Here is an 83,081-nt window from a genome sequence, read left to right as displayed (position 1 = left end):
ATCGGCGCTTGGGTGAAAGGAGGAGGGGCGAAATCTCCCACGGTCTGTGCTGCGTCAACAGTCAGAATCGAGCCTTGTCCCTCCTCCTCCCTTCAAGTCCTACCATACAAGCGAGCCTGCTCGCGAAGGCAGCACCTCGGTTACCCGCCAAGCTGTTAAACTCCCGCGCCCCAATTCTCTCCAGCAAGGCGCCCGCATGTCTTCCTTGAATCAGGCGCTGCGCGCCGCCCTCGATCAACGCCAGGACTTGCTCACTGAGCTGCACCGTCAGGGCACCGATTGCTATCGGCTGTTCCACGGCAGCCAGGAAGGCGCCGGCGGTCTGACCATCGACCGCTACGGCCCGCAACTGCTGGTGCAGAGTTTTCACCAGACGCTGGAACGCGATGACCTGCTGCAACTGCACGCGATGGTCAATCAAACCCTGGGCCTGGAAACCTTGCTGGTCTACAACGACCGCTCCCGTGGCAACTCGCGCATCGACCGTGAAGACAGCGTCTACAAAGCCGAAGACGCCGCACTGGTTGATCTGGTCGGTCACGAATGGGGCCTCAATTACCGCGTGCGCGGGCGCCACGCCGGGCAGGATCCGCTGTTGTTCCTCGACCTGCGCAACACGCGCGGCTGGGTCAAGGATCACGCCAAAGGTAAATCCGTGCTCAACCTGTTTGCCTACACCTGCGGCGTTGGCCTGAGTGCGGCTGCCGGCGGCGCGAGTGAAGTGTGCAATCTGGATTTCGCCGAAGGCAATCTGGCGGCCGGACGCGAAAACGGTCGGCTTAACCCGCAGTTGCCGGAGATGCAGTTCATCCAGTCCGATTACTTTCCGGCAATCCGGCAACTCGCCGGCCTGCCGATCAGCCAGCGTCGCGGGCAGAAACTGCCGAGCTACCAGCGCCTCGATCAGCGTCAATACGATCTGGTCCTGCTTGATCCGCCCGCCTGGGCCAAGAGCGCATTCGGTACCGTCGACCTGCTGCGCGACTATCAGAGCCTGCTCAAACCGGCCTTGCTGACCACCGCCGACAACGGCGTGCTGATCTGCTGCAACAACCTGGCGAAAGTCAGCATGGACGATTGGCGCGAACAGGTGCTGCGCTGCGCCGAGAAGGCCGGGCGAGCGGTGCGTGAGTGGAGCGTGATGACCCCGGGCGCCGACTTCCCGTCCATGGACCAGCAACCGCCGCTGAAAACCCTGATCCTGCAGCTATAAACAACCCTGTGGGAGCTGGCTTGCCAGCGATTGCGGTGGGTCAGTCAACAAAGTTGTCGACTGGTATTCCCTCATCGCTGGCAAGCCAGCTCCCACAGGGGTTCTGTGTTTTGAGAGAAATCTGAACAATCCTGCTCCATGCGAGGTACTTCGGAACCAGAATCGCGTGCCATACTCCAAGGCACTCCGATTCAGACAGATGAAGCCGCACATGCCCAAAGGATTGATTCGCGCGATTGGCGCCTTGTTGACTGCTCTGGCCCTCTACAGCCTGCTGGGGTTTCTGATTTTGCCGGGCATCGCTCTGCGGGTAGCCAATCAGCAACTGGCCACCTACGCGACGGTGCCTGCGCATATCCAGCGCATCGAGCTCAACCCGTTCAGCCTTGAAGTCACCCTGTGGGGGCTGGTCATCGGCGAGCCGGGCAAGGAACAGATCGGCTTCGATCGCCTGTACGCCGACCTGCAAATCGACAGCCTGTGGACCAAAGCCCTGCATCTGTCCAACATCGAGCTGGACAAACCAAAGAGCGAAATCCTTTTCGCCAAAGACGGCAAACTCAACCTGCTGGGCCTGTTCAATGTGCCGGCCAGTGAGCCGACACCAGCCGACCCGGACGCCAAACCGTTCCCGCTGCGCATCGACAACATCAAACTGGCCGGCGGCGTCGTGCACTTTGAGGACGTGCGCCCCAGCGAACCCATCGAGTTTCTCTACGACGATCTCAGCTTCGAGCTGAAAAACCTCAGCACCCTGCCCGAAGACAGCGCCGACATGACCCTGGTCGCCATCGGCCCGGCCGGTGGCCGGATCGACTGGAGTGGCAATTTCAGCCTGATCCCGTTCACTTCCGAAGGCACCCTGAAAGTCACCGACGGCAAGATGAAAGCCTTCTGGCCCTACGTGCGAGACTCGGTGCCGCTGGTACTTGAAGACGGCGTGATCAGTCTCAGCAGCGAATACAAACTCAATCTGTCGAAAGAAACCGAACTGCAGTTGAACAATGTCGCGGTGAGCATCGCGCCCTTCGCGATCAAGGCGCCTGATGGACGCCCACTGGCAAAACTCGAACGTCTCGACATCAGCGAAACCTCGCTGGATCTGGCCAAGCAACAAGTCGTGGTCGGCAAGATCCGCAGCAACAAACTGGAAACCTGGGCGGCGCTCGAAGCTGACGGCCAACTGGACTGGCAGAAACTGTTCGCCAGCCAACCGTCGAAACCGGCCGCCAAAGCCGCCGCAGAACCTGCCAGCACGCCCGCCGCTGCCGACTCGCCGAAAGCTGAACCGACTGCGCCAAGCAAGCCTTGGCAAGTGCTGCTCAAAGACGTGCAATTGCGTAACTACACCGTGCATCTGGCCGACCGCTCGGCCCAACCGGCAGTAGCACTGGATATCACCCCACTCAACGTCGACCTGCAGGATTTCGACAGCCTCAACGGCTCGCCCTTCAAGCTCAAGCTCGAAAGCGGCGTGGGCAAGCAAGGCAAGATCACCGCCGACGGCACCGTCAATCTCGCCCCGGTCAACGCCCAGCTCAACGTGAAAACCCAAGACATCGACCTGCGCGTCGCACAGTCCTACATCAATCCTTTCATTCGCCTGGAACTGCGCAGCGGCATGCTCGGCAGTGACCTGAAGCTCAACCTCAAGAGCACCGAACCGCTGGCGCTCAGCGTCACCGGTCGCGCGCAGATCGATCAACTGCACACCCTCGACACCCTGAAAACCCGCGATTTCCTCAAGTGGCAGCAAGTGGTGGTCGAAGGCCTGAATTATCAGCACGGCGACAGCCTGTCGATCGACAGGATCAACCTGTTCCAGCCGTACGCGCGGTTCATGATCAACGATGATCGCACCACCAACATTGATGATCTGCTGATCCCGCAGCCCGCTGACAGTGGCGCAAAAAGCACAGCAGCCAAACCAGCCAGCAACGAAAAACCGCTGGGCATTCACATCGGTGGCATCGCGATCAATGACGGCTCGGCCAACTTCGCCGATTTCAGCCTGACGCCGAACTTCGCCACCGCCGTGCAGCAGCTCAACGGCCAGATCGGCACCATCGACAGCCGTCAGTCGAAACCGGCCAGCGTCGACATCAAAGGCAAGGTCGACCGCTATGCACCGGTGACCATCAAGGGCGCGGTCAATCCGTTCGACCCGATGGCCAGCCTCGACATCGCCACCAGTTTCAAACGGGTCGAACTGACGACGTTGACGCCCTACTCCGGCAAATTCGCCGGTTACCGCATTCGCAAGGGTCGGCTCAACCTCGACCTGCATTACCTGATCACCAAGGGCCAGCTCAAAGCCGAAAACAAAGTGGTGGTCGAACAATTGCAGCTCGGCGAAAAAGTCGACAGCCCGGATGCCGTGAGCCTGCCGCTGAAACTGGCGATTGCCCTGCTCAAGGACGTCGACGGCAAGATCTCCATCGAATTGCCGGTGACCGGCGACTTGAACAACCCGCAATTCAGCGTGATGCCGATTGTCTGGCAGACCTTGCGCAACCTGATCGTCAAAGCCGCCGCCGCGCCGTTCAAAATGATTGGCGGGCTGATCAGTGGCGGCGGTTCGCAAGACCTTGGCACCGTGTCGTTTGCGCCCGGCTCCAGCGAGTTGAGCAAGGATGCCGAAGCGGCGCTGATCAAGCTGTCCCAAGCACTGAAGGAACGTCCGGCACTGCGCCTGGAAATCGAGGGTACTGCCGCGCAAAGCAGCGATGGCCCATTGCTCGCCGAGCAGCGTCTGGAACGTGAATACCAGTACAACTACTACAAGATGCTCCAGCGTCGCGGCGATAAAGTCCCGGCGCAGGCGTCGTTGCTGCAAGTGCCGGACAGCGAGAAAGGTCCGCTGCTCGAAGGCATTTACCGCACCCGCCTGAAAACCCAGCCACCGGCGGAATGGAAGGATCTGGGCAAGGAAGAACGTACGGCGAAAATGCGCGAAGGCGTGATCAAGTTCTGGAGTGGCAGCGACGTGCTGTTGCGTCAGTTGGGTCAGGACCGCGCCAGCAGCATCAAGGATTATCTGGTCGATAAAGGCCAACTGGCAGACGACCGCGTGTACTTCATCGACGCCAACCTTGGCGAGGCCGAAAGCGATGGCCGCGTGGTCACGCAAATGCACCTGGATGCCGAGTGATGAAACTTCAGTGGCTGGCCTTGCTCGCAATGACGCTCGCGGCCAGTCACGCCTCGGCGTCCGATACGCTGCGCTGCGGCAGTCAATTGATCAGCCTTGGCGACCGGTCCAGCGAAGTCCTGCAGAAATGCGGTGAGCCGGTCAGCCGTGATGTGTTGGGCTACAAGCGCAGCGCCAATCGCCGCGAGGAGTTTCAGGTCGAGGAATGGACTTACGGCCCGAGCAACGGCATGTATCAATACCTGCGCTTCGAAGGCAATCGCCTGCGGCAGATCAACAGCAAACGCGGCAACTGAAAAAGCAAAAGATCGCAGCCTTCGGCAGCTCCTACAATCTGGAATGCATTTCCCTGTAGGAGCTGCCGAAGGCTGCGATCTTTTGCTTCTAAAAATAGAACAGGCCCCGACACAAGTGCCGGGGCCCGTAATGGTCACCTCCGTGTGACCGTTCGCATGAACTCTAAAGTTGCGGCAGACGTATTGCTCGGCCCGTCTGTCGCGCCTTCTCCCGGTCCAGGCGAGAAGTCATGCCTTACTCGGCTTTCAGGCCGTCAGCAGAGACCGCTTTAACGCCTTTGATTTTCTTGGCGATCGCTACAGCAACGTCTTTCTGCGATTCAGTTACAGCAGTAGTCGACGACAGCGATACAACGCCTTTGTTGGTTTCTACTTTGATGTCAGTACCTGGAATGCCTTTTTCGGTGACCAGGTCAGCTTTGACTTTGGTGGTGATCCAGGTGTCAGAAGTAGCTTCTTTAGCCTGGGTGACTTCACCGGCAGCCAGAGTCATTGGAGCCTGGGTAGCCTGAGTGGCTTGTGCGAATGCACCGGAAGCCATGGTCAGGGTCAGCGCGGTAGCAGCAGCGGCAGTGATAGCGAACTTCTTCATACGAGTAACTCCTGTTTTTCTGGAAAGTCTGCTGGTTGTCTTGTCAGCAGGGTTACCAAGGTAGTTGCGAACGCTGTGCCAACTTTTCCATCAACACAAAATCCTTATAAATCAATATCTTATGTTTAACGCAGATTTTCGAAATCATGCAATTTGCATGACATGCGCAATATTCACATGCAAGTTGCGGTTTTTTGGAAAGTTCCTAAGACGCTGAAATTATTGAAGCTTTTGTGAAGTGTCGCGCAATGAAAAATGCCCCGCAAAGCGGGGCATCCTGTTCAGCACACATTCAACTTATGTACCGCTGGCGGTGCAGCCTTTTGGCGAATAGTCCGGTGCCACCGTGGTGCCGCAAGTCCAGACGCCAGCACCGGTGCCCGATGAACGGGTCAAGGTAATGGTTTTGTCCAGAACAGGGCCAGGAGCGTTCTTGATTGTGCAGACAATGGTGCCGGCCCCGGTCGAAGCGGTGCCCGATGCGGTCACGGCGCAATTTGACGTTGTGACCGTGGCACTACCGGCCACCAGCGTCAGCGTCGGATCGGTACCTTGGTTGATGGTGTCTTCGAACGGCACTTTCATCGCACTGATCTCCGCCAGCCCCGCCGTCACCTTCGACCGCGCCTGATACTTGGAGTACTGCGGCAGGGCGATGGTCGCCAGAATCCCGATGATCGCCACCACGATCAACAGCTCGATCAGCGTAAAACCTTGTTGTTTTTTCATAGACACGCTCCATGCATGAGTCGAAATCTCATGATCTGAAAGGGACGCAGCATAGGCCATGCCAATGCCTTCGAGGCCCTGCCCCCTGGGCGCGAACCACCTACAACGCCATTTCCTACAACCCGCAACCGCACTATCTGACACTTTTTGTCACCTGCCCCCGCCGTGTTTGGCGCTGTCACTTGACTAGGCTATAAGTCATGAACTGCAAGTGTGCGGAATTCCCATGAATGACATCGCTCTGAGCGGTCTGGCCAAGCAATTGGTCCAGGCCGAACTGCTCACGGAAAAAAGCGCCCAGCAAGCCTGGCAACAGGCCCAGCGCAATCGCCTGTCGCTGGTCAGCTATCTGGTGCAGAACAAACTGGTCAAGAGCTGGCAAGTGGCCGAGATTGCCAGCGAGCATTTCGGCATGGCGTTCCTTGATCTCAATTGCCTCGACAAGGAAACCCAACCCAAAGGCCTGGTCAGCGAAAAACTTGTGCGTCAGCACCATGCCCTGCCCTTGTGGCGACGTGGCAACAAGCTGTTCGTCGGCATCTCCGACCCGAGCAATCATCAAGCGATCAACGACATTCAGTTCAGCACAGGGCTGAGCACCGAAGCCATTCTGGTCGAGGACGACAAGCTCACCGATGCCATCGAGAAGTTCTTCGACACCCACAGCAGTGGCCTGGAAGACATGGCCGATGTCGATCTTGACGGCCTCGATGTCGAATCCGTCGACGACAGCAAGCAGGACGCCATCGGTGGCCTCGATGCCGACGATGCGCCGGTGGTGCGTTTCGTGCACAAGATGCTGCTCGACGCGATCAAGAGTGGCTCTTCCGACCTGCACTTCGAGCCTTACGAGAAAAACTACCGGGTGCGGGTGCGCACCGACGGCATCCTGCGTGAGGTGGCCAAACCACCGATTCAACTGGCCGGGCGCATCGCCGCACGCCTGAAAGTCATGGCCAGCCTCGATATCTCGGAACGGCGCAAACCGCAGGACGGGCGGATCAAGATGCGCCTGTCGAAAAGCAAGTCGATCGATTTCCGGGTCAACACGCTGCCCACGTTGTGGGGCGAAAAAGTGGTGATCCGGATTCTCGACCCGTCCAGCGCGCAGATCGGTATCGACGCCCTCGGCTATGAGCCCGAGCAAAAGGATCTGTACATGGCCGCACTCAAGCAGCCACAGGGCATGATTCTGGTCACCGGCCCCACCGGGTCGGGTAAAACCGTGTCGCTCTACACCGGCCTGAATATCCTCAATACCGTCGACATCAACATCTCCACCGCCGAAGACCCGGTGGAGATAAACATGGAAGGCATCAACCAGGTCAACGTCAATCCTAAACAAGGACTCGACTTTGCTCAGGCGTTGCGCTCGTTTCTGCGCCAGGACCCGGACGTGATCATGGTCGGTGAGATCCGCGACCTGGAAACCGCCGAGATCGCCATCAAAGCTGCGCAGACCGGTCACCTGGTGCTCTCGACCCTGCACACCAACAGCGCCGCGGAAACCCTGACGCGCCTGCACAACATGGGCATTCCCGGCTTCAACATTGCCACCTCGGTCAGCCTGATCATTGCCCAGCGCCTGGCGCGCAAACTGTGCAGTCACTGCAAGAAAGCCATCGAGATCCCGCGCGAAACCTTGATCAAGGAAGGTTTCCCCGAGGAACGCATCGGCCATTTCACGATCTACGAGCCGGTCGGTTGCGATCACTGCAACGGCGGCTACAAAGGACGCGTGGGGATATATGAAGTGGTGAAGAACACACCAGCACTGCAACACTTGATCATGGCCGAAGGCAACTCGCTGGAAATCGACCAGCAGATGCGCCGCGACGGCTTCGACGACCTGCGCACCTCCGGGCTGCACAAGGCGATGCAAGGCATCACCAGCCTTGAAGAAATCAACCGGGTCACCAAGGACTGAACATGGCGGTCAAGGCAGCGAAAATCAGTATCTATGCCTGGGAAGGTACGGACAGGAAAGGCAGCAAAGTCACCGGTGAACTCAGTGGACAGAATCCGGCACTGATCAAGGCCCAACTGCGTAAACAGGGGATCAGTCCCGGCAAGGTACGCAAAAAATCCGCATCGTTGTTGAGTTTTGGCAAACGCATCAAGGCCCAGGACATCGCTCTGTTCACCCGGCAGATGGCGACCATGATGAAGGCCGGTGTGCCGCTGCTGCAGTCGTTCGACATCATTGGCGAAGGCTTTGAAAACCCGGCCATGCGCAAGCTGGTGGACGAGGTCAAACAGGAGGTCGCGGCCGGTAACAGCTTCGCCACAGCCCTGCGCAAGAAGCCGCAGTATTTCGACGAGTTGTATTGCAATCTGGTCGATGCGGGCGAGCAGTCCGGCGCCCTCGACACGTTGCTGGAACGCGTCGCGACCTATAAGGAAAAAAGCGAACGGCTCAAGGCCAAAATCAAAAAAGCCATGACCTACCCCACCGCCGTGGTGCTGGTGGCGGCAGTCGTGACCGGGATCCTGCTGGTCAAAGTGGTGCCGCAATTCCAGTCGGTGTTCTCGGGGTTCGGCGCCGAACTGCCGGCCTTCACCCTGATGGTGATCAGCCTGTCGGAATTCATGCAGCAATGGTGGTGGGCGATGCTCGGCGCGCTGGTCGCGGCGATCTTTGGTACCCGCCATGCACTGAAAACATCTCAGGCATTACGCGACCGTAAAGACACCTGGCTGTTGAAACTGCCCTTGGTGGGCACGCTGATGTACAAGTCTGCGGTGGCGCGATTCGCTCGAACCCTGTCGACCACATTCGCTGCCGGTGTGCCGCTGGTGGAAGCGCTCGACTCAGTGGCCGGCGCCACCGGCAACGTGGTGTTCAAGCGTGCCGTGTTGCGGATTCGTCAGGACGTCTCCACCGGCATGCAGTTGAATTTTTCGATGCGCAGCACCGGGGTCTTTCCCAACATGGCCGTGCAGATGACCGCAATTGGCGAAGAGTCGGGGGCGCTAGATGAAATGCTCGACAAGGTTGCAGGCTTTTACGAAGAGGAAGTGGATAACATGGTCGACAACCTCACCAGCCTGATGGAGCCGTTCATCATGGTGGTGCTAGGCGTTATCGTCGGCGGGCTGGTGGTGGCCATGTACCTGCCGATCTTCCAACTCGGCTCAGCGATCTGACATGCCTATCGACGAACTGTTCGCCCTGTATCCACTGGCCTTTGTTTTCACCGCCCTGCTGCTGGGTCTGGTGGTCGGCAGTTTCCTTAACGTGCTGATCTGGCGCCTGCCGAAAATGCTCGAACGCGATTGGCGCCAGCAGGCCCACGACGTGCTCGGTTTGCCCGGCGAAACGCCGCTGCCCACCTACAACCTGATGCTGCCGCACTCCGAGTGCCCACATTGCGCCCATCGCATTCGCCCGTGGGAGAACGTTCCCCTGCTCAGTTATCTGTGGCTGCGCGGGCGTTGTTCCGCGTGTGCTGCGCCCATCAGCAAACGATATCCACTGACCGAACTGGCTTGCGGGCTGCTCTCTGCCTTCATCGCCTGGCATATCGGCTTCGGTTGGTCGGCATGCCTGCTGATTGTCCTGACGTGGGGTTTGCTGGCGATGAGTCTGATCGACACCGAACATCAACTGCTGCCCGATGTGCTGGTGCTGCCGCTGCTGTGGCTGGGGTTGATCGTCAACAGCTTCGGCCTGTTCGTGTCGTTGCACGATGCGCTGTGGGGCGCGGTGGCCGGTTACCTGACGCTGTGGTCGGTGTTCTGGCTGTTCAAACTGCTGACCGGCAAGGACGGCATCGGTCACGGTGATTTCAAGTTGCTGGCGCTGCTCGGCGCGTGGGGCGGCTGGCAGATTCTGCCGCTGACCATCCTGCTGTCATCGCTGGTGGGCGCCATTATCGGGGTGGTTTTACTGCGCTTGCGCAATGAGAAAACCTCCACGCCGATACCCTTTGGCCCGTGGCTGGCAATTGCTGGCTGGATTGCCTTGCTCTGGGGTGGTCAAATAACCGACTTCTATTGGCAGTTTGTCGGTTTGAAATGAATACCCCTGTGGAAAAACCCTGGATTCTCGGCCTCACCGGCGGCATCGGCAGCGGCAAAAGCGCGGCAGCTCAGCACTTCATTGATTTGGGTGTCCACGTGGTGGATGCCGATCACGCGGCGCGCTGGGTGGTTGAACCGGGGCGTGCGGCGCTGACAAAGATTGCCGAACACTTCGGCCCCGACGTGCTGCAGGCCGATGGCACGCTGGACCGCGCCGCCCTGCGCAAACTGATCTTCGAATTGCCGGAGCAACGTCGCTGGCTCGAAGCGCTGCTGCATCCGTTGATCGCCGAAGAAATCGCCCATCACCTGGCGCTGGCAAAATCGCCTTACGCGATTCTGGTTTCGCCACTGCTGATCGAATCCGGGCAATACGCGATGACCCAGCGCATCCTGGTGATCGACGCCCCGCAACAATTGCAAATCGAACGCACCTTGCAGCGTGACCAGACCAGCGAGCAGCAGGTTCAGGCGATCCTCAAGGCTCAGTCGAGCCGCGAAGACCGTATAAGCCGCGCCGACGACGTGGTGGTCAACGACCGCGATCTCGCCTGGCTGCACAGCGAAGTCGAGCGTCTGCATCACTTTTACCTGACTTTATCCGGAGGCCAAGCATGAGCCAGATCCCCACCGTTGAATGCCCGACCTGTGGCGCCCCCGTAGAATTCACCGCCGAAAACAAGTTTCGGCCGTTCTGCTCCGATCGCTGCAAACTGATCGACCTCGGCGCCTGGGCGTCGGAAGAACACAAAATTCCGGTCGCACCGGATGCCGAGGACGAACTGTTTTCCGGTGACTTCGATCCGCGCCACTGATCCTCTCAGGGCCGCATAAAGCCGTAGTCCTGATCGTCGTCGAGGTTTTCCGCCAGAAAGCGCAACTCGTCGGCCAGGTCTTCGGCGTTGCGCACGGCCTTGCTCTGCTGCACCACCGCACTGAGCAAGGCGCGCAAACTCAACCCCGGGTCAAAGCCCACCTCCTGCGCCATGTCCAGACTCTGCCGGGTTTCCTGCCTTGCCCACTCGTAAACGCTCATGCCGCTGCTCCTGAAGAAATTTGCGCGAGCATGAAATTTCCCGCGCGTGGCGGGTTTGATGTGGATCAAGACTTGGGGTCGTCGTCCTTCCACGGCGCCGAAAGGTAGCGCGTGCGGTTGAAGGTCTCCAGCCATTCCGGGCTGAATACCACCAGCGCACTGACGATCATGCCGTTGATGAACGCCTCGGGGAAAATGATCAGCCACACGTAACCGATGAAGTCTTCCAGCCACTCCGGCATGGCGAAGAGGCCGTCGTACCACAGCAGCGTCAGGCTGAGGATCAGGCACAACAGGGCCGACAACGCGGCGGCAAAAAATCCGGAACAGAAGATGTACACGAACGGATTGCGCGGCTGCGCACGCTCGACGAGGATCGCCACGCACTCGGTGACCAGCACCGGCAGCAAAATGAACAAGGCACCATTGACCCCCATCGCCGCGAGATCCTGACGCCCGAGCAGCACCAGGCCGATTTGCGCCACCAGACCGCCGACGATCGCCAGCGGCCAGTCCAGCAACAGCGTTACCGCCGTCATGCCGAGGAAGTGATACGACACGCCCGTGTCGAAATCCCTGCGCATCAACCACAACAGAAACAGCGCGAACACGGTGCCGAACAGCAGATGCTGACGCCGGCTGTCGCTGAACAACTCGACCCACGGTGCACGCAGGATCGCCCAGAGCAACACCGGCAAGTAAATCAGCCAGCCCAGCAGCAGACTTTCAGTCGCCAGCACCTCGACGCCGATCATGGGCGCGCCTTCTCCAGTGCCTCGCGCAGCTCGCTCGCGTTGGCGTATTCACGTTGCGAGAGCAATTGACCGTCCTTGAGTTGCAACCACAACACCTGCCCTTCCGCGCCGGGATAGCGCGATGCAACCCGACCTTCTCGATCGAGCATGACTCGATAGCGGTAGTCGCGCATGGCCGGTACGGCAAACATTTTGGCAATCAGCGCCGGCATGCGCTGGATGTCGGCAACGAATACTGCGTGGCGCGCCTCCAGATAGCCCTTGGGCCGATCCTTCAACGCTTCTTTGATCAGTTTGGCGCCGTCCATATCGCGCGCCACCAGCAGCGTGGTGGTGCTGTTGTCGAGGGTGAAGGGTTGCTCGTGCTGATCGAGTAACGTCCAGGGAGCCAGACGCTCGCCGGTTTCGAGTGCATGGGCACACAGCGGAAAAACAGCAAACAGCAGCAGCCAGCGAAATTTCACGATGAGTCCTCACGGTTTGGCGCAAATAATCGATTGCCATGAGTCTACACCGCCCTTCTCGACTGCCCACTGATGCACTTTGCCGCGTAACGCTTTCAGCTTGTCGCATTTGAACGCTAAGCTTGGGCTTATGGATGACTCAGATTATTTACGCCTGCTGACCATCGCGGCCGAGCAGGCCAACGCCTTTCTGTCCAATGCCCGCAAATGGGAGCGTGAGCGTTGGGTCTGCCAACGCCTGCTGCAAGGCCTCAACATTCCCTACCGCGCCGACGAATTCGCGCCGGCCGGCGAACCGCCGGATGTGCTGTTTCGCGATGCCAATTTCGAAGTGTTCTTCGTGCTCGACGAGGGGCGCCGACTCAACGACGAATGGCGCGATGAACTGCAGCGCCGCCGCAGCGCCTTTTCCCTCAGCCAACTGGTGCGCCGCGAAGCCAAACCGAAACGGATCCCGGCCAATGAATTCTTGCTGCGACTGGCGCCGACATTGCGCAAAAAAGCCCACAACTACAAGGAACGCGGCATGGATCTGGGCGAACTGGATATCATCGCCTTCGCCAGTCTTAAACGTGAGGTGCTGGATCTGAACAGCCATTTCCCGCCGCCGACCGAATATTTGCGCCAAGGCTGGCGCTCGCTGTCGCTGGTCGGCCCGACTTTCGCCCGCGTGCTGTTCGCCCATCCGGACGCGCCAGATTTTCTGCGCAGCAACCTCGGTCGCAGCATTGTTTTCGATGTCGGGATCAGCCTGTGACGCCGCTGCAGCAATTGATCGCCGATGTGCCGCAAACCGGCCGCGTGCGCTGGATCGGCGTGCGTCCGGAATCCCGTGGGCCGATGATCGAACTTGATGCGGTGGAAGCGCGGCTGGAAGCAGGGCTGACCGGCGATCACGCCCGTCCCGGTGTGCGTAACGCGCGGCAGGTGACGCTGATCCAGTGGGAACATCTGGCAGTGATCAGCGCATTGATGGGCCGCCCCGACGATCAACCCGTCAGGCCTGAAGACCTGCGGCGCAACCTTGTTATCAGCGGTATCAATTTGTTTAGCCTGAAAGGTCGGCGCTTTCGCATCGGTCAGGCAATATTCGAAACCACGGGCTGGTGTCAGCCCTGCGCACGCCTGCAGAACAACCTTGGCCCGGGCACCTTTCAAGCGGTGCGCGGGCATGGCGGAATTACCGCGCGGGTGTTACAAAGCGGGATCATTCGCCTCGAAGACCGGGTCAGCGTCGAGCCGGTTCCGGACAGCGGCTATGCTGCGTTCAACCCCGGATAAAAACCGCTGTAGCTTCTGTCCATTCAGCAACGTCTACCTGACGAGGCAAATATGACCAGCCGCCTGAACCCCGAAGACCAGAAACATGTCGAAGAGTACCTGCAACTGTCCCAACACCGAGTCGAGCGCCGGCCTTTCCGGCCGTGGATGCTCCTGGTGCTGGTGCTGGCAGTGACCATTGGTCTGGGCCTGTTGAGCCGATTTATCAGTTACCTGACGCTATGAGCTGCCTCGCGCTCGCTTGGGTAACGACACCGATTTCCTTTAAAAACCTTGCGAGTTATCCCTATGTCCCATCGTATTGTTATTGTCGGCGGCGGCGCCGGCGGTCTGGAGTTGGCTACCCGCCTGGGTAAGACTCTGGGCAAACGCGGCACGGCCAGTGTGATGCTGGTCGACGCTAACCTGACGCACATCTGGAAGCCCCTGCTGCACGAAGTGGCCGCCGGATCGCTGAACTCTTCCGAAGACGAACTCAACTATGTTGCCCAGGCGAAATGGAACCACTTCGAGTTCCAGCTGGGGCGCATGAGCGGGCTTGATCGCGCACAGAAGAAAATCCAGCTGGCGGCGACCTACGACGAAAACGGCGTCGAGCTAGTGCCGGCGCGTGAAGTGCAGTACGACTCGCTGGTGATCAGCGTCGGCAGTACCACCAATGATTTCGGCACTCAGGGCGCGGCGCAGCACTGCCTGTTCCTCGACACGCGCAAACAGGCCGAGCGCTTTCACCAGCAACTGTTGAATCACTACCTGCGTGCACACGCCGGGCAAACCGATGTGGTCGAGCAGATCAGCGTGGCGATCGTCGGTGCTGGTGCGACCGGTGTCGAGCTTGCGGCAGAGCTGCATAACGCTGCGCATGAGTTGGCCGCTTATGGTCTGGACCGGATCAAACCGGAAAACATGCACATCACCCTGATCGAAGCCGGGCCACGGGTGTTGCCTGCCCTGCCCGAGCGTATCAGCGGGCCGGTGCACAAAACCCTGGAAAAGCTCGGGGTCAAGGTCATGACCAACGCGTCGGTCAGCGAAGTGACCGCCGACAGTCTGATCACGGCCGATGGCAATGAGATCAAGGCCAGCCTGAAAGTCTGGGCTGCCGGTATTCGCGCACCAGGTTTCCTCAAGGACATCGACGGTCTGGAAACCAATCGCATTAATCAGCTGCAAGTGCTGCCGACGCTGCAAACCACTCGCGACGAGAACATCTTTGCCTTCGGCGATTGCGCTGCGTGCCCGCAACCAGGCACTGACCGTAACGTGCCGCCACGTGCGCAAGCCGCGCACCAACAGGCGTCGTTGCTGGCCAAGTCGCTGAAGCTGCGCATCGAAGGCAAGACCCTGCCGGAGTACAAGTACACCGACTACGGCTCGCTGATCTCGCTGTCGCGTTTTTCGGCGGTGGGTAACTTGATGGGCAACCTGACCGGCAGCGTGATGCTTGAAGGCTGGCTGGCGCGAATGTTTTACGTGTCGCTGTACCGCATGCACCAGATGGCGCTGTACGGGCCGTTCCGCACGGCGATGTTGATGCTGGGTAGCAAGATTGGCCGTGGCACCGAGCCGCGTTTGAAACTGCATTGATGTAAACCTGTGGGAGCGAGCCTGCTCCGGGCGGCGATCCGACGAAAGCGTTCTGTCAGTCGTTATTGATGCGACTGATCTGACGCATTCGTCGGATCGCCGCCCGGAGCAGGCTCGCTCTCACAATGTTTTGTGTTGATCGAAAGATCTGTTTCTTACTGTATCCCCGCCCCGCTTTTCCCTCCTTCGCTTACAAACTCCCCCGCTGCGCGACACAGTCGCGATACACCGCCACCGCCTAATGGCCACACCCGAGCACACCTGCTCAGGCTTTCGTCCTTAACGTGTGGTTGCGTTGTGCAGCCAGGAGAATGTAAATGTCCCGTACTTCGACCCTCGGTAAAAAATCCATTGGCCTGATCGGCGCAGCCTTGGCTGGCGGGCTGATGTTGTCCGGATCGGTGTTTGCCGCCCAGCCACTGGCACAGGGCTACATGGTCGCCTCGGCGGAAACCTCGGTGAAAACGCCGGAAGGCAAATGCGGTGAAGGCAAATGTGGCGACGCCTCGATGGCCAAGACTGACAGCGACGGTGACGGTAAGGTCTCCCGCGCCGAATTCCTCAAAGTCGCGCCGAAGTCCGACTTCGACAAGATCGACACCAACCATGACGGTTTCATCGACGAGCAAGAGGCCTACAACAACGTAAAGGCCAACTTTGAAGCCAACGGCAAGAAGATGCCAAAAGGTCTGTTCGAGCACCTGAAAGATCAAGACGGCGCCTGATCGGCAGAAAAAAGCCGCGCTTCTCCTGTGAGAAGCGCGGCTTTTTTATGCGTGGTTATTTACAGTTGGAAACGCCGCACCATGCCTTGCAAAGCATTGGCCAGTTGCGACAACTCATGGCTGGAGGCGCTGGTCTGGTCGGCACCGGCGGCAGAACGTACCGACAAATCCCGAATATTCACCAGATTGCGGTCCACTTCCCGCGCGACTTGCGCTTGTTCTTCCGCAGCGCTGGCAATCACCAGATTGCGCTCATGGATCTCATGCACCGACGCGGTAATGGTTTGCAGCGCCTCACCGGCGCGCTCAGCCAAGGCCAGCGTGGTCGTCGCCCGCGCGGTACTGGCCTGCATCGAATCCAGCGCCAGGCTCGAACCGCTGCGCATGCCCTGGACCATCTGCTCGATCTCCTGAGTCGATTGCTGCGTGCGATAAGCCAGCGCGCGTACTTCATCGGCCACTACGGCGAAACCTCGCCCGCTCTCACCGGCCCGCGCCGCTTCAATAGCCGCGTTGAGCGCCAACAGATTGGTCTGCTCGGCGATCGCCCGAATCACGTCGAGTACTTTGCCGATGTCCTGCGATTGGTTGGCCAGTGATTGCACCAACTCACCGGTCTGTTGCACATCGCTGGCCAGTGCGTTGATGGCCGTGGCGGTCTCACTGACACGCACCTGGCCCAGATGCGCCGACTCGCTGGACTGGCGGGTCGCGTCAGAGGTCGACACCGCATTGCGTGCGACCTCTTCCACCGCAGCCGTCATCTGATTGACCGCTGTCGCGGCTTGTTCGATTTCGTGGTTCTGCTGTTGCAGCCCTTGCGTACTGTCGAGTGTTACCGCATTGAGTTCATCGGCAGCGGTCGCCAGTTGCGTGGCGGAACCGCTGATGCCTTGCAGCGTCTCGCGCAGGTTTTGCTGCATGGTCGCCAAGGCTTTGAGCAAACGGCTGACTTCATCGTTGCCATGAGTTTCGATCGGCCGGGTCAGATCACCCTGCGCGACACTTTCTGCGGCGCTCACGGCACTGCTCAGCGGTCGAACGATACTGCGCGTGAGCATCATCGCCAGTGCCACCGTGGCCAGCGCGGCCAACGCAATGAACAAACTGACGATCGTGCGCGAGTTTTCGTAGTGCGCAGCGGACTTCTGGCTTTCAGCCGCGACCTGTTTGGCAAACAGGTCTGCCAGGTCGTTGAGTTGTTTGCCGGAGCCATCGACGACAGTTTTCATGTCGACCAACAGCAACTTGGTCAGCTCATCACGCTTGCCTTGCTCGGCAAGGGCGAAGGATTGAGCGATACCGCTGCGATACGCGGCGAAGGTTTTTTTGAACTGGTCGTATAACTGTTGGCCTTCCGGAGTGTTGACCAGTTTGTCGTAGGCGGCGATTTTCTCGCTCAGTTCCTTGTCGCGGGTGTCCATCTGGCTGCGGTAGGTGGCGATATTGTTCGCATCCTGGTCCAGCGCCATGCGCAACGAGATGGTGCGAATGCGCAGCATGATCTCGCGAATCTCGTCGCCGCCACGAATGCTTGGCAGCCACTGATTTTCTACCGCAACTTCACTGTCGCGAATACTCGACATCTGCCCCAGCGCAAACACGCCGAGCAAGGCGACCAACACCGCAATCAGGGCAAATCCCAAGGCAGCCCGGGGAGCAATATTCAACTGACGAAGCAACATGACGCACGCCCTTATTCTTGTATTGGCCAGATTCAAGGGGCGAAAGCCATGGCAGTCCCCTCGTGTTAGCGGGCTATCGGCAGGTTGTATGATGACTTGAAGGGAAATGAGTTTTTGTCGGACAAAAAAAATCCCCGTATCTTTCGATACGAGGATTTTTAATATGGTCGGGGTAAGGGGATTCGAACTCCTGACATCCTGCTCCCAAAGCAGGCGCGCTACCGGACTGCGCTATACCCCGGTAAAAAAAAGGCGACCTTTCAAAGATCGCCTTCTTCGATCAGCGCTTTTGGCCTCTGATCTTAAGATTCGATCCCAGCGCTAACTGGTTTCAAAAATGGTGGGTCGTGTGGGATTCGAACCTACGACCAATTGGTTAAAAGCCAACTGCTCTACCAACTGAGCTAACGACCCAAAAATGGTCGGGGTAAGGGGATTCGAACTCCTGACATCCTGCTCCCAAAGCAGGCGCGCTACCGGACTGCGCTATACCCCGGTTTGAAATTGGCTCCGTGACCAGGACTCGAACCTGGGACCCAATGATTAACAGTCATTTGCTCTACCGACTGAGCTATCACGGAACTACATATTTCAATTTACAACGGTGAAACTTGTTGCTTCCAGTCACTCGTTCGCATCGCTGCGTTCGTGTGTCTGAGGCGCGCTATTCTACAACCTAGAACACCTCTGTCAACCCCCTAAATTGCTTTCAAGTTAATGATTTGCAACTTATTTCAGATTTCAACTCAGTGAGCTGAGACCGTCTTGGCGACTGACTGCGGGGCGCACTTTACAAGCCTTTTCCTTTGAGTTCAACAGCCTAACGAAAAAAAAGGCCCCACAAGGTGGGGCCTGCCAATTTTCATTGGCGTTTGGACTTAGTTGAAAACGATTTCGTCGTTCTCAACCACGCCGGTTGCGGTGTCGCCTGGCATGAAGTGACCCGAAAGGATCAATTGCGCCAGCGGGTTTTCGATCCAGCGCTGAATCGCCCGTTTCAAAGGACGTGCGCCATACACTGGGTCGTAACCGACAGCGATCAGCTTATCCATCGCTTCCGGGCTCAGTTCCAGCTTCAGCTCACGCTCAGCCAGGCGAGTACGCAGGCGACCCAACTGGATCTCGGTGATGCCCGCGATCTGATCCCGTGCCAGAGGCTCGAAGATCACCACTTCGTCGACCCGGTTGATGAACTCCGGACGGAAGTGCGACGTCAGCGCATCCATCACCGCAGCACGCTGCGCTTCACGATCACCGACCAGCTCCTGGATCTGTACCGACCCCAGGTTCGAGGTCATGACGATCACGGTATTGCGGAAGTCCACCGTACGGCCATGGCTGTCAGTCAGGCGACCGTCCTCGAGCACTTGCAGCAAGATGTTGAACACATCCGGGTGAGCCTTCTCGACTTCGTCCAGCAGGATCACCGAATAAGGCTTGCGACGCACCGCTTCGGTCAGGTAACCGCCCTCTTCATAGCCGACGTATCCCGGTGGCGCACCGATCAGACGCGCCACGGAATGTTTCTCCATGAACTCGGACATGTCGATCCGCACCATCGCCTCTTCCGTATCAAAGAGGAATTCGGCCAGCGCCTTGCACAGCTCGGTTTTACCGACACCGGTCGGGCCGAGGAACATGAACGAGCCGCTTGGACGATTCGGATCGGACAACCCGGCACGCGAACGGCGTACAGCGTTAGCGACGGCAACCACCGCTTCTTCCTGGCCGATCACGCGTTTGTGCAACAGGCTTTCCATCTTCATCAGCTTGTCGCGCTCGCCTTCGAGCATTTTCGACACGGGGATGCCGGTCCACTTCGATACAACTTCAGCGATTTCTTCTTCAGTCACTTTGCTGCGCAGCAGTTGGTTTTCGCTCTTGCCGTGCTGATCGACCATTTGCAGGCTACGCTCCAGATCCGGGATCACCCCGTACTGCAACTCGGCCATGCGGTTAAGGTCGCCCTTACGGCGTGCGGCTTCCAGCTCCTGACGCGACTGTTCGATCTTCTGCTGAATCTGCGCAGAACCCTGCACCTCGGCTTTCTCCGAGTTCCAGATTTCTTCCAGGTCCGAGTACTCGCGCTCCAGACGGACGATTTCTTCCTGGAGTTTTTCCAGACGTTTCATCGCCGCTTCGTCGCTTTCTTTCTTCAGCGCCTGGGATTCCACCTTCAACTGAATCAGGCGACGCTCCAGACGATCGAGCACTTCCGGCTTGGAATCGATTTCCATGCGGATACGGCTCGCGGCCTCGTCGATCAGGTCGATGGCCTTGTCCGGCAACTGCCGGTCAGTGATGTAGCGATGGCTGAGCTTGGCCGCGGCGATGATCGCGCCGTCGGTGATCGCCACTTTATGGTGAACCTCGTAACGCTCTTTGAGGCCCCGCAGGATGGCGATGGTGTCTTCTTCGCTTGGCTCATCCACCAATACTTTCTGGAAGCGTCGCTCGAGCGCCGCGTCCTTCTCTATATATTGGCGGTACTCGTTGAGCGTGGTCGCACCGACGCAGTGCAACTCGCCGCGCGCCAGTGCTGGCTTGAGCATGTTGCCAGCGTCCATCGAACCTTCGCCCTTACCGGCGCCGACCATGGTGTGCAGTTCGTCGATGAACAGAATGATCTGCCCTTCCTGCTTCGACAGCTCGTTGAGCAGCGATTTCAGGCGCTCTTCGAACTCACCGCGATACTTGGCACCGGCAATCAACGCGCCCATGTCCAGCGAGAGCAGACGCTTGCCTTTAAGGCCGTCCGGCACTTCGCCATTGATGATGCGCTGCGCCAGGCCTTCGGCGATTGCGGTTTTACCCACGCCGGGCTCGCCGATCAGCACCGGGTTGTTCTTGGTGCGGCGTTGCAGAACCTGAATGGTGCGACGGATTTCGTCATCACGACCGATCACCGGATCGAGCTTGCCGTCTTCGGCGCGCTTGGTCAGGTCGACGGTGTATTTATCCAGCGCCTGCCGCGACTCTTCGTGGTTGGCGTCGTTAACCGCTTCGCCGCCACGCAGGTTATTGATCGCGTTTTCCAAAGCTTTCTTGCTCACGCCCTGGCCGAGCAGCAACTTGCCGAGCTTGCTGTTCTCGTCCATCGCCGCGAGCAACACCAGTTCGCTGGAAATGAACTGATCGCCCTTCTGCTGGGCCAGCCGGTCAGCCTGGTTAAGCAGGCGCGCCAGATCCTGCGACATGTTGACGTCGCCAGTGGGGTTCTGGATTTTTGGTAATTGGTCGAGCTCTTTGGTCAGCTCTTTACGCAAGCTGTTGACGTCGAAGCCCACCTGCATCAGCAGAGGTTTGATCGAACCACCCTGCTGTTCAAGCATGGCTTGCATCAAGTGCGCCGGCTCGATGGCCGGATGATCGTGGCCGACAGCCAACGACTGGGCGTCGGACAAGGCCAACTGTAATTTGCTGGTTAAACGGTCTATACGCATGGGTCACCTTCCTTTTGAGCAGGCCGGACCTAAAAAACCATCCTGAATAAAGAAACCTGCCAGATACCACTGTAGATGCGGTCGATTCTGCAAGATTCAAGCGTCAGGCAGTTGATGCAGATCAGACAGTCTAGCGGGTGAGCCAAACCAAGGAGGCGAAGCGACCGGTGCGTGAAGCACGGCGATAGGAGAAGAAGCGTGGATCGGTCACGGTGCAGAAGCCACCGCCGTAAACCGCTGTGACACCACGAGCCGCCAGGCGCAGGCGCGCCAGCAAGTAGATGTCAGCCATGAGCTTGCCGGCATTGTGGCTCGGCACGAAGGCATCTGCCGCTGCGGGCAATTGATCAATAAAGACTTCCCGCACTTCCGGGCCGACTTCAAAGGCCTTCGGGCCAATCGCCGGGCCGAGCCAGACCAAAACGTCTTCAGCCGGAACATTGAGGCTGTCGAGGGTCGCTTCCAGCACGCCCGCCGCCAGACCACGCCAACCGGCGTGAGCCGCTGCGACGCGAGTACCGGCACGATCGCAGAATAATGCTGGCAGACAGTCTGCCGTCATCGCCGCGCAGGCAATGCCCGGCGTTGCCGTCCAGCTGGCATCGGCAGTCGCAACAATGCCCGGATCAGCATGCGCCACGGCAATCCCGTGCACTTGCTGCAACCAGGCAGGCTGTATAGAGAAGTGATCGGTCAGGCGCCGTCGGTTCTCGGCAACAGCCTCAGGACGATCATCGACATGATCGCCGAGATTGAGGCTGTCGAACGGCGCCTCGCTGACACCGCCCTCGCGGGTGGTGACGCAGGCTTTGACGCTGGCCGGCGCAGGCCAGTCCGGCGTCAGCCAGTTCATCCGACGAAGGCCTCGCGATCCTGCTTGAGCAGGGTCAGCAGCCAGACGAAATCTTCTGGCAGCGGCGATTCCCAGCTCATGCGCACACCGGTCGTCGGATGATCGAGTTCAAGGAAGCGCGCATGCAGGGCCTGACGCGGGAAATGCTTGAGGGATTCGACCATCGTCGGGTTCGCGGCTGGCGGAATGCGGAAACGGCCGCCATACGCCGGATCGCCGACCAACGGGAAGTTGATGTGCGACATGTGTACGCGAATCTGGTGAGTACGACCGGTTTCCAGTTTAACCCGTACGTGGGTGTGGGAACGGAAGCGCTCCAGCACGCGGTAGTGGCTGACGGCAGGCTTGCCACCTTCCATCACCGCCATGCGCTGGCGCTGCTGGCCGTGACGACCGATCGGGGCGTTGATCTTGCCCCCGGCGGTCACGACACCAATCACGATGCACTCATAGATGCGGCTGACGCTGCGACTCTGCAGTTGAGTAACAAGCTTGGTCTGCGCCTGAATGGTCTTGGCCACCACCATCAGACCGGTGGTGTCCTTGTCCAGACGATGCACGATGCCGGCACGCGGGACATTGATGATGTCCGGCACGTGGTGCAGCAAGGCGTTGAGCAAGGTGCCATCGGCGTGACCGGCAGCCGGGTGTACCACCAGGCCCGCAGGCTTGTTGATCACCAGAATGTCGTCGTCTTCATAGACGATGTCGAGCTCGATGTCCTGGGCGATCCATTCACCCTGGGCTTCCTGCTCGGCAGTCAGCTCAAGGATGGCACCGCCGTGCACGATGTCGCGAGGGCGGATGACCGCCCCGTCCACAGTCAGGCGACCTTCTTTGATCCAGGCGGAAAGGCGCGAGCGTGAGTGCTCAGCGAAGAGTTGGGCAGCGACTTGATCGAGGCGTTGGCCGCCCAATTCGGACGGCACCTCTGCGCGAAGTTCAATTTTATCGGACATGCTCTGACTGTGCGTCGGCACAGCTTTTGGTTTCGGCTGCGCGCTTGTGGTTAAATACGGCGTCTTTTGCCCCGAGGCTTTTCAACGGGGCGCTCATCATAACAGGACGGCCCCGCCCAAGACAGCGGCCGTCATAGGGACGCAAGCCGCCATGCAAGTGAAACACCTGCTGCTGATCGCCATCCTCGCATTGACCGCTGCTTGCTCATCGAAGGAAGTCGTAGACGAAAACCTCAGCGAAGCCGAGCTGTATCAGCAGGCTCAGACTGACCTGGACAACAACAGCTACACCAGCGCCACAGCCAAGCTGAAGGCTCTGGAGTCGCGTTATCCGTTCGGTCGCTACGCCGATCAGGCACAGCTGGAGCTGATCTACGCCAACTACAAGAACGCCGAGCCGGAAGCTGCAAAGTCCGCCGCCGAGCGTTTCATTCGTTTGCATCCGCAGCACCCGAACGTGGATTACGCCTACTATCTGAAAGGTCTGACCTCTTTCGACCAGGACGTCGGCCTGCTGGCGCGCTTCCTGCCGCTGGACATGACCAAGCGTGACCCGGGCGCCGCCCGCGACTCGTACAACGAGTTCGCACAGCTGACCAGCCGTTATCCGAACAGCCGCTACGCGCCGGACGCCAAGCAGCGCATGATCTACCTGCGCAACCTGCTGGCCGCTTACGAAATCCACGTGGCCGACTACTACCTGACCCGTCAGGCGTATGTAGCCGCTGCCAACCGTGGCCGTTACGTAGTGGAAAACTTCCAGGAAACCCCATCGGTCGGCGACGGCCTGGCAGTGATGACTGAAGCCTACCAGCGTCTGCACCTGGACGAACTGGCGGCCACCAGCCTGGAAACCCTGAAGCTCAACTACCCGAACCACCCGAGCCTGCAAGACGGCCAGTTCGTGCCACGGGTTGCCGAAGCCGACAACCGTTCGTTCCTGAGCAAGGCGACGTTGGGTCTGATCGAGTCGCGTCCACCGCTGCCGCCGGGCGAAACCCGCGCCAACCAAGACGTGCAGAAGCAGTTCCAGGACGCGAAAGACGCGATCCCGAACGAGCTCAAGCCTAAAGACGAAAACGGCGACGTGATCGAAGAGCCGGAACCAGAGTCGAGCAACACCGACCGCTCGTGGTTCAGCTACATGACTTTCGGCGTGTTCGACTGATCACACCGGCGGTACAGAAAAGGGAGATCTGCGGATCTCCCTTTTTCATTTCTGCGCTTTAATCCGCTGTGCGCTCGTCAGGTCCTTGGCTAAACTGCCGGATCATCAGTCGAAAAGCCGCTCATCATGCTTCGTTTATTGTTCTGGATCGTCGTGATTTTTGCCGCGATATGGTTGTGGCGTAAATTCAAGGCGCCTGCCGCGTCCAACCCATCCAATCGCCCAAATCGCGAACAGGACGCGCCACCGATGGTGCGCTGCGCCCATTGCGGCGTACATTTGCCGCGCGACCGTGCGCTGAGCGTGCAACAACAGTGGTATTGCAGCCAGGCTCACCTCGAGCAAGGCCCGGGCTCCAGTGATCGCTGAGGCCACCCACGCCGACAGCAAACAGGCGCAGCGCCTGCTGCGCCTTTATCATCTCTACCGCTTAAGCATCGGCATCACCCTGGTGCTGCTGATCTCCAGCAACATGGACAACCGCCTGCTGACGTCGGCCAATGACGAATTGCTGCGCGGTGGCAGTTGGCTGTACCTGATCCTCAATATTCTGTTGGTGGTGTTCCTGGAGAACACACGACGGCCGGCGCAGCTATTCAGCCTGGCCCTCGTCGATATCCTGCTTTTATGCGCATTGTTCTTTGCTGCGGGCGGCGTCGGCAGTGCGCTGGGTAATTTGCTGATTGTCTCGGTGGCGATCAGCAACACCCTGCTACGGCGACGCATCGGCCTGTTGATCGCCGCTATCGGTGCGCTGGGCATCGTCGGCTCGAGTTTCCTGCTCGGCTTCAACCATCCCCTGAGCGCCAATGAATACTTGCAGGCCGGCACCCTCGGCGCTCTGTGCTTTGCCGCCTCGCTGTTGGTGCAAGGCTTGATCCGACGCCTGGAGGTCAGCGAAACCCTGGCCGAGCAACGCGCCAGCGAAGTGGTGGGGCTTGAAGCCCTCAACGCGCTGATCCTGCAACGCATGCGCACCGGCATTCTGGTGCTCGACGAGGCGCGTCGGGTGCAACTGGCCAACCACAGCGCGCAAACCCTGCTCGCGCAATCGCAACTTCAGGGACATCTGATCGATGACTATTCGATGGCGCTGGTTGATCGCCTGCAACTGTGGATGAACAACCCGACCCTGCGCCCACAGAGCCTGAAAATCCCCGGCAACGGCCTGGAGCTGCAACCGAGTTTCATCGCCCTCGAACAAAGCCCAAACCAGCAAACCCTGGTGTTTCTCGAAGACCTCGCGCAAATCGCCCAACAAGCTCAGCAACTGAAACTCGCTGCGTTGGGGCGACTGACCGCTGGCATCTCCCATGAGATCCGCAACCCGCTGGGTGCCATCAGTCACGCCGCACAGCTATTGGCTGAATCCGAGGAACTCGATAGCGCCGATCGGCGTCTGACGCAGATCATTCAAGACCACTCCCAGCGCATGAACCGAGTCATCGAAAACGTCCTGCAACTGTCCCGCCGCCAACAGAGCGCCCCGCAACGACTGGATCTCAAGCCGTGGCTGGAGAACTTCGTTGTTGAAAGCCGCGAACAAGCCAGTGAGCGCCAGCAGATTCACCTGCGAATCAATTCGGGGGATTTCACCACGCTGATGGACCCCAACCAGCTCACGCAAATTCTCGACAACCTGTTACGCAACGGCTGGCGCCACAGCGCCCTGCTGCACGATCAGGCGCAAGTCTGGCTGGCCCTGTTCATCGACGCCGACAGCCAGTTGGCGGTCCTTGAAGTGCAGGACAACGGCCCCGGCGTGCCTGCCGATGAACAGGCGCATCTGTTCGAACCGTTCTTCACCACCAGCAGCCAGGGCACCGGCCTTGGGCTTTATCTGTCCCGTGAGCTGTGCGAAAGCAACCAAGCGCGCCTAGACTTTCAATCACGCCAAGGCGGCGGCTGCTTTCGCATCACCTTTGCTCACGGACGGAAACAAAGTTGAATACGAGCCCACGGCAAAAAATCCTCATCGTCGACGACGAACCGGACATCCGCGAACTCCTGGAAATCACTCTGGGACGGATGAAGCTCGACACCTACAGCGCACGCAATCTGGCTGAAGCCCAGGCGCTGCTGAACCGCGAGAACTTCGATCTGTGCCTGACCGACATGCGCCTGCCCGATGGTACGGGGCTGGAACTGGTGCAGCACATCCAGCAACGTTATCCACAACTGCCGGTGGCGATGATCACCGCCTATGGCAGCCTGGAAACGGCCATCAACGCTTTGAAAGCAGGTGCTTTCGACTTCCTGACCAAACCGGTCGACCTCACGCGCCTGCGCGAACTGGTCGGCACGGCCCTGCGCATGCCGGCGGCAGGAGGCAGCTCTACAACGATAGAACGGCGCTTGCTGGGCGATTCGCAGCCGATGCGCAGTCTGCGCAAGCAAATCGACAAACTCGCTCGCAGCCAAGCGCCGGTGTACATCAGTGGCGAGTCGGGCAGTGGCAAGGAACTGGTCGCGCGGCTGATCCATGAACAAGGGCCGCGCGCCAGCCAGCCGTTCGTGCCGGTGAACTGTGGGGCAATACCTTCGGAGCTGATGGAAAGCGAGTTTTTCGGCCATCGCAAAGGCAGTTTCACCGGCGCGGTCGAAGACAAGCCGGGGCTGTTTCAGGCGGCCCATGGCGGCACGTTGTTCCTCGATGAAGTGGCAGACTTGCCGTTGTCGATGCAGGTGAAACTGCTGCGAGCGATTCAGGAAAAAGCTGTGCGCAGTGTTGGCGGTCAGCAGGAAAGCGTGGTCGATGTGCGGATCCTCTGTGCCACGCACAAGGACCTCGATGCCGAGGTCGCGGCCGAACGCTTTCGTCAGGACCTTTATTACCGCCTGAACGTGATTGAATTGCGCGTGCCGTCCCTGCGTGAGCGCCGTGATGACATTGAAGTGCTGGCAGCCAATATGCTCAAGCGCCTCGCCAAGGACACCGGCCAACCGGCAGCACGCTTGCATCCGCAGGCGTTGGAAGCGCTGAAGAATTACCGGTTTCCGGGGAATGTGCGGGAGCTGGAAAACGTGCTCGAACGGGCGCACACCTTGTGTGAAAACCGCACGATCGAGGCAGAGGATTTGCGCTTGAGCGAGGGGAACTGCGCGGCGGATGGCGGGATTGCCGATCTGACGCAGATCGACAATCTTGAGGATTACCTGGAGAACGTCGAGCGGAAGCTGATTCTGCAAGCGCTGGAGGAGACGCGCTGGAATCGTACGGCGGCGGCGCAGCGCTTGAGTCTATCGTTCAGGTCGATGCGTTACAGGCTGAAAAAACTCGGTTTGGACTGAGGGCCCCTTCGCGAGCAAGCTCGCTCTCACATTGGATTTTTTGACCGACAAAGATCAACTGTGGGAGCGAGCCTGCTCGCGAAAGCGATCTGCCAGGCTACAGAGAAATATCAGACTAAATGCGGCCTTCAGGCGCATACGGCGCCGGATCAATAATCGGCGCCCTTCCCAGCATCACATCGGCAAACAACTGACACGACGCTGGCGCCAGCACCAGCCCATTGCGGTAATGTCCGCAGTTCAGCCACAACCCGGCAAACCCCGGCACACGGCCAATGTACGGAATGCCCTCCGGCGACCCCGGACGCAACCCTGCCCAGTGCCCTACCACTTCGGCCTCTGCCAGCGCCGGCAACAATTCCACCGCTGAAGCCTTGAGACTTTCCAGCGCAACGTCGGTTGGGGTCTTGTCGTAACCTTCGTGCTCCAGCGTGCTGCCGATCAGGATATGACCGTCACGACGCGGAATCGCATAACGCCCTTTGGCCAGCACCATGCTCGGCAGGAAATCTGCCGCACATTTATAGAGAATCATCTGGCCTTTGACTGGTTCGACCGGCAATGTCAGATCCAGCGTCTTGAGCAGATCACCGCTCCACGCCCCCGCGGTCAGTACGACCTGATCACCGTTGATCACACCCTTCGACGTCTCGACGCCAACAACCTGCCCGCCCTCACGGACAAACCCGCTGACTTCGCACTGTTCGTGAATCGTCACGTTAGGCAGTGCCTGCAACGCCGCTTTCAGTGATTTCACCAGACGCGGATTGCGCACGTTGGCGACATCCGCCATGTAGATCGCTCGGGAGAAACCGCCACCGAGCACCGGCACCGCATCATGCGCCGCCGAGATATCCACAGCCCGCAGCGGCCGGTTTTCCCGCTCGGCCCAGGCCAGCGCTTCGGCTTCATCGTCCAGATCCAGCCAGTACAGGCCGGTGGTATGTACTTCAGGATCCACCCCGGTGTCAGCGAACAAACGCTCGCCGAGCTGTGGATAAAAATCCTGCGACCAGTGCGCCAGTGCCGTGACCGCCGGGCTATAACGCCACGGATATAACGGCGAAACGATACCGCCGCCCGCCCAGGACGATTCCTGGCCGAGGTTCGAGCGATCGAGCAGCACCACGCTGCGTACTTCGGAGGCGAGATTGTAGGCGGTCAGCAGGCCAATCACCCCGCCACCGACAATCACCACTTGCTGTTGCCTGGTCATGTTTGATCCAACCGTAAAAAAGACAGTGGGCGCAAAAGGCACCCAAAAGAAAGCGCCTCAGCGGCCCCAGCAATCCTTGGTGGTCAGCCCGGTAGTCGCGTTGTTCATGCTTCTGACACCGGTGTTGGTCAGGGTGAAATCCCCGCATTTGTCGGTGGCCATGGCCGTGCCCGTCTTGCGGGTGGCGGTCAACAGGAAGGTCTGGTCAGCGATGGTCGGGGTGATGGTGTAGAAATCAGTGCCCGTGCTGAGCCCGGTAACGCCGGTGTAGACATTGCTCTTGGTGTAGAAACGTTCAAGGGTCTGCGCCTGCTCCGAGAGCAGCGATACCACTTCGGCGCGACGGCCCTTTTTCACATATTCGGTATAGCTCGGTGCGGCGATGGTGATGACGATCCCGATGATCGCAATCACGATCATGATTTCGATCAGGGTGAAGCCTCGGTTGGATCTGCGCATGCCTCAAACTCTCGCTTACTGTATTTGTCGCCACATGATACGACGGCTGCCGCCACCGCCCTTTTCTACAATGATCGTGATGGTGCCACTGGTGTCGGTCGTACCCTTGCGCTTGCCATCGCTGGAGACGAAGTTCAGGGTCGGAATGCCACCGGTGAATATCACGCCGCTGGAGATCGAGTCATTGCTGTCGACCAAACCGTCAGAGCTGGTATCGAGCACGGCGTAATTGAGCATCTTACCGTTGAACGCATCCAGTTCGACCAGTTTGCCGGTACCAAAACTCGCACAGGGATCAGTGGTATCAACACTCGCCGTGGTAAAGACAACACGGCCCAGCACGATACTCGCCTGATTGATCACCCGCTCGCCGTTCAGCACGTTGTTGTACACCAGCGGAAGATACCAACCCTTCTCCGCCGGATACGTCGTGTCATTCTGCGTTGTGGTCAGAAACTGTCCAGAGCTGCCGGAGAATGATCCGGTGATCGCCTGCGGCTGCAAACTGCTGACGGTCAACTGTCCAGAACCACCATCGGCGTCCCACACGGAATAGAACGCCTGCAAATCCTTGTTGGTCTTATCGGCCGTTTCATTGAACTTGCCGGTACCGACGAAGACCTGTTTGCCGCCCAGCGCGTTATCCGCCAGTAACGGCTGCGCGGTGATCGGTTGAGTCGCCCCGCCCGCCGTGGTGAACAGTGGCTTGCCGGAAAACGCCACGCCCCAACTATCGGAGGACGTGGCACTCAGGTCGAACTTCCATAACCGCCCCTTCAAGTCGCCACCGTAAGCGGCCTGCACCACATTCGAAGAGTTGACCTTGAGTTTCACCGACGACAAACCGTTGGTGGTTTCCGTGCTGTCGATAACGATTTTCCTGATCAGCGAACCGTCCAGCGCATCCAGTACATACAGGGCCGCCACGCCCGAATTACTGCCGTAGCCATTGGCAATGAATGTCGCCCAGCGACCATTGGCCAAGCGTGCCACTTCCGGACGGGCGTAGGCATAACCCAGATCATTGAATGCGTTCGCAGCACTGGCGGTGGCCGGCGCACTGACCTCCCACAAGGCCTTGATCACATTGCCCGCAGACGCATCAAACAGTTGCAGCCCGTAGAAGGTTTTACCCCCGGCACCGGTGCCGCCAATGGCCAGGGTTTTCCACGCGGTGCCGGACTGCGCGTCGAACACCCCAACCTGACCGTCTACCAAAAACTTGTGGCTCACACCGTTGACGTAGTTGGTATCGGCGATCAGGCGCAATGACGGCAGCACACTGGACGGCATGTAGGCGTAACGGCGAGTACCGTTCGCCGAATTGATCACGTTGACGAAACCATCGTTGGCGTTGACGACCAGGCTGGTGTTCATATTCGCAGCCTTGGTGGCCAGGTAAGTGCTGTAGCTGGTGTCACCGGAAAGATCGGAGGCGGTTTTGTCTGATGGCGAAGCCAGCACCAGCGGCGAATTGATGATGTCGCCGAGCAGCACGCTGCGCACTTTCAGCCCGGCCTTGTTCGTGCCCTTGCTCCATTCCACCAGATCAATGCCACTGATACCGGTGGGCAATCCCTGACTCAGCGTGGTCTGCTGGGCCGGGGAAAAGTTGCCGTAAGCCAGGGTTACCGCTGCGTTGCTCAGGGTATTCCATGACTGAAAGGTCGCGGCGGTGGCGGCTGGCACGATGGTGGTGTCGGTCGTCCACTGCGCCGCCGAGGTATTGACCGTCCCGGTCGAGGTGAACCCAAACGACTTGATCGTGCCGCGCCAGTCCTTGGGGTCATAAGTGGTTTGATAAAAGCTGCTGCTGGACGTCAGTGTGGTTCCGCTGGTGACTCCCGCGCCGCCGGAGCCGGCCTTGGACGTGATGTCGCTCAGCGCCGAGGATAAGGCGGCGTTGAGCCCGGTACTGTCGGTCGCCTGGTAATACCTGCCCTGTCCATAACTGGCGGCGTCCGACAGCATGTCATTATCGGCGGTGAAACCCACGGTGTAGGTGTTCATGTTCTGTTTGGGAAAATCCACCGCATTCCAGCTCTTACCCGCTGCGTCGGTGCCGGTCGAACGCATATCGATGTCAAAGGCAAACTTGGCGATGTCATCCAGATACAGCGTATCCCCTTCACCATCACCGTTAAGGTTGTTGCCGTCATTGTTGACGCCATCCCAGTTCGGCAAACGGCTGCCGCCCAGTGGGTCATTGGTGGGGAAAGTACGGTCGAAGGTCGGCAAGCCGTCGGTGATCACCACACCATAGTTTTTCTGGCAGCGGTACTGAATCGGGCTGGTGTAGGTGGTCGGTGTGCTGTTGTAGTACGGCGCCATGCCACGCATGTAACGAGTGATTTCGTAATAGGTTTCCGCCAACGGCGTGTTGGCCACGGCGCTCAAACCGTTGATGGAAGAGATCAGTGCGTTGTAATTGGAGTCGGCCTGGGCTTGAGTCACGCTGCCGGACACCGGCGACAAATCGCTGATCGCACGAGCAATGAAACCGCCATTGCCGGAATTGTTGCTGGTGGCCGGATTGAATGTCGACAGACCCATACGCAACGTGCGGTTGCTGCTGACCAATGCCGTGGAGACGTTGCGCGCGACGTTGATGCGGTAGTCGTTGGGAATCGCCCCGGTGGTGAAATCGCGTGTGCCGTTGTTGATGGCCAGGCCGAATACGTAGGAAATGTAATCCCCTGAGTAACGCGTATTGCCGCTGCCGACCGGATCCGGCAGCTTCAGGCACAACGGCGCCAGACTGTTGTTATAGAACGCATAGGCGCCGCCGGAGCAACCTGATGTCGGCAGGCTGGACAGAAAGATCGTATCGCCGGTAATCGCTGTCGAACTCAGGCACAGGCCAAGTAAGGCGTTGCATTGCCGGGCCGGGGTGAAATTGTCGGTGGGGTCAAAACCGGTCGCATAGATGATGCTGTTCATACTCCCCGAATCGTCGATCAGCAGCATGACGTTGGGTGGTACCGCTGCCGCACTCAACAGCGGCGAATCGGAAGGCGTGAACGCATACGCCGGCGCGGCCAGATAACAGCTCAGCAGCATGCCGATCCATAGTGATATGCAGCGCTCAATACTTCGCATAAACACTCTCCACCACGCTACGCGAAGTGCCGGCGATGCCGACCGCTGTAACCCGATACAACGTCGCCGAGGTGTTGCTCGGTACGTTCACGGCCGTCAGAGTCGTACCGATGTTCTGTACTCCATAGAATCCATTGCCGGCCGCAATCCAGGTCACCCCGGAAGTCGAATTGAGTCCCGCCGCGCTGACCACCGACGACTCCGCCGGCGGCGCGCATTGCGTGGTACCGCTGCATACAGCCAGCGAATAACTGTCCAGTTGCACCGCACTTTCGCCAATGCGCAACGCCGCCTCGGCAGTCTGGAACGACTGATTGCGCAGGCTCACGCTGCCGGCCATTTTTTCCTGCAGGTTGGCGCTCTGCATCGACGACAGACCAATCAGGGTCAGTAACAACAGGAATACCAGACTGACCAGCAAGACCATGCCGTGCTGCGCCTGACGGGTGTGGAGAGTCATCCTCATCGCCGCGCCCCTCACTGCAAGCGGTTGCGCAAAGCGGCAACCACGTTGAAGGTTTGATTGCGCACCCGGTTGTTCGGGTCGGTGAGGGTCAGGCTCAGGCGCACACTGCGGATGCGCGCCGGATCACTGGGATTGGCGCTGTAAGTCGAAGCGGCCACATCCGTTGCCGAACTGGCCAGACCGAACATCACGGTGAACGCACTGACGTTGTTCACCAGCACCTGCTGCGCAGGATTGCCGCTGCCGGTGCCCATGAGAATCTGATTGTTGCTGAAGCTGTAGATCAGACGCCGGATCGGGAACGCGATCTGCCCGCTCGCCGGGGAGCGCAAGCCGGTATAGGCCGTTGCGCTGTTGCGGCAATCGGAGACCACGGTCCAGGTTGGCGTGCCCCCGCCGCTGCCGATATCGGCAGTGACCAGCGTCAGTTTGAGGTTGGCATTGTCCCAGTTGATCGGCGTGACCTGCGCAGCGTTGAAGTCGCCCGCACTGCTCGAATCGGTAATGGTGCCAAGACAGCCGAACATCCCGACCATGCGAATTTCCTGAATCATCTTGCTCAACACAAACCGTGCGTCTTCCTGCATCGCCGCGGCAGTGTTCTGGCTGACATAAGTATTTTTCGCCGCGATGAAAATCTGCACCACGCCCAGCACCACGATGAGCCCCAGTGCCAAAGCAATAAGTAATTCGATCAGACCGAATCCACGGTTTTGCTGCTTCATGGCGTGGCCACCGGATCAACCGCAGCGCGGCTGGTCAGGACAAAGCTGCGCTGGGCGCTGGCGGTGTTGGCGGCTCGCGCATCGCTCCAGTTGATGGTGATGGTGTAGACGCGCTGATTGAGGGTGATGCTGCCAGTCGCGGTCGGCCCACCGAAGTTGGTGATGTTGGTAGTGAAATCGTAGAGGTCCTGATCGCGGGCAACGCTCAGATTGCCCGAGGTCGGCGGCGTGGCGGTGTAGTCGGCGCCGGAGTTGGCGCGGATGCGGTCCATCATGTCGTAGGCAATGAAACTGGCCTGACTGGTCATCCGTGAGCTATCGGTGTACTTCAGCGCATTCAGTTGCACCGCTGCCGCGCCCAGCAGCCCGACCGTCAGAATCAGCAACGCGACCAGCACCTCGATCAGCGTCATGCCGTGCTGTGCATTTTTGCTCCCTGCCCTCATCCGCAACTTCCACCCAATTGAATTCGTCCGTTCAAACACACGCTCAGCGTCCTGCTTTGCGTTCCCAACGTGTAACTGATGACCACCGCCGTCGACGGCGCCGCCAGACCGCCAAGGTTGTTGAAATCCAGTGCGGTCACTCCTGAGGGTAGCGTCAGAGTCGCACCACTGCTCATCGCGGGAACAACCCGCAACACATTGGCCGGAGTGCCAGTACTGTCATAAACCGCCAGTTCACCGGTCCAGACGCTGCCGCCGGCAGTCGGGCGCAGGCGCAAGGTAGTACCTCGATTTATGGCTTCGAGCCTGGCGAAATTGATCGCCCGTTGCAGATCGCCCATCTCGGTATCAGCCCTGCTGCCCTGTACCGAACGGGTGAACGCCGGCACCGCCAGGGTAATCAGGATCACAAAGATCGCGATCGCAACCAACAACTCGATCAGCGTGAAACCTTTTGTACGAAGATCCATCGATGCCCTCCGTTGCCGTCGGCTATACCTGCTTCTACACGCTAGAACATTCAACCGGCCCGCGTCGGTTGATTTGCCCTGCCCGGCGCACGGAGCGCGCCGTTCATCACATTCCACGGAGGGTGTTTTCATGCCGCAACAGGGTTTCAGCCTGATAGAACTGCTTATGGGACTGGCGATTGGCGCAATTGTTCTGCTGCTGGTCAGTCCGGCGTTCGCCACGCTCAGAGAATCGAGCCATCGGGATCAAGCGGCGCAATCGCTGCTCGATGGCCTGCGTAACGCTCGCACACTGGCCATCACGCGCAATCAGAGCGTGGTGATTCATGGCATCAACGGCGACTGGAGTCAGGGCTGGCGGATCATTCTGGATATCAGCGGCAAAGGGCCGAAGGACAGCAGCAATCCGCTGCTGCAAGAGCGTGCGAGTGACACGCAGGTGCCGATTGTCGGCAATTGGTCGGTGAGTCGTTACGTACGTTTCAGCAGTCTGGGGCAACCACTGATGCCCGGGCGGGCGTTTCAGGCTGGGACATTACATGTCTGCTCGGCTCGCGAGCCGGTCAGTCAGCGCCAGATAGTACTGGCGGCGACCGGTCGCGTGCGCCTGAACAGTCAAGAGACTGAGCAGGCGCTGTGTCAAAAAACCGAAAACGTCAGATCGAACGCACGCGCAGCTCTTTAGGCATCGAGAACGTAATGTTCTCTTCACGCCCGGCCAGTTCATCGGCACCGGTAGCGCCCCAGGCCTGCAATTGCTGAATCACGCCGCGCACCAGTACCTCCGGCGCGGAAGCACCGGCGGTAATGCCGATACGCTCAACGCCATCGAACCAGCTCTTTTGCAGGTCTTCGGCACCGTCGATCAGGTAGGCCGGTGTGGCCATGCGCTCGGCGAGTTCACGCAGACGATTGGAGTTGGAACTGTTCGGGCTGCCGACCACCAACACCACGTCGCACTCGTCAGCCAATTGCTTGACCGCGTCCTGACGGTTTTGCGTGGCGTAGCAGATATCGTCCTTGCGCGGGCCGCCGATAGCCGGGAAGCGCGTGCGCAGCGCATCGATGACACGACTGGTATCGTCCATCGACAGCGTGGTCTGGGTGACGAAAGCCAGTTTGTCCGGGTTGTGTACCTGCAATTCGGCGACGTCTTTCTCGTCTTCAACGAGGTAGATCGCGCCGCCATTGCTGCCGTCGTACTGGCCCATGGTGCCTTCGACTTCCGGGTGACCGGCGTGACCGATCAGGATGCACTCACGACCGTCGCGGCTGTATTTCGCCACTTCGATGTGCACCTTGGTCACCAGCGGGCAAGTGGCGTCGAATACTTTCAGGCCACGGCCGGCGGCTTCGGTGCGCACAGCTTGGGAAACACCGTGAGCACTGAAAATCACGATGACATCGTCCGGCACCTGATCCAGCTCCTCGACGAAGATCGCCCCGCGACTACGCAGGTCTTCAACGACAAACTTGTTGTGCACCACTTCGTGACGCACGTAGATCGGCGGCCCGAAGACTTCCAGGGCGCGGTTGACGATTTCGATCGCCCGGTCCACGCCGGCGCAGAAGCCACGGGGGTTGGCGAGTTTGATTTGCATGCTGTGCCTCGTGTCTTACGCGCGAAAACAATGAATTACTAATTGTGGGAGCGAGCCTGCTCGCGAAAGCTGACTGACATTCAACACTGATGTCGCCTGACACACCGCATTCGCGAGCAGGCTCGCTCCCACATTTTTACAGCGCTTTAACGTTGATGATCTCGACGTCAAAGGTCAGCGTCTTGCCCGCCAGCGGGTGGTTGAAGTCGATGGTCACTTGCGTGTCGTCGAACTCTTTCACCACACCCGGCAGCTCAGTATTGGCCGCATCGTTGAAGATCACCAGCAAACCCGGTGACAGCTCCATATCGACGAACTGCGAGCGCGGAATGATCTGTACGTTTTGCGGGTTCGGTTGGCCGAAGGCGTTTTCCGGCTCGACGGTCAGCGTGCGCTTGTCGCCGGCCTTGAAGCCGAACAGCGCTGCTTCGAAACCCGGCAGCAGGTTGCCGTCGCCGACCTTGAAGGTCGCCGGGGCTTTGTCGAACGTACTGTCGACGGTGTCGCCGTTCTCCAGGCGCAATGCAAAGTGCAAGGTGACTTCCGTGTTCTGGCCGATGCGTTGCTCAGCCAATACCTGTTCAGTCATGAACGGCTTCTCCGGTCTTTTTACTTTTGAACATATCCAGTGCCAGCATCACCGCGCCAACCGTAATCGCGCTGTCGGCGAAGTTGAACGCCGGGAAGTACCAGCGGTTCTGCCAGTGCACCAGAATGAAATCGATCACATGGCCCAAGGCAATGCGGTCATACAGATTGCCCAGCGCGCCGCCCAATACCAGCGCCAGCGCGACGGCCAGCCAGGTTTCGTTGCGGCCCAGACGCTTGAGCCAGACCACCAGCACCACACTGACCACAATCGCGATCAGGGCGAACAGCCAGCGCTGCCAGCCGGAGCTGTCAGCCAAAAAGCTGAAAGCAGCGCCGGTGTTGTAAGCCAGGGTCCAGCTGAAGTAATCGGGAATGATCACGATCTGCTGGAACATTTCGAGCTTGCCTTCGAAGTAGAACTTGCTGGCCTGGTCGATGACCAGAACCAGCAAGCTCAACCACAGCCAGCTCAACCGTCCGAAACGGCCAACGGCATTAGGCATAGTGACGAACCTCGCCAGCGCCGCTGATGTTGTCGACGCAACGACCGCAGATTTCCGGATGCTCCGGGTTCACGCCGACGTCTTCGCGGCAGTGCCAGCAACGGGCGCACTTCGGGAAGGCCGATTTGACGATCTTCAGCTTCAGGCCGCTGACTTCAGTCACTACCGCATCAGCCGGTGCCTGAACGAACGGCGCAACGCTTGCGGTCGAAGTGATCAGGACAAAGCGCAGTTCGTTGCTCAGCTTGGCCAGATCGGCGCTCAGGGCGTCTTCGGCGTACAGCGTCACTTCGGCTTGCAGGTTGCCACCGACAGCTTTCGCTGCGCGCTGGATTTCCATTTCTTTGTTGACCGCTACTTTGACCGCCATCACGCGCTCCCAGTAGTCGCGACCCAGTTCCACGTCAGCCGGCAGTTCGGTCAGGCCTTCGTACCAGGTGTTGAGCATCACCGATTCGTTACGCTCGCCCGGCAGGTATTCCCACAGTTCGTCAGCAGTAAAGGCGAGGATCGGCGCGATCCAGCGCACCAGCGCTTCGGAGATATGGAACAGCGCGGTTTGCGCCGAACGGCGGGCCTTGCTGTTGGCGCCAGTGGTGTACTGACGGTCCTTGATGATGTCGAGGTAGAAACCGCCCAGCTCCTGCACGCAGAAGTTGTGGATCTTCGAGTAGACGTTCCAGAAACGGTATTCGCCGTAGTGCTCTTGCAGCTCGCGCTGCAGCAGCAAGGTGCGGTCGACCGCCCAACGATCCAGCGCGAGCATTTCTTCGGCCGGAAGGATGTCGGTGGCCGGGTTGAAGCCGGTCAGGTTCGAGAGCAGGAAACGCGCGGTGTTACGGATACGACGATAGGCGTCCGCACTGCGCTGCAGGATCTGGTCGGAAACCGCCATTTCGCCGGAGTAGTCGGTCGAAGCCACCCACAGACGCATGATGTCGGCGCCCAGGGTGTCGTTGACCTTCTGCGGCGCGATCACGTTGCCCAGCGACTTGGACATCTTGCGGCCGGCTTCGTCGACGGTGAAACCGTGGGTCAGCAGTTCGCGGTACGGCGCGTGGTTGTCGATGGCGCAACCGGTCAGCAGCGACGAGTGGAACCAGCCACGGTGTTGATCGGAACCTTCCAGGTACAGGTCGGCACGCGGGCCGCTCTCGTGACCCATCGGGTGCGAACCGCGCAGGACGTGCCAGTGCGTGGTGCCCGAATCGAACCAGACGTCGAGGGTGTCGCTGATCTTGTCGTACAGCGGCGCTTCGTCGCCGAGCAGTTCGGCAGCGTCCATCTTGAACCAGGCTTCGATGCCTTCGACTTCAACGCGTTTGGCGACTTCTTCCATCAGCTCGACGGTGCGTGGGTGCAGTTCGCCGCTTTCCTTGTTGAGGAAGAACGGGATCGGCACGCCCCAGTTACGTTGACGCGAGATGCACCAGTCCGGACGGTTGGCGATCATCGAGTGCAGGCGCGCTTGGCCCCAGGCCGGAACGAACTTGGTGTCCTCAATGGCTTTGAGCGAGCGCACACGCAGGGTGTCACCGCTGGTTGGCTCTTTATCCATACCGATGAACCACTGCGCAGTCGCGCGGTAGATCAGCGGGGTTTTGTGACGCCAGCAGTGCATGTAGCTGTGTTCGATGACGGTGGTGTGCATCAGCGCACCGACTTCGGTCAGCTTGTCGACGATGGCCGGGTTGGCCTTCCAGATGAACTGACCGCCGAAGAACTCCAGCGACGGCACGTACACGCCGTTGCTCTGCACCGGGTTGAGGATGTCGTCGTTGACCATGCCGTATTTCTTGCAGGTCACAAAGTCGTCCACGCCGTAGGCCGGAGCGGAGTGAACCACACCGGTGCCAGCGCCCAGTTCGACGTAGTCAGCCAAGTACACCGGCGACAGACGGTCGTAGAACGGGTGACGGAAGTTGATCAGCTCCAGCTGTTTACCGGTGGTGGTGGCGATGACCGAACCTTCCAGGCTGTAACGCGCCAGGCAGGCCTCGACCAGCTCTTCAGCCAGCACCAGCAGCTTGTCGCCGACATCAACCAACGCGTAGTTGAATTCCGGGTGCACGTTGAGCGCCTGGTTGGCCGGGATGGTCCACGGGGTGGTGGTCCAGATCACGATCGAGGCAGGTTTGCCCAGCGACGGCAGACCGAACGCGGCAGCCAGTTGGGCTTCGTCAGCGATCGGGAAGGCCACGTCGATGGTCGAGGACTTTTTGTTCTCGTACTCGACTTCCGCTTCAGCCAAAGCCGAACCGCAGTCGAAGCACCAGTTCACAGGCTTCAAGCCCTTGAACACGAAACCGCCCTTGACGATTTCCGCGAGGGCGCGGATTTCACCGGCCTCGTTTTTGAAATCCATGGTCTTGTACGGGTTGGCCCAATCGCCCAGCACGCCGAGACGGATGAATTCGGACTTCTGCCCTTCGATCTGCTCGGTGGCGTAGGCACGGCACAGTTCGCGGGTCTTGTCCGCGCCTAGATTTTTGCCGTGGGTCACTTCAACCTTGTGCTCGATCGGCAGGCCGTGGCAGTCCCAACCCGGAACATACGGCGCGTCGAAGCCCGACAGGGTCTTCGAGCGGATGATCATGTCCTTGAGAATCTTGTTCAGTGCGTGACCGATGTGGATCGTGCCGTTGGCATACGGAGGGCCGTCATGCAAAACGAACTTCGGACGATCCTTGCCAATCTCGCGCAACTTTCCGTACAGGCCAATACTGTCCCAGCGCTGCAGGATCTGCGGTTCGCGCTGTGGCAGGCCGGCCTTCATTGGGAAGGCGGTGTCCGGAAGGTTAAGCGTGGCTTTATAGTCGGTCATTTAAGGCTCTTCATTAGCGATGGGCGCTAGGTGCGGCTAGTGCACGGGCGGTGGCGACATCCGCATTGATCGCCGTTTTCAATGCCTCCAGGGAGGCGAAGCGCTGCTCTTCACGCAGCTTTTGGTGGAAAACCACCGTCAAACGCCGGTCATACAGATCGCCGGCAAAATCTAAAAGATGGACTTCAAGGTGGGCCTTGCCATCACCTTGCACCGTAGGCCGTACGCCGATATTGGCGACACCTGGCCAGGTCTTGCCGTCGATATCGACATCCACCAGGTACACCCCGGTGAACGGCACGCGACGACGCTTGAGTTGAATGTTCGCAGTCGGCGTACCCAGTTGCCGGGCCAGCTTCTGGCCATGCAGCACGCGACCGGCGATGCGGTACGGGCGGCCGAGCAAACGTTCGGCCAAGGCAAAATCGGCGGCGGCCAAGGCGTTGCGCACTTGTGTGCTGCTGACGCGAATGCCGTCCAGCTCGACGGTTTGTGCCGCTTCGACGGTAAAACCGTGCATCTGCCCGGCCTGCATCAGAAAATCGAAATCGCCGAGGCGGTCGCAGCCGAAGCGGAAATCATCGCCGACTTCCAGGTGCTGCACGCCGAGGCCATCGACGAGGATGGTGTCGACGAACTCACTCGCGCTGAGCTTGCTCAAGCGCTGGTTGAACGCCAGGCACAAGACCCGGTCAACGCCTTCGGCCGCCAGCAGTTGCAGCTTGTCGCGCAACCTTGCCAGACGCGCCGGCGCAGTCTCGGGGGCAAAGAACTCCCGTGGCTGCGGCTCGAAAATCACCACGCAGCTGGGTACGCCCAACTCGAGCGCACGCTCACGCAGTCGGGCCAGGATAGCCTGGTGACCACGGTGAACACCGTCAAAGTTGCCAATAGTGGCGACGCAGCCCCGATGCTGGGGGCGCAAGTTGTGGAGGCCTCGAACCAGCTGCATAACGCGCTTCTTGCTCATAAAGTGGTCGATTATAACCACACCCGACGGTCGACGACAGGCAACACCGTAACGCAAAGTGAACGAGCCGACAAAACTGCCGGCCCGGGCCTGCTTATAAAGGGTAAAACCTTAGCTCAAGGCCTTGCGATTGAAGTCTCGCAGGCGGAAACCGAGCAGCAGCAACATACCGAAATAAGCGACCACGCCCGCCGCGACCAATGCGCCCAGACGCAGAAAGCGCTCAAGCATGTGCCCCTGATCCCACGCCGGCATGAAATGCATGCCCAGCAACAGCACTGCCGACATCACCGCCACCGCGATAACCAGTTTGAAACCGAACTTGGCCCAACCCGGCTGCGGCTGATACATCTGCTGCTTGCGCAGTTGATAGAACAGCAATCCGGCGTTGAGACAGGCACCGGCACTGATCGCCAGTGCCAGCCCCGCGTGCGCCAACGGGCCAATCAGCACCAGGTTGAACAACTGAGTAACCACCAGGGTGAAGATTGCGATTTTTACCGGCGTACGGATGTTCTGTTGCGCATAAAAGCCCGGCGCCAGAACCTTGATCACGATAATTCCGAGCAAACCGACAGAGTAAGCAATCAATGCGCGCTGAGTCATTTCGGCGTCGAAGCCACTGAACTGACCGTACTGGAATAACGAAACAGTCAGCGGCTCGGCGAGAATCCCCAGCGCCAGCGCACAGGGCAGCACCAGCACAAAGCACAGGCGCAGGCCCCAATCGAGAATCCGCGAATATTCGTGGCGATCTTTGCTCGCGTAAGTTTTCGCCAGGGTCGGCAGCAGGATTGTGCCCAGCGCCACACCCAGTACGCCGGACGGCAACTCCATCAGGCGGTCGGCGTAATACATCCACGACACCGAGCCTGCGACCAGAAACGAGGCGAAGATGGTGTTGATGATCAGCGAGATCTGGCTGACCGAGACGCCGAGAATCGCCGGCAGCATCTGCTTCATTACGCGCCAGACGCCGGTATCGCGCAGATTCAGACGCGGCAGTACCAGCATGCCGATCTTTTTCAGGTGCGGCAGTTGGTAGAGCAATTGCGCCAGACCACCGACCAGCACCGCCCAACCGAGCGCCATCACCGGCGGGTCAAAGTAAGGTGTGAGGAACAGCGAAAACACGATCATGCTGACGTTAAGCAGAGTCGGCACGAAGGCCGGCACGGAGAAACGGTTCCAGGTATTGAGAATCGCGCCCGCCAGTGAGGACAGGGAGATCAGCAATATATAAGGGAAGGTCACCCGCAACAGATCAGAGGTGAGCTGGAATTTTTCCGGCGTGTCGGTAAAACCCGGAGCCGTAGCCCAGATCACCCAGGGTGCGGCAATCATGCCTAGCGCAGTCACCACCGCCAGCACCAGTGTCAGCAAACCCGAGACATAGGCAATGAACGTACGGGTTGCCTCTTCACCTTGCTGGCTTTTGTATTCAGCGAGAATCGGCACAAAAGCCTGAGAGAAAGCACCCTCGGCGAAGATTCGTCGCAGCAGATTGGGCAATTTGAAGGCAATAAAGAAGGCGTCCGTCGCCATCCCGGCGCCGAATGTACGGGCAATCAGCGTGTCACGAACAAAGCCCAGAATCCGGGAAAGCATCGTGATAGAGCTGACGGCGGCCAACGATTTGAGCAGATTCATTGAGGGAATTTGTGCCTGTCGATAAACAGCAGGCGAACAAAGCGCCTACTTGTGCGATACTCCGCGCCGCAGCAGCACAGAGCCAAAGCTCGCGAGTTTACAGGTCAAGCGCCGGAAATAAATATCCCGCCTCTTTATACCTACCACTTAGCGGAACGTTTCAAGTGCCCTTGACAAGACTTCAACTCATCGGCATGATTCGCGGCCTATTTTGTTTGCTATTTCCTAAAAAGTCTTTCGAGGAGCTCGACGGTGGCCAACTCACCTTCCGCCAAAAAACGTGCAAAACAGGCTGAGAAGCGTCGCAGCCACAACGCCAGCCTGCGTTCCATGGTTCGCACCTACATCAAGAATGTAGTTAAAGCCATCGACGCAAAAGACGCTGAAAAAGCTCAAGCTGCATACGTTCTGGCTGTGCCAGTTATCGACCGTATGGCCGATAAAGGCATCATCCACAAGAACAAGGCTGCTCGCCATAAGAGCCGTCTGAATGGCCACGTCAAAGCACTGAAAGAAGCTGCTTAATCCGACGTAGTCATTAAAAAACCGACCTTAGGGTCGGTTTTTTATTGCCTGTGATTTAACAAATCCCAGCGCAAAAAAATGTAGGAGTGAGCCCACTCGCGATAGCGGTGTCACAGTCAATAATTGCATCGACTGACACACCGCTATCGCGAGCAGCCCCACTCCTACAGTTGGTTTCGCGGCGTTATTGCTGGACCGGCACCCACGGCAGGATCGGGATGGCGGTCACGGCATTCTGCGGACTGCCTTCGATCAAGCGGTCGCTGTAGACCAGATACACCAGCGTGTTGCGCTTCTTGTCGAGGAAACGCACCACCTGCATGGTCTTGAATACCAGCGAAGTGCGCTCCTTGAACACCTCATCGCCATCCTTCAGATCACCCTTGAACTTGATCGGACCAACCTGGCGACAGGCGATCGACGCTTCGGCGCGATCCTCAGCCAGACCGAGACCGCCCTTCACACCGCCCGTCTTGGCGCGCGACAGGTAACAGGTCACCCCTTCGACTTTCGGATCATCGAAAGCCTCGACCACAATGCGGTCGTTCGGGCCGACAAACTTGAACACCGTCGACACCTGACCGATTTCCTCGGCCGAGGCGAGCAATGGCATTGCCATCAGCAAGCCCAACAATCCTTTCGCTAAACGCATCGAGTTTTCCTTAGACCAGAATCAGGTTGTCACGGTGAACCAGTTCCGGCTCCGCCATGTAACCGAGCAAACCGACAATCGCATCTGACGACTGACCGATGATTTTTTGTGCTTCCAGCGCACTGTAGTTGGCCAGACCACGAGCAATCTCGCGACCATCGGGCGCCACGCAGACGACCATCTCGCCGCGACGGAAACTGCCCTGCACCAACTTCACACCGACGGGCAGCAGGCTTTTGTTGCCCCTGGACAACGCCGACACCGCCCCCTCGTCCAGCACCAAGGTGCCGCGAGTTTGCAGATGCCCAGCCAGCCATTGCTTACGCGCCGCAAGCATGCCGCGCTCAGGCGACAGCAACGTGCCGATGCGCTCACCCGCCTTCAGACGATCGAGCACGCGCTCAAGACGCCCACCGACAATGATGGTGTGCGCACCGGAACGCGCAGCCAGTCGCGCCGCACGCAGCTTGGTCTGCATGCCGCCGCGCCCCAGCGCACCACCCGTGCCGCCCGCTACCGCATCCAGGCTCGGATCATCCGCGCGCGCCTCGTAAATCAGCTGCGCATCAGGGTTATTGCGCGGATCAGCGTCGAACATGCCGTCGCGATCGGTCAGGATCACCAGCAGATCCGCCTCGACCAGATTCGCCACCAACGCCGCCAGCGTGTCGTTGTCGCCGAAACGGATTTCGTCGGTGACCACTGTGTCGTTTTCGTTGATGACCGGGATGACTTTCAGTTCGACCAGTGCGCGCAAGGTGCTACGGGCGTTCAAGTAGCGCTTGCGGTCGGACAGGTCGTCGTGAGTCAGGAGAATCTGTGCAGTGTGCCGGCCATGCTCAGCGAAGCTCGACTCCCACGCCTGCACCAGACCCATCTGACCAATTGCCGCAGCCGCCTGGAGCTCGTGCATCGCACTGGGTCGTGCGGTCCAGCCCAAACGACTCATGCCGGCCGCCACCGCCCCAGAGGACACCAGCACCAACTCGACGCCAGCCTCATGCAAGGCCACCATCTGCTCGACCCAGACACTCATTGCCGCGCGATCCAGCCCCTTGCCATCAGCTGTCAGCAAAGCGCTGCCGATCTTCACGACCCAACGCTGCGCACCTGTCACCTTGCTCCGCATCATCTTCAACCTTAGCTTGAGGGCAGCGCGACCCAGCGCCGCCCATGACGTTATTTGTGACTTGCGATTTCCAGATACTAAAACGCCGCTCGATTGAGCGGCGCCTTAGAAAAACGGCTTGCAGCGATGATAACACCGCCCCGAGATGAAGACTCAGCAGACACCAGCGATCTTCTGGAGATCAAAAGATCGCAGCCTGCGGCAGCTCCTACCCAACGAATCAGTCACGCACGTAAATGATTTCCGGACCGTCTTCGTCATCCACATCTTCTTCGTCCCAATCATCGTCGCCGATGTCATGGACCGACTTCACACCGCTGCGACGCAGGGCACGCTTGTCATCCAGCGCCTGCAGTTGCGCGCGAGCTTCGTCTTCGATGCGCTGATCGAGGTCGGCCAGCTCTTCCTTGTAAGCCGGGTCATTGGCCAGGCGATCGGCGCGATCTTCCATGTAACGCATGATGTCGTGGCACAGACGCTCGGTACCGATCTTGGCGATGGCCGAGATCACGTAGACCGGACCGGTCCACTCGAGGCGATCAACGATTTCCTTGACGCGCTCATCGTGATCCTCTTCAAGGATCTGGTCGCACTTGTTCAGTACCAGCCAACGATCACGCTCAGCCAGGGACGGGCTGAACTTGATCAGCTCGTTGACGATCACTTCAGCGGCATCCGGTGCACTGCTGTCATCCAGCGGCGCCATGTCGACGAGGTGCAGCAGCAGACGCGTACGCGCCAAGTGCTTGAGGAAGCGAATACCCAGACCGGCACCGTCGGAAGCACCTTCGATCAGACCCGGAATGTCGGCAATGACGAAGCTCTTCCAGCGATCAACGCTGACCACACCGAGGTTCGGCACCAGCGTGGTGAACGGGTAATCGGCAACTTTCGGCTTGGCGGCCGATACCGAACGGATAAAAGTACTTTTACCGGCATTCGGCAAGCCCAGCAGACCGACGTCAGCCAAGACTTTCATTTCCAGCTTCAGGTCGCGCTGCTCACCCGGCTTACCCGGAGTGGTCTGACGCGGCGCACGGTTGGTACTGGATTTGAAACGGGTGTTACCCAGACCGTGCCAACCGCCCTGCACGACCATCAGCTTCTGGCCAGCCTTGGTCAGGTCGCCAATCACTTCCTGGGTAGCAGAGTCGATCACCGTGGTGCCGACCGGCACGCGCAGGATCAGGTCTTCGCCTTTTTTACCGGTGCAGTCAGTGCTGCCGCCGTTGGAACCACGCTCGGCATCGAAGTGCCGGGTGTAACGGTAGTCGACCAGGGTGTTGAGGTTTTCATCGGCCATCATGTAGATGGAACCGCCATCACCACCATCACCGCCGTTCGGGCCACCGTTTTCGATGAACTTTTCCCGACGGAAACTCATGGCGCCATTGCCGCCGTCACCAGCCTTTACGCGAATCGATACTTCATCAACAAACTTCATAACCAACGCCTCTCGCCATACGGACGAGCCGAAAAACAATCAAGACATAAGACTCTTGCAAAAATGAGCGCAGCGACCCCAAAACACGACATGTATCGCACGCCGACAGCCCATACAAACAGTTTTGCAAGAGACTCACCCCACAAACGAAAAAGCCCCGTCGCAAGACAGGGCTCTTCCAGCGATCTCGCGATTAAGCCGCGATTACGCTCACGTAACGGCGGTTGAAAGCGCCTTTTACTTCAAACTTGATCACGCCTTCGATTTTCGCGAAAAGGGTGTGATCTTTACCCATGCCAACGCCGTAACCAGCGTGGAATTGGGTGCCGCGCTGACGCACGATGATGTTGCCGGCCTTGATGACCTGGCCGCCATACATCTTCACGCCAAGGCGTTTGGCTTCTGAGTCGCGACCGTTACGGGTACTACCACCAGCTTTTTTGTGTGCCATGAGTCAATTCTCCTAGTGAGGAATTAGGCTGAAATTAAGCCTGAATACCGGTGATTTTGATCTCGGTGTACCACTGGCGGTGGCCCATACGCTTCATGTGGTGCTTACGGCGACGGAACTTGATGATGCGGACTTTATCGTGACGACCTTGGGAGATCACTTCAGCCACAACGGTAGCGCCAGCAACAACTGGAGCGCCGATATTCACGTCGTCGCCATTGGCAACCAACAGAACGCGATCAAAGGTAACGGATTCGCCGGTAGCGATTTCCAGTTTTTCGATCTTCAGGTATTCACCTGGGGCGACTTTGTACTGCTTGCCGCCAGTAACGATTACTGCATAAGACATGGTATTTCTCCGATAATCCTGCTCACCCAGCTCTTTATAGGAAGAGGTATTGGCTGGCATGGCTGCATTAGGCTGGAAGGCCCGTTGCAATTGCGTAAGGCAGGTGCTGCCCAGGAAGTTCAGGGTGCGCGATTGTACGCAAGGCGCGGCAGCCTTGCAAGTAGCCGTCCATCGCGCCTTGACAGGTCTGGACGGGGGTCCTAGCATGCCGCGCAACCCTTCTGGAGCGACTCTCGCTGATGCAACCCCAAGCTTTCTACCGCGCGGTGGCGGACGATTTTAGCGCCGTCGACGGCATCATCAAGAAGCAGCTGACTTCCCGAGTACCGCTGGTATCGAAAATCGGCGATTACATTACCTCGGCCGGCGGCAAACGTCTGCGTCCTTTATTAGTGTTGCTGTGTGGCAAGGCCCTGGGTCGCGAAGGCGACGACATGCGTCTGCTGGCCGCCACCATCGAATTCCTGCACACCGCCACTCTGCTGCATGACGACGTCGTCGACATGTCCGGCATGCGCCGTGGCCGTTCGACCGCTAACGCCATGTGGGGCAACGCCCCAAGCGTGCTGGTCGGCGACTTCCTGTATTCGCGCTCGTTCGAAATGATGGTCGAACTGGGCTCGATGCCGGTGATGAAGATCCTCTCCCAGGCCACGCGCATCATCGCCGAAGGCGAAGTGCTGCAACTGTCCAAGGTGCGCGACGCCAGCACCACCGAAGAAACCTACATGGAAGTCATACGCGGCAAGACCGCGATGCTCTTCGAAGCCTCAACCCACAGTGCTGCCGCACTGGCCGGCGCTACCGCCGAACAGAGCGAAGCGCTGCGCACGTTTGGTGATCACCTCGGTGTGGCGTTCCAGTTGGTCGACGACCTGCTTGACTACAAGGGTGACGCCGAAACCTTGGGCAAGAACGTCGGTGACGATCTGGCCGAAGGCAAGCCGACCCTGCCGCTGATCTACACCATGCGCGAAGGCACGCCGGAACAGGCTGCACTGGTACGTCAGGCGATCCAGAAAGGCGGGATCGAAGACCTGGAAAGCATCCGTATTGCCGTAGAAGCTTCCGGTTCGCTGGAGTACACCGCGCAACTGGCCCGTGATTATGTGGCCCGTGCGATCAAGTGCCTTGAGGCGCTGCCGGCCAGTGAATATCGGGATGCACTGGTTGAACTGAGCGAGTTTGCGGTCGCCCGTACGCACTGATATCGCTGAAGCAAGATCAAAAGATCGCAGCCTTCGGCAACTCCTACAGGGGTTGTCGACGCTGCGATCTTTTGCTTTTGACTGCCTGAAAAGCTAAAACCCTATACAATGTGCGACTTTTAGCGATCCATACCCAAGGAGCCTTAGTGAGCACGTTGCCACCCTGCCCGAAATGCAATTCCGAATACACCTACGAAGACGGTAGCCAACTGGTGTGCCCGGAGTGCGCCCACGAGTGGTCCGCCAGCGGCGAAACCGAAGTGGCGTCCGATGATGCCGTGAAGAAAGATTCGGTCGGCAACGTCCTGCAGGACGGCGACACCATCACCGTGATCAAGGACCTCAAGGTCAAGGGCACCTCGCTGGTGGTCAAGGTCGGTACCAAGGTCAAGAACATCCGCCTGTGCGATGGCGACCACGACATCGACTGCAAGATCGACGGTATCGGCCCGATGAAGCTCAAATCCGAGTTCGTCAGAAAGGTCTGAATCTGTTGTCATCCATCCCGCGCCAGACGTGGGATGGAGCTTCACCCTCCGCGCTCCGCCCCAATAAAACCGCGCAATAGCCAAACGCCAGCCGTTTTGACCTTACGCAATCTTTACCCGGAAAATCTCAGAATCCGCCAATAGACGCTTGCTATTTAATGAATAAGAATTATTCTCATTGAAACCCTTCAAGGAGATGAGAACCATGACTTATTTGATCGACGCGTGGCTGGATCGCCCACACCCTTACCTCAGAATCCTCCATCGGGAAACCGGTGAAGTCTGCGCGGTGCTTGAAGAAGAGGCTCTGCATGAACTGCAGGATCAAGGGGATCTGGACGTCAGCAGCCTCAATTCCAGCGAGCCGCTGGTGCTCAAGGAACTGGTGCGCAATCTGTTCCTGTTCTGCTATGCCCGGGCCTTGCGCCCGACCAGTGAGCTGCATCACAAGATAGAACTATGAGCATCACCCAAAAAACTGTGGGAGCCAGCCTGCTGGCGATGGTATCAACGCGGTCCTGAAGGAAAACCCGGTCGACCCTATCGCCAGCAGGCTGGCTCCCACATTAGCCCGCCATCAAGGCAGGCCCGGTCTTACAGAACGTCCAGCAGCTCGACGTCGAATACCAGAACGCTGTGCGGCGGGATGCTGCCAACGCCTTGAGCGCCGTAAGCCAGTTCGCTCGGCACGTACAGACGCCATTTGCTGCCGGCATTCATCAGTTGCAGGGCTTCGGTCCAGCCGGCGATCACGCCGCCAACCGGGAATTCTGCAGGCTGGCCACGCTCGTAGGAGCTGTCGAACACAGTGCCGTCGATCAGTGTGCCGTGGTAGTGCGTACGTACTTGATCTTCACGGGTCGGCTTGGCGCCTTCGCCCTGAGTCAGCACTTCGAACTGCAGGCCGGAAGCCAGGGTGGTGATGCCGTCTCGCTTGGCGTTTTCAGCCAGGAAGGCCAGGCCTTCGCCAGCAGCGGCTTCAGCTTTGGCAGCCGCTTCGGCTTGCATGATCTCGCGGATAACCTTGAAGCTGGCGGACATTTCTTCCTGGCCAACACGGCTTTCCTTACCGGCGAACGCGTCGGTCAGGCCAGCCAGGATCGCGTCCAGGCTCACGCCCGGTGGCGGGTTGTCGCGCAGCTGGTCACCCAGCTGACGGCCGATGCCGTAGCTGACGCGGGTTTCGTCGGTGGACAGATTTACTTCGGACATGACACTGCTCCGCTGTGCGGACGGCCACAAGACTTGCCGTGCGTGCACAGCGCGTCCCGGCGCGCCCGGAACCAAAAGGGCGAGCAGACTAGCACAGATGCTCAGACGATGGCGCGCAAGGCCTACAGCGCCGAACCCCAGGCCAGTGGCACTTTCAGACTTTCCTCGCTGCTCGGGCCCAGGCCACACATTTCATCGTGTACCGAGGTGTGCACGAGATTGAACGGCAGCACCGGGAAGGCATGCAGCAAATCCCGCGCATGCTCCACCGAACGCAGTGTCAGCATGTTGCCTTTGAGATCACTTAACGGATATGCCGCGCCATGCATCCGTGCTTCGAGCAGATAAATCCCGCCTTCCATGGAGATCAGGTTCAACTCATCGACCTTCTTGGCGATGGCATACGCATTCAACTCTTGCAGGTTCATGAACGCACCTCAGACAGTGGCGAATCAGGACCTCTACAGGGATATGCCCGCACGCATCAAAGCACAAGCCACAAATGACACCGCCCGTCTGTTTCGCAACAGACGGGCGGTGTTTTTGCAGCGATCAACGGTTGATCAGTGCTTGGTGACCTTGTCCAGGTAACCCATGGCGAACGCCGAGACGACGAAGGTCATGTGGATGATCACGTACCACATCAAGTGCTCGGGATCGACGTTCTTGGCATCCATGAAGATGCGCAGCAAGTGGATCGAGGAAATCGCCACGATCGAGGCCGCCACTTTCATCTTCAGCGACGAAGAGTCCATGGTGCCGAGCCAGCTGAGTTTTTCCTTGCCTTCATCAATGTTCAGTTCAGAGACGAAGTTCTCGTAGCCGGAAATCATCACCATCACCAGCAGGCCGCCAACCAGCGCCATGTCGATCAGCGACAGCAGCACCAGAATCAGTTCCGACTCGGCCATCGAGAACACGTTGGGCAGGATGTGAAAAACTTCCTGGAAAAATTTCAGTGCCAGCGCCAGCAGCCCGAGGGACAGCCCGATATAGATCGGCGCCAGCAGCCAGCGCGAGGCGTACATTGCATTTTCGATAAAGCGTTCCATTGAATCTCACACAGGGGGCTGGAAATGGCCGCGAGTATACCAGCCCCCCATGACAGCCAGAAACTGCCCGAAAATCCGCCACCTGCGCGTGTGGGTGTTTTTTTTCTGCTAGTGTCCAAACCATTGACAGCCCAGTGACTGTAGACAGGACGTGTGGAAATGGATGTGCGATTACCGATAATGACGGCCGGAATCTGCCTTGCTCTGTTGATCAGCGGTTGCTCGCCCGGCGACGAGAAACACGCCGCCAGCCTTGAAGAAAAAACGGCAAAGTTCGAACAGTCACTGGACGCCATCACCGATCCAAAACTCAAGGACGCCATCACCGAACTCGGCGGCTCACTGCTGCTGCTCGAACGGGCGCAGATCAAACTCGACGACAACCCACCGCACACCGAATACGGTGAAGACGCCCTCGCCGTGCTCAAGCACTACCCTGCCCCGCAGACGCTGGTCGACACGTTTATCAATGGCTTGTTCGTGCTGCACAAGGACGCCAGTTCCGATTACCTCACCGATCTGCAACCGGTGTTCCCGTTCAACCTGAACATTCCCGGCGGTTTCCTGTTCCCCCATGGCGTGGAATGGCAGTCAGTGACCTTGAGCAACAAACGTGTGATCGCCTATCAGCCGGAATGGTCGGAAACCGATCCGGGCATTCAGCTCAGCCCTTCCAGCTCCAACGTCACCAACCCCGATGACCTGACCGTGACCTATCCGTTCATTGATGGGCTGAACGTGGACAAGAAGTCCCTGCCGCAACCGGTCAGCCTGCAAGGCCAGATCGAAGTCATCGCCCCGCGCCGCCTGTACAGCTTCGACCTGACACAACAGGACGTCGGCCAGACCCGCAGCAATGACAACCTCAGCGTCAAACTGCTGAAACTTGCAAACAACTACGCCGAAGTCGAATTCAGCAACAACCTGCCACTGGCTGCGGAAGTCGCAGAGGCGCAGCTCAATCCGCTGATCGTCCAGGCCCGCGATAAAACCGGGCAGTATCTGGTACGCGCCGGTTCGATCAACGAGAGTCCGGAGCAAGTAGCCTTCTACGAAAAACAACTGACGTACCTGCAACAGCAGAAAGCCTGGAGCGCTACGCTGGAAAAGCAGCTGACCCAGGAACAACAGGATTTCGAGCAGAAACACCCGCGTCGCTACAACAAGGTCTATTTCAATGGCCCGATCGAAACGCTGGAAGTCAGCGTGCTGGATTTTTCTTCGGCGACCGTGACCCGCAAATCGCTGGATCTGCCGATTCGTACGTTCAATCAGCACACCACGGAGAAAACCATCCAGCCGCTGGATCCCTCGGTGACGGTGTACGACGATCTGGCGGTTAACTGGCTCAAGGGCGCGAGCCTGACCGAAGAGCAATTGAAGGCTGGCATCCGCGTCCATCAGTCCGTGGAAGAACCGAGCGCAGCGCGCATCGAGTTTTCCCATCGCCGTACGTTCAACGATGAGTTGCTGGGCGATGACTTCAGTCCGGGCGTCAGTCCGGTCACGTTCTTTACCGAAAAGCGCAGTGGCAAGCTCGATGAACCGATCGAACTGCCGCCCGAGGCCTATCAAGTCGATCCGCTGCGCGCGACGATCACCTACGACCTGAACCTGTTCCCGGAAACCCCGGCGATTGCGGTAGGCTCAATGCCGCTGTTTCTCGCCACGGTGGCCAAACAGGCATACGACGCCACATCCTTGCCCAAAGGCCTGGAAATCAAGAACAACCAATTGGTGGTGGATCTGAAACTGTTCCCGCCCAACGAGTGGCGTTTCTTCGTCAAAGACGACAGTGGCAACTACCTCAAGCAGATTCTCTCGGTCAGCCACGATGCAAGCGCAGAAGGCCCGGCGTTGTTTGGCGTGCATTATTTCTATGGCCGCCCGACCCACGTCGAAGCCTATCAGCGAACCGACCTCGCCACCGTGCAATACGGTTTTGAGGTCAAGCTCGACAAGGCGCCGATGCCTGAGACTGCGCCTTGAAGGGCAAGATCAAAAGATCGCAGCCTGCGGCAGCTCCTACAGGGCGCGGCCGCGACCACCGTTGATCTGCCGCAACTGCGCTTGCAGGTGCAGGCTCCAGATCTGCGGATCGTCAGCCAGTTCGTAGCCATGCAAGGTCAGACTTTCGACAATGGTGTCGAGTATCGATTCGGCGGCGACCGGCCCATGAAACGGGCCCTGGGCTTTGATGGCAGAAGGTTGTTCGCCGGCCATGCCGGCCGCGAAGAGCAGCGTCCACATACCGTTATCGCCGGCCAACGGCTTGATGGCGCATTCGATACGGGTCACAAGACCCAGGCATTGACGGGTGAGGCAGAGGTTGCGCGACATGGCGGCGACCCTCGGTGAAGCCGGTATTCAGCCCCCACGGGAGGACTGGCTCGATCCAGTGATACTGTCGATATCCTTGAGCTGAGAATAGAAGAAAAGTCCGCTGCGCAAGCCGAATGAAACCAGAAGGCGCCGAATGGTCATTGTGTGAATATTGGCGCCAGAGTAGTGGCGATTTTCCCGAAGATCCCCACAAAACAAATGTAGGAGTGAGCCTGCTCGCGATAGCGGTGAACCAGTCGACTTATTCGCCGACTGACACTCAGCTATCGCGAGCAGGCTCACTCCTACAGTTTGACCGCGCCAGGCTTAAGCCGGTTTGGCTTCGGCCAAGGCCTCTTGCGCCAGTTCCTTCTCGGCTTCCTTGAGGTCTTCTTCGCTGATCATTTCAGCGATGTCGCGCAAGCGTTCCACCACCCGCGCGTTGATGCTGCCTTCCGGGAATTCGCCATCGGCATTCGGCTCACCGGCCGGTTCACCGACCAGCAGGCTCAACGCCTCGTCGGCCTGACGCACCGCGTACACGTGGAACTGCCCGGCACGCACCGCCGCCAGGACTTTCTCATCGAGCATTAGCGTAGCGACGTTGGCCTGCGGAATGATCGCGCCCTGCTCGCCCGTCAGCCCGCGTGCTTCGCAGAGACGGAAGAAGCCTTCGATCTTCTCGTTGACCCCGCCCACCGCCTGCACTTCGCCAAACTGATTGATCGAACCGGTGATCGCAAAGCACTGCTTGAGCGGGGTTTTCGACAGCGCCGAAATCAGCGTGCACGCCTCACCCAGCGACGCACTGTCGCCATCGACGTAACCGTACGACTGCTCCAGCGCGATGCTCGCGGAAATAGCCAGCGGGAATTCCTGAGCGTAACGGCTGCCCAGATACCCGGTGAGAATCATCACGCCTTTAGAGTGAATCGGCTGCCCAAGGTTGACTTCACGCTCGATGTCGACGATGCCGCTGCCGCCCGGATACACCGTGGCGGAAATCCGCGCCGGCACACCGAATGCAGAATCACCGACTTCGAGTACGGTCAGGCCATTGCATTTGCCGACCGCCGCACCATCAGTGTCGATCAGGATGATCCCGGCGAGCATATCGTCGAGAATCCGCGCCGACACTCGACCGGTGCGTGTGGCCTTGGCTTTCAGCGCACGTTCGATATGCCCGGCATCGGTCATCTCATCGCCGGCCAGATGACGGATGAAATCCGCTTCGCTGACCAGTTGGAACAGATCACCGATACGTGCCGACAAACGCCCCTGGTGCTCGGCCAAACGAGCGCTGTACGTCGCCAGACGTGCCACCGCATCGGCGGTCAACGGTGCCATGCCTTCTTCCGACGTGCGGGTTTTCAACAGCTGGGCAAATTGTTCCAGGCTCTCGTCGACCATCGGGATGTCTTCGTCGAAATCCACGAGGACGCGGAACATCTCCTGGAAGTCCGGATCAAGGTCCTGCAGCGTGTAATACAGCGACCGCGCACCGATGATGATGACTTTGACCTGCAACGGTATGTGCTGCGGGTTGAGCGTCACAGTGGCGAAACGACCCATCTCGCCCAGCGGCGATTCCATTTTCAGTTTGCGCGATTGCAGGGCGCGTTTCAGCGCGTCCCACACGAACGGCTCGCTGAGCATTTTTTCCGCTTCAAGAATCAGGAAACCACCGTTGGCGCGGTGCAAGGCACCGGGACGCAACTGCCGATAGGTGGTGTAAAGCGCGCCCTGATCGGTGGTGTATTCGATGCGACCGAAGAGGTTTTCGTAAGTCGGGTGCGGCTCGAACACCACCGGCGCACCGCCGCTCACCGGATGGCCGACCACCAGGCTCGGCGCGTATTGCTCTTCCAGCAGCTTGCGCGCGACGGCGTCGGTCTTGCTGTCATCGACCAATTGCTCGACCACGGTTTTCAGCAAGTAGACCTGCATGGCTTGCAGGTAACCGCAGACCGCGGCGTTCTCGGCGTACTTCTCCGACAGCGGCGACAGCAATGGCTGCAGCGCCAAGGTGATGGTTTCTTCGTTGAGCGAACGCAGTTGATTGTTCGACTCGCGCTTCCACTGCGGCAGGCTGGCGAGTTCTTCGTTCAGGCGCTCTTCGAGGCCGGAAATGTCTTCGTGAAAACGCTCGCGATCAGCCTCTGGCAACTGAGCGAATTCCGCTTCGTCCAGAGCCTTGCCGTCGAGCATCGGCGTGAAGGCAACGTTGCTGCTGTCGCGGTACAGGGCGACGTCTTTTTCCAGGGCCAGACGCTCGATGATGTCGAGGGCCTTGTCATAGCGCTGGTTGAAGGCGCGGTCGATGGCGCTTTTCTTTTGCTGGTAGGACGGGTGCTCGAACACCGCTGGAAACGTTGCCAGCAGGTTGTCGATCAAGCCGTTGATGTCACCGATAAAGACGCCGGCAGTGCCAGAAGGCAATTCCAGTGCACGCGGTTCGCGCGGCTCGTCGAAATTATTCACGTAGACCCAGTCGGCCGGGGTCTGCAGGCGCTTGCCTTCTGCTTTCAGGTAGCGTTTGACGAACGAGAAGCGGCCGGTGCCGGGCTCGCCCATCACGAATACGTTGTAACCGGGGCGTGGCATGGCCACACCGAACTGCAAGGCTTCGACCGCGCGTTCCTGGCCGAGCACACCGCGAAAGGGCTCCAGATCATTGGTGGTAGTGAAGCTGAACTGTTCAGCGGAAAACGGACGGGTCAGCGCTTCGGGCGCGAGACGCAAGCTGGCAGCAACAGGATCAGGCATCGGGCTTCCTTAACAATCAGGCGGGGCAGATAGCGGCATTCTGGCGCTGCCCGTGCCCCACTGGCAAGGCGCGCCACACCACAAAGCATAGACAACCGGCCAAGCCGGCGGCCCGCCCCCTGAAACCGGGGTTTATTCCAAATATTTTGCAAAAAACCACGGAACCCCTGGAACGTGCCTAAACTCCAAACTGCGCGGCTGGAACTAATACCGGCCCACTGGCTTCGTTTGGGTCTGTCTCGTACAGAGCTTGGGGGGCCAGAACCCTGTCCATTGGTATGCACACAAAGAGAAAAAAGCTATGAAACGGATTCTTCTCGGTACTCTCTTCACCGCTGTATCCATCAACGCAATGGCGCAAGCTCCAGGCGGCCCGGATTGCGGTTGGGGCAACATGCTGTTCGAAGGTCAGCGTGGCACCCCTGCTCACTTCCTCGCTTCCACCACCAACGGTACTTCCGGTAACGCCACCTTCGGGATGACGTCCGGCACCAACGGTTGCTCGACCAACGCATCGCTGACCTACGGCGGCAAATCCTGGTTTGCCATGAATGGCATGATGAACGAGCTGTCCGAAGACATGGCCAAAGGCAACGGCGAAGCGCTGACGACTTATGCCGTGGTACTGGGCGTGGCGCCGGAAGATCGCGCGCACTTCGCAGCTGTGACTCACGAGCACTTCCAGCAGATCTTCAGCAAGGCTGACGTGACCGCTGAAGACGTGCATACCAACACCCTGGCCGTACTGAAATCGGATCCTCGTCTGGCCAAGTACGCAACTCAGGCTTAAGCTCGACCTCGCCCGCTTCCTTCGGGAAGCGGGTTTTATTTTTTCGGCCCGCCCTCCTTGGGTCTTTATTTCTTTCCTGTTCAAGTTGCCGACTATGCTCAAACGCCTTGCCTGGCTGGCGCTCTGTGTCTGCGCCCCTCTGTCCGCCGCGCCAACCATCGACCCTCAACGTTTGCAGCAACTGGCCAACGACCGCTTCTGGATTTCCCTCGGTCACTACGAAACCGCCAAGCTTGGCGGCTGGCGCAGCTATGTCAGCGACAAGAAGTTTTTTCTGGCGCCCGATGGCAACGAACACCCCGATCATGAACTGGCGGCCACCGTGCAAGCGCTGTACGCCCCGGCCAGTCTCGGCGAGCAACATGCGCAATGCGTTTATCCGGCGCGCACCCGCTGGCTGAAAGCGCAGCTCAATCTCGGGGATCTACCGACACCGGCATGCGCTGAATACAAGAAGTGGTTCAAGGATGTCTCGCCGCACAGCGCGGTGATGATCTTCCCGGCGGCCTATCTGAATAGCCCGTCATCGATGTTCGGCCACACCCTGCTGCGCATCGACCAGGCCGATGTGCAGGCCGACAAAACGTCGCTGCTCAGTTATGCGATCAACTTTGGCGCCTACATCGAAGGCTCGGACAACAGCATTCTCTACGCTTGGAAAGGTTTGATGGGCGGTTATCCGGGATTGTTCGCCTTGGTGCCGTATCAGGAAAAACTCTCGGAATACCGCAGCCTGGAAAACCGCGACCTGTGGGAATACCGGCTCAATCTGAGCCAAGAAGAAACCGCGCGCATGGTCGAGCATGTGTGGGAGTTGAAGCAGATCCAGTTCGATTACTTTTTCTTCGACGAAAACTGCTCGTATCGCTTGCTGGAGCTGCTGCAAGTCGCACGCCCGAGCCTGCGCCTGACCGAACAATTCCCGTTGACCGCGATACCCACGGACACCGTTAAAGCGGTGAAAGAAGCCGGGCTGGTGGAAAGCATCGAATATCGTCCGTCCCGTGAGCGCGAATTGCTCAGCCGCGCCGAGCCATTGAACAGTGACGAACAGCAATGGGTGCTGAACGTCAGCGCCGATCAGCAGCAGTTGCAGGATCCGGCGTTCAAAGCCCTGCCACGCGACCGTCAGGCGTTGATCATCGACGCGGCGTATCGTCTGGAGCGCTACCGCGCCAACGGTCAGGAGCGTGATCCGCAACGGGCGCAACGCAGTTTCGAATTGCTGCGGGCGATCAACAAGAACCCGGCGCCTGAGTTGGACATTCCGCAGCCAGGCTTGCCGGAAGACGGCCACGAATCCCGCACCTGGCAGGCCGGTCTCGGCACCCGTGGTGATCGTGCATTCGGTGAGTACGGTTTGCGCATGGCTTATCACGATCTCAACGACAACGCCGAAAGCTTCCCGCTCGGCGCACAAATCGAGATCCTGCAGATGAAGTTGCGTCAGTACGAAGGCAATCACTGGCAGTTCCAGCAACTGGATCTGGCGACGATTCGTTCGCTGACGCCGCGTAATGAGCTGCTGCAACCGCTGTCGTGGCAGGTCACTGGTGGTCTGGAGCGCGTACCGGGCAAGCATGATGACGAGACGCTGGTCAGCCACGTCAACGGTGGTGGCGGTGGCACGTGGGCGCTGGGTGACGATGTGCTGGGTTTTGCCCTCGGCACCGTGCGCGTTGAACACAACAATGATTTCGCCGAGTTCGTGTCCCCGGCGGGTGGTTTCAATACCGGCGTGTTGTGGAAAAACCCGCTGGGCAATCTCAGTGTGGAGGCCAAGGGCGATTACTTCTTCAATGGCGAAGTGCGCCGCAGCCTGAGTCTGAATCAGCAGTGGGAATTGTCGCGCAACCTTGGTTTGCGCCTGAGTGCGCAGCGTGAGTTCAGCCATCTCGCCACGCCGGAAACCGAGGTCATGCTTGAAGTGAAGTGGTATCACTACTGATCCCGAACACATCCCCCTGTAGGAGTGAGCCTGCTCGCGATAGCAATTCATCAGTCACTGGTGCGGTGACTGATACACCGCTATCGCGAGCAGGCTCACTCCTACAGGGGATTTGTGGTGCTCAACGAATTACTCACATGCCTTTCACCAACGCTCGACGAATCAGCTTCTAGACTTTCCCATAAGCCGAGAACCGGCGCGGGAGAGTGCGATGTGGCGGTGTGCGGGTTGGTTGGGTGTTGTGTTGTTGCTGGGCGGTTGCCAGACCACCCATGAAGATCTGATCGCCAAGGGTTATCCACCAGCCTTCGCCGACGGCTTCGATGACGGTTGCATCAGCGGTCGCCAGGCGGCCGGTTCGATCAGCGGCGAGTTTCGCAAGAACGTGCCGCGCTATCTGAAGGACAAGCAATACGCCGAAGGCTGGACCGACGGCTTCCGCCAGTGTCAGGCGATGCTGGAAAACAAGGGACGCGAAGAGTATCGCAACGAACACTGGGACGAACGAGAACGCGCCTGGCAGCAGCAGAAAGATCAGGACGCCGGACGGGCTTATCGCTCGCAATAGGTCGCTTCCAGACATCCAGTGAAACCAAATGCCTGCGAGCATGGCCCAAACCTCATACGAGGAGGACACCATGAGTCGCGCATTCGTCAACGAAGACAACGCCGCCGCGCAAGCCGATCAGCCGGTCGAACGGCAGGTCAGCGAGCAGCCCAATTACGTCACGCCGCAAGGGTTGGCGCAGTTGCAGGCCAAAGTCGCCGAGCTGCAAAGCCTGCATGCCGAACAATCAGCCAGAGGTGAGCAGGCCGACAAGCAACGGCTGGCGGATCTGCAACGTGATTTGCGTTATTTCAATCAGCGCCTGAGCAGCGCACAAGTCGCCGTAGCAGCAACGTCCAGAGACAAAGTGCAGATCGGCAGTTGGGTGACCTACGCCGATGAGCACGACACCGAACGCCGGGTACAACTGGTCGGCGAAGATCAGGCCGATGCCAGCAAAGGCCTGATCAATTGGAGTTCACCGCTGGGCCGGGCGCTGCTCGGTGCCCGACTCAATGACGAGGTGCTGTGGCAGCGCCCCGCCGGCGATCAAATCATCGAAGTGATTCGCATCGAACCGGCTTAAACCACGCCCTGCGCGAGCATCGCGTCGGCGACTTTGACGAAGCCGGCGATGTTCGCACCTTTGACGTAGTTGATCCGGCCGTTCTCTTCGCCGTAATGCACGCAAGCGTGATGGATCGACTGCATGATCGCGTGCAGCTTGCTGTCCACCTCACCTGCCGTCCACAGCAGGCGCATGGCGTTCTGCGACATCTCCAGACCGCTCACCGCGACACCGCCGGCGTTGGATGCTTTGCCCGGGGCGAACAGAATCCCGGCCTCGATAAAGATATCCACAGCCTCCAGTGTGGTCGGCATGTTCGCGCCTTCAGCCACGCACACGCAGCCATTGCGCAATAACGCGTGTGCGGCTTCAGCGTCGAGCTCATTCTGCGTAGCGCACGGCAGCGCGATGTCGCACGGCAGCGACCAAGGCAATTGCCCGGCGCGGAATTCCAGACCGAACGCTGCCGCCAATTCGCTGATGCGCCCGCGTTTGACGTTCTTCAGCTCCAGCAGCGCCAGCCACTGCTCTTCGCTCAAGCCTGCTTCGCAATACAACGTGCCTTCGGAGTCGGACAGGGAAATCACCTTGCCGCCCAGATCCATGACCTTGCGCGCCGCGTATTGCGCCACGTTGCCGGAACCGGAGATTGCCACGCGCTTGCCTTCGACGGTCTGCTCGCGGCGCTTGAGCATTTCCTCCGCGAAGTACACGCAACCGAAACCGGTGGCTTCCGGACGAATCAGGCTGCCGCCGTAGGTCATGCCTTTGCCGGTCAGCACACTGGTGAATTGGTTGCTCAAGCGTTTGTACTGGCCGAAGAGGAAGCCAATCTCGCGCGCACCGACACCGATATCACCGGCCGGCACGTCAACGTCGGCGCCAATATGGCGATACAACTCGCTCATGAACGCCTGACAGAAGCGCATGACTTCAGCGTCACTTTTGCCCTTCGGATCGAAGTCCGAGCCGCCCTTACCGCCGCCCATGGGCAGCGAGGTCAGCGAGTTTTTAAAGGTCTGTTCGAAGGCGAGGAATTTCAGCACACCCAGGTTCACCGACGGATGGAAGCGCAAGCCGCCCTTGTACGGGCCGATGGCGCTGTTCATCTGGATGCGGAAACCGCGATTGACCTGCACTTTGCCCTGATCGTCGACCCATGACACGCGGAACACCACGGCACGCTCCGGCTCGCAGATACGTTCCAGAATCCCCGAGTTCAGGTAATGCGGATTGGCTTCGAGGAACGGCCACAGACTGCGCAGGACTTCTTCGACGGCCTGGTGAAATTCGGGTTGATCCGGATCGCGTTTTTTCAGGCGGGCGAGGAAGGATTCAACGGATTCGATCATGGCAAAAGTCTCGGCAAATTTATTGTCGTTGGAGGAGATTGGGCCGGACTGTAACAAACGAAATGCGCACAGGAACAGAGCAAAATGTCGCAGTTATGAAATTAAATGGTGCACAGGATATAAATTCGGCTGGTTTTTGCCCAGTTTTGCACCTGAATGGTGAGATCAAATTCAAGTGATGCACCAACAGTTATACCGCCATCGCTGGCAAGCCAGCTCCCACAGTGGACATCGGTGAAACACCTATCTCGAACACCCCACAAAACCCTGTGGGAGCTTGGCTTGCCAGCGATGAATCCAACTCGGTATCCCTGAAAAACCAGGCAAAAAAAAACGGAGCCCGAAGGCTCCGCTTTTTCATGCAACCAACCCGATATCAGGCCAGTTTCTTGTGACGTACCCGGTGTGGCTGGGCAGCCGCTTCGCCGAGACGCTTTTTGCGATCGGCTTCGTACTCGGTGTAGTTACCTTCAAAGAAGATCGCTTGCGAGTCGTCTTCGTACGCCAGGATGTGCGTCGCCACACGGTCAAGGAACCACCGATCGTGAGAGATCACAATCGCAGCGCCCGGGAAGTCCAGCAGGGCTTCTTCCAGGGAGCGCAGGGTTTCAACGTCGAGGTCGTTGGACGGTTCGTCGAGCAGCAGGACGTTGCCGCCCTCCTTCAGGGTCAGCGCCAGGTGCAGACGACCGCGCTCACCACCGGACAGATCCTTGACGAACTTCTGCTGATCGCCGCCCTTGAAGTTGAAGCGACCGACATAAGTACGCGACGGAATCTCGTAGTTGCCGATGCGGATCTGGTCGGAACCGTCGGAGATTTGCTGGAACACAGTCTTGCTGCCATCCAGGTCGTCACGGCTCTGATCGACGCAGGCCAGTTGCACGGTTTCGCCGACTTCGATGCTGCCCGAATCCGGTGTTTCCTTGCCCATCAGCATGCGGAACAGGGTCGACTTACCGGCACCGTTACCGCCGATCACGCCGACGATGGCGCCCTTCGGCATCGAGAACGACAGGTTGTCGATCAACACGCGATCGCCGTAGCCCTTGGTGACGTTCTTGAATTCGATGACCTTGTCGCCCAGGCGCGGACCGGCCGGGATGTAGATCTCGTTGGTTTCGCTGCGCTTCTGGAATTCCTGCGATTGCATTTCCTCGAAGCGTTGCAGACGTGCCTTGGATTTCGACTGGCGGGCCTTGGCGCCTTTGCGCACCCACTCCAGTTCTTCCTTCATGGCTTTTTCGTGGGCCGACTGCTGCTTGGATTCCGCCGCCAGACGATCGGACTTGGCTTCGAGCCAACCCGAGTAGTTGCCTTCGTACGGGATGCCCGCGCCGCGGTCGAGTTCGAGAATCCAGCCGGCGACGTTGTCGAGGAAGTAACGGTCGTGCGTAATCGCTACCACGGTGCCCGGGAAGTCGTGCAGGAAGTGCTCCAGCCACGCCACGGAGTCAGCGTCCAAGTGGTTGGTCGGTTCGTCGAGCAGCAGCATGTCCGGGGCGGACAGCAGCAGACGGCACAGGGCCACACGACGCTTTTCACCACCGGACAGGTGTTCTACTTTTGCGTCCCAGGCCGGCAGACGCAGTGCATCGGCGGCGACTTCCAGTTGGCGCTCAAGGTTATGACCGTCGCTGGCCTGCAGGATCGCTTCGAGCTTGGCTTGTTCGGCGGCCAGTTTGTCGAAGTCCGCATCCGGGTCAGCGTAAGCGGCGTAGACCTCGTCCAGACGCGCTTGCGCGTCCTTGATCACGCTGACTGCTTCCTCGACCACTTCACGCACGGTCTTGGTCGGATCAAGTTGTGGCTCTTGCGGCAGATAACCGATGTTCAGGTCCGGCATCGGACGGGCTTCGCCCTCGAACTCGGTGTCGACGCCGGCCATGATTTTCAGCAGCGTGGACTTACCCGAACCGTTGAGGCCGAGTACGCCAATTTTGGCGCCGGGGAAGAACGACAGCGAAATGTTTTTGAGAATTTCCCGCTTCGGCGGAACAACTTTGCCCAGCCGATGCATGGTGAAGACGTATTGAGCCATGGAGAACCTTGGGTCAGTGACAGATGAATGATTGCAGCGCAGGCGAAGCCCGGCCAGACCATGCGCGTCGTTCACTTGATGGTTATCAATGCGTGCGCGCTGAAAAAGTCTGAGTCTAGGAGCTGGAACGCTCCCGCGTAACCGGCAAAGCTACCTTAATGACAGTTGGCAGTCCAGCCGAGCGGGGCTGGCACTTCGCCACGACTCAAGGCATGCTAGCCGCCCTTTGGGCGTCCGGCTTATAGTGCACGTCGCGCCAGTCCAGCCAAATCGCAGGATTACAGCTTGTCCAATGTCACTCCGCCAGCTTCTGTGAGCAGCACCCCACCGGCGCCCGGCTCGTCCCTGCGCGGTACATTAAAGGGTGCGCTGGCGACGCTTGTGCTTTTGTTGCTCGCATTGCTGTTCTGGCAACTGCTCGATCAACTGCGCGAAACCCAGAAAAACCAGCGCCAGTACACCATTGATTACACCGCCGACCTCGCCTCGCAGGTCAGCCTGAACATGGCGCTGAACGCGCAAATCGCCCTCAACCTGCTACCGATCGTCGAACAACCGCAATCAGCCGACGAACAGCAGGCGTTGCTGCGCAAGCTCCAGCAATCGCTGCCCGATTTGCGCAGCCTGGCGTTGCTCAGCCCTTCCGGACGAATCATCAACGACAGCGCCGTCGACAGTCACGATGCCGACTACCTCACCGAACTGGTGCGCCGCAGCCGTGCCCAGGCACATTATTTCAGTAACGCCGACGACGGCTCGGTGGTGCATCTATTGCTGCATCAAGCCAGCGGCAGCACGCGCGGTTATTGGGCCTTGCGCCTGACCCCGACCTTTTTCGACTCGCTGACCAAACAGGGCGAAACCGGCATCCGCCCGTTGTGGCTGGTGGAAAACCGCGTCAACCATCAGATCATCAGCCGCGATGAAGCGTTGCCCTCGGCCAAGCCCGGCGTGCTGAGCCCGGACGACCTCGCCAACACCGTGCTGACCGTGCCACTGAGCAGCAGCGACTGGCAGTTGCGTGGCCTGTTCGACCGCCAGCGCGTACTCGAAGAACTGCTGCCGGCATTTATCGGCAAATGCCTTTTGGGCCTGGCGTTCTCGATGCTGCCGGTGATTGCGCTGTTGAACATGCGCCGCCGCCAGCGCCAGTTGCATGAAGGCCGCCGGCGCTATCAGGACATTTTCGAAGGCACTGGCGTCGCCCTGTGCGTGCTGGACCTGTCCGGCCTCAAGCAGGTCTTCGACAAGGCGCAGATCCAGACCAGCGACCAGCTCAAAGCCTGGCTCGACCAGCCGGCGCAACGTCAGCAACTGCTGCAGGAATTGCGCGTCACCGAGGTCAACCAGGTCGCGTTGCAACTGCTCAACGTCAACTCTTGCGAGCACGCCTGGCAACTGTTGATCGATGGCCACCCACACCGTCAGTGCGCCATCGGCAACCAAGTGCTCGACGCCGTCCTGCAGCAACAGAAGCAGCTGGAACTGGAAATCAAACTGCCGGACATCAATGGCCGCGACCAGCACCTGTGGATGGTGTTGCGCCTGCCGATCGAGCAGCACGACTACAAAGCGGTGATCCTCAGCATCAACGACATCACCAGCCGCAAGCTGATCGAACTGTCGCTGCTCGAACGCGAAGGCTTCTGGTCGGACGTGGTGCGCACCGTGCCGGATCATCTGTACGTGCAGGACGTGATCAGCCAGCGGATGATTTTCAGTAACCACCACCTCGGTCAAACCCTCGGCTACAACCGCACTGAACTGCATCAGATGGGCGAGTATTTCTGGGAAATCCTCCTGCACCCGGAAGACGCCGACTACTACCATCGCTCGCGGCAGATGCAGCGGCACGCCGGTTACAGTCAGTTGCTCCAGTGCCAACTGCGCTTCCGCCATCGCGACGGCAAATGGCGGCGTTTCGACATTCGCGAACAGGCGTTGGCTCGCGACAAACACGATCAGGTGACGCGAATCATCGGCGTGGCCAAGGACATCACCGAACAGATCGAAGCCAGCGAATCCCTGCGTGACAGCGAGCAGCGTTATCGCATGCTCGCCGAAAGCATCAGTGACGTGATTTTTTCCACCGACAGCAAGCTCTCGCTGAACTACGTCAGCCCGTCGGTGCAGGCGGTACTGGGCTACGACGCCGAGTGGATTTTCCAGAACGGCTGGCAATCGACCATCGCCAACCCGCAGCAATTGAGCGGCATCTATACGCTGATGGATCGGGTCAGCAAGGCGCTGGACAAGCCCGAGCAATTGGCGGTGTTGCGCAATCAGGTGCAAACGCAATTGTTCCTGTTCGACTGCCTGCGCGCCGATGGCCGCAAGATCCCGATCGAGTTGCGTCTGGTGCTGGTGTGGGACGAGCACGGCGCGTTCGAAGGCGTGCTCGGTGTCGGTCGCGACATCAGTCAGCAGCGCCGCGCCGAAAAAGACCTGCGCATGGCCGCCACGGTTTTCGAGCATTCGACCTCGGCGATTCTGATCACCGACCCGGCCGGTTACATCGTGCAAGCCAACGAAGCCTTCAGCCGCGTCAGCGGTTACGCGGTGAGCGAAGTGCTTGATCAGTTGCCGAACATGCTCACCGTCGACGAACAACAGGACGCGCACCTGCGTTACGTGCTCAAACAACTGCATCAGCACAGCACCTGGGAAGGCGAAGTCTGGCTCAAGCGCCGCAACGGCGAGCATTACCCGGCGTGGGTCGGCATCACCGCGGTGCTCGACGACGAAGGCGATCTGGCCAGTTATGTGTGCTTCTTCAGCGACATCAGCGAGCGCAAGGCCAGCGAGCAGCGCATTCACCGCCTCGCCTACTACGACGCCCTGACCCACCTGCCGAACCGCACGCTGTTCCAGGATCGCCTGCACACCGCGCTGCAATCGGCCGAGCGGCAGAAGTCGTGGGTGGTGCTGATGTTCCTCGACCTCGACCGTTTCAAACCGATCAACGACTCCCTCGGCCACGCCGCCGGCGACCGCATGTTGAAAGACATGGCCACGCGCCTGCTGGCCTGCGTCGACGATGACGACACCGTGGCGCGCATGGGCGGCGATGAATTCACGCTGCTGCTGCAACATCGCTCCAGTCGCGAAATGGCGTTGAACCGGGCGATTCATGTCGCCGAACAGATTCTCGGCAGCCTCGTCCGCCCGTTCGTGCTTGAAGGACGCGAGTTCTTCGTCACCGCCAGTATCGGCATCGCCCTGAGTCCGCAGGACGGCAACGAACTCAGCCAGTTGATGAAGAACGCCGACACCGCGATGTACCACGCCAAGGAGCGCGGCAAGAACAACTTCCAGTTCTATCAGGCCGACATGAACGCCAGTGCGCTGGAGCGTCTGGAGCTGGAAAGCGACTTGCGCCACGCCCTGGAACAAAACGAATTCGTCCTGTATTACCAACCGCAATTCAGCGGCGACGGCAAGCGTCTGACCGGCGCCGAAGCGCTGTTGCGCTGGCGCCATCCACGTCGTGGACTGGTGCCGCCGGGGGATTTCATTCCGGTGCTCGAAGAGCTTGGTCTGGTGGTCGACGTTGGCGATTGGGTGATCAGCGAAGCGTGCCGTCAGCTGAAGACCTGGCACCAGAATCGTGTACGCGTGCCGAAGGTGTCGGTGAACATCTCGGCGCGGCAGTTCTCCGATGGCCAGCTCGGCACGCGGATCGCCACGATCCTGCGCGAAACCGGCCTGCCGCCGGCATGCCTGGAGCTGGAACTGACCGAAAGTATCCTGATGCGTGAAGTCAGCGAGGCCATGCAGATTCTTGCCGGGCTGAAAAACCTTGGCCTGAGCATCGCAGTCGATGACTTCGGCACCGGTTACTCATCGCTGAACTACCTCAAGCAATTCCCGATCGACGTGCTGAAAATCGACCGCACGTTTGTCGATGGCCTGCCGTCCGGTGAGCAGGACGCGCAGATTGCCCGGGCGATCATCGCCATGGCGCACAGTCTGAATCTGGCGGTGATCGCCGAGGGTGTGGAGACCCATGAGCAGTTGGACTTCCTGCGCGAACATGGTTGCGATGAGGTTCAGGGCTATCTGTTCGGGCGGCCGATGCCGGCGGGGCGGTTTGAGGCGCAGTTCAGCAATGACGCGCTGTTCATGTTCGACTGAACATCGGCGGCGCGACCGAAAAGATCGCAGCCTTCGGCAGCTCCTGCAAGGATTGATGTCGGTCACAGTATTCGGGATCAGCTCGGATTACTGTAGGAGCTGCCGAAGGCTGCGATCTTTTGAGGCCAGCACAATCACCATCTATCTGCGCATGAACGCCACTTGTCTGCGACATGATGTCGTTTCATATGCCATCCAAAACCCATTGGGTTAGAATGCCCCCCTTTTCTGCCCCCGATCCTTGAGGACCGCCATGTTCAGCCGTGATTTGACTATTGCCAAGTACGACGCCGACCTTTTTGCCGCCATGGAGCAAGAAGCTCAGCGCCAGGAAGAACACATTGAGCTGATCGCTTCGGAAAACTACACCAGCCCAGCGGTGATGGAAGCTCAAGGCTCGGTCCTGACCAACAAGTACGCTGAAGGCTACCCAGGCAAGCGTTACTACGGTGGTTGCGAGTACGTCGACATCGTTGAGCAACTGGCCATCGACCGCGCCAAAGAGCTGTTCGGCGCCGATTACGCCAACGTTCAGCCGCACGCCGGTTCGCAAGCCAACGCTGCTGTTTACCTGGCCCTGCTGCAAGGTGGCGACACCATTCTGGGCATGAGCCTGGCCCACGGCGGTCACCTGACCCACGGCGCCAGCGTTTCCTCCTCGGGCAAACTGTACAACGCTGTGCAGTACGGCATCGACGCCAACGGCCTGATCGACTACGACGAAGTCGAGCGTCTGGCAGTTGAGCACAAGCCAAAAATGATCGTGGCCGGTTTCTCTGCCTACTCGCAGATTCTCGACTTCCCACGTTTCCGCGCCATCGCTGACAAAGTCGGTGCTTACCTGTTCGTCGACATGGCTCACGTAGCCGGTCTGGTTGCCGCGGGTGTTTACCCGAACCCGGTGCCTTTCGCTGACGTCGTGACCACCACCACGCACAAGACCCTGCGCGGTCCACGTGGCGGTCTGATCCTGGCGCGCGCCAACGCCGACATCGAGAAGAAGCTGAACTCCGCGGTATTCCCGGGCGCCCAGGGTGGCCCGCTGGAGCACGTGATCGCCGCTAAAGCGATCTGCTTCAAGGAAGCGCTGCAGCCAGAGTTCAAGGCCTACCAGGAACAAGTGGTGCTGAACGCCCAGGCCATGGCCGAAGTGTTCATCGAGCGCGGTTTCGACGTGGTTTCGGGCGGTACCAAGAACCACCTGTTCCTGCTGTCGCTGATCAAGCAGGACATCTCCGGTAAAGACGCCGACGCCGCTCTGGGCAAAGCGTTCATCACCGTGAACAAGAACTCCGTACCAAACGATCCACGCTCGCCGTTCGTCACTTCCGGCCTGCGCTTCGGTACTCCGGCTGTGACCACTCGTGGCTTCAAGCAAGCTGAGTGCAAAGAGCTGGCTGGCTGGATCTGCGACATCCTGGCTGACCTGAACAACGAAGCGGTGATCGACGCCGTTCGTGAGAAAGTCAAAGCCATCTGCAAGAAGCTGCCGGTATACGGCGCTTAATTGCGACGTTAAATCTGCACCATGAAAAACCGGCCAAGTGATTGGCCGGTTTTTTTTCGCCCCTGATTTCCCGTGTAGGAGCTGCCGAAGGCTGCGATCTTTTGATTTGGGCCTTGAAAAAACAAGATCAAAAGATCGCAGCCTTCGGCAGCTCCTACACGTGGCTATGGCCACTGGTCAGACCGGTCATGCCAATTTTGCTGTTTTCACTTGTCATCCCGAAAAAACCGAGCGTAGACTGCACCCGCACTGGACATACCGGTAAGACCACAATAATTAAGTTCTGAATCTGATGCGTTCAAGCGCACGGCAGCCAGGACACCGACCAGGATTCCTCCCATGCTCAGATGGTGCTCGCGTTCAATCTTCCTCCAAGTGGTTCTCGGACTGATGCTCGGCATCGTCTGCGGGCTGACCCTTCCTGAATACTCGGCCCAGCTCAAACCGCTCGGCGACGGCTTCATCAAACTGATCAAGATGCTCATCGGCCTCATCGTGTTCTGCGTGGTGGTCAGCGGCATCAGCGGCGCCGGCGATCTGAAGAAGGTCGGGCGCATCGGTCTCAAATCGGTGATCTACTTCGAAGTGTTGACCACCATCGCACTGGTGATCGGTCTGGTGTTCGCCTTCAGTACCGGCATCGGCAGCGGCGCGAATATCCATCTGGAGCAGCTGTCGACCGCCGACATGGGCGATCTCGCCGAACGCAGCCAGCACATGCACACCACCACGCAATTCCTGATGGACCTGATCCCGACGTCGGTGATCGGAGCCTTCGCTGATAACAACATTCTGCAAGTGCTGCTGTTTTCGGTGCTGTTCGGTAGCGCGTTGAATCTGGTCGGCGAAGCAGCTTCCGGGATCTCGCGCCTGATCAACGAACTGAGCCATGTGATCTTCCGCATCATGGGCATGATCGTGCGTCTGGCGCCGATCGGCGTGTTCGGCGCCATCGCCTTCACCACCAGCAAATATGGCCTCGATTCCCTGCAACACCTGGGCAGCCTGGTCGGTTTGTTCTACCTGACCTGCATCGCGTTCGTCAGTGTGATTCTCGGTCTGGTGATGCGCGCTTCCGGCCTGCGCATGTGGCCGCTATTGAAGTATCTGCGCGAAGAACTGCTGATCGTCATGGGCACGGCATCGTCCGACGCCGTGCTGCCACAGATCATGCGCAAACTCGAACACCTCGGCATTGGCAGCTCGACCGTGGGTCTGGTGATTCCAACCGGGTACTCGTTCAACCTTGACGGTTTCTCGATCTACCTGACCCTGGCCATCGTGTTCATTGCCAACGCCACCGGCACGCCGCTGGCCATGACCGATCTGCTGACCATTTTGCTGGTGTCGCTGATTACCTCCAAAGGTGCCCACGGGATTCCGGGTTCGGCACTGGTGATTCTGGCGGCAACGCTGACAGCGATTCCGGCGATCCCGGTGGTCGGTCTGGTGCTGGTGTTGGCAGTGGACTGGTTCATGGGCATCGGCCGAGCACTCACCAATCTCATCGGCAACTGCGTCGCCACGGTTGCGATCGCCCGTTGGGAAAAAGACATCGACGTGCAACGCGCCAACAAAGTACTCAGCGGTCAGCAGGGCTACACCTTTCAGCCGCGTAAAACAGCAACTCCGGCGCACCAGCAGGAGTTCTGATTTAACCCTATCGGCGCTGCCGCAAGCGGCGATCCTTTGATACCGGTTTGCGGCGCCCCTTTAGGCACATGGAGCGAGACAAGTGATTACCACATCAACCGTCGTCAACTCAGTCGTAGAAAAACTGCGCGCCGCATTGGCCCGTGGCCAGTGGCGCTCCGGCGACATGCTGCCGGGCCAGCGCGAACTGGCCGAACAATTGGGCATCAGCCGCCCGAGCCTGCGCGAAGCAGTGATCGTCCTGGAAACCCTCGGCCTCGTCCGTTCGATGCCGGGCAAAGGCGTGGTCGTGCTCGACGCGCAATTGAGCGATAACCAGAGCCACGACAGCGCGGTGGCCGGTGCCAGCCTCGAAGACGTGCTGCAACTGCGTTATACCCTCGAGCCGTTCATTGTCGGTCTGGTTGCGCAGTCGATCAGCAGCAAGGAAGTCGGCCAGTTGCGCCTGACCCTGATGGACATGCGCGAAGCCCTTGAGGCTGGCGACAGTGAAGCCGGAGTCAGCGCCTACATCGCCTTTCACGAAGAATTGTTCACCCTGACCTCGAATCCGATTTTTCAGAGCGTGGTGCAGCAAACCAGCAACGCCCTCAAGCAGAGCGCCGAGGTGCTGCGTAATTCTCCAGAACATCTGGCCGAGCGCCTCGAAGAAAACGAAGCGGTGGTCCGCGCCATCCGCAGCAAGAACAGCGCCCAGGCCAGTGCGCAAATGCGTCGGCACATTCTGCGCGAAGGTCAACGGATGGGCATCGAGTTGAACATCCCGGACGACAACTTGAGTCGCTGATTTCTATTGGAGACAGGCCATGAACAGTTTCGCCTCAGCGTCACACACTCGCCAGACCACGACGCCCCTGCCCTTCTCCCGCCTGCGCGAAACGGCAGAGGGTCTTTATCCGCGATTGTTCGATGCGATTCTGGAACAGCGCATCGATTCGAGCAGCCGATTTACCGAGGACAGCTTGAAAGAGATGTTCTGCGCCAGCCGCGCCGATGTGCGGCGGGTGTTGACGCAGTTGTCGCTTGAGCACGTCATTGTGCTGCGGGCCAACCATCGGCCGCGTGTGGCAGCACCTGATCGGGAGCAGACACGACAGGCCCTGCATGCGCGGCGGCTGGCCGAAAGCACGCTGGTACATTTGGCCTGTCAGCGCGCGCAAGCGGAAGGGTTGAAACGCTTGCGCGGGTTGATCGAGCGTGAGCGTCAGGCTGTCGAGCAGGATCGGCGTGGTGCGGCGATTCGCTTGTCCGGGGAGTTTCATCTGCACTTGGCGCAGATGGCGGGGAATGCACCGTTGGCGCATTTTCTCGGCAGTCTGGTGCCGTTGACGTCATTGGCGGTTGCGCGAAGTGAGCGTCAAACGCACAGCTGTTGCGCATGGCAGGAGCATTTGGCGTTGGTTGAAGCGGTGGAAAATCGGGATGCTTCCAAGGCCGGGATGCTGATGAATCGGCATCTGGATCATCTTGAGCAGACGTTGCTGGGTTCAGATCGTGAACATTGTGCTGTCGGTTAGATCGCTTTCGCGAGCAGGCTCACTCCTACATTTGAAACGCGTTCCCCTGTAGGAGTGAGCCTGCTCGCGATGGAGTCATCATTGACACTACAAACCCATCAGGCAGAAGCCACTCTGGCAAACCCCGCCCGAATCTTCTCTTCCGGCAACTCATCAGCAATAAACACAATCACACTTTCCCGCGCCTCACCCTCGGCCCATTCAGTGTCCCAGTCGAAACCGTAAAGCTTCAACACACCCTGAAACACCAAGCGCCGATCCTCACCCGCAATGTTCAGCACGCCTTTGTAACGCAGCAATTGCTTGCCGTGTTCTTCCAGCAGTTCATTCATGAACTCGCTGAGCTGATCGATATCCAGCGGCTGATCTGTGCGCAACACCAGACTGGAAATGCGATCAATCGACGGCGCCTTGCTCACTGGGCGAAGGCTCAATCCGCCGCCAAGATCGGCATTGAGGTTGAAGCCACGCACATCCAGCAGTTCAGCCAGATCAATGTTGCCATGTTCAACCACGCGGACTGGCGCGCGACGGTTGATTCGCGTCAGGCGTTCGCTCAGTGCATTGAACGTAGCTTCGTCGACCAGATCGGTCTTGCTCACCAGCAAGCGATCGGCAAAACCGATCTGCGCCTGAGCGATGGTCTGGGTCAGGTGCACGTCCGCGTGGGCGGCATCGACCAGGGTGATGATGCCATCGAGCAGGTAACGCTCGCGCAGTTCTTCGTCGATGAAAAAGGTCTGTGCCACTGGAGCAGGGTCGGCCAGACCGGTGCACTCGATGACCAGACGGTCGAAGGCGATCTCGCCACTGTCCTGACGCTCAAGCAGCAAGTACAGCGCCTTGGTCAGGTCTGTGTGAATGGTGCAGCACACGCAGCCGTTGGCCAGGGTCATGACTTGCACCGGTTCGTCACCCAACAGCTGCGTGTCGATACCGGCGTCACTGAATTCGTTTTCGATCACGGCGATTTTCAGGCCGTGCTCGGCTTTCAAGATATGGCGCAGCAAAGTGGTCTTGCCGGCGCCGAGGAAACCGCTGAGTACCGTGACCGGGATGGGAGAGGACAAAACTCGATCTCCTTCACAAAATGAATGAACAACACAAAAACAACTGTGGGAGCGAGCTTGCTCGCGAAAGCGGTGTGTCAGTCAAATCATTCATCAACTGACACTCCGTATTCGCGAGCAAGCTCGCTCCCACAGGGGGATTACCTCAACCTTGCGCTGTCAGCTCAACAGCACTTCGGCCCACCCTTGCCACCGTAACGGGCTTCCTGACGTTCGCGGAAGAACATCTCGTAGCTCATCACCGGTTTGTCCGGGTGCTTGGTTTGCATATGCTCGACGTAGGTGTCGTAGTCGGGCATGCCGACCATCAGGCGGGCGGCCTGACCGAGGTATTTACCGAGGCGACTCAGGTCATTGAACATGCTGCAATCCTCTGGTTACGCATCCGGCAGAGCCTGGAATGGCGATTCTTTATCCGTACGCTCTTTTTTGCCCCAGGCGGCGATGCCGACCTTGAGCGCATAGAACAGGATACTGAAGACCACGAACAGGAACAGCGCCGTCAGCGTTGCGTTGGTGTAAGCGTTGAAGATCACGTGCTGCATTTGCTCGACGCTTTTTGCCGGGGCCAGCACCTGACCATTGGCCAGCGCATCGCTGTACTTCTTGGCCAGCGACAGGAAGCCGATCGCCGGGTTGGCATCGAACAGTTTGATGAAGCCCGCAGTCGTGGTGCAGATCAGCAGCCAAGTGGCTGGCAGCAGGGTGACCCAGATGTAGCGCTGGCGCTTCATTTTGATCAGAACCACGGTGCCGAGCATCAGCGCGATACCGGCCAGCATCTGGTTAGAGATACCGAACAGTGGCCACAGGGTGTTGATGCCGCCCAGTGGATCGATCACGCCCTGGTACAGCAACCAGCCCCACATCGCCACACAACCGGCGGTGGCGATCAGGTTGGCGGTCCACGATTCAGTACGCTTGAGCGCTGGCACGAAAGAGCCGAGCAGATCCTGCAGCATGAAACGACCGGCACGAGTGCCGGCGTCGACTGCGGTCAGAATGAACAGCGCTTCGAACAGGATCGCGAAGTGGTACCAGAACGCCATGGTGTTTTCACCCGGCAGGACACTGTGCAGGATCTGCGCAATACCGACCGCCAAGGTCGGCGCACCACCGGCACGGGCGAGGATGGTGGTTTCACCAATGTCGTGTGCCACCGCTTGCAGCGCTTCCGGCGTGATCGCGAAGCCCCAGCTGGAGACCACTTGCGCAACCGAAACAACGTCACTGCCAACCACAGCGGCCGGGCTGTTCATGGCGAAGTACACGCCAGGCTCGATCACCGACGCGGCAACCATGGCCATGATCGCCACGAACGACTCCATCAGCATGCCGCCGTAACCGATGTAACGGGCGTTGGTTTCGTTATCCAGCAGCTTCGGCGTGGTGCCCGAAGAAATCAGCGCGTGGAAACCGGAAACCGCACCGCAAGCAATGGTGATGAACAGGAACGGGAACAGACCGCCCTTCCACACCGGGCCAGTGCCATCGACAAACTGGGTCAGCGCCGGCATTTTCAGCTCGGGCATGGTGATCAGAATACCGATCGCCAGGGCGACGATGGTGCCGATCTTGAGGAACGTCGACAGATAGTCACGCGGTGCCAGAATCAGCCAAACAGGCAGCGATGCAGCGACGAAACCGTAACCGACCAGCATCCAGGTAATCTGCACGCCGGTGAAGGTGAACGCCTTGGCCCACACCGGATCAGCGGCAATCTGCCCACCGAGCCAGATCGAACCCAGCAGCAGCAACACACCGACCACGGAGATTTCGCCGATACGGCCCGGGCGGATGTAGCGCATGTAAATGCCCATGAACATCGCGATCGGGATGGTCGCCATCACGGTGAAGATGCCCCACGGGCTCTCGGCCAGCGCTTTAACCACGATCAGCGCCAGCACCGCGAGGATGATGATCATGATCAGGAAGCAGCCGAACAGGGCTATGGTACCGGGAATGCGGCCCATTTCTTCACGCACCATGTCGCCCAGGGAACGGCCGTTGCGCCGGGTCGACATGAACAGAACCATGAAGTCCTGCACCGCGCCCGCCAGCACCACACCGGCAATCAGCCAGAGCGTGCCGGGCAAATAGCCCATCTGCGCCGCCAGCACCGGGCCGACCAGAGGTCCGGCGCCCGCGATCGCAGCGAAGTGGTGACCGAAAAGAATGTGTTTGTTGGTCGGCACATAGTCCAGACCATCATTGTTGAGCACGGCGGGGGTCGCCCGACGCGGATCGAGTTGCATCACATTGTTAGCGATGAACAGGCTGTAGTAACGGTACGCAACCAGATAAATGGCCACGGCTGCGACCACAATCCACAAGGCATTGATCGCCTCGCCGCGGCGCAATGCCACTACGCCCAGGGCGCACGCTCCTACGATTGCCAGCACTAGCCAGGGTAAATGGCGTAGCAGGCTATTATTATTTTTCATTTTATTATTCCAGCCAGGGTGGACAAGAAAGACAGCCACCCCGAGTTTAGCGCTTACGGCGCCAAAGGCCATACCCCGACGTTGGTCTAGACGCTTTAGCGATTGGCTGGCGCCCGCATTCGCGGTCTATAGTCAGCGAACCTTCATGAGGATTGCGCCATGAGCGAACACCCAGCCAACCGTCGTCGCTTCAAACGTATTGCGTTCGATGCCAGAACCGAGCTGAGTCAGGGCGATTACATCTGGCCGGTCAAGCTGATCGACCTGTCGCTCAAAGGATTGCTGATCGAAAGGCCGGAGCCGTGGTTGGGGGATGCGGAGAAGGATTTTTTCGTCGACATTCACCTGAGCGATGACGTCGATATCAAGATGGATGTGCATCTGGCACACGAAGAAAATAACCAGTTGGGCTTTGTCTGCCGACATATAAGCCTGGAATCGATCCAGCGCTTGCGGCGCCTGATCGAGTTGAATCTGGCGGATGAGGCCGAACTGGAGCGCGAGTTGGCTGCCCTGATCGAAATCTAGAATCCACAATTGAACCCTGTGGGAGCTGGCTTGCCAGGCGATAGCGATTTCAGACTCGACGAATATGTCGACGGACAGAACGCAATCGCTGGCAAGCCAGCTCCCACAGGTTATGCAGTGGGTTCAAGTTATTCGAAGAGCGCGTCGAGAGCCTGTTCGAGGCGGGTCACGGCAATGATCTGCAAGCCTGGTGGGGATTCCTTCGGCGCATTGCCCTTGGGCACGATCGCCCGTTTGAAGCCATGCTTGGCGGCTTCCTTCAAACGTTCCTGACCGCTCGGCACCGGCCGCACCTCACCGGACAGCCCCACTTCACCAAATACCAACAGATCATGCGGCAATGGCCGGTTGCGCAGGCTCGACATCACGGCCGCCATCAGCGCCAGATCTGAAGCCGTCTCCAACACCTTCACCCCACCCACGACGTTGAGGAACACATCCTGATCGTGAGTCGGAATTCCGCCGTGGCGATGCAAAACCGCAAGCAACATCGCCAAACGGTTCTGATCCAGGCCCAACGTCACCCGTCGCGGGTTGGCCAGATGGCTGTCATCGACCAGCGCCTGCACTTCCACCAGCATCGGCCGAGTGCCTTCCCACGTCGCCATGACCACACTGCCCGGGACTTCTTCCTGCGCACGGGTGAGAAAAATCGCCGAAGGGTTGGAGACTTCTTTCAAACCCTTGTCGGTCATGCCGAACACGCCCAATTCGTTGACCGCGCCAAAACGGTTTTTCACCGCGCGCAACAAACGCAGACGCCCATCGGATTCGCCTTCGAAATACAGCACGGTATCGACCATGTGCTCGAGAACCCGCGGACCGGCCAGTGCGCCTTCCTTGGTGACGTGGCCGACGAGGAAAATCGCCGTACCGCTCTGCTTGGCATACCGCACCAGCAGCGCCGCGCTCTCACGCACCTGAGAGACGCCACCGGGAGCCGATTGCAACTGTTCGGTGAAGATCGTCTGGATCGAGTCGATCACCATCACCTTGGGTTTTTCCTGACGGGCCGTGGCGATGATGGTTTCGATGCAGGTTTCGGTCATCACCCGCAGTTGATCCTGCGGCAAGCCGAGGCGCCGGGCACGCATGGCCACTTGCTGTTGGGATTCTTCGCCGGTGACGTACAGGGCGGGCATGCTTTTGGCGAGGTTGCACAGGGTCTGCAACAGGATCGTCGATTTGCCGATCCCCGGATCACCACCGATCAGCACCACCGAACCGTCGACCAAACCGCCGCCAAGGACCCGGTCCAGTTCACCGGACGCGGTGGAGAAGCGCGGAATCTCTTCGATGCTGACTTCGGCCAGGGTCTTGATCTGCGCCTGCTGCCCGGCCCAGCCGGTGCGGCCGGTCGGCGCCGTGGCCCCGCCGCTTTCGATCATGGTTTCAGTCAGGGTGTTCCAGGCGCCGCACTCGCCGCACTGGCCCGCCCATTTGGGAAAGGTTGCGCCGCACTCAGTGCAGCCGTACATGCGCTTGGCCTTGGCCATCTGGATCCCCCGGCAAAAACCGCGATGATAACGCAGCCACCGCTCAGCGCGGCGTGGCGGTGCGGATTTCGCCGTTGGCCAGACGCGCGGCGCTGTTGCCCAACGGATCTTCGGCATTCAGGTCCGCGCCCTTGGCCTTCAGTGCATCGAGCAATTCCAGACGCTTGAACAACCCGGCGTACATCGCCGCCGTCTGCCCGGCACCGTTACGCTGGTCGGGGCTGCAATCGGTGGCCATCAGGCGTCGGGCGATCTGTAGTTCACCTTTGAAAATGGCCCCCATCAGCGCGGTGTTGCCGCGTTGATCCTGGGCACAGGCATCGGCGCCAGCAGCGAGCAAACGTTCCACCGCAGGTGCCTGACCGTGATAGGCCGCCAGAATCAGCGCGGTGTAACCCTTGCTGTCACGAGTGTCGAGGGAATAGCCGGACTCGATGAACGTGTCGAGCATCGGCACATCACCGCGCCGGGCCGCGTCGAAATAGTAGTCCTGTAACTGGGCCTTGATCGCCTCGGGAGTCTGCTCGACCGGTGCCGCCCATGCCGCGAACGACAGACAACCGGCCAACAGTAAAAAACAGATTCGCATAAGCAGTCTCCTCGCGTGGAACGGGGCCTGGCTCAGGCCCCGTGTGCGCTATGTCGGTATCAGTCGACCAATTTGGCCGCCAGCGCCTTGACCCGGCTGAGGTCACCCTTGGCCACTTCCGTGACGCCGGTGCCGTATTCCGGATCGGCCTTATAAAGGAAGGACAGGATGATGTGCTTGCTCTCGTCATCGGTGGTCGCCAGCGAGCCACCGAAGCTGTCGATCAGGTCCCGGCGTTCCTTCTTGCTGAACGAGCGATACAGATCGCCGGCCTGCTTGAAGTTCTGCTCACGCTGGATCTTCGCCTGCTGCGTGCTGCCCGACAGCGCCAACTGGCTGTAACGCGCGCCTGGCGTCTCGTCACGGGGTTGCAGTCGGCTTGGCTGGTAGTTCACACCACTGTTGCTGGCGCCGAAGTTCATCGCGCCATCCTGGTTGCCATTGTTCACGGCAACTTTCGGCGCATTGATCGGCAATTGCAGGGCATTGGCACCCAGGCGATACATTTGTGTATCGGCATAAGAAAACACTCGGCCTTGCAACAAACGGTCTTCAGAAGGTTCGATACCCGGAACAATATTCGCCGGCGCCATGGCCACTTGTTCGGTTTCCTGGAATACATTTGCCGGATTACGGTTCAATACCATTTGTCCAACTTTTCGCTCAGGAATACCTGGCCAGATCTTGGTCGCGTCTAATGGATCAAAATCAAACTTGGACAAATCTTGTGGTTTCAGCACTTGAATGTACAAGTCCCATTTCGGGAAGTTACCTTTATTGATGTTGCTCACCAAGTCATTGGTCATGTGACTGTAGTCCTGACCCTGAACTTTCGCGACTTGCTTTGGCGTAAGATTATTAAGTCCCTGCAAACTCTTCCAGTGGAACTTGACATAGTGAACTTCGCCCTTGGCATTAATCAACTTGTAAGCATGTACGCCGTTGCCGTCCATTTCTCGATAACTGGCAGGCGTTCCCGAGTTCGAATACAACTCGGTCAAGGTACGGGTGGCTTCCGGTACATGGGAGAAGAAATCGAATCGGCGCGAATCGTCATCAAGGTTGGTCCGCGGGTCCGGTTTGAACGCGTGCACCATGTCGGGAAACTTGATCGCGTCGCGGATGAAAAAGGTCGGGAAATTGTTACCGACCAGATCCCAGTTGCCGTCGGCGGTGTAGAACTTGGTGGCGAAACCTCGCGGATCACGCAGGGTTTCCGGCGAGTGATTGCCGTGCACCACCGCAGAGAAACGCACGAACACCGGCGTTGTCTGACCGGCGGCAAAGACCTTGGCCTTGCTGAGGTCGCTGAGATCGTTGGTCACGGTGAAGGTGCCATGGGCGCCGGTACCGCGGGCGTGAACCACACGCTCGGGAATGCGCTCACGGTCGAAACGCTGCAGCTTCTGAATCAGTTGTACATCCTGCAGCAGCACCGGGCCGTTGGCGCCGGCGGTCTGCGAGTTCTGATTGTCGCCAACCACAGCCCCGTTATCGCGGGTCAGGGGCGCGGCGTTTACGGAGAAGGTCAACAGGCTGGCGGTGAGTACACCGAGGGTGCGGCGACGGGGAAAAGCCCCCAGTCCAAGTGCGGAGTTCATATCAGGATCCTCTGGTTATTTTGGGGCGCATCCAGATGCGCCAAGCCAAGGCTAGAGGCCTGCGACGTCGAACATAAATAGAAAGAACGTAACGCCATGATTGAGAAAATTGGCTGTTCGATCAGCGAGTTACCGTATATTTCGCGCGCGATTGATGGCACTTTGCAAACTAATCGCCGATTGATGTGTCGATAAAAACGGGCATTGTAAGAAGGTGTTTCGCGCAGGACGCGTTTTGCTGATTTACACTGCGTACACCAAACTCATCTGTAACAAGGAAATAACTATGGGCGTGCTAAGTGAGTTCAAGGCCTTCGCGGTCAAAGGCAATGTGGTCGACATGGCCGTCGGTATCATCATCGGTGCGGCCTTCGGCAAGATTGTTTCGTCGTTTGTCGGTGACGTGATCATGCCGCCAATCGGCCTGCTGATCGGTGGGGTGGATTTCAGTGACTTGGCCATCACGCTCAAGGCCGCCGAGGGCAATGCCCCTGCGGTCATGCTGGCTTACGGCAAGTTCATCCAGAGTGTTCTGGACTTCGTGATCGTCGCTTTCGCGATCTTCATGGGCGTCAAAGCCATCAACCGTCTCAAACGCGAAGAAGCCGTGGCCCCTACCCTGCCACCGGTTCCGACCAAGGAAGAAGAGTTGCTCGGCGAGATCCGCGACTTGCTCAAGGCCCAGAACACCCGGCCCTGAATTCTGTGCACGATAGAAACAACGGCGCCTTCGAGGCGCCGTTTGTTTACCAGTAGTTTTCCACCGCCACCTGACCGGGCCGGCGAGTCAGGCTTAGGCTCATGTGGCGCTTTTTCAGCAACGCGCGTGTGTCATCGATCATCTGCGGATTGCCGCACAGCATGACCCGCGAGTGCTCCGCCGACAGCGCCACGCCCGCTGCGCGCTCCAGCTCACCGCTTTCAATCAATGTGGTGATGCGCCCGTGCAGTGCACCGGGGTGCGCTTCACGCGTCACCGTGGCGATGAACTGCAATTTGTGCGCGTATTCGCTGAGGTATTCACGCTGCGTAAGTCCGGCAATCAACTCCTGATAAGCCAACTCCCGCGCTTCGCGCACGCTGTACACCAGAATGATGCGCTCGAATTTCTCCCAGACTTCGAAGTCCTGCAGGATCGACAGAAACGGCGCCACCCCGGTGCCTGTGGACAAAAGCCACAGATCGCGCCCGTCGACAAAGCGATCTAGCGTCAGGTAGCCGAATGCCTGGCGATCCACCAGCAAGGTGTCGCCGACCTGCAACCGGCTCAGCTCACTGGTGAACTCCCCGCCCGGCACGACGATGGAAAAGAACTCGAGAAACTCGTCAAAAGGCGACGACACCATCGAATACGCGCGCCACACGATGCTGCCATCGGCTTTGCTCACACCCAGCCTGGCGAACTGCCCGGCGCGGAAGCGGAAACCGGCATCCCGGCTGGTGCGCAGGGTAAACAGGCTCGAGGTCAGGGGTTGGACATCGAGCAACGTCTGCGTGGTGTACTTCTCTGCGCTGGCAGTCATGGGACACTCCATTGAACGATTGCCGACAGTGTCGCGCAAATTAACTGGTCTAAACACTGATGATTGGTAATGACATTCAATCAATTAAGCAAGTCGGCAGTATTATCAGATGACAACATCAATATAAAAATCGCGCATCCTAAGAACGCTTTATGGATATTTGGCTATCTGCAATCTCGAAAAAATTTAAAGCTTATTGTAAGAAACATCCTACACTTCGTTTCGTGCCGGATCCTTTGGATCCATTCGGCGCCCCCCGCAACGCCAGTGGAGTGTTCAGAGATGGAAACGTGGAAGGAGTCACAGTTAAAAAGACTGACTTTTGCCAACGGAGTAGAGACTGCCTATCCGATATTATTGCAATTCGCAGAAAATCTCGGATTCAATTTTTGTGCAATTTCAGTTGTTTCACTACATCGCGATATGCCTCTTAAAACCTTTCAAATCAACAACTACCCTGACGAATGGAATTCACAATACGAGAAAAACAATTACAGCAAAGTTGACCCACTAATAGCACACTGCAATCACTCGATGTCGCCTATTGTCTGGTGCGAGTCGGTATTCGCAAATACTCGACCGTTATGGCAAGGATTACAGCATCACGGTATGCAACATGGCTGGTCCCAGTCGTTCCATCATGAGCAAAGCGGCTTGTGCAGCATTATCAGCCTGGCGCGCAAACACTGTCCGATCAGTCCTCTGGAGCTGTATGAGCACTTTGGTTATATGTTCTACGCCACCAGTCACCTGAGTGAGCTGTTTGCCCGAACCCTGCCGGCAGAGTCCCTCAAACCCCGCCAACCACACCTTTCGCCGCGAGAGCTGGAGGTTCTGCAATTGTCCGCGGGAGGCAAGACAGCCTATGAAATCTCGAAGATCCTCAGCCTGAGCGAGCGCACCGTGAACTACCACGTGCAGAACGTCATCGAGAAGCTCAACGTCTGCAACAAGATTTCCGCTGTCATAGCGGCCGCCAGAGCCGGGATCATCTAGTCGATCCAGCCTTGCCTCCCATAGAAAACTTGCGGGTAATAAAGAAGAAAAAAACGTACCATTCGAGACCCTCCAGAGTGATGACGCGAACGTTAAGCGTTGCATTACACTCGGTCGGTTCCGCTGCACAATGTCAGGGCTGCGGAACACCCCGTTGATTACCCTGAGTTCCCGCCCGATGCCTTTGCTTGATACGCCCTTTGCCCAGCTCGATCTGATCCGCCAGCCTGAACAGCAGAATGAACCGCTGCAAGCCTTCGATGCCGCCGACGAATACCTGCTCAACCATCTGGCGGCGCAGCAACCGATGGCCGACACCCGCGTATTGGTGCTCAACGACAGCTTCGGTGCTTTGGCTGCCAGTCTGTCGGGCAAGGTCAAGGTCAGTAGCAGTGGTGACTCATTCCTGGGTTTTCAGGGGCTGGAGAAAAACCTGCTGCGCAATGGCCAGGCGTTTGACGCTGTTCGCGGGATACCCGCCAGCGAACCATTGGTCGGACCGTTCGACCGGGTACTGATCCGCGTGCCGAAAACCCTCGCGCTGCTGGAAGAACAATTGATCCGCTTGCAAGGGCAACTCGCACCCGGCGCCGAAGTGATCGCAGCGGCGATGGTCAAACACCTGCCACGCGCTGCCGGTGATCTGCTTGAACGCTACATCGGTCCGGTACAAGCCTCGCTAGCGGTAAAAAAGGCACGGCTGTTGATCGCCACGCCAGAAGCCAAAGCCCCGGCCGTGTCGCCCTACCCTTCGCGATATCGCCTCGACGAGCCGTCGATCGAATTGCTCAACCACGCCAACGTGTTTTGCCGCGAAGGTCTGGACATCGGCACACGTGCCTTCCTCCCGCACCTGCCGAAAAACCTTGGCAGTGCCCGAGTCGCCGATCTGGGCTGTGGTAATGGTG

The 83,081-nt window shown here is 58.9% G+C and carries 77 protein-coding genes and 4 tRNA genes (1 of these 81 cut by a window edge); 36 read left to right on the top strand and 45 right to left on the bottom strand.

Annotation, left to right across the window (positions count from 1 at the left end):
• The first annotated feature begins 196 nt into the window (after positions 1-196).
• The 3 genes from CKW38_RS24555 to CKW38_RS24545 all read left to right on the top strand — a co-directional run bounded on the left by CKW38_RS24555 (position 197) and on the right by CKW38_RS24545 (position 4,660).
• Positions 197-1,213, top strand: coding sequence for a class I SAM-dependent rRNA methyltransferase (locus CKW38_RS24555; protein WP_095114089.1), 1,017 nt, complete (start codon positions 197-199; stop codon positions 1,211-1,213).
• Positions 1,214-1,412: 199 nt separating this feature from the next.
• Positions 1,413-4,364, top strand: a complete 2,952-nt coding sequence (locus tag CKW38_RS24550) for a DUF748 domain-containing protein (RefSeq protein ID WP_095114088.1) — start codon at positions 1,413-1,415, stop codon at positions 4,362-4,364.
• Positions 4,364-4,660: a DUF2845 domain-containing protein gene (locus CKW38_RS24545; protein WP_007909909.1), complete on the top strand. Its 297-nt coding sequence runs from the start codon at positions 4,364-4,366 to the stop codon at positions 4,658-4,660. The genes CKW38_RS24550 and CKW38_RS24545 overlap by 1 nt, the downstream gene beginning before the upstream one ends.
• A 235-nt stretch (positions 4,661-4,895) precedes the next feature.
• Here the strand turns inward: CKW38_RS24545 and CKW38_RS24540 are convergent, their stop codons facing one another.
• Positions 4,896-5,252 (bottom strand): BON domain-containing protein, encoded by a 357-nt coding sequence (locus CKW38_RS24540; protein WP_095114087.1) that lies wholly within the window; start codon positions 5,250-5,252, stop codon positions 4,896-4,898.
• A 297-nt stretch (positions 5,253-5,549) separates the two neighbouring features.
• Positions 5,550-5,981 (bottom strand): pilin, encoded by a 432-nt coding sequence (locus CKW38_RS24535; protein WP_007909907.1) that lies wholly within the window; start codon positions 5,979-5,981, stop codon positions 5,550-5,552.
• 226 nt (positions 5,982-6,207) lie between these two features.
• On the opposite strand from CKW38_RS24535, the gene pilB reads away from it, so the two are divergent.
• The 5 genes from pilB to yacG are packed head-to-tail and all read left to right on the top strand — an operon-like array spanning position 6,208 to position 10,819.
• Complete coding sequence (gene pilB, locus CKW38_RS24530) at positions 6,208-7,908, top strand: type IV-A pilus assembly ATPase PilB (RefSeq protein WP_095114086.1); 1,701 nt, start codon at positions 6,208-6,210, stop codon at positions 7,906-7,908.
• A 2-nt stretch (positions 7,909-7,910) separates the two neighbouring features.
• Positions 7,911-9,128, top strand: a complete 1,218-nt coding sequence (locus CKW38_RS24525; RefSeq protein WP_095114085.1) for a type II secretion system F family protein — start codon at positions 7,911-7,913, stop codon at positions 9,126-9,128.
• 1 nt (position 9,129) lies between these two features.
• The gene (locus CKW38_RS24520) at positions 9,130-10,002 is read left to right on the top strand and encodes an A24 family peptidase (RefSeq protein WP_095114084.1); all 873 of its coding nucleotides are present in this window, start codon (positions 9,130-9,132) and stop codon (positions 10,000-10,002) included.
• Entirely contained in the window at positions 9,999-10,622 is a 624-nt protein-coding gene (gene coaE, locus CKW38_RS24515; protein ID WP_095114083.1) for a dephospho-CoA kinase, read from the top strand. The genes CKW38_RS24520 and coaE overlap by 4 nt, the downstream gene beginning before the upstream one ends.
• Positions 10,619-10,819, top strand: a complete 201-nt coding sequence (gene yacG, locus CKW38_RS24510; RefSeq protein WP_007909902.1) for a DNA gyrase inhibitor YacG — start codon at positions 10,619-10,621, stop codon at positions 10,817-10,819. The genes coaE and yacG overlap by 4 nt, the downstream gene beginning before the upstream one ends.
• 5 nt (positions 10,820-10,824) lie before the next feature.
• Here the strand turns inward: yacG and CKW38_RS24505 are convergent, their stop codons facing one another.
• From CKW38_RS24505 to CKW38_RS24495, 3 genes are all read right to left on the bottom strand, one after another.
• The gene (locus tag CKW38_RS24505; protein WP_007909901.1) at positions 10,825-11,040 is read right to left on the bottom strand and encodes a hypothetical protein; all 216 of its coding nucleotides are present in this window, start codon (positions 11,038-11,040) and stop codon (positions 10,825-10,827) included.
• A 65-nt stretch (positions 11,041-11,105) separates the two neighbouring features.
• Entirely contained in the window at positions 11,106-11,795 is a 690-nt protein-coding gene (locus tag CKW38_RS24500; protein WP_095114082.1) for an energy-coupling factor ABC transporter permease, read from the bottom strand.
• A complete protein-coding gene (locus CKW38_RS24495) occupies positions 11,792-12,259 on the bottom strand; it encodes an FAD/FMN-containing dehydrogenase (protein WP_095114081.1) in 468 nt (155 codons plus the stop codon). The genes CKW38_RS24500 and CKW38_RS24495 overlap by 4 nt, the downstream gene beginning before the upstream one ends.
• A gap of 130 nt (positions 12,260-12,389) precedes the next feature.
• Here CKW38_RS24495 and CKW38_RS24490 point away from each other — a divergent pair, with 130 nt between their 5' ends.
• The 5 genes from CKW38_RS24490 (at position 12,390) to CKW38_RS24470 (ending at position 15,852) form a co-directional block, all read left to right on the top strand.
• The gene (locus CKW38_RS24490; RefSeq protein WP_007909887.1) at positions 12,390-13,016 is read left to right on the top strand and encodes a DUF1780 domain-containing protein; all 627 of its coding nucleotides are present in this window, start codon (positions 12,390-12,392) and stop codon (positions 13,014-13,016) included.
• Positions 13,013-13,540, top strand: a complete 528-nt coding sequence (locus CKW38_RS24485; RefSeq protein ID WP_007909885.1) for an MOSC domain-containing protein — start codon at positions 13,013-13,015, stop codon at positions 13,538-13,540. Before CKW38_RS24490 ends, CKW38_RS24485 begins: the two co-directional genes overlap by 4 nt.
• A gap of 51 nt (positions 13,541-13,591) precedes the next feature.
• Positions 13,592-13,765, top strand: coding sequence for a DUF3094 domain-containing protein (locus tag CKW38_RS24480; RefSeq protein WP_007909875.1), 174 nt, complete (start codon positions 13,592-13,594; stop codon positions 13,763-13,765).
• A gap of 63 nt (positions 13,766-13,828) precedes the next feature.
• On the top strand, positions 13,829-15,127 hold the full coding sequence (locus CKW38_RS24475) for an NAD(P)/FAD-dependent oxidoreductase (protein WP_007909874.1): 1,299 nt from the start codon (positions 13,829-13,831) through the stop codon (positions 15,125-15,127).
• A 317-nt stretch (positions 15,128-15,444) separates the two neighbouring features.
• Complete coding sequence (locus CKW38_RS24470; RefSeq protein ID WP_095114080.1) at positions 15,445-15,852, top strand: hypothetical protein; 408 nt, start codon at positions 15,445-15,447, stop codon at positions 15,850-15,852.
• Between the two features lie 59 nt (positions 15,853-15,911).
• Here CKW38_RS24470 and CKW38_RS24465 read toward each other — a convergent pair whose 3' ends face one another.
• From CKW38_RS24465 to rluD, 8 genes are all read right to left on the bottom strand, one after another.
• Positions 15,912-17,537, bottom strand: coding sequence for a methyl-accepting chemotaxis protein (locus tag CKW38_RS24465; protein WP_007909872.1), 1,626 nt, complete (start codon positions 17,535-17,537; stop codon positions 15,912-15,914).
• Between the two features lie 164 nt (positions 17,538-17,701).
• A tRNA-Pro gene (locus CKW38_RS24460) sits at positions 17,702-17,778 on the bottom strand.
• 97 nt (positions 17,779-17,875) lie between these two features.
• Positions 17,876-17,951: transfer RNA gene (locus CKW38_RS24455), tRNA-Lys, on the bottom strand.
• 5 nt (positions 17,952-17,956) lie between these two features.
• Positions 17,957-18,033: transfer RNA gene (locus tag CKW38_RS24450), tRNA-Pro, on the bottom strand.
• 9 nt (positions 18,034-18,042) lie between these two features.
• A tRNA-Asn gene (locus CKW38_RS24445) sits at positions 18,043-18,118 on the bottom strand.
• A 297-nt stretch (positions 18,119-18,415) separates the two neighbouring features.
• Positions 18,416-20,980 carry an ATP-dependent chaperone ClpB gene (gene clpB / locus CKW38_RS24440; protein WP_007909871.1) on the bottom strand — a complete coding sequence of 855 codons (2,565 nt, stop codon included), beginning with the start codon at positions 20,978-20,980 and terminating at the stop codon, positions 18,416-18,418.
• 130 nt (positions 20,981-21,110) lie between these two features.
• Complete coding sequence (gene pgeF, locus CKW38_RS24435) at positions 21,111-21,833, bottom strand: peptidoglycan editing factor PgeF (protein ID WP_095114079.1); 723 nt, start codon at positions 21,831-21,833, stop codon at positions 21,111-21,113.
• A complete protein-coding gene (gene rluD, locus CKW38_RS24430; protein ID WP_007909858.1) occupies positions 21,830-22,792 on the bottom strand; it encodes a 23S rRNA pseudouridine(1911/1915/1917) synthase RluD in 963 nt (320 codons plus the stop codon). Before rluD ends, pgeF begins: the two co-directional genes overlap by 4 nt.
• Positions 22,793-22,943: 151 nt before the next feature.
• Here rluD and CKW38_RS24425 point away from each other — a divergent pair, with 151 nt between their 5' ends.
• The 4 genes from CKW38_RS24425 (at position 22,944) to CKW38_RS24410 (ending at position 27,251) form a co-directional block, all read left to right on the top strand.
• On the top strand, positions 22,944-23,960 hold the full coding sequence (locus tag CKW38_RS24425; RefSeq protein ID WP_007909854.1) for an outer membrane protein assembly factor BamD: 1,017 nt from the start codon (positions 22,944-22,946) through the stop codon (positions 23,958-23,960).
• 126 nt (positions 23,961-24,086) lie between these two features.
• On the top strand, positions 24,087-24,329 hold the full coding sequence (locus CKW38_RS24420) for a PP0621 family protein (protein WP_007909852.1): 243 nt from the start codon (positions 24,087-24,089) through the stop codon (positions 24,327-24,329).
• Complete coding sequence (locus CKW38_RS24415; RefSeq protein ID WP_095114078.1) at positions 24,319-25,908, top strand: PAS domain-containing sensor histidine kinase; 1,590 nt, start codon at positions 24,319-24,321, stop codon at positions 25,906-25,908. The genes CKW38_RS24420 and CKW38_RS24415 overlap by 11 nt, the downstream gene beginning before the upstream one ends.
• Complete coding sequence (locus tag CKW38_RS24410; RefSeq protein ID WP_095114077.1) at positions 25,905-27,251, top strand: sigma-54 dependent transcriptional regulator; 1,347 nt, start codon at positions 25,905-25,907, stop codon at positions 27,249-27,251. The genes CKW38_RS24415 and CKW38_RS24410 overlap by 4 nt, the downstream gene beginning before the upstream one ends.
• Positions 27,252-27,366: 115 nt before the next feature.
• On the opposite strand, the gene thiO is transcribed toward CKW38_RS24410, so the two are convergent.
• The 7 genes from thiO to CKW38_RS24375 are packed head-to-tail and all read right to left on the bottom strand — an operon-like array spanning position 27,367 to position 34,132.
• Positions 27,367-28,467, bottom strand: a complete 1,101-nt coding sequence (thiO, locus tag CKW38_RS24405) for a glycine oxidase ThiO (protein WP_007909847.1) — start codon at positions 28,465-28,467, stop codon at positions 27,367-27,369.
• Positions 28,468-28,524: 57 nt separating this feature from the next.
• A complete protein-coding gene (locus CKW38_RS24400; protein WP_007909846.1) occupies positions 28,525-28,926 on the bottom strand; it encodes a type IV pilin protein in 402 nt (133 codons plus the stop codon).
• 15 nt (positions 28,927-28,941) lie between these two features.
• Positions 28,942-32,025 carry a pilus assembly protein gene (locus CKW38_RS24395; RefSeq protein ID WP_095114076.1) on the bottom strand — a complete coding sequence of 1,028 codons (3,084 nt, stop codon included), beginning with the start codon at positions 32,023-32,025 and terminating at the stop codon, positions 28,942-28,944.
• Positions 32,012-32,491, bottom strand: a complete 480-nt coding sequence (locus tag CKW38_RS24390) for a PilX N-terminal domain-containing pilus assembly protein (RefSeq protein ID WP_007909844.1) — start codon at positions 32,489-32,491, stop codon at positions 32,012-32,014. The genes CKW38_RS24395 and CKW38_RS24390 overlap by 14 nt, the downstream gene beginning before the upstream one ends.
• A gap of 11 nt (positions 32,492-32,502) precedes the next feature.
• On the bottom strand, positions 32,503-33,216 hold the full coding sequence (locus CKW38_RS24385; RefSeq protein ID WP_095114075.1) for a PilW family protein: 714 nt from the start codon (positions 33,214-33,216) through the stop codon (positions 32,503-32,505).
• The gene (gene pilV / locus CKW38_RS24380) at positions 33,213-33,662 is read right to left on the bottom strand and encodes a type IV pilus modification protein PilV (protein WP_007909841.1); all 450 of its coding nucleotides are present in this window, start codon (positions 33,660-33,662) and stop codon (positions 33,213-33,215) included. Before pilV ends, CKW38_RS24385 begins: the two co-directional genes overlap by 4 nt.
• Positions 33,659-34,132 carry a GspH/FimT family pseudopilin gene (locus tag CKW38_RS24375; RefSeq protein WP_095114074.1) on the bottom strand — a complete coding sequence of 158 codons (474 nt, stop codon included), beginning with the start codon at positions 34,130-34,132 and terminating at the stop codon, positions 33,659-33,661. The genes pilV and CKW38_RS24375 overlap by 4 nt, the downstream gene beginning before the upstream one ends.
• A gap of 130 nt (positions 34,133-34,262) precedes the next feature.
• Here CKW38_RS24375 and CKW38_RS24370 point away from each other — a divergent pair, with 130 nt between their 5' ends.
• Positions 34,263-34,817: a GspH/FimT family pseudopilin gene (locus CKW38_RS24370; protein WP_095114073.1), complete on the top strand. Its 555-nt coding sequence runs from the start codon at positions 34,263-34,265 to the stop codon at positions 34,815-34,817.
• Here the strand turns inward: CKW38_RS24370 and ispH are convergent.
• The 6 genes from ispH to murJ all read right to left on the bottom strand — a co-directional run bounded on the left by ispH (position 34,789) and on the right by murJ (position 42,271).
• The gene (gene ispH, locus CKW38_RS24365; protein ID WP_007909838.1) at positions 34,789-35,733 is read right to left on the bottom strand and encodes a 4-hydroxy-3-methylbut-2-enyl diphosphate reductase; all 945 of its coding nucleotides are present in this window, start codon (positions 35,731-35,733) and stop codon (positions 34,789-34,791) included. The genes CKW38_RS24370 and ispH overlap by 29 nt on opposite strands.
• Before the next feature lie 136 nt (positions 35,734-35,869).
• A complete protein-coding gene (gene fkpB, locus CKW38_RS24360; RefSeq protein WP_174245140.1) occupies positions 35,870-36,307 on the bottom strand; it encodes an FKBP-type peptidyl-prolyl cis-trans isomerase in 438 nt (145 codons plus the stop codon).
• A gap of 7 nt (positions 36,308-36,314) precedes the next feature.
• On the bottom strand, positions 36,315-36,827 hold the full coding sequence (gene lspA, locus CKW38_RS24355) for a signal peptidase II (RefSeq protein WP_095114072.1): 513 nt from the start codon (positions 36,825-36,827) through the stop codon (positions 36,315-36,317).
• Positions 36,820-39,651, bottom strand: a complete 2,832-nt coding sequence (gene ileS / locus CKW38_RS24350; protein WP_007909830.1) for an isoleucine--tRNA ligase — start codon at positions 39,649-39,651, stop codon at positions 36,820-36,822. The genes lspA and ileS overlap by 8 nt, the downstream gene beginning before the upstream one ends.
• A gap of 13 nt (positions 39,652-39,664) precedes the next feature.
• Positions 39,665-40,603 carry a bifunctional riboflavin kinase/FAD synthetase gene (gene ribF, locus CKW38_RS24345; RefSeq protein ID WP_007909828.1) on the bottom strand — a complete coding sequence of 313 codons (939 nt, stop codon included), beginning with the start codon at positions 40,601-40,603 and terminating at the stop codon, positions 39,665-39,667.
• A 129-nt stretch (positions 40,604-40,732) separates the two neighbouring features.
• On the bottom strand, positions 40,733-42,271 hold the full coding sequence (gene murJ / locus CKW38_RS24340; protein ID WP_007909826.1) for a murein biosynthesis integral membrane protein MurJ: 1,539 nt from the start codon (positions 42,269-42,271) through the stop codon (positions 40,733-40,735).
• A 252-nt stretch (positions 42,272-42,523) separates the two neighbouring features.
• Between murJ and rpsT the strand changes: the two genes are divergently transcribed.
• Positions 42,524-42,796 carry a 30S ribosomal protein S20 gene (gene rpsT / locus CKW38_RS24330; RefSeq protein ID WP_003228351.1) on the top strand — a complete coding sequence of 91 codons (273 nt, stop codon included), beginning with the start codon at positions 42,524-42,526 and terminating at the stop codon, positions 42,794-42,796.
• A 184-nt stretch (positions 42,797-42,980) separates the two neighbouring features.
• Here rpsT and CKW38_RS24325 read toward each other — a convergent pair whose 3' ends face one another.
• From CKW38_RS24325 to rplU, 5 genes are all read right to left on the bottom strand, one after another.
• On the bottom strand, positions 42,981-43,448 hold the full coding sequence (locus CKW38_RS24325) for a CreA family protein (RefSeq protein ID WP_007909822.1): 468 nt from the start codon (positions 43,446-43,448) through the stop codon (positions 42,981-42,983).
• Between the two features lie 10 nt (positions 43,449-43,458).
• Positions 43,459-44,577: a glutamate 5-kinase gene (gene proB / locus CKW38_RS24320; RefSeq protein WP_095114071.1), complete on the bottom strand. Its 1,119-nt coding sequence runs from the start codon at positions 44,575-44,577 to the stop codon at positions 43,459-43,461.
• A gap of 220 nt (positions 44,578-44,797) precedes the next feature.
• Positions 44,798-46,021 carry an Obg family GTPase CgtA gene (cgtA, locus tag CKW38_RS24315; protein ID WP_007909819.1) on the bottom strand — a complete coding sequence of 408 codons (1,224 nt, stop codon included), beginning with the start codon at positions 46,019-46,021 and terminating at the stop codon, positions 44,798-44,800.
• A gap of 193 nt (positions 46,022-46,214) precedes the next feature.
• Positions 46,215-46,472, bottom strand: a complete 258-nt coding sequence (rpmA, locus tag CKW38_RS24310; RefSeq protein ID WP_007909818.1) for a 50S ribosomal protein L27 — start codon at positions 46,470-46,472, stop codon at positions 46,215-46,217.
• A gap of 34 nt (positions 46,473-46,506) precedes the next feature.
• Entirely contained in the window at positions 46,507-46,821 is a 315-nt protein-coding gene (gene rplU, locus CKW38_RS24305) for a 50S ribosomal protein L21 (RefSeq protein ID WP_003176051.1), read from the bottom strand.
• 239 nt (positions 46,822-47,060) lie between these two features.
• On the opposite strand from rplU, the gene CKW38_RS24300 reads away from it, so the two are divergent.
• The 3 genes from CKW38_RS24300 (at position 47,061) to CKW38_RS24290 (ending at position 48,980) form a co-directional block, all read left to right on the top strand.
• The gene (locus CKW38_RS24300) at positions 47,061-48,029 is read left to right on the top strand and encodes a polyprenyl synthetase family protein (protein ID WP_007909817.1); all 969 of its coding nucleotides are present in this window, start codon (positions 47,061-47,063) and stop codon (positions 48,027-48,029) included.
• Between the two features lie 146 nt (positions 48,030-48,175).
• A complete protein-coding gene (locus CKW38_RS24295) occupies positions 48,176-48,517 on the top strand; it encodes a zinc ribbon domain-containing protein YjdM (RefSeq protein ID WP_007909815.1) in 342 nt (113 codons plus the stop codon).
• Positions 48,518-48,722: 205 nt separating this feature from the next.
• Positions 48,723-48,980 carry a hypothetical protein gene (locus CKW38_RS24290; protein WP_034153845.1) on the top strand — a complete coding sequence of 86 codons (258 nt, stop codon included), beginning with the start codon at positions 48,723-48,725 and terminating at the stop codon, positions 48,978-48,980.
• A 131-nt stretch (positions 48,981-49,111) separates the two neighbouring features.
• On the opposite strand, the gene CKW38_RS24285 is transcribed toward CKW38_RS24290, so the two are convergent.
• From CKW38_RS24285 to CKW38_RS24275, 3 genes are all read right to left on the bottom strand, one after another.
• On the bottom strand, positions 49,112-49,729 hold the full coding sequence (locus tag CKW38_RS24285; RefSeq protein WP_008078561.1) for an FKBP-type peptidyl-prolyl cis-trans isomerase: 618 nt from the start codon (positions 49,727-49,729) through the stop codon (positions 49,112-49,114).
• Positions 49,730-49,851: 122 nt separating this feature from the next.
• Complete coding sequence (locus tag CKW38_RS24280) at positions 49,852-50,157, bottom strand: DUF6482 family protein (protein ID WP_007909802.1); 306 nt, start codon at positions 50,155-50,157, stop codon at positions 49,852-49,854.
• Positions 50,158-50,292: 135 nt separating this feature from the next.
• Positions 50,293-50,781: a TIGR00645 family protein gene (locus CKW38_RS24275; protein WP_007909801.1), complete on the bottom strand. Its 489-nt coding sequence runs from the start codon at positions 50,779-50,781 to the stop codon at positions 50,293-50,295.
• Between the two features lie 159 nt (positions 50,782-50,940).
• On the opposite strand from CKW38_RS24275, the gene CKW38_RS24270 reads away from it, so the two are divergent.
• Entirely contained in the window at positions 50,941-52,770 is a 1,830-nt protein-coding gene (locus tag CKW38_RS24270) for a hypothetical protein (protein WP_095114070.1), read from the top strand.
• Between the two features lie 36 nt (positions 52,771-52,806).
• On the opposite strand, the gene CKW38_RS24265 is transcribed toward CKW38_RS24270, so the two are convergent.
• The gene (locus tag CKW38_RS24265; RefSeq protein ID WP_007909799.1) at positions 52,807-53,121 is read right to left on the bottom strand and encodes a hypothetical protein; all 315 of its coding nucleotides are present in this window, start codon (positions 53,119-53,121) and stop codon (positions 52,807-52,809) included.
• Positions 53,122-53,430: 309 nt separating this feature from the next.
• Positions 53,431-55,869, bottom strand: coding sequence for a Lon protease family protein (locus CKW38_RS24260; RefSeq protein WP_007909798.1), 2,439 nt, complete (start codon positions 55,867-55,869; stop codon positions 53,431-53,433).
• Positions 55,870-56,170: 301 nt separating this feature from the next.
• On the opposite strand from CKW38_RS24260, the gene CKW38_RS24255 reads away from it, so the two are divergent.
• The 4 genes from CKW38_RS24255 to CKW38_RS24235 all read left to right on the top strand — a co-directional run bounded on the left by CKW38_RS24255 (position 56,171) and on the right by CKW38_RS24235 (position 59,740).
• Positions 56,171-56,659, top strand: a complete 489-nt coding sequence (locus tag CKW38_RS24255) for a DUF3015 domain-containing protein (RefSeq protein ID WP_007909797.1) — start codon at positions 56,171-56,173, stop codon at positions 56,657-56,659.
• A 94-nt stretch (positions 56,660-56,753) separates the two neighbouring features.
• Positions 56,754-58,607: a DUF4105 domain-containing protein gene (locus tag CKW38_RS24250; RefSeq protein ID WP_095114069.1), complete on the top strand. Its 1,854-nt coding sequence runs from the start codon at positions 56,754-56,756 to the stop codon at positions 58,605-58,607.
• Between the two features lie 211 nt (positions 58,608-58,818).
• Positions 58,819-59,175, top strand: coding sequence for a hypothetical protein (locus CKW38_RS24240; RefSeq protein WP_007909794.1), 357 nt, complete (start codon positions 58,819-58,821; stop codon positions 59,173-59,175).
• Between the two features lie 70 nt (positions 59,176-59,245).
• Entirely contained in the window at positions 59,246-59,740 is a 495-nt protein-coding gene (locus tag CKW38_RS24235) for a GreA/GreB family elongation factor (protein ID WP_095114068.1), read from the top strand.
• On the opposite strand, the gene gdhA is transcribed toward CKW38_RS24235, so the two are convergent.
• Together gdhA and ettA are read right to left on the bottom strand one after the other, a co-directional pair.
• The gene (gene gdhA, locus CKW38_RS24230; RefSeq protein WP_095114067.1) at positions 59,737-61,074 is read right to left on the bottom strand and encodes an NADP-specific glutamate dehydrogenase; all 1,338 of its coding nucleotides are present in this window, start codon (positions 61,072-61,074) and stop codon (positions 59,737-59,739) included. The two genes, CKW38_RS24235 and gdhA, sit on opposite strands and share 4 nt — an antisense overlap.
• A 376-nt stretch (positions 61,075-61,450) precedes the next feature.
• Positions 61,451-63,115, bottom strand: a complete 1,665-nt coding sequence (gene ettA, locus CKW38_RS24225) for an energy-dependent translational throttle protein EttA (RefSeq protein WP_007909789.1) — start codon at positions 63,113-63,115, stop codon at positions 61,451-61,453.
• A gap of 285 nt (positions 63,116-63,400) precedes the next feature.
• On the opposite strand from ettA, the gene morA reads away from it, so the two are divergent.
• The 5 genes from morA to CKW38_RS24195 all read left to right on the top strand — a co-directional run bounded on the left by morA (position 63,401) and on the right by CKW38_RS24195 (position 71,926).
• Positions 63,401-67,249, top strand: coding sequence for a cyclic di-GMP receptor MorA (gene morA / locus CKW38_RS24220; RefSeq protein WP_095114066.1), 3,849 nt, complete (start codon positions 63,401-63,403; stop codon positions 67,247-67,249).
• A 253-nt stretch (positions 67,250-67,502) separates the two neighbouring features.
• Positions 67,503-68,756, top strand: coding sequence for a serine hydroxymethyltransferase (glyA, locus tag CKW38_RS24215; protein ID WP_007909785.1), 1,254 nt, complete (start codon positions 67,503-67,505; stop codon positions 68,754-68,756).
• Positions 68,757-69,095: 339 nt separating this feature from the next.
• Positions 69,096-70,409, top strand: coding sequence for a C4-dicarboxylate transporter DctA (locus tag CKW38_RS24205; protein WP_095114065.1), 1,314 nt, complete (start codon positions 69,096-69,098; stop codon positions 70,407-70,409).
• 82 nt (positions 70,410-70,491) lie between these two features.
• Positions 70,492-71,196: a FadR/GntR family transcriptional regulator gene (locus CKW38_RS24200; RefSeq protein WP_007909780.1), complete on the top strand. Its 705-nt coding sequence runs from the start codon at positions 70,492-70,494 to the stop codon at positions 71,194-71,196.
• Between the two features lie 19 nt (positions 71,197-71,215).
• Positions 71,216-71,926, top strand: a complete 711-nt coding sequence (locus CKW38_RS24195) for a GntR family transcriptional regulator (protein WP_007909779.1) — start codon at positions 71,216-71,218, stop codon at positions 71,924-71,926.
• A gap of 98 nt (positions 71,927-72,024) precedes the next feature.
• Here CKW38_RS24195 and yjiA read toward each other — a convergent pair whose 3' ends face one another.
• From yjiA to CKW38_RS24180, 3 genes are all read right to left on the bottom strand, one after another.
• Positions 72,025-72,996: a GTPase gene (gene yjiA, locus CKW38_RS24190; protein WP_095114064.1), complete on the bottom strand. Its 972-nt coding sequence runs from the start codon at positions 72,994-72,996 to the stop codon at positions 72,025-72,027.
• A 164-nt stretch (positions 72,997-73,160) separates the two neighbouring features.
• Positions 73,161-73,358 (bottom strand): YbdD/YjiX family protein, encoded by a 198-nt coding sequence (locus CKW38_RS24185; RefSeq protein ID WP_003228401.1) that lies wholly within the window; start codon positions 73,356-73,358, stop codon positions 73,161-73,163.
• A gap of 15 nt (positions 73,359-73,373) precedes the next feature.
• A complete protein-coding gene (locus CKW38_RS24180) occupies positions 73,374-75,440 on the bottom strand; it encodes a carbon starvation CstA family protein (RefSeq protein WP_095114063.1) in 2,067 nt (688 codons plus the stop codon).
• 159 nt (positions 75,441-75,599) lie between these two features.
• Between CKW38_RS24180 and CKW38_RS24175 the strand changes: the two genes are divergently transcribed.
• The gene (locus CKW38_RS24175) at positions 75,600-75,968 is read left to right on the top strand and encodes a PilZ domain-containing protein (RefSeq protein WP_007909775.1); all 369 of its coding nucleotides are present in this window, start codon (positions 75,600-75,602) and stop codon (positions 75,966-75,968) included.
• 128 nt (positions 75,969-76,096) lie between these two features.
• Here CKW38_RS24175 and radA read toward each other — a convergent pair whose 3' ends face one another.
• Genes radA through katB form a run of 3 tightly spaced genes read right to left on the bottom strand, consistent with a single transcriptional unit; the run spans position 76,097 to position 79,654 of the window.
• Complete coding sequence (gene radA / locus CKW38_RS24170) at positions 76,097-77,464, bottom strand: DNA repair protein RadA (RefSeq protein ID WP_007909773.1); 1,368 nt, start codon at positions 77,462-77,464, stop codon at positions 76,097-76,099.
• A gap of 43 nt (positions 77,465-77,507) precedes the next feature.
• Complete coding sequence (locus CKW38_RS24165) at positions 77,508-78,053, bottom strand: ankyrin repeat domain-containing protein (protein WP_007909772.1); 546 nt, start codon at positions 78,051-78,053, stop codon at positions 77,508-77,510.
• 59 nt (positions 78,054-78,112) lie between these two features.
• Complete coding sequence (katB, locus tag CKW38_RS24160) at positions 78,113-79,654, bottom strand: catalase KatB (RefSeq protein ID WP_095114062.1); 1,542 nt, start codon at positions 79,652-79,654, stop codon at positions 78,113-78,115.
• A gap of 286 nt (positions 79,655-79,940) precedes the next feature.
• On the opposite strand from katB, the gene mscL reads away from it, so the two are divergent.
• The gene (gene mscL / locus CKW38_RS24155) at positions 79,941-80,354 is read left to right on the top strand and encodes a large-conductance mechanosensitive channel protein MscL (protein ID WP_007909770.1); all 414 of its coding nucleotides are present in this window, start codon (positions 79,941-79,943) and stop codon (positions 80,352-80,354) included.
• A 46-nt stretch (positions 80,355-80,400) separates the two neighbouring features.
• Here the strand turns inward: mscL and CKW38_RS24150 are convergent, their stop codons facing one another.
• Positions 80,401-81,177 (bottom strand): ferredoxin--NADP reductase, encoded by a 777-nt coding sequence (locus CKW38_RS24150; protein ID WP_007909769.1) that lies wholly within the window; start codon positions 81,175-81,177, stop codon positions 80,401-80,403.
• A gap of 282 nt (positions 81,178-81,459) precedes the next feature.
• Here CKW38_RS24150 and CKW38_RS30235 point away from each other — a divergent pair, with 282 nt between their 5' ends.
• Together CKW38_RS30235 and CKW38_RS24135 are read left to right on the top strand one after the other, a co-directional pair.
• A complete protein-coding gene (locus CKW38_RS30235; protein WP_176472365.1) occupies positions 81,460-82,173 on the top strand; it encodes an autoinducer binding domain-containing protein in 714 nt (237 codons plus the stop codon).
• A 178-nt stretch (positions 82,174-82,351) separates the two neighbouring features.
• Positions 82,352-83,081: the 5' portion of a class I SAM-dependent methyltransferase gene (locus tag CKW38_RS24135; RefSeq protein ID WP_095114061.1), read on the top strand. Its footprint extends 395 nt past the window's final position; 730 of the gene's 1,125 nt are visible here — the first part of the coding sequence; its start codon is at positions 82,352-82,354; its stop codon lies beyond the right edge, outside the window.

Source organism: Pseudomonas sp. Irchel 3H7, assembly GCF_900187605.1.
Lineage (GTDB): Bacteria > Pseudomonadota > Gammaproteobacteria > Pseudomonadales > Pseudomonadaceae > Aquipseudomonas.
The sequence above is the reverse complement of the archived record's forward strand: the minus strand, read 5'-3'. Positions and strand labels throughout refer to the sequence as shown.

What these genes read in the sequence shown, in the direction of transcription:
- CKW38_RS24555 (WP_095114089.1), top strand. Translation starts at nt 197, where the DNA reads ATGTCTTCCTTGAATCAGGCGCTGCGCGCCGCCCTCGATCAACGCCAG.
- CKW38_RS24550 (WP_095114088.1), top strand. Translation starts at nt 1,413, where the DNA reads ATGAAGCCGCACATGCCCAAAGGATTGATTCGCGCGATTGGCGCCTTG.
- CKW38_RS24545 (WP_007909909.1), top strand. Translation starts at nt 4,364, where the DNA reads ATGAAACTTCAGTGGCTGGCCTTGCTCGCAATGACGCTCGCGGCCAGT.
- CKW38_RS24540 (WP_095114087.1), bottom strand. Translation starts at nt 5,252, where the DNA reads ATGAAGAAGTTCGCTATCACTGCCGCTGCTGCTACCGCGCTGACCCTG.
- CKW38_RS24535 (WP_007909907.1), bottom strand. Translation starts at nt 5,981, where the DNA reads ATGAAAAAACAACAAGGTTTTACGCTGATCGAGCTGTTGATCGTGGTG.
- pilB (WP_095114086.1), top strand. Translation starts at nt 6,208, where the DNA reads ATGAATGACATCGCTCTGAGCGGTCTGGCCAAGCAATTGGTCCAGGCC.
- CKW38_RS24525 (WP_095114085.1), top strand. Translation starts at nt 7,911, where the DNA reads ATGGCGGTCAAGGCAGCGAAAATCAGTATCTATGCCTGGGAAGGTACG.
- CKW38_RS24520 (WP_095114084.1), top strand. Translation starts at nt 9,130, where the DNA reads ATGCCTATCGACGAACTGTTCGCCCTGTATCCACTGGCCTTTGTTTTC.
- coaE (WP_095114083.1), top strand. Translation starts at nt 9,999, where the DNA reads ATGAATACCCCTGTGGAAAAACCCTGGATTCTCGGCCTCACCGGCGGC.
- yacG (WP_007909902.1), top strand. Translation starts at nt 10,619, where the DNA reads ATGAGCCAGATCCCCACCGTTGAATGCCCGACCTGTGGCGCCCCCGTA.
- CKW38_RS24505 (WP_007909901.1), bottom strand. Translation starts at nt 11,040, where the DNA reads ATGAGCGTTTACGAGTGGGCAAGGCAGGAAACCCGGCAGAGTCTGGAC.
- CKW38_RS24500 (WP_095114082.1), bottom strand. Translation starts at nt 11,795, where the DNA reads ATGATCGGCGTCGAGGTGCTGGCGACTGAAAGTCTGCTGCTGGGCTGG.
- CKW38_RS24490 (WP_007909887.1), top strand. Translation starts at nt 12,390, where the DNA reads ATGGATGACTCAGATTATTTACGCCTGCTGACCATCGCGGCCGAGCAG.
- CKW38_RS24480 (WP_007909875.1), top strand. Translation starts at nt 13,592, where the DNA reads ATGACCAGCCGCCTGAACCCCGAAGACCAGAAACATGTCGAAGAGTAC.
- CKW38_RS24475 (WP_007909874.1), top strand. Translation starts at nt 13,829, where the DNA reads ATGTCCCATCGTATTGTTATTGTCGGCGGCGGCGCCGGCGGTCTGGAG.
- CKW38_RS24470 (WP_095114080.1), top strand. Translation starts at nt 15,445, where the DNA reads ATGTCCCGTACTTCGACCCTCGGTAAAAAATCCATTGGCCTGATCGGC.
- CKW38_RS24465 (WP_007909872.1), bottom strand. Translation starts at nt 17,537, where the DNA reads ATGTTGCTTCGTCAGTTGAATATTGCTCCCCGGGCTGCCTTGGGATTT.
- clpB (WP_007909871.1), bottom strand. Translation starts at nt 20,980, where the DNA reads ATGCGTATAGACCGTTTAACCAGCAAATTACAGTTGGCCTTGTCCGAC.
- pgeF (WP_095114079.1), bottom strand. Translation starts at nt 21,833, where the DNA reads ATGAACTGGCTGACGCCGGACTGGCCTGCGCCGGCCAGCGTCAAAGCC.
- rluD (WP_007909858.1), bottom strand. Translation starts at nt 22,792, where the DNA reads ATGTCCGATAAAATTGAACTTCGCGCAGAGGTGCCGTCCGAATTGGGC.
- CKW38_RS24425 (WP_007909854.1), top strand. Translation starts at nt 22,944, where the DNA reads ATGCAAGTGAAACACCTGCTGCTGATCGCCATCCTCGCATTGACCGCT.
- CKW38_RS24420 (WP_007909852.1), top strand. Translation starts at nt 24,087, where the DNA reads ATGCTTCGTTTATTGTTCTGGATCGTCGTGATTTTTGCCGCGATATGG.
- thiO (WP_007909847.1), bottom strand. Translation starts at nt 28,467, where the DNA reads ATGACCAGGCAACAGCAAGTGGTGATTGTCGGTGGCGGGGTGATTGGC.
- CKW38_RS24400 (WP_007909846.1), bottom strand. Translation starts at nt 28,926, where the DNA reads ATGCGCAGATCCAACCGAGGCTTCACCCTGATCGAAATCATGATCGTG.
- CKW38_RS24395 (WP_095114076.1), bottom strand. Translation starts at nt 32,025, where the DNA reads ATGCGAAGTATTGAGCGCTGCATATCACTATGGATCGGCATGCTGCTG.
- CKW38_RS24390 (WP_007909844.1), bottom strand. Translation starts at nt 32,491, where the DNA reads ATGAGGATGACTCTCCACACCCGTCAGGCGCAGCACGGCATGGTCTTG.
- CKW38_RS24385 (WP_095114075.1), bottom strand. Translation starts at nt 33,216, where the DNA reads ATGAAGCAGCAAAACCGTGGATTCGGTCTGATCGAATTACTTATTGCT.
- pilV (WP_007909841.1), bottom strand. Translation starts at nt 33,662, where the DNA reads ATGAGGGCAGGGAGCAAAAATGCACAGCACGGCATGACGCTGATCGAG.
- CKW38_RS24375 (WP_095114074.1), bottom strand. Translation starts at nt 34,132, where the DNA reads ATGGATCTTCGTACAAAAGGTTTCACGCTGATCGAGTTGTTGGTTGCG.
- CKW38_RS24370 (WP_095114073.1), top strand. Translation starts at nt 34,263, where the DNA reads ATGCCGCAACAGGGTTTCAGCCTGATAGAACTGCTTATGGGACTGGCG.
- ispH (WP_007909838.1), bottom strand. Translation starts at nt 35,733, where the DNA reads ATGCAAATCAAACTCGCCAACCCCCGTGGCTTCTGCGCCGGCGTGGAC.
- lspA (WP_095114072.1), bottom strand. Translation starts at nt 36,827, where the DNA reads ATGCCTAATGCCGTTGGCCGTTTCGGACGGTTGAGCTGGCTGTGGTTG.
- ileS (WP_007909830.1), bottom strand. Translation starts at nt 39,651, where the DNA reads ATGACCGACTATAAAGCCACGCTTAACCTTCCGGACACCGCCTTCCCA.
- ribF (WP_007909828.1), bottom strand. Translation starts at nt 40,603, where the DNA reads ATGCAGCTGGTTCGAGGCCTCCACAACTTGCGCCCCCAGCATCGGGGC.
- murJ (WP_007909826.1), bottom strand. Translation starts at nt 42,271, where the DNA reads ATGAATCTGCTCAAATCGTTGGCCGCCGTCAGCTCTATCACGATGCTT.
- CKW38_RS24325 (WP_007909822.1), bottom strand. Translation starts at nt 43,448, where the DNA reads ATGCGTTTAGCGAAAGGATTGTTGGGCTTGCTGATGGCAATGCCATTG.
- proB (WP_095114071.1), bottom strand. Translation starts at nt 44,577, where the DNA reads ATGCGGAGCAAGGTGACAGGTGCGCAGCGTTGGGTCGTGAAGATCGGC.
- cgtA (WP_007909819.1), bottom strand. Translation starts at nt 46,021, where the DNA reads ATGAAGTTTGTTGATGAAGTATCGATTCGCGTAAAGGCTGGTGACGGC.
- rpmA (WP_007909818.1), bottom strand. Translation starts at nt 46,472, where the DNA reads ATGGCACACAAAAAAGCTGGTGGTAGTACCCGTAACGGTCGCGACTCA.
- rplU (WP_003176051.1), bottom strand. Translation starts at nt 46,821, where the DNA reads ATGTCTTATGCAGTAATCGTTACTGGCGGCAAGCAGTACAAAGTCGCC.
- CKW38_RS24300 (WP_007909817.1), top strand. Translation starts at nt 47,061, where the DNA reads ATGCAACCCCAAGCTTTCTACCGCGCGGTGGCGGACGATTTTAGCGCC.
- CKW38_RS24290 (WP_034153845.1), top strand. Translation starts at nt 48,723, where the DNA reads ATGACTTATTTGATCGACGCGTGGCTGGATCGCCCACACCCTTACCTC.
- CKW38_RS24285 (WP_008078561.1), bottom strand. Translation starts at nt 49,729, where the DNA reads ATGTCCGAAGTAAATCTGTCCACCGACGAAACCCGCGTCAGCTACGGC.
- CKW38_RS24280 (WP_007909802.1), bottom strand. Translation starts at nt 50,157, where the DNA reads ATGAACCTGCAAGAGTTGAATGCGTATGCCATCGCCAAGAAGGTCGAT.
- CKW38_RS24275 (WP_007909801.1), bottom strand. Translation starts at nt 50,781, where the DNA reads ATGGAACGCTTTATCGAAAATGCAATGTACGCCTCGCGCTGGCTGCTG.
- CKW38_RS24270 (WP_095114070.1), top strand. Translation starts at nt 50,941, where the DNA reads ATGGATGTGCGATTACCGATAATGACGGCCGGAATCTGCCTTGCTCTG.
- CKW38_RS24265 (WP_007909799.1), bottom strand. Translation starts at nt 53,121, where the DNA reads ATGTCGCGCAACCTCTGCCTCACCCGTCAATGCCTGGGTCTTGTGACC.
- CKW38_RS24260 (WP_007909798.1), bottom strand. Translation starts at nt 55,869, where the DNA reads ATGCCTGATCCTGTTGCTGCCAGCTTGCGTCTCGCGCCCGAAGCGCTG.
- CKW38_RS24255 (WP_007909797.1), top strand. Translation starts at nt 56,171, where the DNA reads ATGAAACGGATTCTTCTCGGTACTCTCTTCACCGCTGTATCCATCAAC.
- CKW38_RS24250 (WP_095114069.1), top strand. Translation starts at nt 56,754, where the DNA reads ATGCTCAAACGCCTTGCCTGGCTGGCGCTCTGTGTCTGCGCCCCTCTG.
- CKW38_RS24240 (WP_007909794.1), top strand. Translation starts at nt 58,819, where the DNA reads ATGTGGCGGTGTGCGGGTTGGTTGGGTGTTGTGTTGTTGCTGGGCGGT.
- CKW38_RS24235 (WP_095114068.1), top strand. Translation starts at nt 59,246, where the DNA reads ATGAGTCGCGCATTCGTCAACGAAGACAACGCCGCCGCGCAAGCCGAT.
- gdhA (WP_095114067.1), bottom strand. Translation starts at nt 61,074, where the DNA reads ATGATCGAATCCGTTGAATCCTTCCTCGCCCGCCTGAAAAAACGCGAT.
- ettA (WP_007909789.1), bottom strand. Translation starts at nt 63,115, where the DNA reads ATGGCTCAATACGTCTTCACCATGCATCGGCTGGGCAAAGTTGTTCCG.
- glyA (WP_007909785.1), top strand. Translation starts at nt 67,503, where the DNA reads ATGTTCAGCCGTGATTTGACTATTGCCAAGTACGACGCCGACCTTTTT.
- CKW38_RS24205 (WP_095114065.1), top strand. Translation starts at nt 69,096, where the DNA reads ATGCTCAGATGGTGCTCGCGTTCAATCTTCCTCCAAGTGGTTCTCGGA.
- CKW38_RS24195 (WP_007909779.1), top strand. Translation starts at nt 71,216, where the DNA reads ATGAACAGTTTCGCCTCAGCGTCACACACTCGCCAGACCACGACGCCC.
- CKW38_RS24185 (WP_003228401.1), bottom strand. Translation starts at nt 73,358, where the DNA reads ATGTTCAATGACCTGAGTCGCCTCGGTAAATACCTCGGTCAGGCCGCC.
- CKW38_RS24180 (WP_095114063.1), bottom strand. Translation starts at nt 75,440, where the DNA reads ATGAAAAATAATAATAGCCTGCTACGCCATTTACCCTGGCTAGTGCTG.
- CKW38_RS24175 (WP_007909775.1), top strand. Translation starts at nt 75,600, where the DNA reads ATGAGCGAACACCCAGCCAACCGTCGTCGCTTCAAACGTATTGCGTTC.
- radA (WP_007909773.1), bottom strand. Translation starts at nt 77,464, where the DNA reads ATGGCCAAGGCCAAGCGCATGTACGGCTGCACTGAGTGCGGCGCAACC.
- CKW38_RS24165 (WP_007909772.1), bottom strand. Translation starts at nt 78,053, where the DNA reads ATGCGAATCTGTTTTTTACTGTTGGCCGGTTGTCTGTCGTTCGCGGCA.
- katB (WP_095114062.1), bottom strand. Translation starts at nt 79,654, where the DNA reads ATGAACTCCGCACTTGGACTGGGGGCTTTTCCCCGTCGCCGCACCCTC.
- mscL (WP_007909770.1), top strand. Translation starts at nt 79,941, where the DNA reads ATGGGCGTGCTAAGTGAGTTCAAGGCCTTCGCGGTCAAAGGCAATGTG.
- CKW38_RS24150 (WP_007909769.1), bottom strand. Translation starts at nt 81,177, where the DNA reads ATGACTGCCAGCGCAGAGAAGTACACCACGCAGACGTTGCTCGATGTC.
- CKW38_RS30235 (WP_176472365.1), top strand. Translation starts at nt 81,460, where the DNA reads ATGGAAACGTGGAAGGAGTCACAGTTAAAAAGACTGACTTTTGCCAAC.